This window comes from Leptospira congkakensis (assembly GCF_004770265.1).
In the GTDB taxonomy this organism is placed as follows: domain Bacteria; phylum Spirochaetota; class Leptospiria; order Leptospirales; family Leptospiraceae; genus Leptospira_A; species Leptospira_A congkakensis.
Genome location: NZ_RQGQ01000004.1, coordinates 747196 through 862538 on the forward strand (window position 1 = coordinate 747196; position 115343 = coordinate 862538).

Genomic DNA, 115343 nt, shown 5'->3' on the forward strand with positions numbered 1-115343 from the left:
ATGATGCGTGATGTTGTGGAAGAAGGAACGGGTCGGGGTGTTTTATCCTATGGACTGAATCGCAAGGCTTACGGAAAAACAGGAACTACTAATAACTTTCGAGATGCTTGGTTTGTGGGTTACACACCGGAACTTGTGACTTCGGTTTGGTTTGGGTATGATGTAGGAACGATTTCTCTTGGACGAGGGATGACCGGTGGGAAACTAGCCGCTCCTGTTTGGGGTCGCTTTATGGCAAGGGCCCTCGACCGCGAACCAACAATCGATTTTCCTTGGCTCAGTGATGTCAAAGTCGTAAAAAAGACGGTCTGCCGGATGTCGGGAAAGTTGCCCGGGTCACAGTGCCACGACCTATTTGAAGAGTATTTTATCCCACAAACAGCTCCTAAGGATGTTTGTAACGACCATGGATCCTCATGGAACGTAGTGGAAACAAAACCAAGTGTTCATTCAACAACAGTGGTGCACACAGAAAAGAAAAAGCCCGAAAAAACAGAAAAACCACCCCTTACGACCAAACCGAAACGAAAAAAATCGGTCTTTAGCGGGGATGAGGAAATAGACTACTAAAAAGGCTTGTCAAGAAGACCGAAAATTTTGATTCTCACAGAAGGGGAAAAGGAGCAGGAATGGCAATAGGTAAGGATTCCATCAATAGCGTTATCGGACCAGGGTCGATATTTGAAGGTAAGTTTTATATCGCAGGTTCACTTAGAATCGATGGAAAATTCGAAGGTGATATCAAAACAGAAGACGCACTCGTTATCGGAGAAACCGGTAAAGTAAAAACTAACATCAGTGCAAGAGAAGTCATCGTATCAGGTACCCTCATCGGAAACATCAAAGCCGAAAACGAAGTAAAACTCGAAGGTACAGGACGTATGTTAGGTGATATTACAGCTCCTTATTTAGAACTTCAAAAAGGTGTTGTTGCTAAAGGAAATATTACAATCACAGGCGGCCAGAAAAAAGACGTTCGTAAGATTGTTGAAGAATCCTTTGGTGGTATTAAATCCTTAGACACTAAGGATTAACGAATCCCTTTAACACATGCTACTTCGATCTCCAGAAAAGTCTACGATCGGCAAGCATGTGTTACGCTGGGGGAACGTAAATGTAATCCAAGTTTCTCCCGGAAAGTATTTTTACAATCTCCAATCACAATCTAGTGTCCTTCATGGCACAATTGATCTCAACCGCAAGCGATATCGTATCCTCCCACTACTCGCCTCTTCGTTTATCTTAGCGTTCTTTTTGTCCATCCTCGTAGACAAACAAACTTACGAAGAAAGTTTGATGGAAAAGGAATTCTTAAGTATGTCCACGGAAGTGGAAGAAAACGACATCAAAGACAAAGAAGCAAAACTTGCGGATGAAAAATACCTCCAAGAAACGGAAGATAAAAAAATGGCCATCCTTCGTTCCGCTGACTTGGATGCACTAGCTGAAAACAAAAACAAAAAATTAAAAGTCACTCAATACAAAGTCAAAAAGAACGAAACACTTTCGGATATCGCACGTAGGTTCAAACTTTCTGCTGAATCCATCGCAGGAAGTTCAGGGATTAATCCCGAAGTATCCATCCTACCTGGACAAATCTTAAACATTCCCAACAAACAAGGTTTAGTTTATAAATTGAAAAAAGGGGATACACTCGCAAAAGTTGCAGATTATTACAAAGTCAAAATCGATGATATCTATTCCGAAAACCAATTAGAAGATTATGATTTATTCAAATCAGGCCAAAAGGTTTTTCTTCCGGGAGCCATCATCCCAGAAACAGGCCCTGTATGGAGAATCCCCGTTGTTTCCAAAGTGATTACTTCCGGATGGGGAACAAGATCTTACCCTCAATACAAATTCCATATGGCCCTCGACTTACGTGCAAATTATGAATCAGTGTATGCAGCGAGAAAAGGGAAAGTCACCTATTCTGGTTGGATGGGTGGGTATGGAAATGCGATCATCCTCACTCATGATGATAGTTATCAAACTTTATATGCTCACAATTCTAAACTTTTTGTGAAAGAAGGTGACTATGTCAGTGCTGGTAAAGTCATCTCTCGTTCAGGATGTACAGGATATTGTTTTGGTCCCCATCTCCACTTTGAAGTCATCAAAGATGGGAAAAACGTAAACCCTACAAAAATCATCAAAGGATTTTCCTACAAATAAACTGGATCAAACGAACCTATGAATCAAAAGAAACAAAACCTAACACATTCAAATTACCTAATATTCCTTTTTTATTTATTTATTTTAACAAACTTTCTGATTTCCTGCGCCCCCAAAATTGGAGAACAAATCAACAAACGAATTGTGGATCCTTTTGATGAAACCAAAATCTTAAATGTACATTTTATCACCTCTCGTCGGGAAATGACTGTAAAAGACAATTGTGATGCAGCAAGTTTTGGATTCATCACCGACATCAATCCTCATTATGGAATTTGTTTGGTAAACATTCCTTCTCGCCATATCATTGGTGATATATCTTTGGACAATACCCAAGACAAAAACCAATTCTTTCAATTCAAAGGCCGTATCAACACCGACGATAGAGAATTTTTATCGAAAATCAAATCCTCCGCTTCCGATGAAGTTTTAGTTTTTGTACATGGATTCAATGTCAACTTTGATGAAGCTGTGCTTCGAGCTGGACAAATTAAATATGATTTAAAATTTCCTGGTGAGGTTGTTGTTTACTCTTGGCCTGCGGGAGCTGATTCCGGAATTCTCGGCCAGGTGATGGTGAAATCTACTTATGACTTAAACTTTACAGAAGCAAAAATCAATAGAGAACCTTTTGCCAAGTTCTTAACCGACATCACAGGTCTTGGAAAAAAAATCCATCTAGTGGTGCATAGTATGGGACACCAAGTGGTATTACCTTCTGTGGCTACACTCGCCAAACAAGGAAAAAGTAAATTTCTTTCGGAACTCATTTTAAATGCACCCGATTTTGATAAAAACGAATTTGAACTCATCCTTTCTGACTTAACAAAATCCTCTGAAAGAATCACTCTCTATTGTTCTCCTGGGGACAACGCACTTGTTGCTTCCCAGAAAGTAAATGGTGCCCCTCGGGCCGGAATGTGTTTTAAGTATTCCGGTGTGGATGTGATCAATGTCAACGAAGTGGACGATCCTGTTTTGGGTGTGGGGGGACTTGGACATGGATACTATTCTTCCAGACCCATCCTTACAGACATCTACCAAGTGTTACTTGGCGTATCTGTTGAACGTAGACTTTTTATCCGCAAATCCGGCCCCAAAAACGGAGAAAATTTTGTCCTTAGGAAATGACTTAAGGAACCACTATATCTTCCCCAGAGTTTAAAGCACGATTTGATTTTTGAGGGACAACTCTCTCTTCCATGCCTTCCCATTCTTCGGTTGTGGTATCATTCTTTACCACAACTAGTTTGAACTTTATCTTTTTAGCTAAACCCAATTGGTCTTTTGATAATTGAACAAGCCTATCTCCACCAGCAATTTTGGGATGACTTGTGCCTGGTAGTCCCGCAAACACTACATGCCTTGCATGAGTGACACCTGGTTTGGATCTGGGAGGTGCCAGTGGTTCCATAGGAATCCATCCAAGGCCTTCTACCCAGACCTCCACAAATTTATGATTAAATGTAATTTCTTTAGAAGACTCAGTTGGTAGATAGTTCCAAACCAACCTAGACGGAATCCCCATACCACGTAACAAGGCCATGGTGACATAGGAATGTTCGGTGCAACCTCCATTGTTTTTTTCAATCACCTTGGGAGCCGATTCAAAACTCCCTGATTTGTAAGGAATGGAAGAAACATATACTTGAGTTTTGGCGAGGATTTGTTTTACGTTTGTATTTTCTTGGAAAAGAAAATTTCTTTTTTTGACCACAACCTCTTCATCCATTTTCAAAAACCAATCATCTAACAAATAACTTTGGAAACCATCACTCTTTAGGTTCTTTGCCAGAGTCAAATTCGGATCTAAATTCCAATGGATTTTATAACGAGTGAGGATGGCCTCGTAAACTTTGATATCCTTTGTATCTCCCGCTTTCAGTGGAGGGATGGTAAGAACTAAACTTCGATTGCCAGCGCTATCGATCTCCTCCAATGAGGATGGATTTAGTTTTTCACTTTTTAAGTTTTGAGAACTTGTATTCTGTTTGGGAAGGACAAATTGGTATTTTGTTTCGGGAACTTCCGTAAGTGCCGTTAACTGAAATTGGTATTCGATTTTGTTTTGGATGGGAGAAAACCGGTAGGCTCTCGATCCGTCTGCCACTTCGACAGGAGACGCTAATGGTAAAATGGAATTTTCAAATACCATCCACTCCCCATAGATTTTGGTGATCGGATCAAAGATGAGTAAATGATTTTCGGATAAAGCGATGAGTTTAAAAAGTGCACGGTGGTTTACAGGAAACTTCCATTCTCTCTTGTTTGTGGGATCTTTCGGTGAAAAAACTTGGATGGTATTCCCCCAATATGAGGAGAGAAATAAAATATCTTTTTCTCCATGTTTGGTGATTCTTTGTACAGAAGAAAAAGGAACTGAAATTTTTGATTCTAATTCCCCTGATTCCAAACCATAGACTTCCAATTGGTCTCCCACCAACCGATAGATTTTATTTTCCAGACAAACGATGTCCTGCCAAGATTTTCCATTGTTTGGCCATGGTAGTTTTCTCTTCACCGCAAATGTTTTTGAATCCAAATCCCATAGCGTTTTTGTTGTTTGAATCAAAATTTTACTAGAACACTCTGTCCAACCAGTTACCTTTCCCCCTTCCCAAGGAAAGTTTTTAGATTCCCCTAACTCCAAATCCCAAACTAGAATGGAGGATTGTTTAGTAACATCTCTTGTTTGGAAAAATAATTTACCATCGGTATACAAAACAGATTCAAATAAATCTACAGATTCTGATTCAGGGAAAATTGGGTTTGTTTTCCAATTGTATTTGGAACGAATTTCCTTCCAAGAAGTCGGAACCTCGCCAACACTGACCGCAAATAAAGAAGAAAAGAAACTAAAGAAAACGAATCCCCAAAACATTTTTTTCATTCGATAATCCTTGCCTTTTTCAGAATGGTTCTTAGAATTTTTCTAGTATATGAATGTAAAAAGAAAAGGAAGTCTTTTTTATTTTGGAGAACGAATTCTCCTAGGAACCGCAGGGATTGTGACAGAACCACATTCTCATTATGCCGTGTCCATCTTGGTTTCTCTCACAGATTCTTTCCATTTGTATACAAAATCCGATTCTGTGATCGAATCCCAAGGGATCATCATTCCACCCAACTATTATCATAGATTGGCTGCGGAAAATTCCGAGATGCTCATCATCCAACTGGATCCAAAGTCTGTAGAATACAAACGGATCGTGATGGATGATAGTCCCAAATTCATTGATGAGGGCACTCGTTTGAAAATCCAAAAACTCGCAGAACCATTGTTTAGCGACTCTCTCAGCTGTGAACTTGCTCGTAATATTTATAACCAAATTCTTTCTTCACTTGGTTCCGAAACCATTCCTAAAAAATATGACCACAGGATTGAGATGGTGATCCAAAAGATCAAAGAAAAAATCCCAAATCCAGTGACTCTTACGGAACTTTCTGAAATTTCAGGAATTTCCACCGATCGGTTTATGCATTTGTTTAAAGAGAATATGGGAATTCCACTCAGACAATATTTGTTATGGCAAAGGCTTCATATTGCCGCAAAACTATTACAAGGCGGTGAAAATCTGACCACGGCATCACATGCAGCGGGTTTTAGTGACCAAGCTCATTTATCAAGAACATTCAAAAAGATGTTTGGAGTGAAACCTTCCTTATTTTTAGGAAGCCAATCACTCCGTAAGGTATGTTTCTGCGAAGATTAAAATAGAAACAAAGGTTCGAATTCTAATCTGGTTTGTCGAGGCGGATGCAAAAACGGGAGTGGGATCGCAAAGTAGATATTGTTTGAGTATTTCTATAAATCTCTTCTACTTTACGATCTTTCCTTAGGGATAAAAAGTTTTAAGCGTGTTTATGGGAAAAATCTTTCCAAACACCTTTTTGTTTTAGTTCCGCTTCCACGGCTGCTTTTAGATCCAATCGGTAACCTAACTCAAAGAAAACATCTGCTACCACAAATAGAGGTGCGGATACTAAAGCTTGGAACAGGTTATCAAAAAGTGCTGGTCTGCTCTTTTCAAAAATAAAGTGTCCGTAGAACTGAGCTCCCCAACCGATCACTTGTCCTAATCCAAAAATTGTCCAAGCTGTTGTCGCAGGTAGTTGTGTTGTGATCCACTCAGAGGTTACAAAAAGTCCCCCGAAAACGATAGTCGCCACAAATGCAAACAATACATCCAAAGTGTAGTAATACCCAAGCACCGCTAAGGTAAACACAAGTGATGCGGACACGTGAAAGCCATTGTATTCAAAAAGGCTAAAACGGCTTAACACAACAAACAAAGTGAAGGTGATTGTGGGAACACCAAGCACATGGATCAATACATTACGTTTTTCCTGATGGTAAGCGGAATAAAACGCCATTTCTTTTGCAAATCTCAAAGGAGACCTCCGGGTGTAAAAGTCTATCCTACCAGAAACGGGCTTATCCGACTTGAACGAACCTGTCACAATTGTAAAAATTCTAAAAAATTATGAATTTCTGCCCGAATCCAGAAGGAGTTTGCGGAGAGTCAAATTCCGTTTGAAATCAGAAGCAAAGTCTTCCATAAGAATTGGAAACCGGTAGGTCCAGTTGGAATGGTCCGCTGTACCAGGTAGGTTGATGCGGTGGTTTTCCGGGTTTTCCAAAACACTGGGAACACCGAGTGCTAAATCCTGAAACAATTGGATGGAAAAAAGACTACTCGTTCCAAACACAAATCTAAGAAGTCCCAGAAGAATTTCATCATCCGTTTCCGGTCTTGGTTTTTTCAAACGATCAAAAAAAAATTGGAGTTTCGTTTCTTTATCTCCTTCGTTTTTCCACCAATCAAGCGCCAAACCTGTGTCATGTGTGGATAAAACAGAAATGGCATTTTTCCTATAGGATTCCTCGGGAATGAATTCACCTGCGGTGAAAGATTTGGTCCAACGAACCACATCAATGCCAATCATCTGACGTTCAAATAAGGATTCTCTGATAAAGGAAGGAACCGATCCCAAATCTTCTGCACAAGGAATCATCGAAGAAAAGGATTCAAAAATTTCCAAAATCCTTTCCCCTGATTCTCTCCAATGTTTTTCCTCTTCTTTGATATGTAGTTCTGACAAAGGATAAAGTTTGGCTTTGGTCTCCTCTGCAAGCTCTTGGTAAGCGGCTTCTTTCCAAAAATCCCAATAGAAAATATAATGATCGGACTTAAATTCATGGATAAGACCTAAAGATTCAAATCTTTTGGGATCCAATCCTTCTTTCATAAATTCTTCTTTTGTGATTCCAAATTGAGGATGGAACCAACCCTTGAGAGCTGTATCATCTTCTTTGGGAATCGACCAAATCCGATACATTCCAATCACATGATCAATGCGATAGAGATGGAAAAATTTTTCTAAATACGACAATCGATCTTTCCACCAGGAATAATTTGATTTTTCTAATACTTCCCAGTTCAAAACCGGAAATCCCCAAGTTTGCCCAGTTTTCGAAAAATCATCCGGTGGTGCACCGGCTTGCAAATCCATAATAAAATATTCTGGATGTTCCCAAACATCACAGGAATTTCGGGAAGTGAGGATTGGCATATCACCCTTTAGATACACACCCGAATCTTCAAAATGGACTTTTACTTCAGATAACTGATCATAAGCGATCTTTTGCAAATAAACCCAAAACAAAGCTTCGTTTCTTTTCTCTGAAAATAAATATTCTTTGGCATGATTTGGATTTTGGAATTCTTTTGGCCATTCCCACCAACCAACCCCTTGATTTTCTTCATATAACAGACGAAAGGCTGCATAAGAATAACACCAGGGGTGTTTTTCCAAAAAGTAAGTGGCCTCACTCATGGCTTCTTTCTTGTTTTCTAAATAATATTTACGAATGATTTCTAGTTTTAGATTACGAATGCGATTAGGATGGTTTTGGAGAAATTTTATCTCACGTTTACGAGACTTTGTATTTATGTTTAGTTTGTATAAGGATATATAAAGTGGATCAATTGCAAAAGCGGAGATAGCACTGTAAGGTGAATACCCGAAACCTGTATCGTTTAAGGGTAATAATTGGATGATACTAAAACCCACATCCTTTGCCCAATCACAAAGTGGGTATAAACTATAAATGTCACCACATTCAAAAGAATGTTCAGAAACAATAGAGGGCAGAGATACAAGTACCCCTGCCCTTCTTTTTTTTACATTTTCAAAAGATTCCAAGCCTTTTTAAGCGACTGTGACTTCTTTCGATAGGTATACGTCTTGGATGGCGTTGAGTAATGCAACCCCTTCCTTCATTGGTTTTTGGAAAGCCTTTCTTCCAGAAATGAGACCCATTCCGCCAGCACGTTTGTTGATCACGGCAGTTTTGATCGCATCTTGTAAGTCATTTTCTCCAGAAGCTCCACCAGAGTTGATGAGTCCTGCTCTTCCCATATAACAATTTGCTACTTGGTAACGAGTGAGGTCAATTGGGTGGTCAGAAGTAAGATCTGTGTAGATACGTTTGTCTGTTTTACCATAAGAAGACTCTTGGTTGAGCACATTGTATCCACCATTATTCTCAGGTAACTTTTGTTTGATGATATCCGCTTGGATGGTCACACCTAAGTGATTTGCTTGTCCTGTTAAGTCAGCAGAAACATGGTAGTCTTTATCTTTTTTGAACGCATTGTTTCTTACATAACACCAAAGGATGGTTGCCATTCCTAGTTCATGAGCCATTTGGAAGATTTTAGAAATCTCAACGATTTCACGACCTGAATCAGCAGAACCAAAATAAATAGTAGCACCGATCGCAACACAACCTTGGTCGTATGCTTGTTTCACAGTAGCGAAAAGGATTTGTTCACTTTTGTTTGGATACGTAAGGAGTTCGTTGTGGTTGATCTTCAAAATGAAAGGAATTTTGTGAGCATACTTTCTTGCAACCGATCCAAGAACACCAAGAGTTGTCGCAACACCGTTACAACCACCTTCGATAGCCAATTTGATGATGTTTTCCCCATCAAAATAAATAGGGTTTTTTGCGAAAGAAGCACCAGCGGAGTGTTCAATTCCTTGGTCTACCGGCAGGATGGAAACATATCCAGTTCCACCGAGGCGGCCGCTTCCAAGTAAGGTTTGGATGCTACGAAGAACAGGTACAGACCTGTCTGTGGGAGCAAAAATTCTATCAACCCAGTCAGAGCCAGGTACGTGGATTAGTTCTTTAGCGATTTTAGGCGATTTGAATCCAAGTAAGGATTCCGCATCATTTCCAAGATGTTTCGAGATTTCGTCGAAGTTCAAAGTTGTTCTCCTAAAAAATAAAATCTCGGGTTCTTCCAATGTGACAACATCTTTTTTTGCTCGTCGCCCATCCGCTTGGCCCTAACTTGAATTGAGAGGCAAATTTGAGAGGATCCGCACAATTTCGAATGTTTTTTTCCCTGGCCTGGCTCTTCCTCACACTCTCTTTAGGTGTGTGGTGGTGGATTTTGGGGTTTCGCCAAGCTAAAACCATTTCAGAAATTTCTATCAGTGAAGCAAGGCAAGTAGAACTGGACCGAGTGAATCGGATGTTAAAACTGGAAGGATCTTTTTTTCTTTCTATGCTAACCCTCGGTGGAGTGACCCTCGCTGTTTTATCCTACAGAGATCACAAACGTTCCAAACTCATTTCTGATTTTTTTTCCACTGTCACTCACGAAATGAAAACTCCTATCGCCAGCTTACAGTTGCAAATCGAAGTCTTATTAGAAGATTCAAAACATCCCGAACTAAAGAAGAAATTAGAAAAAATTTGGAAAGAAAACCAAAGAATTGAATCCCAAATGGGGAATGCATTTTATCTCGCAAGCCTGATGCAAGGGGAATCCTTGTATCTAGAATCACTTTCCATTTCTGATTTATGTGAATCCTATTCCCATCATGAACCCGACCTCCATTGGAATGTTTTGGTTCCGAAGGAAACTAAAGTTTATATTGATAAAAAGGCATTTTTTGCAATGTTAAAAAATTTAAGTGAGAATGCAAAACGCCATGGAAAGGCCAAAACAACCAAACTCACAGTGGCAAAAGAAAACAACCAGGTCACCTTTCTTTTAGAAGACGATGGAACTGGCTTTGTAGGGAATAAAAAAAATCTCACATTACCATTCTTACGTCACTCTAAAACAAGCGGGAGTGGAATTGGTTTGTACATCGTTAAAAAACTAATTGAAAAAATGAAAGGTTCCCTAGAATTTCCGTACAGTTCGTCCGGATTCCAAGTGAAACTGATTCTAAAAGAGGTTCCATGAAACCAAGAATTTTACTCGTCGAAGATGATGAGGGTCTCGGCGAAACTTTAAAAGAACGATTGGAACAAGACCGGTATAGAGTCCAGTGGGCAAAAACGGTTTCGGAAGCGGAAATTTTATTTTCCCCGAACCAATTTGATTTGGTAGTCCTTGACTTACGACTTCCGGATGGGAACGGATTCCAACTAGCCGAAACTTTTTTATCCAAAGAAAAAGACATCCCCTTTCTATTTCTCACCGCCCAAGCGGGAGCCCAGGAAAGACTTCGTGGGTTTGAACTAGGGGCAGCCGAATTCATCCCCAAACCTTTCCACCTAAAAGAATTTCTCATCCGTTTGGAAAGAGTGGTCGCCCAAACCCGTCCTCATTTTGGACAAAAATGGAAAATGAACCAAACAGAAATCCATCTGGATTCTTTCCTTGTGAAAAAGGAAGATGGCACATCGGTTTTACTTTCCAAAAGGGACTGCGCCCTCCTTGCCCTCCTACTTTCGGATGCGAGAAAGGTCTTTAGTCGTTCGGAAATTTTGGACAATATTGTGGGCGAAGAAAGTTTTCCGACAGAAAGAACCATCGACAATGCCATAGTCCGGCTTCGGGATGCGCTTGGTGAAGATTCCATCCGCAATGTGCGGGGTGTTGGTTACCAATGGGTGGCCGAAATCTTACCTCTAAAATAGGAGAATCCTAGGTTGGGGAATTCTGCCCTTTTACCGATACTTTTAAGGTGAAACAAGGATTCCTAATATTACTAACACTCATTCTATCCTTGTTTTCGCATTCTCTTGGTGCTTGGGAAACCGACATCGATTACAACTACGAATACGAAAAAAATGGCCCCTATACCAAATTTTCGGATTGGGTTCCTTACAAACTCCATAAATGGGAACCAAAGTATTTGGAAGATTTTTACGAGTTGTACAATCTCAAACAACATTATAACGATAATGAAATTAGAAAAAATATCTATTGGTTAAAAATTGCTCTTGGGAAAAGATTCCGCCATCCCAAACATTCTTTATGTGAAACCAAAACAGAAAAAGAATATTATAAATATAGAAACCTGATGTTTATGCATATCAATATCCAGATCATGCGTTCTTATATGAGACTAGCCTCCAAATTTGACAAACGCCATGTATATTTTTACAATTTAGATTTTGCCCATGAACTAAAAGAGAGTTTTGGTGTAGCAGAAGCCTTCTATAAAGAAGCCATTCCTTATTGGGAAAAGGCCAAAGATTATGCAGACAAAGCCAATGAAGTTCCGGTTGATTTGGATTTAGGAACCATTGAAACAGAACGTTATGAAATTGTGACTGGTAAATTAGATTTTGGACATATCATCGAAAACCATTTAGATAGACTCGATGGGAAAAAGAAAATTGTGTCGGAGTATTTGGCAAAGTATCCAGAAGCGGATGCAAAAGTTTTAGATATCGCTGATAGAGAAAATTAAAATTCCATAAAGAGAACGGCTATATCGTCATGGATGATTCGATCCTTGTCAATCAAACAGTTAGCAATCATTTTTTTGAGTAAGCTATCTGTGGAATCAGATACCGAAATCATTTCAGAAAGTTCCTGTAAAAAAATATCAAGTCCAATATAACCTCCTGCCGCTTCTTCCAATTCATAAATTCCATCGGAATATAAAAGCAATCGGTCTCCCTCTTCAAATGTTTTGGAAATATTTTTCCCTTCCCAATGATCGAGTAGAAGGATGGGATACATTTCATCTTTTACAAGTTTCATCACCTTTTCATTTTTTTTCCAAAATACTACCGGTGGATGTCCGGCGAAACTGAACTCCACCCTTCTTTCTTTTGGAAAAAGGCGAAGGACACAGGCGGAGATATGGTGTTTGAAAATAATAGTTTTTAGTTCCAAATGCATGGCTTCCAGAATGTTTGCAGGACTTGATTCTAATTTGGAATGTTTTTTAAAAGATACGGCAGCAATCCCAGAAACAAGTGCGGATGAAATTCCATGACCCGATATATCTCCAAAAAAAATATCAATACTATCTTCATTTGTTTTTTCATACAAAATCAGGTCCCCCCCGATTTCATCATAGGGTAAAAACCGAGATTGAATTTTTACATTTGGAATTTCACCAAAATCCTTAGCAACCCATGCTTCTTGGGTTAATTTAGCGAGTGCTAAATCTTCTTTTACATCAGAATAAAATCTTTGTAAGATTTTTTCTTTTTTCATTAATTTGATTTCGTTTTTTGCACGAACCAAACCTTGCGAAACAAACCCCGCGATCAAACCTAATAGTTGCTTTGTTTCCTCTGACCAGTTACCAATCCTTTCATATGTAGTAATTCCGAGAATCCCAATGACACTTCCCTCATCTCGTAAACCCACAACAAGGATGGAGCGAACTTCTGCTCGTTTGAAAAGATCCAAATGCCAAGGTTCATCGACCATAAGAGAAGTATCCGCAATATGAATTACACCGTCAGAAGCAAGGATTCCCAAACGTTCAGGATTCATTTTTGCAATGGGAAGTTTGGTTCCAACTTGAAATAAGGATGGCATCCCCTCTAACACCCATTCGTGGGAAACTGAAAGAAATTGTTTGTCTGAAGAAATTTCCGCAACGAACACTCGATCGGCACGGGAATACTTACCTAGTTCTTCTAGGGCAAATTGGATGGCATCTGAAACAAATTCAGCTTTCGAATGGACAAAGGTTTTGGATACTTCCGAAACAATTTGTGAAAAACGAAGTAAACCAGAAAGTTTAACTTCCGATTCTCTGATGGAAGAAATTTCAATTTGTTGTCCCCAAATCCGAACAAGATGTTCGTCTTGTATTTGCCCATGAGAGTTCATCAAAAAAATCCGTTGGTGTCCATCTGACAACTCAACAAAGTATTCGTAATTTTCTAATTGGTAAGACTCGGCAATGAACTTACGAAGCAAAAATACACTTTTAAGGCTAACCAAATCTTTTAGATACTTACCAATGATATCATTGACAGTTGGGTATCCATAAAACTTGGCCATGGCCAAATTACAATCCCTAACAATGCTATGACTCCAAATGTATTCCATCTGCTCCTCTTCAGAAAGAGTGATGGGCATAGGAATGTCTAACTCGTAACACCAGATGGCATCTTTGGAAAGGTGGATGAAGCTCTCTAAATGTTGGTAACGACCATAATCAGGTTTTCGAGAACTCATCTAGATTCTAACCTCTATGAATCTTCGGGCACTGCCACAAAAAAAACATAACTCATAAAAGAATCTGAAATTTTTCCGATTTCTCTTCGAAAATTAACCGATTCCGTTGACCAAATTTCCCCTTTTGTAGATAGTATTTCGAAATGGCGGAGGCTTAAATTGAGCAATTTTGCTATATATTTAAGCGATTTGTTATCGTTAAAAGCTTTTCGTTGACTATTTGGGCAATCGATTGTATTCAATTTGCTTAGAAACTCCACGAAACCCTTATATTTAGGTCGAAATGCCTTGGTATAAATCTTGCATTTAATGGGACAACAGATTACAACAATCAGACCGACCTCTGAAAGAAGGAGAATCAAATGCAGTTCGCAACCCCAAAATTTACTTCCGGAAAGGAAGTGGTTGAGTATGCCAAAAAAAATGGAGTCATTTTCTACGACTTCCGCTTCACGGATATCAAAGGAATGTGGCATCACGTTTCTTATTATGTGAATTCAGTTGATGAAGAAACATTCAAAGGGATTCCTTTTGATGGATCTTCCATTGCTCGTTGGCAGCCAATCAATGCTTCTGACATGCAACTACACCCAGAAATTTCTACGGCTTTTTTAGATCCGTTTACTGCAGACAAAACACTCGTTATGTTTTGCGATGTATGGGACATCTATAAAAAACAATACTATGAAAAATGCCCACGTTCTATTGCAAAAAAAGCATTAGAGTTCATGAACAAATCCGGAATCGCAGACACTGCTTATTTCGGTCCAGAAAATGAATTCTTTGTTTTTGACAGTTTAAAAGTACGTGATGAAATTAACTGCCAATACTACGAATTAGATTCTAATGAAGGAATCTGGAACACTCACTCTGAAATTCCTGGATCAAATAATACAGGAAAAATCAACTTCAACTCCGGACACCGTCCTGGAACTAAAGGTGGATACTTTCCAGTAGCTCCGATTGACTCTCAAGTTGACCTCCGTGCTGAATTTGTAAAAACTCTAGAAGCAATCGGAATGGAAACTTTTGTGGTTCACCACGAAGTAGCGCAAGCACAAGGGGAAATTGGTGTTAAGTTTGGAACTTTGATTGAAGCTGCAGATAACGTTCAAAAGCTAAAATACATAGTAAAGATGGTAGCTCACAAACACGGAAAAACTGCTACTTTTATGCCAAAACCACTTTTTGGTGATAACGGTAACGGTATGCACGTTCATATCTCTCTTTGGAAAGGTGGAAAAAACCTTTTTGCTGGAGATAAATACCAAGGTCTTTCTGACTTCGCATTCAACTATGTTGGTGGAGTTTTGAAATATGCTAGAGCTTGTGCTGCATTCACTAATGCATCCACTAACTCTTACAAACGACTCATTCCAGGATTCGAAGCTCCATCCATTCTAGCATACTCTGCTCAGAACCGTTCTGCTTCTTGCCGTATTCCTTTTGTAAGCGGTGAAAAAGCGAAACGTGTGGAATTCCGATTCCCAGACTCAACAGCTAACCCATATTTGGCGTTTGCTTCCTTACTTATGGCTGGTATGGCTGGTGTCGCTGAAAAAATCGATCCAGGTCCTGCACGTGAAGAAGATCTTTTTGAACTTTCATTGGATGAAATCCGTGAAAAAGGAATTCGCCAAATGCCTCACACACTTCGTGAAGCAATGGAAGAAATGCTTGCTCAAAGAGAAATTTTCAAACAAGGGGATGTGTTTACAGAAAACTTTCTACAAACATACCAACACTACAAGTTTGAAACAGAAATTTGGCCATGGGAAGGTCGCCCTCACCCATACGAATTCCTCACAACTTACTCTTGCTAAGAGAAAAAGCCCCGGCAACAGTCGGGGCTTTTTTTTGTTTACCATTCTTAATCTCTTCAAAAAATGACAAAAGAACTAAAGATTTAGTTCTACCAAACGATCTAAGGTTATAGGGCGAGGTAGCTCAGATGGTTAGAGCACAGGATTCATAACCCTGAGGTCACGGGTTCGACTCCCGTCTTCGCTACCAAAGATCGAGAGGACAAGGTATGAAAAAAACAAACCGTTTCTTTTCAATTTTGGTTCTGGTATTATTTGCCGGTTCCATCCAAGCAGCTGACTTTCCTAAATGTAAAGAGGCCTGCGATAAGTTTTACACTTGCTCAATTCAAGTGAACCCTACTGCTACAGAAGAACAAAAAACAACACTCAAACGTGGATGTGAGTTCAACTGCAACCGTCCCAAATACTACAACAAAATTGCAAACTGCCTCTCTGGTGGTGATACCTGCAAAGCTTTCTCTACTTGCATTATGAAAGAAATGCAAGCCAACAAATAAAAGAACCTACATTTCTATAGAACGAAAACCGGAAATAAGAGCCTATCATCAATGATGGCTCTTACTTTATTTGTTTTTCTGTTTTGTTTCGGTAGATCCGGAGCCCGACTAGTTGTCGGTTCCGGTCTTTTGTGAGATTTGTTTGGAAAGAGATTTAGCCTCATCCAAACGAAGAGAAAGGATTTTTGAGATTCCTGGTTCTTCGTTGGTGACTCCAAAGATAGCGTTGGCTCTTGAAATTGTAGATTGCGCGTGGGAAACTACGATAAACTGTGTTTTGTCTTTGAACCTGTCAAGGATCTGACAGAACCTAAGTTTATTGGCCTCATCCAAAGCCGCATCTATCTCATCTAAGAAACAGAACGGGCTTGGTTTTACCATGTAGATCGCAAATAGAAGGGCAATCGCTGTGAGAGACTTCTCTCCCCCTGACAACAATCGTAAGTTCTGCACATGTTTGCCTGGTGGTTCTGCCATAATCTCCACCCCGGAATTGAGAGAGTCTTCTTTTTCCGTAAGTTCAAGTGTGGCCCTTCCCCCATTGAATAATGTAGAAAAAGTCTCTTGGAAGTTTTGTTTGATTTTTTCAAAGGTTTCTTGGAAAAGTTTTTCCGACTCTTCGTTGATTCGTTTCAAAACTTCTTCAATGTCTTTTTTGGAACTTTCAATATCTATCTTTTGTTTGAGATTGTGTTCGTAGATTTCTTTGATATTACGATATTCTTCAATAGCCAGTGGATTGATAGAACCAAGAAGTTGAATTTCCGACTTGGAAGATCGTAATCTTCGTTCTTCCGCCTTTTGATCCAACTCTAAGTTTCCACGTTCGGTTTCTAACTCGGAGTCTGTTAAAGAGTAATCATTGTATAACTCTTCCACAAGAGAATCAATTTGTACTTTGAGTGCGGAACTGGTTCTTTCTTTTTCGGACAAAAGAGGAAGAAGGTTTTGAAACACTTCTTGGTTTTTAGTGATATTGGATTTGATTCCAGAAATTTCCTCAACAAGCGACTGTAAGGTTTCTTTTTCAGACTCCAAAATTCGACTCATAGAAAGGAATTCTTGGTAAGATTCTTCGATTTCTTTTTCTAGAATTTCGACTTCCTTTTCCAAACTATCTTTCTTTTCGCGAATGACAGACTCTTGTTCCTTGGCCCCTAAAATCCTTTTCTCAATTTCACCAATCCTTTCATCAAGGACGGCAATTTCCTTTTGTTGGTTTTCTAAACGAGAATTCGATTCGAGAAGTTTTTTTTCAAGTTCCACAATATGGTTTCTTGTTTCTTCCCAATGACTTCTATGCAAAATGATATTACTTTGGTGGTCTCGAATTCCACGAGTTAGGTTTTCGTTTTCTAAAATTAAGTCTTCGATTTCTTGGTCAATAGATTCTTTTTTGGAAAGGATTCCATCTTTATCAAAAAGTAAATTTCTAAAATCATCTTCTCTTTTCAAAAATGAAGTTAATTTTTCTGAATAACTTTCTAACCGAATTTCTTGTAAATTAGTTATACTTTCTGATACTTTAGATGATTCTAAATGAGAAAGGGCAACCTGTAGTTTATTTTTATACAGTTCTAAATCGGAAAGAAGATCGGCTTTGTCGGCATTACGAATTTCTTCCCCTTCTCTCGATTCCCTTTTTTTGTTTTCTAACTCTTGGATGAGTTCGAGTATAACAGTTTTTTGTTTTTCTCTGAGGATGATATGGCGTTTTTCATTTTCTGCAATCCTACCTTCTTTTTCCTCAATGGATTTTTCTTCTTCTTTGATAGATAGTTCCAAAGAAACACGGGTAGATTCCAAAGTTTGGATTTCTTCCTGGAGAGTGGTTTGGATTTCTCTTTGGCGTTCGTTTTCCAACTCAATCGCACGTTTTTCTACTTCAAGTTTGATTGTGGCCTGGTTTTCTGTTTCTAAAGCAGATAGAATTTCCCCAATCCGAAGTTCATACTCTAAGATAAATGTTTTGTTTTTTGCTATTTTCTCTTTTTGGATTTGGCTTTTGGAAAGATGATCAAATAACTTTTTATCGATTTCAGCAATTTCTCTTTCTTTGGCTTCTTTGGTGGTTTCTTTTTCAGAAATCAAATTGGTTTCGTTTTGGATGAGTGATAAAATGGATTTGTTTTTTTCTCGAATCTCGAGAAGATCTTCATCCGATTTTTTCATGCGACGTTTGAAATCGCGTAGTTTTAAAAACCTAAGGTTTTTATCAGACTCATCCAAATCAGATTTAAGTTTGAAGTATTGTTCTGCTTTTTCGGATTGTTTCTCTTTGACTTCCAAGTCTTTGACCATGGAGTTCATAATGTCTTGGATACGAAGAAGATTCTGATTGGTATCATCCAACTTCTTCGTAGCTTCTTTGCGATCGAGTTTGAATCGAGAAACACCGGCCGCCTCTTCGAAGATGGCTCTTCTTTCTTCTGGTTTGGAATTGAGGATTTGGTCCACTCGGCCTTGTTCTAAAATGCTATAACTAGATTTACCAATTCCAGTATCGAGTAAGGTTTTTTCGATATCCTTTCTTGTGGTTCTGATATCATTGAGATAATATTCGTTTTCCCCATCAGGATACAAACGACGAGTGATTTTTACCGACGGATAATCAATGTTGAAAAAATGGTCATCGTTATCAAAAAGAATAGAAACCTCTGAAAATCCAGCAGGTCGCCTACTCTCTGTTCCGTGGAAGATGACGTCGTCCATCTTTTCACCACGAAGTCCCTTGGCACTTTTTTCACCAAAGACCCATTTAACGGAATCGACAATATTTGATTTCCCCGAACCATTCGGTCCGACGACAGCAGTAAACCCGGGATCAAAATTGATCTCCGTTTCATCTGCAAACGTTTTGAATCCAACAATACTTAGGCTCTTTAAATGCATATATGTTTCGCCGTTCGATTTCCCTGTTTCCCGGTTGACACAACTTGGGAGACATAAGAAAAAACCTTAGATAGTATTATGTCCCAAATTATCGATCCCATTTCCAGTGAAATTTTTGAAAGGAAGCCGTACTTACAAAATTATTTCAGAAACTTTGCCTCCGGAAATCTTTGGGAATTGGGTTCAGCCAAGAAATCAGGGGAATATTATGTCTCATTAAATGGAGAACCACTCTCCTCTTCCTTCTCTCCACTAACACAGGCCATCCGGCTTTTAGATACTTATTCCTTAAAGTCTACCGATGTGGTAATTTTGTTTGGACTTGGAAATCCACATCTGATTCAAAAAATCAGTGAAACTTTGTCTCCTGGCCAAATCCTCATTCTCATAGGCGACGATGAAACCCTAATTCCTGTTATTTGGGACACAATTCTCAAACCTGTTTTACAGGTTCCCGGACGACATTTGTTTTCGGGAGATGCATTTTTTCCTTTGTATTTTAACTATTTAGAGTCTTTACCCATTGAACGAGTGAGTGGACTGAAAGTCATTCGTAATCCAACAGATACAAATAGAAACCCAATCTTTCGTGAATTAGAGGAAAAAACCCAAACCGTATTTTCTGCAAAAATGAGTGATCTACTCACCAAGTTTGAATTTGAAAGGTTATGGATTAAAAACTCCATTTGGAACTTGGTTCATGTCGGAAAAGAAACACCGGTTCGTTATCCCATCTCTTCTCTAAGGGAAAAATTCAAAGGACTTTCCGCCGTACTTGTGTCAGCTGGTCCAAGTTTACGAAAAAATCTCCCATGGTTGCAATCCGTGAGAGAAAAAGTTTTTGTTTTGTCCTGCGATACTTCTCTGAAAGTATTAATCAAAGCAGGGATCGAAGCAGACGGGGTTGTCACTCTCGATGCTCAAACCAATTCTTTTTTTCATTTTATGGGAGAGTCTCTAAAGAAAATTCCACTATTTGCCGACTTGGTCAGTTCTCCCACTCTCCTCCGTGAACCAATGTTTCGTTCCGTGGTTCATTCCGTCACAGCCAAATACCAAGTGGATGCAGAAGGAACACTTGTCCGCGAAGTGACAGCTGGAGGAGAACTCGCCGAACAGGTGTTTACGGAAGTGGGAGATATCCAGTCGGGAGGATCCGTAGCAACGACAGCCTTTGATATGCTTCGTTTTATGGGATTTACCTCTGTTTATTTTCTTGGCCAAGACCTTGCCTATTCTGGAAGGGAAATCCATTCCACAGGAACCCATCATAATGAAAAATGGCTCACTCTTTTAAACCGTAAAAACAGCTTAGAGAGAATCAATGAAGTCATCATTCGCAAAAGGGAAACTCGTTTTGTGCCTAGGACAAATGGCGAAGGTTCTGTTCTGACAGATTATGTTTTGGATTTGTACAGACATTGGTTTGAAGAGTCAGCTTCTAACGTGGCACAAATGAAACTTTTCAATGTGAATGAAGACGGGGCAGAAATAGAAGGAATCCAATCTCTCAGTCCAGAAAGAGCAAGTGAAAATTTGAAAGAGACACCAAACCACAACTTTCCATGGCGAGAACTTTCCATTTGGAAACTAGGTTTGAAAGAAGAGAATGGAAACAAAACATCACCTGAGACTTCTACCAAATCTCACGAACCAAAAGGCAAATTGATTCCAGCGGGGACAAAAAATGCAACTACTCCCTCCTATTTACACCCTAAGGGTTCTGAAAATCTATTCCAACGCATTCAAAAAGATTTGGAGTTTATGGAACAAGGTTTGAAAAAGTTTGGATCAGAGACACCAAATGATTCCTTTCAGGAATCTGACATTTGGATTTGGATGCGGGAACAATCTTATTTACGAAGAATGGTGCGGAAAACTGAAATTTATATCTTACGGCATAAGGATTTGGAACTTGTTAGAAAAAACCAACTCATGATCCAATCCATCAAAAAAGAAATCCGGTATTTAAAACGAAGTCTCTATCCAATGATGGATTCATTTCCAGAAAAAGGATGAAAAACAGAATTGTCTTCAAACTCGGGAAAATAATCAAAAAATAACTTCTGAGATACCACTCGATAAAAAAATGGATTTTTGTCCGCATAACCTTCAGTATATGGCATTGCAGGCAATTGGTGAAAATTAATTCTTTCTTCGAAATTGATAAAATCACGGCGGCTTAGTTCCGGTCGTAATTCTAAAACTGTTTCTTTGAGTAAGTTCCAATCCAATTTAAAACTCATCCTGGCACCGCGAAATGCAGGAGAACGTTCCAATAAATTTACCAACCGTTTTACCGGACAATCTGTATGATAGTATTTGGTTACATACACTTTGACAAACCTAGCGGCAAGACCCATAGGTTCCCAAATGAGTTCAGATTCTTTTTCTTCTGATTCTTCTTTTTTAATCTCACTTAAAACTTCATGTAACTCGGGAATGGATTGTTTTCCCGTCATGATCAGAGTGGACTCTTCCATTCCAAACTCTCCATAATACAACCATTTGTAAAAGTCCTGAATTTCAGCCTCGGGATGATCTTCTACAAATTTAGTGAGAAGGAAAAGTTTTTCTTTTTGTGTGAGCGGTGATTCTCTTTCAGTTTGCATTCTGTGTTGCTCGCAGTTCTTTACCCAACACCAAACGTTTGATGTTCTCTCTATGTGAGTAGGAAATGAGAAAAAAAGTTGCAACTAACACAAAAAAGATGATTGGTTGGTATTCGGAATCGGGAATGTATTTTGTAGTTCCAAAATACCAAATTGGCATAGAAAGGGTTGCTAAAATAGAACCGAGAGAAACAAATCCAGAAATTTTATAGACTATAAAAAAAATCACAACCGCACAAACGGTTACAATCGGAACAAGAGTCATATACACACCAAGAGCAGTGGCCACCCCTTTTCCTCCTTTGAAATGGAGGAAGGGCGTGAATGTATGGCCAAGTATGGCAACAGATCCAAGTAAAATCTCGGTGGTTGTCAGAGAATAAGGTGATTCAATATAGGATGCAGCGATGACGGGGATGGCACCTTTGAGTGCATCCAAGAAAAGAGCAATGATTCCATACTTCCAACCGATGACACGACCCACATTGGTAGCACCGATATTGCGACTGCCATGTTCACGGATATCAATCCCCCGAACTTTTTTGGCTAGGAGAAACCCAACCGGAATGCCACCCAAAAGGTAGCTCAATAGGATCGCAGCAAGAATCATTCCTTGCCCTCCTTACCCTCGTTTCTGTTACGAAGTTCGATCTCGACAGACAGGCCATCCAGTCCGAACTCAGCTACTATACTCTTTCGGTAAAAGCTTAGAATATTTGACGGAAAGAGTTTCGTATCGTTAACAAAGAACAGAATTTTAAAAGGAATCTGGGAGACCTGTGTGGCGTAATACACCTTCGGAGGTCGATTCGATGCCTTCTGAACCTTATTTTTTCCTCCCCATTTGCTTAACCAGTCATTTAAGGCACGGGTAGTGAGCTTTTTCTGGGACTTTTCATAGAGAGCGACCACAGATTCTAGGAGCTTGTGGGTGCGGACTTTCTCTTTGGCAGAAAGGGAAATGAGAGGGCGCTCTTTCAAAATGGAAAGTTTGGCTTCCATCCGGTCTTTGTAGTGTTTCCAAGAATTGGATTCTTTTTCAGGAACGAGATCCCATTTGTTTACAGCCACAATCATGGGTTTTCCAAGCTCCTGGATTTCTCCAAAAATCTTTTTGTCAAATTCACCCAGACCTTTCAAGGCATCTACAAGAAGAACCACTACATCGGCTTCCCCCAAACTATGTAGGGTTCGTTTGTAAGAATAGAATTCTAAACTTTCACCCGTTTTGGATTTTCTGCGAATTCCGGCCGTATCAATGATTTCTAATTTTTGATTTTGAAAATAGAACTGATCGGAAACAGAATCTCTAGTGGTTCCCGGCACATCACTCACCACAGCACGTTTGTAACCGAGAAAGGTATTCAGTAGAGACGACTTACCCGAGTTAGGTTTTCCAATGATCGCAATTTTACAATAGGGATCCTCAGGCATTTTGATTTTATCGGGAAGGAAAAAATTAATCTTTTGGTAGAGGAGATCAAAATTTCTACGCCCAAGAGCCGAAATGGGTAGAAGTTCGTTTAAGCCCAGTTTGTAAAATGGTTCCAAGTCATATTCATCTTGTTCGGTATCTACCTTATTGATGAGGGTAAGAACCATTTTATCTTTTAGAATATCATCTTTTTTGAATAGATCGATGAGTTTATGGTCATACTTACGTAAGTCTTTATGATCGATCACATGAAGGATGAGATCCGAATTGCGTAAATGTTCAAAAGCAATATCGATGATTTCCTTGGAGATTTCATCGATATTTTCGATATCAAGACCCGGTGTATCGGACAAAGTGAACGGAATTTTAAATTCCGATCTTTCCACTGTTTTTTGTAAAACGTCTCTTGTAACACCGGCAGTATTTTCTGTGATGGCACTTTGTGCGCGGAGGATGGCGTTGAATAGTGTGGACTTACCCACATTTTGTCTACCAACAATGGTGACCACTGGAAGTCCTTTCATTTGCGTAGGTGTTCCTTCATGGCTCTTTCCATATCGATTTTGGCTTCCTTTTTTTGAATGTCGTCACGTTTGTCGTAAAGTTTTTTAGGTTTGGCTAAAGCGACATCTATCTTCACCAAACGATTGTTTTTGAAGAAACAACGAGTGGCTACGAGCACTAGTCCCTTCTCTTTGATGGAACGATCGATTTTTTCGATTTCTTTTGCTTTTAGCAAAAGTTTACGAGGTCGAATTTCCGGATGGTTCGCATAACCCCCGTTCTTATAAGGAGGAATTTGAAAGTTTTCCAAAAACACTTCCCCGTTCCTTACTTTGGCAAAACAATCGGTAAGGTTTCCCTTTTTTTCACGAAGGGATTTTACCTCAGATCCTGTGAGTACAACACCAGCTTCGAACGAATCTAATAGTTCGAAATTGAACTTTGCCTTTTTATTGATTAAAGGATCGGTTCCGCGAGGTTTGTCGTCTTTTTTGGTTTTGCCCATACTAATTATTGCCTAAGGGAATGGTGGATTTGCACCAATCTTGCAATTTCGGCTCCAATCAAATTTGGCATGGAATAGAAGTTATCTGCCGTAATCTGAAGGGAATCTTGGAACACATGTTCCGCAATGTAGCGAGACCCAAGTCCCACCCCTAAAAATACATAATTTTTGTCCTGGTTTTTCAGTACAGCTTCTTTCAATTTCCTAGTATCAAAAGACGAAAGTTCGTCCTCAATATAGGTCTTGGCCCTTTGCCCGCGGAAGTCAGAAAGGATCACAATGATCTTGGTTTGGGCATCCGGAGAAAAAAAACGCTCCGAATTGGAAAGCACTTGGTATTCAGGGATGCTGTCCCCATGCCAATTTTTACAAAGAGCAGAAAAAACCTCTTCTTCCTTTTCTGCGGTATAATCTTCTTCCGCTGACTTTAAATTAAAAATATCCACTGTGTCTTTGGAGTTTTTGATATCACAAAAAGTATGAACACTTGTTTTGATATCATGTTCGTTTAAAATGTGCAAACTCACAAGAAGAGCCGAAAGCATCGCAATCGAATATTCAAAGTTAAAGATCCGGCGACATTTCGAAACAAGGAAGGTAACTTCGACACCTTTTAGTTTTTCATCATTCTTTTCGATTGTGGTTTTATCGAAGATTTTAGTATCTCCCCTTCCACTTTTGTACGAAATGTATTTTCTTGCATCCACCCTCGACCCTTCGTTTTTGTACATCCGGTGGATGTCAATTTCGGGATCAAAAAGTTGTTCTAAATTGAGTTCCACCTCTTCGAGTTCTTTTCCAAAGACAGACTTAAATTCTTCAAGACCTACCATGATGGAATAATCCCAAAGCAGACGGCGTTTTTTCAAAAATTGTTTGTAGAGTTCTTCCGTTCGGTAACCCCAACCACCGCCACCACCTTGTGGTTCGCCTTGGCCTTGGTTCCCTTGGGTATCTTGTCCATACCAAGCATCCGGGCCTTCTTTGGTGGCCCCGCCAGTTTCTGGAGTATTGATCTCAATTCCCCTTTTGGTTTCTACACCGGAGTTGAGTTTTTTAGCAACACCTGTTAGTGGGTCCCTTTTATGGAGTTCGGGATCCCACCAATTTTTACGATTTAGTCCTGATTCAACGGTAAACGTTTTTTTTTTCTCTTCGATTTCCTCGAAGAGTGTTGATACGACTTCTACACCAGAAAGATAACCTTCTAAAAGGCGTTCGAGTTCCTTTCTCTCTTTTGGATCAGCAATTTGGTTGGTATAATAAATCTTTCCCCCACGAATGGCGATGTCTTTCACATCTGTTTGGTTGTATCGATAGATATGATTTTTCCATTTCAAAAGATTAGAGATTCCAAATCGGTAAGGCATAAGGTTTGCAGAACCAATGGTTCGTTTTTCTGCCAACTCTTTGGCTTTCAGATGAAACCTTGCCAAAGAACGTGGGAGCACTCCTTCCGGAAGATAAAATTCCAAAATCTCTTCTAAAACTTTTGTATCTTCTAGTTCAGGGAAAAGAATGGGTGTGAAGCGATTCCGAAAGGCACGAGATATCGTTGTTACCGATTTCGATGCACGAAAAGACTTCATTCCAAACACAATGGATTTTTCTGTGAGTTGGATGGGAAGGTATTCGCCTGACTCTGGAGGGAGAGTGAGAGAGCGTGCATCATCCGTTAACATATTCATTTTTTCTACAAGTTCGGCACCAGCAGATTCAAGTCCTGAGATCAGAATGATATGACCTTTTCGAATAGAGCGTGTTAGGGGGCCGTCCACCCAAGTGACACTTTCAATATTTCCTTCTTCAGTCGGTTTTAAGGCACCCACTACATCGGAGGTATGCATCCCTTTGGATAACATCACCGATTCAAGTTCGATACCTGTGAGTTCGGTAAACAGTGGTAAAAACTCTTGTGGGTCTTGGTCTTCTCTATATTCAATTAAGATATTTTCTTTGGCTTGGATGGCCGTAAATACTTGGTCGAGAAAATGTAGTACTGGTTCTGGTGTGGGATAAGCGGAAAGAAGGGAGATGGTCTTTTTTTCTTCCCAAGTCTTGATTTCTTTATCATTCCAAAAAATAGTAGAACCTTGCACATAACCTTTGGTAGGAACTACTTTGATTCCACCACCAAACTCGGATTCGATGAGTTCTCTCTGTTTGGCTTTGTCTTCTTTTTTACGGAAAGGTTCTTCGAATAGATAGAGTGCTTCTCTTGCGGCAACGGCTTTGTCCTTTGCGCCAAATAGAACCAACCGGTTACAATATTTTTGCAGAGTTCGTAAGTTGAAATGGTATTTTTCTAAATCACCCTTTCCAATCTCACCCGCTTTGATCCGAGCTTCTGATTCCAAACTAATCCGAATGATTTGTTTTAAAACATCTTCCCCAAGCATAGGATAGAGTTTTTTTAAGATAAAAAACATTTCATCTGGAGAATAAGGATCTACATAGACAACTGCAAAATGTTTTGTGATATCAAAAGGAAGGGGTTTTCTTCCTTCAAATCCTTCACTGGGGTTTTGAGTTCCGATAAACCAGAATCCAGTTTTTCCGTTCACTCTTTCCCCGCTCCCTTCCAAAAGATCTAAGTAGTTGGATTCATAAACAGAAGAAAATCGTTTGATGATATTTGGTGCACAGAGGTTCATCTCATCGGCCACAAAACTAAGTCCTTCCGACAAAGCATTGGTGAGAGGTCCATTCGACCAGGTAAATCCTTTCCCATCCAGAAGGATGCGGTAAGAACCAATTAGATCTTCTGGCAATGTGTCTTCATTAAAACTAAACCGAAGTGTGGATTGTTTGCGAAGGGAATTGATATAATATATGAGTGCGTTTTTTCCAACACCGGCATCTCCGACAAGAAGGACAGGAATGCCTTCAAGCATTGGGTATAGAATTTTTTGTAAGGTTTGTTTGACCGAGTCGGTTTCGACTAGGCTAGAAGGGAAAACGGGAAACTTACTAGAGTGCGGGAGGACCGGCACTTTCACATCGGCGATGGTAACAAATTCCATATCCTTCAGATTTCTACCCATTTCCTAGGTGTAAACCAAATTCTATTGACCCGTACCTCCCTAAAAAACCATGATGATTCCATGGATTTCGCAAATAGAATGTATGGGATTGATTCCTCCCCTATCCGCAAGGCTTTTGAGCTAGCACGGAGTATCCAAAACCCGATCAATTTGAGTATCGGCCAACCGCACTTTCCTTGCCCACCTAACATTATCGAGGTTTTAACAAAAGCGGCACAGGACGGGAAAACCTCTTATACCTTAACTGGTGGGATTCCTGAATTAAAATCAGCAATGGCCGAGAAATACCGAACACAAAACAAAATTTCTTATGCCCATGAAGACCGGATCCTTGTTACCTCAGGAATTTCTTCTGCTTTGTTTTTACTCTTCAATGCACTGGTGAACGAAGGGGATGAATGTTTAGTGATCTCCCCTTACTTTTTAATGTATCCTGCGATGTTAAAGTTCTATGGTGGTAAAGTAGTTCCCTTAGAAGAAAGTTTCAAACCAGAGGATTTAGAATCATTAAAATCCAGGAAATTCAAACTTATCATTTTTTCCAATCCTTCCAATCCTACGGGTAAAGTTCTTTCGAAAGAACAACTCCGAGCCCTCGCGAACTTAGCGGAATCGACAGGTGCTTATCTGATCAGTGATGAAATTTATGAACTCTTTGATTATGATAAACAGTTTTTTTCGATTGGCTCTGAGTATGAAAAAACCATCACACTCACTGGTTTTTCCAAAACCTATAATATGACAGGGCTTAGGCTTGCGACCATTCTTGCCGAGGACAAGGTGATCAAAGCCCTTACCACCTTACAGCAGTACACTGTTGTTTGTGCCCCTTCCATTACCCAATGGGCGGGAATCGAAGCACTCAAAACAGATATGAGTGCTTACATCCAGGACTATAAAGAAAAACGCGACTTTGTTTATGATTCCTTAAAAGACTATTATCCCATCCAAAAATCGGGTGGGGCTTTTTATTCCTTTTTCCAAGTTCCAGTCACTGATGAAGAGTTCATCCAAAGAGCCGTTAAAAAAGATCTAATCTTAGTTCCTGGATTTATCTTTTGTGATCAAAAGAATTTTGTGCGACTTTCCTTTGCCACGGAATGGGATACTTTGAAACGAGGGATGAAAGCCTTACAGGAACTTTCTAAGGAAAGTTAAACTCTTTCCTTCCGATTGAGAGAAAGGTAGAAATTGGATTTTATGGACGAATCGATTTGGTTATCACTTTGGACCCTCTCGACCTATGGAATCCTATTTTTTTTTGGAGGGGCTTTAGCTAGTTTTTACACAACACTCGCAGAAAGAATCCTCACTTATTGTTATGGCAAAAAAAGAAAAGAAACAACTGGTTTCAAACGTTGGAAAATCATTTTCGCAAAACCAAGCCATTGTCCATCTTGCGGGCATTTGGTGACAAAAACAAACCTCACCCCTATTTTGGGATGGTTTTTCACAAAAGGAAAATGTAAGTCTTGTGAAACCAATCTTCCCAAACTCTATCCACTCACAGAATTTCTTTTTGGACTGATTGCCATCTTTGTATTTTTTGTTTCAGAAGATATTTTTGGAACCCTCTTCCTACTTTTTTTATTTGGACACCTACTCATCTCCATGATGACAGATGTGGCAAAATTTTCTTTGGATTATGAAAACCTTCCCTTTATCATAGGTTTTGCTTTCCTTTCCAACTATTTCTTGTTTGGTGAAGCCGGTAATCTTGAATCAATTTGGGTCTTTTTAGGATTTTTAGGGTTTTATCTTTTGATTTATCTTTTGTTCCGTGGTGGCACTGGTCTTGGTGATGTCCTTTTTTCTCCTACTTTCGCTGCCATTGCCGGAAATCCCTTTTGGATTTTGTATTTTAATTCTGCTTATTTACTTGCTGTCGGATTTAGTTTTCTTTTACGAAAAAAAGGCGAACCCTTAAAAGGGAAAAAAATTCCTATGGGTCTGTATTTTTCCCTCGGACTATTTTTAACTTATTTTTCAAAACTACTGATCCACTACTACAACTGGGAGGGATTTCCAATCGATGGAACCATTAAATGAATTACCACATATGAGAAAACTCTACACTCGCTCCGTTCTCTCTGAAGAAACAGCAGGTTCTGATCCCTTAAAATTATTTAGTCTTTGGTTTTCGGAAGCAAAAGAAGAAGGAGAAGCAGAACCAAATGCAATGAGCCTTGCCACGGTAAACAAAACAGGCCAACCTTCGGTGCGCATTGTTTTACTCAAAGGCCTGATCCGTGATGAGTTTCAGTTTTTTACCAATTATGATTCTGATAAAGGTAAAGATATTGCTGAGAACCACCATGTGGCACTCAATTTCTTTTGGCCAAAACTCGAAAGACAAATCAGAATCGAAGGCCGTGCTACCCGCGTATCCAAAGAAGAATCAGATACTTATTTTGCCGTTAGACCCAGAGAATCCCAAATCGGAGCCCTTACATCAAATCAAAGTTCGGTGGTCCCATCGAGAGAATACTTAGAAGAGAAATTTGCCTCTCTTACAAAAGAGTGGGAAGGAAAAGAAATTCCTAAACCTGAAAACTGGGGTGGGTATTCTGTATTCCCTACCAAAATCGAGTTTTGGCAAGGAAGGGTGGGACGTTTGCACGATCGGATTTCCTTTGAAAGAATCGAATCGAGTTGGAAACGAAGTCGTTTATCTCCATAGACCACTTCGATTTAAAAAGTCTTTCTAAATCTCAAATACCACTGACCCGCTAAAAAAGGTTTTCCTTTCTAGCGGAAATACGGATTGTTTGATTCGTTAGATCGATGCGATCAACCGTGAAGATTGAGTAAGTGCCCTAACTTCGTTTTTTTAGTTTGCAAATACCGAGTGTTCTCTTCTACAGGATCAATCTCAATCGGAACTCTTTCCGTTACGTGCAAATTGTAACCTTCAAGGCCCACAATCTTACGAGGGTTATTCGTGATGAGTTTCATTTGTTTCACCCCGATATCTCGTAAAATTTGAGCGCCAATTCCATACTCACGTAAGTCAGGAGCAAATCCTAATTTTTCATTGGCTTCGACAGTATCAAGGCCACCTTCTTGTAAGGAATAGGCTTTTAGTTTGTTGATGATTCCAATTCCACGTCCTTCTTGGCGCATATAAAGAAGAACACCTGTCCCTTCTTTTTCAATCATACGGAGGGCATTATGAAGTTGGGGGCCACAATCACAACGTTGTGACGAAAAAATATCTCCCGTCAAACATTCACTATGAACACGAACCAGTACCGGTTTCTCGGGATCGATCTCACCTTTCACAAGTGCCATGTGGACTTTATCATCAATTTGTGTGGAATAGGCTTTGATTTTAAAATCACCAAACTCCGTTGGTAAACTTGCTTCCACTTCCAAATGAATTAATTTTTCTTTATGCCTTCTATAACGAATTAAATCTTCTATCGTATAAATATTGAGTCCATGAGTTTTAGCAAATTTTTCCAAGTCAGGAATCCGAGCCATTGAGCCGTCGTCATTCATAATCTCACAAATGACACCACTCGGGTAAAGACCCGCTAACTTTGACAAGTCGACTGCTGCCTCTGTATGACCTGCCCTTCGTAACACTCCGCCTGTCACCGCTTGCAAAGGAAATAAATGCCCAGGCCGAACTAAATCTTCAGATTTTGTTTTAGGATCAAGAAGGACTTCCACAGTCTTTGCCCTGTCATGTGCCGAGATTCCCGTAGAGGTTCCATGTTTGGCATCCACTGATACGGTAAAGGCAGTTCCGTGTTTGTCTCCCAATGTCAGATCATCGACCATCTTCCCAAGACCTAAGCCCTGTAATCTTTCTCTTTCCATCGGGACGCAGATAAGACCCCGACCGTGGGTTGCCATAAAGTTAATTTTGTCTTTGTCCGCAAATTCTGAGGCACAAACCAAATCACCTTCGTTTTCTCTGTCTTCAGAGTCGACAAGAATGATCATTTTGCCTTGGCGGATTTCTTCGATTGCTTCTTCGATCGGACGTATCATTGGGAAAGGCCTCTATATACTAAAACTCTGAAAGCCGTTCCGAATTAAAGAAGATTCCCAAAGAAAGTCATTGATTTTTCCCCTTTCTTTTGTCTAAATATTCCGGATCGGAGGCCATGTGGAACTGAAACTGAACACAACAGGAAAGATCAAAACCATTGAAATTGCAGGTAAATTTGACATTGAGTCCACAGAAGAGTTTGAATCTATTTTTGCGAAATTGATAGAACCAAACCCAAGTGTTGTTTCCATTGAAATGGGTCGTTTGGATTATATCGACTCCTCCGGAATTGGTTCTCTCATCAAAAGTCTAAACTCTCTCAAAAACAAAAAAGGCAAACTCATTCTTGTGGGAATGAAACCAATGATTCAAAATGTTTTTAAATTAGCAAAACTTGATATGTTTTTTGAGATTATGAGTTCCTCGGATTTTCAAAGCAAATATGTTGATGACGATTCTGATTCCGAGATCGACGATCTCTTAAAAAGAAACTAAGAACCAGACCTTTGACTCAAATAGTTTTCGATGTACTTAGCGAGTACATCCACTTCTACATTCAATCTTTGGTCTTTTTTCCAGGAACCTGCATTGGTTTTTTCCATTGTTTCCGGAATTAAGATCAGTTGGATATTTCCATCCTTTACATCCACAACTGTAAGGCTAATCCCATCCAAAGTGACGGATCCTTTTTTTACAAAATAACGTCGAAGTTCTTCAGGGATCTCCACCCAAAACTCTTCTACTTCCGCTTCAATTTGTTTGCGACTAACAACTTTTGCCATTCCATCCACATGGCCTTGGACCATATGTCCGCCAAAACGTTGTCCGAGAGACATCGCCCTTTCTAAATTCACAGAGAATCCTTCACCTAATCTTGATAAGTTGGTGATTTCTAAAGACTTAAACGAAGCATAGAATTTGAATAAATTTCCTAGATCCGTAAATTCAGTAACAGTCATACAAGCCCCATTGATGGCGATGGAGTCTCCTGTTTTGAGATCTGGATTTTCCCATTCTGTTTGAATTGTAAATTGAATACCAGAGTCAATCGGTTCGATTGCGACAACTTTTCCAAGGGTTTCGACAAGACCTGTAAACATATTCTAAACACTCCCTTTTAGTTTTCTAATAAAAATACGATTGGACCCGACTTGGTATTCAGAAATCAGAAGTTCATTCTGAAAAACAAAAGGAATTCCGTCTGGTAGAGATTTATTTTCATTCCGAATCTCAAGAATTCGATCTGTTTCCGTAAGTTCCTCTGCTAAAAAGGAAGGAAAAAAATTCCCAGCCTCGCATAACAAAGTATTGATCCCGAGATCACCCAAAATCTCCAAAAATTTCACCGCGTCATCCGGTTTGATACAAACACCTTCAAACTTAGAAAGTGATTGAATATGATTCTCTAACTTCGGATCAAAAGATTCTATATCCTCTTCCGATAAAATAAAAAAAATACATTTTTTTTCACCCATCATTTCAGTGAGTTCTATTTGTTTTCTAAAGAACTCGTCAGTGGGTAGATGTTTTAGATCTAAACAGAATACACGATACGGTTGGTAGAGGTTTTCCTCCAAACGATGAATTTCAGTTGTATCTTTTCCATATTGTAAGATAGAGGAAACAAGTCCCGAGCCAGCTTCAAAAAAAGGTTCTAATTCTGTGATCCGTATTCCTGGTTTGTGGGAAAGTATCATTTCCTCTGAGATCCGGAAATGAAGAGAGGGCGAATCAGAAACCACCGTCCCAGGGCCAACGGCAATGGCATCTACCTTAGCACGTAACAGCTGCAAGGAGAGATCTATTTCTTCTGAACTCACCCTTTCCCTTTTTTTATCCGAAGAAGCAAAATTTCCTTCCTTGGAAGTAGCGGATTTAATCCAAATCCAGGGACGCCCTGTCTGAATTCTTGTGAGAAATCCTTGTAAATAAGGAAGAGATACCTTGGCGAGCATTGGATCCAGGCCTACAGTAATTCCAGCCTTTGTATAAGTTTCCCAATCTCCGGATACAACGAGAGGGTTTGGATCTTTCCAACCTAGTTTGATTTCCTTTGGCTTTCTTTCGATCACCAAATCACGGCAAGGTGGTGTTTTTCCAAAATGGGTACAAGGTTCTAAACTAACAGAAAGAATTTCGTTTGTTTGGTTTGAATTCGTAAGGTCACTTGGTTCCGAATTTTTATTTTCTTTTAGATCTGTCGTTTGGGAGATTGGATAACGAGAATAAAGTTCTCTTTCTGCATGATTTCCCCCAAAGTTTTGGGTATGAGCACTTGCGAGAATCGATCCTTCGAGATTGGTTAATACTGCAGAGACAGGAGGATTGGCGCCGGTTTTTCCCATTGCCAAAAACCCAAGTAGGGAATGCAGAGAATAAGTTTCCTTTCGTTTCTCTGCATTCATAGATAATTTGTTATGTAAATCTTTTTTTCCTGAGTTGGTCGTAGATCTCAGAAATTGGTGCCGCAATATAGATGGAAGAATATGTTCCCACAAGTACTCCAAAGAGAAGCACAAAAGCAAAGTCATACAATTCCGCTGCCCCGCCCACGATGATCGCCACAACAGAGATCATCGTAGTAAAGGATGTATTGATGGTTCTACCTAATGTTTGACTAATAGAAACATTGATCACATTAGAAAGAGCTAAGTTGTCCTTTCCATGTGAATTTTCTCTGATTCTATCAAATACTACGATTTTATCGTTAATGGAATAACCAAGTAAGGTAAGAAGGGCTGCAATGATAGGAACACTTGGTTTGATTTGTAAAAATCCGATTAGTGCCAAAGTCATCAAAATATCATGAACCAGTGCGATAGCTGATGCCAAAGCAAACTTAAACTGAGAACGAATACTCAAATACAAAAGTATGATGGCAAGTGTTGTTAAAAGAAGAGTGATCCCTACTTCTGTTAACTCACCGCCGACTACCGCACCCACTTGATCAGCAGAAAGAACTTTTTCTTTAGGCAGTTTGTATTCGTAACGCAGGAGTTGCACAAATCGGTCTATGGCCGAAGTGGAAGTTTCCCTGTTTACTTCTGGAATTTCTTGATACAAAGATTCAATTGTATCAAGTGATCCAAGCCCAATATCCAATTGGTAGATATTTTTATCTTTTTCTAAAAGGATCACAACTGCTTCAATGTTTTTCGATTGGAAGTAATTGTCCAAGTCGTTACGAGATTTGTCGGCAGGAAGTTCTACAACAGTCCTAAGCCCACCATTAAAATCCAGGGAATGCGCAAACCCACCATACTTAACGAAGGTGACAACGAATCCGGCAACAATCAGGAAAAGTGAAAAGCTAAGAGTAAAGTATTTATACTTTGTAAAATTGATATTATACATTTGTTGTCTCCTTTTTCCCAAAGAAGAAAGGTCTTAAATTTAAGTGGTGAACACCCATTCGATTTACTGCTAACTCCATAAACAATCTAGAGAGGAAAAGAGATGTAAAGAGAGTGGTAACAATACCCCAACAAAGAGTGATCGCAAAACCCTTGATAGGTCCATTTCCAAGACGAATCATTAGAATCCCAGCAATTAGAGTTGTAACGTTTGCATCCATAATGGTCCAGAATGCGTTTTCAAAACCACGAGTGACCGCAATCGATAATGCCCGACCCTCTTCTATTTCTTCCCTAATCCTTTCATAAATAATAACGTTCGCATCCACGGCCATACCTGCCGTCAAAATGATACCCGCAATCCCTGGAAGAGTTAAGGTAAAATCCATTAGAGTGAGAAGTGCTGCTAAAATGATAATATTGACAAGAAGGGAGATATCTGCGATAAACCCACCTAACCTGTAATAGAAGATCATATAAATCATAACCAAAAAGAATCCAATGGCTACGGCTTTTACACCCACTTCAATGGATTCAATACCAAGTGTTGGTCCAATGAATCGCATTTCCAAAACAGAAAGAGGAATAGGAAGAGCTCCTTCAGAAATAACGTTTGCCAATCGGATCGCTTCTTGTTCAGAAAAACTTCCAGAAATTTCTGCTCGACCGCCAGCAATTGGATCGTTGATGACTGGATTAGAGATAACTTTATCTCCCCAAACAATCGATAGGTTACGACCACGATTTTCAGAAGTAAGATCAAAAAACTTCTCTGCCCCATTCGGAGTGAGAGTAAAACTTACCATCCAACCATAAGAATTAGAATTATAAGATGGTTGTGCATTGGTCATATCATTACCAGAAAGAGCAATTTTACGTTCCAAAACAACAAAACTACGAGGAAGCAAATTTGACTTCGCGGAATTTCCACGAGCCCACATTGCATATACTTTATAGTCTTTAGGGATATTGTATTTTTTTTCTAAGTTTTCTAAAAACTCGTCTTGAGCTTTTTTCCCTGCTTTGCTTTTTACTAACTCTTGGAAAAGAAAAATATCAGTATTTTCTCTTTGGCCGAGGTCCATCATACGACGTTCGTTGTCCGCAATCAAACCTTTGAAAACAAAAGGAGTTGGTTCTTCTAAACGATATTCCACAGTTTCTGTGTTTTGTAGAATTTCTAAGATGGCAGCTGAATTGGAAACTCCAGGAAGAGATACTTCTATTGCATCCTGTTCTTTCTGGATACGAACCTGAGGTTCTGTTAGATTCTGTGTAGTCAGACGATTGTCGATAATCATCTTTGCTTTTTCTAACTCTACAATTTTACGCATGGGAGAAAGATCAAAACTAGATTCTATTTCTGCGAGTCTAGATTTTGCTTTTTCCTTCTCCTCTGGTTTTGCCGTTGGATTTTTAAGAGTAACGTTTAGTTCGGTTAGTTCTTTTGCATAAAGATCTTTGAGTTTATTAGTATAGTCCTCAAAGTCCCCTTTAAGAACCACTCGCATACCACCTTGTAAGTCGAGACCCAATTTGATGGATAATGATTTTCCACCACGAATGGCATTTTCAATCCAAGTTGGTTCTAGTTTGTTTTTTGATTCACTCACTAGTGATTGGTTCTCTTGTGAGATTTGGTTTATTTTTGCAGAAGTAATAAACCTACCTGTCACAGTATATGACGGGTTTTCTTTAGGAGGAAGAACGCCTTGAGGTTCAATGGTCCAACCAGAAGTTTTACCATAGTCTTTCGCCCAACGTTCAAAAAATCCATTTACCAAAACTTTTTGTTCCGCTTCTGGTAGAGAGTAAACGTCCTCTCTTACTACAACTTTTAAACTGCGATCGGCAAAGTTCGGATACAAAATTGTAAAGGACACCGCCAGAATCAAAAAAGGAAGAATCAATAGTCGATACGATTGCAAGTTAGTTTGCTCCTAAAATTATTATCTTCTATAAGAACGACTGCTAGATCCCGGGCGAGCGGATCTAAGTCTATAAAAAGCAAAGAGAATGATAATCCCAAGGATCATCATAGCTTTTTTGTATTTAGCAAAAAAATCAGAGAAATTAAAGAAAGATTTTCCAGTTTCTTTATTTGCAGATGGATTTGTTTCTGTCTGGGAACTTTCCACTTTACCGATTTTTAAATCGGCAGAAAAACCAGGAAGTCCCGTTGGTTCCACAGATGAAGTTGAATCCATCCAAAGACCATTATTTACCACCTCTTCCTCCTCTGTTACCAAAGGTTGTTTTTCTAAACTAGGAATAGATTTTTCCGTAACCGCTGTCGTGGTTAAATTGGTGTTTGGAACCGAATTCGTGTTCTGCGGAAGTGATTCCGCAGTGAGTTGGTTTTGTTTGGATTTCTTTTTTGATTTCTTCTTTTTTCCTGTACCAGTTGTTACCGCATTCACGACGTTAGTTTGTTTTTTCGTTGTGGTTTGGCTAGGTTCTTCCTTTTGTTTGGTAATTGTAGATTTTGGTTTATCATTCACCTTATCTAAAAAATCCAAACCCTCTTGTGCAAAGAGGGAGGTAAAAAAACAGAATACAAGGAAACTTAAGAAGAGATGTTTCATCTTAGGCTTTTTTCTTCAGAATGGCGCTAGTTTCAAATGTAATGTTAGTATTCGCAGCAACACTCAAAACAACTGTTTCGTTATTGTCTTTGAATTCTACAATCTTTCCATGAAGGCCACTGTTTGTCACAACGTTGTCCCCTTTTTGAAGATTGGTAATCATTTCTTTACGTTTCTTTTCTTCTTTTTTGTTTGGAAGAATCACAAGAAAGTACATAGCAACTAACATGATCGGAATGATGATAAGTGACTGTAGGGACGACTTCGCACCCTCTTCTTGGGCAAGGATTAGGATTTCTGGTGTTAAAAAGTTAAAATTGAGCATAGCTATTTATCCAATGTTTACAGGCCTTATGTTAAATTCAATGTTTCACGAACGAATCGGAGAACTTTTTTCTCTAAGATGGCAGCTTTTGCTGTTTCGTATCCAGTTTTGATGTCACCCACTGCTCCGAGTAAAAACATCGCCACACCTGCATTGAGAGCCACCATTGCGGTTCCTCCCGTTGCTTCTTTCGGATCGAGAACTGCCCGAAAAAGGGATTCTGCCCCTTCTTTAGAAGAAGAGAACACTGTATTTCGATCCAATTCCTTGGGATTTAGGCCGAGTTCCTTTGGGTGAAAGGTTAGTTCCTTTGCCTCTTTTCCATCAAAATAGGCATAATCTGTCTTTTCAAAGATGGAAAATTCGTCCAGACCATCCGCAGAATGACAGACAATCGCCCGTTTTGAGCCAAGTCTTCCCAAGATTTCTGCCATAGGAAGACAAAGTGACTTATCGTAAACTCCAACGAGTTGGTGTGAAGGAGAAAATGGATTCGAAAGTGGTCCAATCAAATTGAAAAAAGTACGAAAGCCTAGAGCAGAACGAACGGGCCCTGCATATTTCATGGCTGGGTGCCAAGAAGGTGCAAATAAAAATACAAATCCAGTCCGGAGAAATTCCGCTTCAGAATCCTCTGTGGACTGGTCTAGTTTGTAACCAAGGCCTGACAAAATATCGGAACTACCAGAAAGAGAAGAGACCGAACGATTTCCGTGTTTGGCAACCTTAAACCCAAGACTAGCCAAGGTGAGAGCGGAAAGAGTGGAAACGTTCAACGTTCCTTTTCCATCCCCCCCTGTCCCACAAGTATCCAAAAAATCAAAATCAAATTTCTTTGAAGGTTTGATGGCATGATTTCGCATCGCACGAACAAAACCGTACAACTCGTCCGTTGTTTCTCCCTTCATTTTCATGGCAGTGAGAAAGGAAGCAAGAACTGGTTCCGGAACTTTCCCATCCATCACTTCACTTAAAAATAGTTCCGCATGACCATCTACAAGATGATGTCCAGACACAACTTGTCCGAGTATTTCCTTAACTGTTGGCACGGTCATAAAAAATCCTTTTTAGATTGGAAAATGTTAACAGCTGATAATTGGTCACAATATAACGAAGTCCAGAAATGACTGTGATGAATGTTGTGAATAACATTCCAAAATAAGGAACAAAGGAAGCAATGGAATCAAAAAAATCTTTAAAACTCAAACTCTCTGTTGTTTTGACAAGAGTATAAAACTCATTTGCATGTTGTGACGCCACTTCGAAGGTAGAGTAACCTGCCAATTTTCCCATAGCATAGGTTTCATTGATCATAGCTCTTCTTTTGCCAGAGATTAACATAAACACAACTAGGATCATTAGGATGGCACCCATTTGGAAGGCAGTTTTTACCTTCCCCATCATCGTTGTGCGAAGGCTATTTCCAGACCGAACCGCAATGTACCGCAGGAAGGTGATGAGCATATCTCGCCCAATGATGAGAACCACCATCCAAACTTCGATAGGTTCATGGATGAATAAAAAAGTAACAAAACAACCGATGACTAAAAATTTATCCGCTAAGGGATCGAGAAATTTTCCAAACTCGGTTTGTTGGTTCCATTTACGTGCTAAATATCCGTCTACAAGATCTGTAAGGGATGCGAGAGCAAATAGAACAAAGGCGAAGATTTGGTATTCCCATTCCTTTTGGAATAGAAAAAAGATAAAAAACGGAAGTGCTAGAACCCGAAGTACAGTAAGCAAATTCGGGATATTGGCAATGGTTTTCCAATCTTCCACTAAACCACCCAAGTCCCCGACATATCCAATTCATAAAAAGAATCCACTCTTACCTGACCAAACTGGCCAAGTTTTAAACCTTCTTCTTCCACATAAACGACTTCATCAATTTCGGGAGCGTCTTGGAATCGGCGAACGATTGCACCTTTTTCCAAAACTTCATCCACAACGGCAGGGTATAGTTTTCCAATTCGATTTTGGTGGATGGATTTTAAAGTTCCGAGATACGCATCCCGCACCAAATTCACACGACGAGCAATCTCCTTGTCTTTGAGTTGCCCATCCATTGTGGCACCTTTGGTTCCGTCTTGTGGGGAATAAGGAAATAGATTTACCTTTTCTGGTTTTACATCTTCGACGAAACGAATGATTTCTTCCACGTCTTCCATAGTTTCTCCAGGAAAACCCAAAATAAAGGAAGTTCGGATTTCCAATTCAGGTCTTAGACCCCTTGCCTTTTCAAACAAGGATTTGAAATATGAATATTCGCCGGTACGATTCATTGATTTTAAAACGGATTTGGAAACATGTTGTAAGGGACTTTCCAAATACGGGGCAATCTTAGGAATTTCTCCATAAAGATCGAGTAACTTTTCTGTTTTTTTATCTGGATAAAGATAGAGAAGGCGCAAAAGTTCGAGTCCGTCTACATCAGCAACAGAACGAACTAAATCCAAAAGTTTATCGGTGTCCTTTCCATAAAAAACGGTGTCTTGTGAAACAAGGCAAATTTCTTTAGATCCCGCTTTGACGGCAAGTTTCGTTTGAGTCAAAACATCAGAGCTTTCTGTATCACGATACTTCCCACGTAAGTTAGGAATGATACAAAAATGACAACCTCGGTTGCAGCCGTCAGAAATTTTTACATATGAGTATGGTTTGGAATAGTTTTCGATACCCTTACTGGTTGTGAGTCTTTCGAGTAGGTCTTCGTTAAATTCGGTTAGGTCTTTAAAATCGAGTGGGAAACTTTTTCTTAAAATCTCCCCTGCTTTATCATATTTACCAGTTCCAAAATGAAGATCCACCTCAGGAAGATCATCCGAGATTTCTTTTCCAGCACGTTCTGCAAAACAACCGACAACCACTAACTTTTGTTTGTTTTTCTTTTTGATATCAATGGAATCCAAAATGGTTTGGATGGTTTCCTTGGTTGCATCTTGGATAAACGTACAAGTATTCACTAAGTGGAAATCACTGGCTTCGGGGCCAGCCGCAGGAAGGAGACCTTCCTTTAGGAGCGACTGGTGCATAGCCATAGAATCCACGGTATTTTTAGGACAACCGAGAGTCGTGATAAAAAACGACTTCGGTGTTTCTTCTAAATTTTCTTTTAGTTTCGGCATTACTCGCCTAACTCTCCAATGATGGACTGAGTCGAATCATAAGGATTTTGTTTACGGATGAAAATCTTCTTAACTAGTTTTCCGGGTTTTCCAAGAACAGAACGTTCCTTCCCGTTTTGGACCATTTCTACGGCTCCACCATCACCCACTTTGATTTCTAATCTGTCACGAGCCTCTAAATGTTTGACTTCGCCAGCAGAAACAAGTCCCCTTTCTCCCATTTGTCCATCTAACACAAATTCCACGTAACTTGGTTTAGAGAAAAAGAGTGTGACTTGGATCGGAACATCGCCAACCGGAGATTTTACAGCAACACCTTCTCTTTCTTCTTTTAAAGTCACAAGAACTTTGGCGGATTTTTCGGTAACTGCTTGAGTCACAACTCGGATGTCACGTCGAAGGGAAGATAATTCTTCTATGCGATAAGAAAGGATGGTCTCCTCTCCTTCCACTGTTTGGAAAAAATATACATTTTTTTCAGGGAAAATATTGAATCCAAGGTTTGCTTTTCCATTGGATACACCTTTGATAAACATCTTACATTGTTGGTTGTTGACGCTGAAACTCACACCACGGTCTTCTGTTAAAATAAAAGGAACACTCGCATTTTCTGGAACACTTTGAGAAACAAAATTGATTCCAGAAGGAATGTCGGAACTTGCCACAGTTTCTACAGTAGAACCAACTTCTGTGGTTTCCTCATCCATAGAACCCGACCCGGATTCTTCAAAACTAATATAGATGATATAAGCTGAGATCACAAAAAGAAATACAGAAATAAGGCTAATGATTTTATTTCGATCTAAATTGAAGTGAGTGGTTGTAGGACGAGTGAGTTCTTCCAAAGGTGCTTGGGATTCTTCAATTTGTTCCCCACGATAAAGATTCAGAAGCATTGCGGCATCTAACTTTAAATAACTAGCGTAGTTTTTTAGAAACCCAAGGGCAAAGGTCTCGGCAGGAAACTGGGAATAATCTTCTGTTTCTAAGGCAATGATGTATTTAGCTGCGATGTTTGTTTCTTTCGCAACATCTTTCACTGAAAGTTTTTTATCTTCTCTAGCTTCTCGTAGTATTTGACCGACTCGTTTTGTGTTCAAAATGATATCCTCTTAGCTTAGTTCTCGGAGACAAGTGGGTTGTTTACAATCTTCGCGTTTCCGCTCATGTGAAAATTGAAAACTCCATCTTGGATTTCTTCAGAAAAATTAATATTGGAAAATGAGATGGTGGTTACTTTCCCGCGACCATCGGTAGCCACTGCTTTTTTGATTAAGTAAGATTCGGAATCCACAAATAGTTTCATCTTCTCGAACCCACCAATTTTTTCTCTTTGGTCAAGATCTAAAACAAAGTATTTAGTCGTATCTCCCATGGAACGAGGTTGTTCGATGGTATCAAATTTATAATGGTATTTACGAAAGAGTCTATTGAGGCCATCAGGACTGTTAGTGGTAAAGATCGGACCAGATGTATTTTTACGATCGAGAGTTAAATCCTGTTTTCCCACAGCACCTAACCTCTTGATAAAAATATGAAGTGTTTTTCCATCGGAAACAATTTCGTCCCCTTCTGGTTCGGCAAAGTTATATCTGATTTTTCCGGGACGTTTGTAGAAACATTTCCCGCGCATCTGTTTTTCCTTTTTGTTGTCTTCTGTTTTGATGAGAAAATCAGCCGAATAGGAATTGATATCACTAAAGTTCTTCTTTATCTTTTTCACCACTTCTGAGGGTGAGTGCCAATTGTGAGCCGGACTTGTTTGGGCACCAAGAGAAACACCCAATACAAGTAACAAAGATCCGATCCATACTTTCATAGATTCCCAGTTTTTCAGACAAACTTCTCTTGTCGATGATTTACGCTGAACGCAGGATTTCTCGGGGTTTGGCCCCGATTTGAGGCGAAACATAACCCCTCATTTCCATAAGTTCCATAAGCCTCGCCGCTTTGTTGTAACCGATTCTCATCCGTCTTTGTAAGTAACTTGCACTTGCCTTTTTTTCGGTCACAACGATATTCCACGCTTCGTCAAAAAGTTCCTCATCTTCGTCAGAGGCCATTTCGATATTCGTTTCATCGTCCCAATTCATTTCCACGTAAGCAGGAGCACCCTGTTTTTTGGCCTCTTCTACTATGGACTCAATTTCTTTCTCTTCGATAAAAGGAGCTTGGATTCGCATCAGATCACTCGAAGTCGGAGACCGGTATAAAAAGTCCCCTTTTCCGAGCAGGGTCTCGGCCCCACTCGTATCCAGAATGGTTCTAGAGTCTGTTTTTTGTGCGACTTGGAAGGCCACCCTTGCCGGACAGTTCGCCTTGATGACTCCTGTGATCACATCCACTGACGGTCTTTGGGTTGCCATCACCAAATGGATTCCAACCGCTCTTGCTTTTTGGGAAATCCTTTGGATCTGTTCTTCCAAATCCTTTCCCGAAACCATCATTAGGTCCGCAAGCTCATCAATAAAGATCACAATGTACGGAAGTTTTTGAAAGCCCTTCGCATGGGCATATTCATCTACCTTTTCATTGAAACTTTTGAAATCCCTACTTTTCAATTGAGAGATCATTTGGTAACGACTCTCCATTTCTTGGATGGCCCAAGAAAGTGCCTTCGTTGCTTTTTTAGGATCTGTGATCACGGGCATGAGAAGGTGTGGGATTCCTTCATAAAGAGTCATCTCCACCATCTTTGGATCGATCATAATGAAACGCACTTCTTCTGGGGAGCGAGTGCAAATAAGGCTTGTGATCATCGCATTGATACTCACCGACTTACCAGAACCAGTGGTTCCCGCCACAAGTAAGTGAGGAAGTTTAGCGATGTCAATCATCACAAGTTTTCCAGAAATATCTTTTCCAATACAGATAGACAAGTCTTTGGCCTTATGTTGGAGGATGGTATCTTTTAGAATCTCTGATAAAAATACGTCTTCTCGGATTCGGTTCGGAACTTCGATTCCAATCGACGCCTTACCAGGGATAGGTGCCACAATCCGAATATTTTTCACTTCGAGGTAAGCACGGATTTCATCTGAAAGAGAAACAATTCGGTTCAGTTTGATTCCATTCGGGATGGTAATCTCGTAACGAGTGATGATGGGCCCTCTTTCTTTTGTGATGACCTTGGACTCAATTCCAAAATGCCCTGTGGACTCTTCGATTTTACGAGAGATCAGATCCAATTCAGAATCGTTCTTTAAAATATTGGCCACAGGAACTTGGTGGGACACAAGAAGCCTTGGAGAGATATAATACTTTCCTTTTTTTAGTTTTGGTTTGGGAACCATGGAACCAAACATCAGTTCTTGTTGTTCCGCCTTTGGCTCTGGTTTCTTTTTCCCAAAATTTCCTGAACTCAAATTGGACTTTACGAGCGGAGAAGCCTCTTCCACAGCTAAGGTCTCGAGGGTTTCTTCTTCATACTCTTCGGAACTATAATCCACTTCTTCATCTGAATCGTCAGACTCGCTACTTTCGCTCGCATCCCAACCCGATTCTTCCACTAGAGACAAACGAACCGATTCTGGAATGGCAATGGCTTCGGATGTTTTCTCATCCTCACCCTCTTCATAAGAAAGAACCATGGATTCAGGTTCCATTTCATCGGATTCTTCTTCTAAATCACTATAGTTTTCATCTTCATACGAAAAGGAGGAAGAGGAATTCGAGATTTTTAGAATATTGTTTTCTCCGCCAAAAGAGGATTTGACGGGATCTAGTTTGGGAAGCTCCAAACTTTCTAAACCCAGAGCAGTATCCAATTTTGGTTTCCACTTGGCCTCGGGAAATTGGAAAAGGATTTTGGATTCTCTTTCACTTTCGATTTCTTCTAATTCTTCTGCGAGTCGCCTGTTATCCGTTAGTTTCAGGCGAGAAATCAAAACTTCATTTTTTTCAAATTCCGCAAGGGAATCTAGTTTTGATTCTTGTTTCTGGAATCGAAACACTTTTCCTGCCTCATCAAAAAACCCTTCAAAATGCGAAGTATTACGGTAACGAACCGCTGGCGTTTTTTTAAAAGAAGGATTTTCCTGGAAACGATCCTCTCGACCATTTTTATCCACGGAATTTCTTTCCTCTTGGAAATAAGAATTCAGGTGAGAACCATCTCTCTTGGAACGGGAATTTACATTTGGATTCGCAGTTTTTTTCTCATCCGCAACCATATTCCAAAAATGATTGGAAAGGTCTTCTTTGGATTCTTCTTCTGTCTGCACAGCAAACCATTGTTTGTTTCGAATTTCATTTTCTGTTCCGCGGCGAGTCGAAACCACGGATTCCAAAAATGAAGGTAATCGCAAATGAGGGAGTTCGTTTCTTCCTCCCATCATTCTATAAATTCCATTGGAATATTTGTTGATAGCAGCAAAGGTAAAAGACCAAGCCCCGTCTTCCAGCCAAATCACGGCAAAGTATAAGTATAAAAAGAATACAACAAGGATACGCCCAGTCTCACCAAAGAGGTAAGAAAAAACCCAAGAGAAAAATTGCCCAAGGATTCCGCCACTATCCCCTACATGACCGAGCGGGGTTTCCAAAAGATTCAAACTCACAGTGGTAGCGACAAGAAAGAGTGGGAAAAAAAGTGCTTTGCTCAGTCTGTCAAAGTCAGGATTTCTTAACGAAAGAACACCTAACATCAAAACAAAACCAGCGAGTAAAAATGAGGACTTTCCTAAAATATAAAGTAAGGTAAACGCAATGTAATGACCAAGCCTTCCAAACCAATTGAAAAGCGATCCGTCCTCTCCTTCCTGAAACGAAAAGAGAGAAAGTAGTAAAAACACACCAGAAAATACTAATAGATACGGAAGGAAGTCTTTGCGAGGCAAAGTCCATCCCCATACGGATTTTTTAGGGTCCATACGGGAAATATCGGACGGTTTTGAGACATAGACAGAAAAAAAAGACGGATCTTTAAGCCAAAATTTTATCCCTTAAAATTAGTAAAATTGGCATCAAAATTGAAATTGGCATTTCGAATCGCCGCCATTACCTCTTGCAAATCGTCCTTTTTTTTGCCCACAACTCGAACCGATTCCCCTTGGATGGTGGCCTGAACCTTTAGTTTTTGGTCTTTGATCAGAGTGGTGATTTGTTTGGTTTGTTCTTTGTCCAAACCATTCTGGATTTTTACTTTTTGGCGCACTGTTTGGCCCGTAGCCGACTCAATTTTGGACTCAAAATCGAAGGCCTTCAGACTAATGCCCCTTTTGGCCATTTTGGTGGTAAGGACATCAATCACCTGTTTCAGTTTGATATCGTTTTCCGAAGTCAAAACCAAACTATCTTCTGTGAGTTTGATTTCGGAGTTGGATCCTTTAAAATCAAACCTTGTTTGAATTTCTGTCATGGCCTGAGCCACGGCGTTTTGTAATTCCGGTCTTTCGATTTTTGATACAATGTCAAATGATGGATCTTGAGCCATAGTTTACTCCTTACTTACCTTAATGTCTTTATCCTAATTTCTTTTTGGAAAGTTCCAAGGCAAATTCCAAAGCGGCTCCCAGGCTCTCCGGTTTTTTACCACCACCCTGTGCCATATCAGGCCTTCCCCCGCCCTTTCCATCTAACATCACCAAGGTTTCTTTTAATAGATCCCCACAGTGGATTCCTCTTTCATTCAAAACCTTGTTACACATAAATACGAGGGTACTGGCATCCCCATCACTCGTTCCAAACAAACAAAGAATTTCTGGTTCTTTGGCTTTGAGACTATCAGCTAAATCCTTTAAAGCTTTTGCATCCACTGCTTCAAAAACTTCTGTCACCACTTTTCCTTTGGCAAAGGAATGTGCCTTTTCTAGAAGTCCATCCACAAGTTCCGGATTCATTTGAAAACTCAATTGTTCCTTTTTCTTTTTTGCTTTGAAAAGGGCACTAGACTTTCCTTCGAGTTCCGTCTCCAAACTTTCGCGAAGTTTTCGTAAATGTTCTACAGCAGTGTTCCCTTCTTTCACAAAAAGGTTTTGTAAGTCTTCGGGAGCTGGCACTGGAGAAACAATTCCAAATTCCTTCAAATCTCCAAAGGTTTCTTTAGCCGACAAGTTATGAGTTTCAATTTTTGCTGCGAGTGTTTGGAACTGGGATAAAAAATATTCCACAACGGAATCACCACAAATGGCTTCTACCCTTCGGTTTCCTGCCCCAGGACTTCCCTCTTTGATGATGGCAAAGTATCCAATTTCTTTTGTGTTGGAAACATGAGTTCCCCCACAGAATTCTTTGGACTTATCACCCATAGAAATCACACGAACAGAACTACCATATTTTTCGTCGAACATGGATAAGGCGCCCGATTGTTTTGCAGTATCGATGTCCAAAACTTCTGTTTTGACGGGAATTTTAGCATTCACTGCTTCATTCACATCTTTTTCAATAGAAACAATTTCCTCTTCCGAAAGTGCTTTGGGGTGTGAAAAATCAAATCGCAAATAATCAGAAGAAACAATGGAACCTTTTTGAGCCACATGGGTTCCGAGAATTCTTCGCAGAGCCCCATTTAACAAATGTGTGCCGGAATGGTGGTTGGCTAAATTTTGGCGGCGAGTGGTATCAATCTCTGCTTCAATGGTTTCCCCGACAGAGACTTTTCCTTTCAAAATGATTCCTAGATGTAAAAAGGTTTCGTTTTCTTTTTGAGTGTCCTGGACTTGGAACTGGAACCCTTCTTTTTTGAGATACCCCCAATCACCAATCTGACCACCACCCTCTGCATAAAATGGAGTTTTGTCGAGAACCACAACGGCCTCTGATCCTTGGTTCACCTCGGATACTGACTTTCCATCTACAAAAAGATAAATTACTTTTGCCGGTGCTTTTGTTTCCGTGTATCCTAAAAATTCAGTTTTGAGTTCTGGGCTCGCCGAAAGACCTGTGAGGTATTGGACTTTTTTTCCCTTCCAACTCGCGCGAGAAAGATCCCGATCTTTTTCCAGCTCCTCTTCAAATCCCTTGTCATCAAAACCAAAACCCCGATCTTCCACAAGTTCCTTGGTCATCTCACGAGGAAACCCGTAAGTGGAATACAACCGAAATCCTTCTTTTCCAGTTACCAGAGTTTGATTGTTTGCTTTTAATTGGGCAAGAAGAGATTCTAATTCTTCTAGTCCCACTTCCAAAGTGTGAAGAAAGAGTTCCTCTTCCTTTTTTAAAATGGATTCAATGTCTTTTGCTTTGTCTTTTAGTTCTGGGTAACGTACAGAATACAAATCACGGAGTGTCGCAATTAGTTTGTATAAAAACGGTTCGTGGATTCCTAGTTTTCTTGCAAATAACGAAGCCCTACGGATGAGCCTACGAATCACATATCCACGTCCTGTGCGGTCCGGATAAATCCCGTCACCTAACGAAAAAAATACGGAACGGGAATGATCCGTGATCACACGGAAAGATTGTTTTGTCGATTCGTCGTAAGTAATCCCTGAGAGTTCTTCTATTTTACGAATGATGGATTTTAATTCATCGGTATCATAAACGGAGTCCACCTCTTGCAGAAGCATTGCCACTCGTTCGAGTCCTGACCCTGTATCAATTCCCGTTTGTTTTAAAGGAAGGAGTTCACCCGAAACCGTTTGGTTGAATTGGTTGAATACTAAATTCCAATATTCTAAATAACGATCGCAGTCACAACCTGGTTTACAATCCGGATTGTTTCCACAATTTGGGCCACCTTTTTCTGGACCTCTGTCCAAATACAATTCCGAACATGGACCACAAGCCCCACTGTCTCCCGCAGGCCCCCAAAAGTTATCTTTTTTTCCTAGGCGTACAATTCGTTCTTCGGGAACTCCAGCTTCCATCCAAATCTTTTTGGCTTCATCATCATCTAAGTAAATGGTGACCCAAATTTTTTCTTTAGGGATATGAAGATGGTTTAATGAAAAATCTAACGCGTATTCAATGGCTTCTTTTTTGAAATAATCGCCAAAGGAAAAATTTCCAAGCATTTCAAAGAAGGTACAATGTCTTTCTGTTTTCCCAACTACCTCTAAATCGGTAGTACGAACACATTTTTGAACCGAAGCGGCGCGAGTGTATGGCAACTCAACGGCTCCCGTAAACAAAGGTTTGAACTGAACCATCCCGGCGGTTGTGAATAAAAGTGTTGGATCCCCTTTCGGGATAAGGCTTGAGGAAGGCACAATGGTGTGGCCTTTCCCTTTAAAGTAACTAGTATACAACTCTGCAATTTCGCGGACGGTTTTCGACATCATACACTTACAGCGAAATCGGTTTCACCTCCTAGGGCAAGGAAATTAGAAGTTAACTCTGCCGTAATTCCCGGTATTGGAGAAAAGAAAACAAGGCAAAACAGAGAAACATCCCACCGAGAATTCCGAAGGTCCATTGTGACCCAATGGTGTCCGCAAGGAGGGCTGCCAGAAATCCAGAAACCGCCGGCGTGAATTGGAAACAAACCGTATAAAGAGAAAGGATTCTCCCGCGGAGTCCATCCTCGGCCCGTTTTTGCAAAATGGCAGGAAGGAGGCTCGAAAGAACTCCCCCCGACACTCCAAAACAAAACAAAAAGAAAGAAGTGGCTTCTGGTTTTCCAAAAGGAACAAATCCCAAAAAGAAAAAAGACGAAAGAGAAAAAACAATCAGTAAAACAAGACCCTTTCTTTCCAAATGATGGAAGAGGATGGTGAGAACCCCACCGAGAAATAACCCAGGCCCTAAAAAGACAAGAACCGTCCCCCGTGCGAGTTCACCCAAACCCAGTTCATTTCGCACATACTTCGGAAGGATGACTTGGATGGGACCAAGGGCAAGCATACTGAGGATGGCCATATACATCACTTGTCTAGAAACTGGATCCGTTTTTAAAAATTCCAAAACTGCTTTTAGATTAGATGTCAGGGATGGGAAACTTGTGGTTTTGTTATAGGCACTAAAAGGTTTTATTTTTTCATTTGGATCTGCATAACGTAACAAGGTAAAGGCGATCATGGATAGAAAGTGGAAACCAGCCAAAACAAAAAATAAACTAGAATACCCTCTTCCTTCTCGAAACCAACCCACCGCCAGAGGGCTCATCCCAAAAGCAAAAATCAAAAGTAAGTTTCCAGCAATGGTATGAAAAACAAGTCGATGCGATTCCATCACTTCTCGTAAAATCGCCATCCGACCAGGAAGCACCGTTGTCATTCCAATCCCATTCACAAAAGCCAAAGGTAATAATAAAAGCGGATAGGTTAAAAAAACTTCAGTAAAGGCAGCTAACAAAAAACTAGCGAGAACAAGGAAAAACTGAAACCCAACAACAACCCATTTTTTAGAATAACGATCGAGTAAATATCCAGTGTATAAGAAAAATATGGGAAAGGGTAAAAATAGAAAAAAGAAAACAATCCCAGAGAAACCTTTTACCGTATCTAGGGTTTGGCAAAAGATTACGATCGAATATAAAAAACAACTACTGGCAAAGGTTCCAAGGGCAAAAGCAAAATAGAAAATCAGTTGGTTCAAGTTTGTACCTACCTAAAAAAAAAGCCTCCCGTAGGAGGCTTCGTATCGGAAAAAAAGAGGATTTTCCGATTAACGTTTTGAGAACTGAGTTCCTCGACGAGCTTTGCGTAGACCGTATTTTTTACGTTCCACCATACGGCTATCTCGAGTGAGAAAACCTTCTTTTTTCAAAGTAGGTTTTAAAGACTCGTTGAAAGCCACTAGTGCGCGAGCGACTGCATGACGGATGGCTCCGACTTGACCAACAACTCCACCACCAGTCACATTGAGTGCAATGTCATACTTGTCACGAGCTTCTAAAACGAGAAGAGGCTCGAGAGCACGGCGAACAAGGTGTTCTCCATTTTTAATGTAGTCATTTACATCTTTGTGGTTAACTGTGATTTTTCCAGTTCCAGATGCGATTTTTGCACGTGCAACGGATGTTTTGCGTCGGCCTACTGCCCAAACTGCTTTTTGCGCCATATTATTTCAACTCCAGTTTTAGGGGCTTTTGAGCTCCCAAGTTGTGGTCATTACCAGCGAATACGCGGCAATTTCTCAACATTTGGTCACCTAACTTCGATTTAGGTAACATTCCTTTAACAGCTTCCATGATCACTCTTTCAGGATTTTCTTGAATGAGTTTGTGGAAAGCAATTGCAGTCATACCACCTGGGTAACGTGAGTGGTGGTAGTAAATTTTTTGTTCTCTTTTGCGACCAGTAACAGCCACTTTAGATGCATTAACGATAATGATGTTATCACCACAGTCCTGGTTAGGAGTGAAGGTAGATTTGTGTTTTCCGCGAAGTCGGGAAGCTACTTGACTTGCCAATCTTCCGAGAGTCTTATCAGTTGCGTCCACAACAAACCACTGTTTTTGTACGGCTTCTTTTGCAATAGAAGGGGTCTTGTGGGCTTTAGACAATAGTTCCATAAGTACGAGATTTTCCTCTTTTATGTCAGGATTTTCGGTTTTCACACCGGGTCAAACAAATTTATTGGAATCTAACTTTGAAAGAATCCGAAATTATACGCACTTTGTTTGGAACAACCCCTCCTCCTGAGGACGATTGTTACTTTTTGGCCCCGAACCGATTAGTGACAACGGATTCCCTTTCGGAAGGCACTCACTTCCTGCACGAATGGTCAGAGGCTCCCGTTTTGGCTAGAAAACTTGTCGAAGTGAATGTTTCCGACATCATTGCCTCTGGTGGAAGACCCAAAGAATGTTTTTTAAACCTTGGTTTGTCTCCCCTATCTCAGAAAAAGGAATGGATTCGTAGTTTTTCCAAAGAATTACGGAAATCCTTAGACCAATATGAGATGAAACTAGCGGGAGGCGACACCTTTTCTGCGTCCAAAACCCAACTCACACTTACCGTAGTAGGAACTGTCGAAAAACCCTGGCTTCGTTCTGGAGGAAAACCAGGAGATTACCTCTATATCACAGGATCTCTCGGACAGAGCCAATTAGGTTTTCTTTCTTTGAAGAAAAAAACAAAAGATAAAAAATTTACCAAAGCGATAGAACGCCACCTTTCACCAAACTCACGCTACGCGACATCTCTTTTGTTACACAAATTTAAAATCCATGCCTGTATGGACATTACGGATGGACTCATCCAAGATGGGGAACGATTGGCAATGGCCTCTCGTGGCAGGCTAAAAATTCAAATGGAATCACTTCCCTTTGATCCATTGGCATTGGAAACTTTAGGTTTCGATTTGTGTTTAGGTTCAGGAGAAGAGTTGGAACTTTTGTTTTTGTCTCCCGAAATTTTACCAACGAAACTGGCGGGAGTTCCCGTGACTATGGTGGGAAGATTGGAAAAAGGAAAACCAGGAGTCCAATTTTTGAAAAATGGAAAAACCTACCTTCCTAAATCTAGGGGTTTTCTTCACTTCTCAGAAGAAACATAAGGAAGGAAAATCTTGAATTCAACTTTTGTTTCTTTCACACCACCTGTATGATCAATTAAATTGAATGCAGAGATGGACCCGCCAAAACGTATGATGGTCTGCTTCACAAAACTCAAACCAATTCCAAAATCCAAAGAGCCATGTTTATCATATATATTTTTGTTTAATCTAAAAAATGGTTCAAATAGCAAATCCAGATACTCATTTGGAATTCCGTTTTTTATAAACTGTTCATCTTCAAGAGAATTCACAATCGACAAATAAATTCCGTCAAAATCAAAATTCAAAATGGCATAAATTTTACTGGAGCTTTGCGAAAAACGCATTGCATTTAACAATAGTTCATATATTACTTTGCGAATAAAACTTTTGTTTAGTAATATTTTTTGCGATCCAAAATCCTTGAATTTATATTCTGGTACTAATAATGTTTGATCTCTTAATGCTAAAATCGGTTTCAACTCATCTTTCAATCTTAAGATTTTATTAAAAATTGCAAAAGGAGAAACAAGTTGTAATTCAATTCGATCAAAAATTACATCTTCAATCTCTATAAAACGATCTAAAACTTTTTTTGAATACACTGCATTTTCTTCTAAAATACTGAGGATATCAGCATCTAAAATGACACCTCCTCCTTCCGCTTTTGGCATCGCTTTGATCAAATCAATGAGTTGCGTAATTACTCCAAATCCAGCACCTTGGGCCAAACTAGTTCGCAATCCATAAAACAAATTTTTGTGCATTTCTTGGAAGTTTAGATCTCCCTTTTTGATCCGACTATTTTTATATGCATACCAATCTAAAAGTTTCTCGAGCGATATTATTTTTTCACGTTCATATTCCGAGTATTCATAATCATTTTCCTTGTTAGAAAGTTGGTATTTTATTCTAGAAATGAGTTCATTGGGAATCACCGGTTTAATGATATATTCCTGAACATGTTCCTTCATCACTTCGATAATGAGTTTAGGATCCTCCGTTGATGTAATCACAACGATCGGGATATGTTTATTGATTTTTCGTATTTCCTTAACAAATTCTAATCCATTACCGTCTGGTAATTGGAGATCTGTTAAAACAATATTTTCAGTATGGAGATGGTTTTCAGCTAAATACTCTAAGGCTGATTTGATTTTTGCAAAACTTGTGACTTCCATTCCATGTTTTTGCAGTAACCCACTGTAAAGAAATAAGATGGTGGGATCGTCTTCAAGTAGTAAAACTTTTGTAATCGCTTTTGGCTTTTCCATCACTATATTCGACGAAAAATTTAATAACTAGATCAAGGAAAACCGGGAGTCCAATTTTTGAAAAATGGAAAAACCTATCTTCCTAAATCTAGGGGTTTTCTTCACTTCTCAGAAGAAACATAAGGTAAGGTGGCTTTAAACTCTACCTTGGGTGTCACGACTTCGCCTAAGTGATCGAGGATATTACGAACAATGATATGACCACCAAACTTATGTATGGTTTCTCTCACAAGGGAGAGCCCAATTCCAAAATCGAGAGATCCATACTTTTCATATAAGTTTTTTGTCAGACGAAAAAACGGTTCAAAAACTAAATCCAAATATTCGTTAGGAATGCCTTGTCCTGTTTTTGATTCTACAGGCACGGAGTTAATCACAGAAATGGAAACAAACTCGGAATCAGATTGGAAAAAAAGAAAGATAGAACTAGTTTCAGGAGAAAACTTCATCGCATTCAAAAGTAATTCAAAAAAAGATTTTCGAAAGTATTCTTTGTCCCAAAGGATAAATTTCGAATCCAAATACTTATCTTCCAATTTTCCTAATTGGATTTTTTGATTTTTTATTTTTAAAAGAGAATCCATTTCAGAAACGAGCGTATTGATTTCCGCTAAAAATTCCCGAAGACTCACCTTTACAGAATCCACTCGACCAAAAATAATATTTTCGATCTCCGTAAATGTTTGTAAGATTTTTTTCGCATAACTAGCATTTTCTTCCAATATCTCTAAAATTTCTTTTTGTAGGATATAATCTCCCTCTTTGGTTTTTGTCATCCCTTTGATGATATCAATGATTTGAACAAGAATCCCAAAGCCTGCCCCTTGGGACAAACTCGCTCGCAGAACATGAAATAGATTTTTATGTAACTCTTTGCTATCAAACTCACCTTTCTCTAAGGATTGATTTTTAAAACTATACCAATCGAGTAACTTCTCAAGTGAGATGATTTTTTCTTTTTCAAAAACTGTCTTTTGGTAGTCCATTTCCTGTTTGGAAAGATGGTATTGGATTTTTTTAGCTAACTCTTTAGGGGAGATGGGTTTGATACAATAATCCTGAACATTCTCTCTCATCACATCGATGATGGACTGGCTATCCTCTGCGGCAGAGACAACAATAATAGGTATGTTCGGATTTGTTTTACGAACTTCTAAAATTAACTCTTTTCCTGTTCCATCCGGCAAAACCAAATCCGTGACAATCAAATCCACTGATTTGAATCCATCTTCCCTGTAGGTTTCTAATGTTGGTTTTAGGCCTGAAAATTGAATGATTTCGTAACCAGTTGTGCGAAGGGAACTTGTGTATAAAAGAGCAGTTGTCGGATCGTCTTCGATGATTAAAATGGTTGGTTTTTGTTTCATACCAAAGCCCTCGCCTAATTCGACGAGGACTATGGAGTGAATCTAACGGAAAATCAAAAAGGAACGGTTGTTATGCTTCTCTTTCTTCGTTTTCGGAAGAGGATTCACGAACCTGTCTTGGTTCTTGAGATTCCCCCCTCTCACCAGAATTAGTGGTTTGAGATTCAGATTGGTTTTGGTTCTGGTTGTTCGAACCTCCCCTTCTGTCCCGATGTTTCTTTCTGGGTGGGCGTTTTTTGTTAGGTTCTTTTTTACGGTTCTGTTGTCCGAACTGATGGCTGTCTGGTTTCGGTCTTTGTCTGAGCGAGATTTCCCAGAAAAAAGCAGACTGAACAGCGGCTTCATTTCCTTCCGAGATCGCAACAATCTTATAAACCATAAACGCATCATAGAAATAATCCTTTTTCTTAAAAAAGGAATTTTGTCTTTCTTTTTCATCATCCGTAACTTGGAAACGAGGTTGGCTGATAAAGATCTTTACTAAATTGTCTTGTTCCCGTTTAGGGATTCCCATTCGTTCAAAAACAATTTGTAAACTTTCTTTAATGTTATGCGCTAAGTGACCACGATCATTTTCATATAAGTCTTTTACGATGTCATAGAAAATTAACGAATAAAAGATAGCAGGGGTCATCTCTTCTCTTGCGGAGAGGAGTTTGTCTGTGACTGCGAGTCTTTTCCCAAGTGGTGTTTCCATAAAATGTTCACGCCATTCGGGATCTGTTTTCTTTAATTTATCTGCAGGTTCTTTGAAAAGTACATCGAGCAAATGGTTCTCAGCAAGACCTTCGAATATAATCGAAGTCTTCCAAGTTCTAAACATTTTGTTGTATTCTTCGAGTAGTCTTGCAGTGGAAGATTTTTCGAGTTCCAAACGGTTCTTTTTGATTGCCAGTTTGGTTTTTTTCTCGATATCGAGTCCTAGTAAAACAGAAAACTTAACCGCTCGTAACATACGAACTGGATCTTCTTTGAAGGAAATATCTGGATCACCGATGACCCTAACGATTTTCTTTTGGATGTCTTCAAACCCACCAACGTAATCCAAAATGGAATCGTTTTTAGGATCGTAAAACAGTGAGTTGATGGTAAAGTCGCGTCTTGCCGCGTCTTCCTTTGCTGTACCGAAGGAATTGTCCCGTTTGATGAGATAATCGTTTTCTGCTTTGTGTTTTTCCAAACGATGTTCCGGTAGTGATCGGAACGTGGATACTTCAATAATTTTACCTTTAAAAATGATATGTACAATTTTAAATCGTTTACCGATGATTCGGCAGTTATTGAAGATCCTTTTGATTTGGTTTGGAGTCGCACTTGTGACTATATCAAAGTCTTTTGGGCGTTTGCCCATAAGCAGATCTCTGACCCCTCCACCGACTAAATAGGCCTTGTAACGAAACTTGTTCAATCGATTGATGATTTTTATGGCATCTTCATCGATGTTGGCCCTGCGTATGGAATGGGTTTCTCGATAGTATCTCTTTCCCTCGGGGTACATCAAAAAGGAATCGACAGAGTCGGCTTTCTTTCTGAAAAGAGAAGTGAGAAATTTAAACATATTGGATTCATCCACTTTCCCCTGAAAAATGGCATGGGCAAGGAAAAAATTGGCGGAATAACGAACATTGGCAGAAACTTACGTCACAACCGCCTATGAAAGGCTCCAAATTGCACACTTACGTTGGCGAAAACGCCTACAAAAGTGGATTTCCCGAAGTCGGGAAAAAGTAAGCTTTGTCCTCATCCCAAACGATGAAAAAGCCTTCGTACAAATTGAAATTTCCGTCGGAATGCTTGGATTTTTATTCGGCCTTTCCCTCTCCCTAGTCCTCCTTTCCTTTGGCCTACTCTTATATTTTTCCTTTTTCTTTGACCGCAATCTCTCATTAGAGAAAAAAACGGAAACCCAACTCGTATCCTTTTTGTTCTATGACCTGCTCTCACAAGACCTAAAAGAATCTGTGGAAGAATTGGAATCCACAACCGAATCACTAAACCTACTTGCTTGGGAAGAAATTCCAGAAAAGGAAATGATCACCCAAGATTATCTACTCAAAGAAGAATTTAGAAAAGATGCAAGCGAACTCGACTCCAATCTTTTGTTGTTCCAACAAGTAGTTACCACCTACACTCAGTTTGGTGTTAAGTTAGGCAATCTGGTTCCCAATTTCCAAAATGCAATTGACTATCTTTCCATGAGAGAAAGTATTTTTTACTCTATGCCTAGGGGCCGACCGCTAAAGCCGGGTGTCGGTGTTGTGACTTCCACCTTCGGGTATAGAAGTGATCCCTTTGGAATTTTACCTGTGGGGGAATCTCATTCAGGGATTGACTTTGCTGCTGGGGAAGGAACTCCGATTTATGCCACAGGCCCTGGAATCATTGCCGTCGACACAGCAGTGGGTGGGCTTGGAAAATCAGTGCGAATCAATCATGAAAACGGCTTTTTTACTTTGTATGGACACTGCTCGCTCATTTTGGTAAATCCAGGAGACCGAGTCAAACGAGGGGATAAAATTGCCCTTGTGGGCCAAACAGGAAAGGCAACAGGAGCTCACGTCCACTATGAAGTACGAATTGGTCTCGATTCTCCACTAGATCCCGAAGAATACATCAACTTAGATTAACTAACGAAAGAAAGGATTTGGATTGATCAAAATGATCATTCTGATTTTTTAAATTTTAACAATGTTTAGGTGGGATTGGTTCGAACCCTTGTTTGTTGGTAATTCAGGGACAAAGGCCGAACCAGTTCGAAATATAAATTAAATTTAGAATTTTCCGATTAAATTAAAATCAACCGAATACACACCAGCACCACCCACTACGAGAGCGATAAGAAGTCCTGCTGCGAGAATATGAAACTCATATCCTTCTCCTTTTTGGTTTCCATTCCAGTTGATAAAAAATCCGTTTTGTCTATGAGCAAGCACTGCTGCACCGATCATAATGATGGCAATGGAAGCCGCAGCAAATTTAGTTAAAAAACCAACGAGAAGTAAAACAGATCCAAAAGATTCACCTAAGATGATGAGAACTGCCAAGATTCCAGGGAACTTCAGTTGCCCTGTAAAAAATCCGTAAGTTCCTTTGAATCCGTATCCACCAAACCAACCGAGTAGTTTTTGGGCACCGTGTGGGAAGATCACAACAAAAGCTGTGATGCGTAGGATGAGAGGGATAATATCCCCAGAAGTAGAAAATAGATAATCGAACATATGGTTCTCCTTAAATCAATAGAATATAGTTTAATATTAAACTATATTAAGTCAAACTATTTTATAATTTTTTATAGAATCATCCTAAACTAGTTTGAGATAACAAGAAAAATATCTGTTATAGCGGATATTTTTCTTGAAAAACTTTCAATTTTACCTCAAATAGAACCTAAATGGGTCTGACCGAGAAAAAATCGAACTTATCACTATTTTCCCTCGTTTGTATGGCCATTGGCCTCACTATCGGTGGAGGGATTTTTGTCCTAACAGGTGTTCTTGCGAGAGATCATGCTGCCCATTTGCCTTATTTTTACCTTTTGGCATCCCTTCCGATGTTCTTCATTATCTTTCCTGTGGCTGTTCTCGGACGGTATTTTCCGACAAACGGGGGTATCTATTTTTATCCGAGTCGTATGCTCTCTCCCCGTTTTGCGTTTCTGATCACTTGGATTTTTCTAAGCACTGCCAGTTTTGGACAAATTCCATTGTTCACTCTGGCTTGTTCTGATATCCTATTGCAAATATTTCCAGTCGGTTCCAAAGATCTTTGGGCTTTTGGTGTATTAACTATTTTTTTCCTTTTGAATGTATCGGGGATAAAACCAGTTCTTTTCGTACAGAATGCACTTGTATCAATTTTGGTTTTTCTACTTGGATATTCTATTTTTCGAATCGTGGATTTTCATCACTTAACTTACGTTAAAACGGATTCTCTTCCGGAAATTTTGCCTGGGTTAGAGATGATCTCTCTATTATGTTTTACCTATTTTGGATCCAATGCCATTATCGAACTTGGTAAAGAAACAGGAAAACCGAAACATTTGCTGAAAGCATTTTTATGGGCCTTCCCCATTGTTGTTCTTATTTATTTTAGTTTTAGTTTTGCCATTTCTTCTATTAGTCACGGGGACTTAACTCTTCCACCATCCGATTATCTTTTTAATTTGATTAGGAGTCGATTGACACCTGTTGAATTCAAATTGTTTCTTCTCGGTGGCCCCTTACTTGCCGTAGTCACTTCGTTAAATGGTATTTTCCTCATCCAAACAAAATCTTTGATTGGGCTTGTCCAAGATGGTTGGTTCCCACATTTAAAAAAAGAATCCCAAACCATTTCTTATACAAAAATTTTTACGATTCTTTACATCCTATCTGCATTAGGATTATTCCTGCGATGGAATTTGGAAACCTTGGCCACCTACTCTACTGTTGGTTGGTTTTTTGTCATCTTAGCACAACTGATCTCCATATTTCCCGCAAAACAGATCTTAAAAGAAAACGGATATTTCCCAAAACTATTTTTCAAAAACTCCTTCATACAAATCACGATTATTGGGATTACCTTAGCCACAATTTTAACAAGTATTCTTTTGTATCGATTGCACCAAGATGGGAAGCTACTCGGGCTTGTATTTGTCACAGGTTTCGGTATCATTTACTTGTATCTTATTTCTAAGTACAAGGGTTACAATCCTACAAAAGAAACAGAACTAAAAAGGGAAATACTAACATTATATTTAGAATCGGAGGATACAAATGACTAGAGTCAGTCTCACAGAATACGAGTCGTCACCTGAGGAAATCAAAAAGGAATACGACTACCAGATAAAAAAGAATGGAAGGATCACCAATATGAAAAGAACCCTCCTCCATTCCTTACCATCTTACAAAGCCTATATGGAATGGTATGTTTTAAAGGAGGAACTAGTTCCTTTTTTAGAAGAGAGACCCTTTACCATTTTTGCTCACGCACTCTCTGCGGAAACAGATTGCCTCATCTGTTCGACTTTTTTTAGAAAGATCATCTTTGATTGGGGAGAAAATCCTGACACCATCGAATTCAATGAATTAGAAAACTTACTCGTAGATTTTGCTAGAGAAATTGTCAAAAACTCAAATCAAGTTTCGGATTCTGTTTTTAACAGATTAAAACTAAAGTTTGATGAGAAACAAATTGTTCTCCTGACTGCCTTTGCGGGGATTATGATTGCCACAAATATTTTTAATAACGTATTAAAGATCCCATTAGACGAGATATTAAAACCATTCACAAAAAAAGGAGTTCATCACCATGGCTAAAGAATTTTCAAATCAAGTCGTTTTCATCACTGGAGCCGCACATGGACAAGGAAGGGAAACAGCCTTAGCATTTGCGAGAGAAGGTGCAAAGATTGCAGCCCTTGACATTGCCAAACCATTGGCTTACCCATCTTATGCATTAGGGACAAATGAAGAACTCATATCCTTAAAAAAGGAAATTGAATCTTTAGGATCCGAGGCAGTCATCTTAACTGCGGATATTCGAAACGCAAAAGAAGTGGAGTCAGCCGTTTCAGAAACTATTTCTAAATTTGGAAAGATTGATATTTTGTTCAATAACGCGGGGATATGTGCTTATGGGTATTCTCATGAACTAACAGAAGAAGCATGGGATAGTATGATTGACATCAATCTAAAAGGAGCTTGGGTTGTGGGAAAATTTGTAATCCCAGTGATGATCAAACAGAAATCCGGTGTCATCATCAATAATTCCTCCATAGCAGGACTTCGAGGTATGAATCGACTCTCCCATTATGCGGCTTCGAAATGGGGTCTTACCGGGCTCTCCAAGTCTTGGGCCATCGAACTCGCACAATATGGAATCCGAGTGAATTCTCTCCACCCAACTGGGGTAAATACTCCAATGAACGATGGTTTGGCTGCAATGGAAGGAGCCACTCCCATTGAAATTGCAGAGAGATCGGCAGGGAACTTACTCCCAGTTCCTTGGGTGGAAACAGAGGATGTGGCAAATGCAGTTCTATTCCTTTCCTCAAAAAAAAGTCGTTACATTACAGGTTCGGAATTTGTATTGGATGCCGGTTTGCTCACCAGATAATTTTATCTAACTACGGGATTTGAGGGCATTTCACAAAGAAATTCTCCTTTTCCCATGGGGCCTAGATTTTACCCTTTCCTCTATGTTAGATCGAATTCCGATTCCAAATCCCTTTGGCTGGGAGGGTTTATCCACTTTCAGCCTTCTTATGATGTTGGCTTTTCTTGTAGGTTCTTACCTCCTCCCTAAGGAGTTAGAACGAAAGAAGTTGGATCCGAGCCATTCGGATTGGTTGATATTTCTTGGGATTTTGGGTACCTTAGTGGGGGCCAAAATTTTCTTTATCTTTGAAATTTGGGACCAAGTATTTATCGATGTTCCTGGATATGATGGGAAGTACACATACCCTCTCACTCATTGGAATGGATTTCCTGGACACCCAGGTCTTTGGTCATCACTATTTAGTGGTGGTGGTCTTGTATTCTTTGGTGGCCTCCTTTTCGGATGGTTATTCATCACTTTATATTTCCGTCATCACAAACTAGACATCGGTGCTTATTACGATGCTGTCATCCCAGCGATTAGCATGGGTTACGCGATCGGAAGACTTGGATGTTTTGTGAGTGGAGATGGTTGTTATGGATTTGCCACTGATACAAGAATTCCATTTTTTGTTTTTGATTTTCATGGTGCCCACCCTTCCGGTGTTCCCGTTTGGAATACACCAGTCATGGAATCCATCATGGCTTTTGGATATTTTGCTTACTTCCAGTTTTGGGCAAGATACCAAAACTTTCGCAAATGGAGTATTGGTGCACAGTTTCTCATCATCCACGGATTTGCAAGACTCATCATAGAGTTCTTACGTGTGAATAAAGCAGTGATTCCTTTTATTGATCCACCGACTCTTGTGAACATTCCTGACGCCAACGGAAACCCAACTTTTCTCACTGGTTATTACTGGCATGGATTTTCACAGTCCCAATACATCTCCATAGCACTTATCCTCTTCGGTGTGTATTTGTTAGTTTCTAAAAAACTTTGGCTAAAGGAAGAAACAAAAGTATGAACCCTTCTCCATTTTTCGAAATTGAAAAGATAAAAAACGTAGCCATCCTTTGGCTCAATCGTCCTGAAAAACGGAATGCAATGAATTGGCCGTTTTGGCGAGACCTTCCAGATATGGTAGACCAGATCAACGCTGACCCACAAATTCATTGTTTTGTGATAGCAGCAAAGGGAAAGTCTTTCTCTACAGGACTTGATTTAGAAGAATTTTTCCAAGAATTCAAACCTGTGGTCCAAGGTGAACTCGCAGATGGTAGAGAAAAACTTTACCAATTGGTTCTGACAATGCAAAAAGGAATCAATGCAGTTTACAATTCAAGAAAACCATCCATTGCACTCGTTCAAAAACACTGTATTGGTGGTGGGCTCGATTTAGTTTCTGCATGTGACATTCGTTATGCGTCAGAAGATGCAGTGTTTTCCTTACGTGAATCCAAAGTTGCCATCGTAGCGGATATGGGATCCTTACAAAGACTTCCTCATCTGATTGGAAATGCTCACACAAGAGAACTTGCCCTAACGGGAAAAGATATCACAGCAGAGGAAGCATATCAGATGGGGCTTGTGACAAAAGTCACAAAAGACTTTGATTCCCTACTCCAAGCTGGACTCAAAACAGCAGAAGAAATTGCAGAAAACCCAACCATCGTCATCCGTGGGGTCAAACAAGTTCTAAACCATGGAATTGGAAAAACCATCGAAGAAGGTCTGGACTATGTAGCCGTTTGGAATGCCAGTATGTTAGATTCCAAAGACTTTCGTTCGGCCATAGGTGGGTTTATGGAAAGGAAACGTCCAGTTTACAATCCAGAAACCCGGGTAAACTAACTAACAGTAGATGTCGAGTAACCTTTCGCTTTTTGCCGTAGGACCTACTTTTTCCTCCACGGCCAACTTCATGAGTTTCTCTGACAGTTGGTTTTGTGCCTGGAAAATTTCCTTCGGCAAATTGACGACTGAGTTAATAGGTGTAGATGGAACCATAAAGGACCTCCTTTTACAATCTTTACTCCCTATTCTACCCATCGGCGAATCCGCTATTTCCTGAAGTAAAAAACAGCGTATGAGTTCTTTTTTTTCCCTAATCCGCGAAGCCAAACTCCTGGAAGAGGAAAAGGAATTCACACGGGCTTTTAACGTGTATGCTGAAAGTGAATCACATACGAAAAACGAGTCCGCCCTGATCAAAATCAAAGCGAAAAAAGCTTGGTGTTTGTATGCAGTAGGAAATCCGAAAGAAACAGAATCATTGTTTCAGGATATCATTCAAAACTATCCCTCACACCCCTTAAGTATCACCGTTTACTCTCGTTATCTGATCAAACTAAAGAAATTCAAATCAGCGAAAGTGTTACTCCAAAAAAGTATCCTCCAATTCCCTTCTTATTTAGAGAACTACTTACTACTCGCTTCCCTACTAAAAGACATAGAACGTTCCGACGAAGCCATAGAAGTTTTAAAAAAAGCGCTTTCACAAGATCATTTGAGTAATGGTCGCGGAATTGATCGAAAAGACATTTGGGCAGAACTTGGATCTTTATATTTTTCACGTGGGGACTTTAATTCGGCACTCGCTTCTTTAAAAAAGTCTCTTAAGATGGTGGAACCAGAAGAATTTCTTTATTATGATCTTTTGGCTTTATGTTATTTAGAAGCAGAAGATCCAGAAAATTCATTGGTCTCCATAAGAACTCATATTGAATATTGCAAAGAAATTGATCCTGAAACACTTATCATTTTAGCACGTGCCCATTGCCGTTTGGGTATCTTGGAAGAAGCTGCGAACAACTTAATCCAAGCATATTCAATAGAAGACTCTTTATATTTAAAAGCTGCAGATTTTATTGATTTTGCACCATTACTTAGAAACGGTTTTTTTACCACCTTGGAGAATATTGAATGGGAAGAACCATAAAACAAGAGTTTGGTTCACTAAAAGAAGAAATTCTAAATGTAAAAACAATTCTATCCAAAGAACGAGAGTATGAACGTTCTCTGTTTTTGGAAAAAGGCCAGGAAGCCAAAGCCATTAAAGCTGCGGAGTTGGAAGATTTACGATTTGTTGTGGGCAATACTTGGCGAGCAGAATTCAAAATTTCCCCTTCTCTAAAAGCTAAAGAGTGGTTAAAACCTGGAATCCCTATCCTACTAACTGGTGAAACAGAATCAATATTTGGAAATATATTCAAAACCTCCGACTCCAAACTCATTGTCCAAGTTCGCGGAGATTACGAATGGGAAGATACTGAGTTTCAAATTTCAAAATGGTTCCAAGAATCCACATATGAATTGTATAATGATATCATCACAAAAATTTTAAATGATACAAGTAGTGAATCACATAAAAAATTAAATTGGATTTTGGGATTTGGACTCGGTGAAAAACCTAACCCTCCAAAATCTGGACTTAACAAACCACCTCTGGAAAGAATCTTTCAAATTCATGATTATGGAGTGATTTTTGGTCCACCAGGAACAGGAAAAACAACCTTACTGATGCAAGCTGTTGAAAAAATCAAAACAGATGGTGAGTCAGTCTTAACACTTTGCCCAACAAACTTTGCCTGTGATTATATTGTAGAACTAGCTTTAAAAAAAGGGATTAGTGTGATTCGTTTGGGTAACTCCACTAAAATCAAAGAAGAAATTTTGCCTTATCATATCGATCACCTCATCCAAGAACATCCTGACCAAAAACAAATCCACAACTGGCAAACAGAACTAAAGGCCATCCAGAAAAAAGCAAATGCTTGGAAACGAAATTTTGGAAAGGAAGAACGAGAAGAAAGAAAAGCACAAAGAAAAGAAGCCAAGTTCCTTTTGTCTACAATACGTGAAGCAGAATCCAATATCCGAACCAAATTGTTAGATGGTGCCGAACTCATTGTATCCACTTTTTCTGGTTTTGGAAATGAATTCAAAAAAGGAAGAGTTTTTGATTACGTATTTCTTGATGAAGCGACTCAAAGTTTAGATCCAGGATGTTATCTGGCAATGTATGCAGGTAAAAAGACATTTTTCTTTGGAGATCCAAAACAACTAGGAGCCAGTTACTCCCATCCAGAACACCAGTCTCTCCCTAGTTTTTTAGAAAAAGCTGTTGCCTTTGATTCCGGAGAACGAATTTTATTTTTAGAAAAACAATTTCGAATGAAACCAGAAATTCTTGGTTTTCCCAACCTAACTTATTATGAAAACAAAATCCAAACTCATTTGGAAGCCCATTGGAACGAAAACATTGATGTAACAAATATTTTTGGATCTAATCCGCCAATCGTTTGGATCGACACGGCAGGTAGTGATTCGGAAGAAGATACAGAAGGAGAAGAGCCTAGTTTTTTCAATGAAACAGAAATCCAACTGGTTGACAAACTCTTTCAACTAGGAATTCCGAAAGATATTTCAACCGTAATTTCACCTTACAGAGGACAGGTGGAAAAATTAATTCAAGTTTCCGAAGGCCGATGGTTTACCCAAACAATTGATTCCTTCCAAGGAAGAGAATCGGAGATAGTCATCCTTAGTTTGGTTAGATCCAATTCGCTTGGAGAGATCGGTTTTTTATTAAATCCTAAACGATTGAATGTGGCCTTAACCCGTGCAAAATCACATCTGATTTTGATCGGAGATTCAGGAACCCTTTGCCAAACGAAAGAATTCCAAAATCTTTATTCCTATATAGAATCAAACGGTGAGATCCGTTCGATTTACGAATTTATGGAATGATAGAATTATAATACAACCCATTTGGGTTCTTCTAAAGTATAAACCAAACGAAAGGCACCATCGGAACCTGGAGGGATTTCCGATATCGGTTCAAAATCAAAATCAGTGGTTTCATCGGCATTTTCTTTCACTGCACTTGTGACTAAAATTTCCCAAGCTTTAGCAGTATCTTCACCTAACTTCGATGCAGCATTAACTTCTGCTCCAAATACGTCGGTATCTCCTATCTTTAATATTTTTCCAAACCCAAGCCCTACACAAAGTAAAATTTGTTCTTCTGCAGATCTACCTTCATTATAACGTTTGCATGCTTTTTGCATATGGATGGCACATTGAATGGCTTTGTTCGTATTGCGGAAGAGAACCATCAGGCTATTTCCTTCATCTTTCATTAGGATTCCATCAAACTCATCCAAAACTGGAATGAGGATACGTTGTGATTCATAGATGGTTTGTAGAAAATGAATGATTCCGAATTTAGCAACACCGCGAGAAAACCCAGAAAGGTCGGTAAACATCACACACCAAGTTTCACCAAAAAGATCCCAAATCCGTTTGTCGATGATTTCTTGGTTGGAACCAGGATTCAGTCGTTCCTCTAAAAGTTTTTCTAATCGTTCTTCCGAAGCGGAGGTAGCAATGGCGCGTTTTTGACCCATGGATGCGAGTATAACAACTAAGATAAGAATGTCAAGGGAAGAGAGAACAAAAGATACGGAACCAATTGTTGATGAATGGATCAGAAATCTAACGATTTATAAAAGAATGATTTCAAATTTCTATTGATTTGATACCATTCCATATGTTTTTTTGGTCAAACCAATTGATAGGAAAATAGGAGATTTTATGAACGATACTACAAGTTCAAAAACGTCGCTTTGGGTAGGAAGGATCTTAAGTGGGCTTGTGATTGCCTTTTTGTTGTTTGATGCTTGGGGAAAACTTTCTGAACTCGAAATCGTATTAAAAACTATGGATGAGTTAGGAATCCCCGGATCTTTATCTGTAACGATTGGATCCATTCTTCTTGTAATCACAATCCTCTATGCGATTCCAAAAACTTCTCCTCTCGGTGCCCTTCTACTTACTGGTTATTTGGGTGGTGCCGTAGTCATTCATGTGCGTGTGGGAAATCCCCTCTTCAGCCATACCCTTTTTCCTGTATATGTAGGAATTTTACTTTGGGTGGGACTTGCTTTAAGAAACCGAAAAGTAAAAGATCTGTTTTGGATTTTATAGAACAAACAAATAGTTCGATCTTAGGAAACATAAACATCTTCGCCAAACAATCACTTTAGAGAGGATAGATTTATGTTTCCGGGTAACAGTTACCGAATAATCACTCTATTAATATAAACCTAAGAATCTCAAAACAAACAAAATCATTTCGATGAAATTTTCATCCATCGATCTTTAAAATTTTTATAACTAGTGGAATCATCAATACCGAAATTCCAATATAAATGGACACTCGGAAGTAATTCAGAAATACCCACGTCTGAATTTCATTAGAAATTTTAAGAGGATAATCACTTGCAGAATTTGCCAAAGATTGGAATTTAATGATTTTTCCAGCAAAATAAACTACAGTCCAAACTCGGACAGCCATATGAAGAACGAAAAGGAGGACTAAAGAGTTACCAATTCCTTCGATTTGATAACAAAACATGAGAGATATTAAGAATATGATTTCATGGATGGAGTGAAACGAAATCCAAAAGTATTTTAAATTGGCGGATTTAATTTCTGTATTTAGAATTTGGAAATTCGGGACATTGCCTTTCGCCCAACGCGGAACAAAAACAAAAGTTTCAAAAATCTGAGCTCCATTCATTAAAAAATAGACGAGTAAGTTTAGAAATAATGAGTATTTAGCGAGAGATAAAGAATGTTCGGAAACCAGAGAAACAATATCTTGTATCCCGATCATTGCGGTAAATATAAAGGACTTGCCGATCACATAACTCATATTTCATTTTTTTCCTGTAATTTTTTAGACATTTTTTCCATAATTCCAATGGCGGATTCAAAATAACGATGAACTACTTCTAACTCTCGATTTGTTAAACTAGAAATCAAAAGATCAGTATCTTTTTGTAATTTTTTGAAGATTGGTGCAAACAATTGGTTTGCCTTTTCTAAATTAGGAACAATCATCACCTTTCGTCTATCCGCTGGTAAAAATTTTCGTTTTACTAACTTATTTTTCTCTAACCGATCAATCACACCTGTAATGGCTCCGGTTGTAAGACCGGAAATCTTTGCTAGATCCCCCGCACTCATTTCTCCGTTTTCAATCAAATATCCTAAATATTTATGATCTGTTCCCGTGAGACCGGCTTTTTTTGCAATTGCCTCATGCATATTCAGAGCAGTTTCAAAGTATTTACGCGTTGTTTTTTTAAAACTTGTAATTTCCATTGGCCCGAGATTCAAGTATACCTTATCAACTAAATATCTTAGTAGCTAAGATATTTAAATAGATCAAACAAAAATTTATATTTTTTCTTGAAAAAATGGTTTGGTTGGCTAAATGATTTCGAAAAAGAAGATAGTCTAAAATCTTTTTTTAGTTTGTTTTGCGACAATAAAGACCCATGGTTTCCCTTGGGTCTTTTGAGAATGGTTTGGATTACTTTTTAATTGGAATCACAGTAATTTTTTCTAAACCTTCTTTAGGGTCTTTTTCCTTTGTTAATTTCTTATAGAAAGTTAATTCTTTTGGAAATTCGCCTTTTTTCACTAAATAATGGTATCTTCGAGTTTCAATTTGTCCAGGCGATAGTGTCGTGTTGTACAAAGATGTGAGAAATGCCATTGAGCGTAGTTCTTGCAATAAACCTTCACCAAAATGACAGCAAAAATAAAGTCCAACTATACTTGCAGACTCAGGGCTATTCCCCTTGGCTTCATTATACATATATAGAAAATCGATTGGGTAAGGTTCTTTCGATATATTTTGAAATGCAATATCTACTTCTGCAAATTCAAAATTAGAATCTACAATCTTTTTTCTACCAGAATAGTTTGTTGTATCAGTTTCAAGAACGTATATGTTTAAACTTGGTCCAGTTGTATCAGGTTTAGCATCCTTAATTTTTGCCGTACTACAATTAACAACTACAAAAAGACTCAATACCCCAAGCGAAAACTTATCTAACATCTGTTTCATTCATTTTTCCTTTATAAGAAGTATAAAATGATTCAACGGATAACTATTGTCAAGCGGGTAAACAAAAAAGACCCTTGGTTTCCCTTGGGTCTTTCTTAAAAAAGAAAGTTTAGTGGGAAAATCCCACCAAACAGATCTTCATAAAATGTTAGTTTTGTTTTAACATGTTTTTGTTTGTGTAAGGAACTTCTTCCAAACCTTTCGTTAGGTCAGAAAGTGGGATCTTTTCTTTTGAAAGATCTTTTAAGCTACCATACTCATATCCACGAGGATAGTGTTCTTTGTCTGTTGGGCTGTAAAAAGGATTATAATCCTTTACGAGGCCTTTGGAATATCTCCAAACACTCTTTTCTGGATCTTGGTTCACCACAAAACAACGAGGACTCATATAACCTTCGTTCTTTGCTGTTTGCACTTTAACAAAATATTTTGGTGCCCAAACGTTGTGGTTACGAGCTTCAAATACTTTGACAACAGTTCCAGCAGGAACAAATTCTACTACTTTTGAGTTAGAATCTGCTTCCGAATACAAAGGAACTGTAAAATCCAAACTTGCTTTGTTTGTTTTGGCATCACAATTTTTATGCCAAGCCACTTCTGCGTTTTTGGAACAAGCTGTGAAACTTGCGCCAATGATCATGAGTAATACAATTTTGTTTTTCAATTCCATTCTCCTATTGGTGGTGGTGGAGGCACTCATCTAAACGAGGATCCCCAACCGGAACTAAGCTGTGTTTTTCCAACTTTTTGAAGATAAAGAAACCGAAGATTCCTACCACACCCACAGTTCCGCCGAATGCGAGAACGAAGTGAAGGATAGAAAATTTTTCGAAGTTCGCAGGAAATACCAACCAGAAAAGTTCGAAGAACTGAACGGCAAGGATCCATATTGCTAACTTCCAAAGAAAGTCGATGTTTCTTTTGTTTGGACGATTGAGTAAAAGTAGGAAAGGAATCACAAACTTCACAAAAGGAAGGGCAAGAGTTGTGTATCCCCATCCGCCAGTCATACGCATTTCATAGAAAAAAGTTTCTTCCGGAATGTTTGCATACCAAATGAGCATAAACTGTGAGAATCCCACGTAAGCCCAAAAAGTAGTCATACCTAAAAGAAATTTTGCAATGTCATGGTAATGGTTTTCATTCACTGCTTCCCCGAGGTATCCGTTTTTCTTGAGGATTGCGATTACAATCAAGTAAGAAGCTAATGAAGTTTGGAAAGCTCCTGCAAACGCATAAACACCAAACATGGTAGAGAACCAGTGTGGAGAAAGCGACATGAGAAGGTCAAACGCCATAAAACACCAAGATAGCGCAAAGAAAAGGATGAATCCACCAGAGATCTTTGCCAAAGTTTTAGTTGTGTCCACAACCTTGTCTTTGTCCTGACCGACTGACTTACCATGAAAGATATAAGCAAAGATAGTCCAAACACCAATGAAAAGCACACATCGAATGATGAAAGCTGTTGGGTTTAGGTATCCAGACTTGTGGTGGATGAGATGGTCGTTTTCACGAACACTTGCATCGGCCCATTCATACAGATCGTGCATCCCAAAAACTACACCCACAAGCAGGAGGCCTGCGATTGGAGTGAAAAGTCCGTAGGTTTCAAAAAGTCGTCTAACAGTAACAGACCAATGGGATCCTGTTAAGTGTTGGATTGCTGTAAAAAAGATTCCAGTGATGGAAAGTCCCACAACAAAGTAGGTTCCAATGAGTAGAACATGGTAACCTAAGTTTGTGTGATGGAAATGACCTGCTTCGTCCATATGACGAGATGTTTCATGGCCGAATCCAAGGAAAGCGATGAGAAAACTCACAACTCCCACTCCGATCATAGCAATGAAGGCATTACGAAGGTTCACCGGCAGTTTGAACTGCAGTAATTTTTCGTCTAGTTTGGCTGCTTTTGTCGCGCTCATAGTTTCCCCTAGTTCGCCTTTTTATTTTGAACTTCATATTCCTGAAGTTTTCGGATGTAAGCAATGAGCTTCCATCTGTCTTCTGGTTCGATTTGGTAAGCATAACTTCCCATAAGTCCACGACCCATAGTGATGATATGATAAACTTGTCCATCGGACCAACCTCTGATTTTGTCAGAAACAACAGAAGGAGGTGATTGTTGGAACCTTGGTGCAGGTCCTACAACTGTTCCGTTTCCTAGACCTTGTACACCGTGGCAAGGTGTGCAATAAGTTTGGTAACGTTTTTCACCAATCATTAGATCACCTAAGTTTGCTTTGGCGATTGGATTTTTCAATCCTTTGTCAGCTCCAGGAAGTGTATCAGGAGTTGCTTCCGCTGCGTAAGGGTATGGAAAGTATCCTACCGGAATTGCCCCTTTGGGAGGAATCCGAGAAGCAGATCCATTCGTTGCAAAAGAATCAGCTTCTTGAGATTCCCGTGCAGGAGAATCATACATACTAGGAAAGTATTCATAAACGGGAGTTTTGTAATCGCAATTCACGAGAACGAGGAGTCCCGCAATTGCTAAAACTCTAAAGATGTTTTGTTTCATTTTTGGTTCTCCGGTTTTACCACGGTTACTTCTGCTCCACCAAGGCCTTTTACGAAAGAAACAACTTCTGATTCGTTATAACCTTTTGCAGATTTTGGAATCCAAAGTCCAAACCTATGAGATGTCAAATCCGGGTGAAGGATTCGTCGGGTTGCTTTGGGAATTCCGCTTAAAAAACATAGGGCAGCTACAGTGTAAATCCCTGCAGAAAATACTGTTAATTCAAAGATGATTGGCACATAAGCAAACCATGCGTTGAGAGATTTTCCAGAGATATTGAGAGGCCAGTCATGAGCATGAGTGAGATACTGGAATAGAATCCCGATCGTGCAACCAAAGATACCAGCAAAGAAAGTGACCCAAGGAAGTCCAGATCTTGGAGTTCCCATCGCTTCATCAATCCCGTGAACAGGATATGGAAGGATACAATCAAATCCTTTGTAATCTTTTTCATTGGTTTTCTCAGCCGCATGTATGATTGCTTCGGGAGTTTCGAAAATTCCGAGAACTCCTTCATTCATTTCTTTGTATTTGTGAAACTGTTCTAATTTTGGAAGATACATACTAGTGGTGTGCTCCTTCTTTTTGTGGCATCACTGTTTTTACTTCTGCAATCGCAATCACTGGCATAATTCGGCACCAGAGAAGGAAGAGAGTAAAGAAGATACCGAAAGTTCCGATTAACATTGCGTAGTCGAAAAGTGTTGGTGTATACATAGCCCAACTGGACGGTAAAAAGTCACGGTTTAGTGTCATCATGATCACAAATCGTTCGAACCACATACCTACGTTTACCACAAGAGATGCAACGAACATCACTGGGATATTGTAACGAAGTTTGCGGAACCAGAACACTTGTGGCGATAATACGTTACAAGAAATCATGATAAAGTAAGCCCAACCATAAGGACCGAAGGCTCTGTTCCAGAATGCGAACACTTCGTATTCGTTTCCGGAATACCAAGCAATGAAAAATTCTGTTCCGTAAGCAAGACCTACGATAAGACCCGTTACCATCATGATTTTGTTCATGTTGTCCAAGTGTTTCATCGTGATGTAGTTCTTAAGATTGAATACTTCCCGAGCAATCACCATCAGTGTTACCACCATAGCGAAACCGGAGAAAATCGCACCGGCAACAAAGTATGGAGGGAAGATGGTCGTGTGCCAACCTGGCAAAATGGAAACAGCAAAGTCGAAGGATACAATAGTGTGAACCGAAAGAACGAGTGGAGTGGAAAGAGCTGCGAGAATCATGGAAACGATTTCCAAATGAGACCAAGATCTTGCCGATCCAACCCAACCAAAAGCAAGAACATTGTATAAGTTCTTTCTCCAAGTTTCAGTCGCACGGTCACGAAGTGTTGCTAAGTCAGGAATGAGTCCTAAATACCAGAACACCATGGAGATGGAAAGGTAGGTTGATACCGCAAACGTATCCCAAATCAGTGGGGAACGGAAGTTCACCCAAAGTGGACCTCTTTCGTTTGGATAAGGAAACAACCAAAATCCGAGCCAAGGACGACCTACGTGAAGGATGAGGTTTGATGCCGCAACGAGTACGGCAAAGATTGTCATCGCTTCCGCAGCACGGTTAATCCCAGTTCTCCAACCTTGACGGAATAGGAATAGAACCGCAGAAATCAAAGTTCCTGCGTGACCGATACCGATCCAGAATACGAAGTTGACTACGAAAAATCCCCAACCTACCGGGTTGTTGATCCCGAGTAAGTAAAGACCTTCATAAAACAAATATCCGATGATGGCTACGTCGATCAGGGTGATCGTAAGAACCAAAAGAAAAGTATTCCACCAAAGTTTGGTAGGGAAATCTTCGTTTGGTTTTGCGATATCAACGGTTACATCTTTAAGCGACTTCCCGCCTGTTACCAGGTCGGGGATGTCTAATTTATCTCTAACTGCTTGTGTTAATGACATTCCCTTTGTGTTCTCCCTGTTAAACTTCGTTTCGAACGCGAGTCATATAACTGACGGCCGGTCCGATGTTTAGGTATTCCAGAAGTTTGTAAGACCTAGGGTCTTTCAAGAGCTTCGCTACTTTTGATTCAGGATCATTTACGTTACCGAACACAATGGAATTAGAAGAACATGTTTGTTCACATGCTGCTTTCACTTCTCCATCTCGTAGAGTTCTTCCTTCGTTTTTCGCTGCGATTTTTTTCTCAGCAACTCGAGAAGCACAGAAGTTACATTTTTCCATAACCCCACGAGAACGAACGGTTACATCTGGGTTGAGACCAAGGTTTCTTGGAGGGCGTGCCTTAAATGTAGGTGTTGCATCGCCAAGTAGGTTGTGTTCATTCCAATGTTCTAACCAGTTAAAACGACGCACTTTGTAAGGGCAGTTGTTGGAGCAGTAACGAGTTCCCACACAACGGTTGTAAACCATATCGTTGGTTCCTTCCGTACTGTGAACAGTCGCAGCTACCGGACAAACTGTCTCACAAGGAGCATTGTCGCAATGTTGGCACATAAGTGGTTGGTGCGCAATTTCGAGTGATTCTGGTTTTTCAGGATCACCGATGTAGTAACGGTCAATACGAAGCCAATGCATCTCACGACCCATTCTTACTTCGTCACGTCCTACCATTGGCACGTTGTTTTCAATATTACATGCAACTACGCAAGCACCACAACCAGAACAAGAAGTAAGATCCACTGCCATTCCCCATTTGTATCCTGGGTATGCAAATTGGCTTCCTGGTTGGTCGGAAGGAGCGTTCGCTCCTTGAGCTCTTTGTAGTTTTCCATCGATTAAGATTTTTGGAATCTCTGGTTCAGGAATTCCTGCCCCTGGATTCTTAGCATAATCTTGGAGTTTTGCAGAAATGATAAGAGGTCTTTCTTTCCACTCAACACCCATCATCACACCAGGGCTCATCATATGATGGTCTTGTGTGGTAGCGAGTTTGTATTTCTTTCCTGTAGGAGAGAGAGTGATCGAAAGTCCAGAGTAAACGAGTGATCCGTCTACATCAGTTGCAAGAGTATTTGCGTTTTTCCCTACTCCGTTTCCAATCTCACCTACGTTCGTTCTTCCGTAACCAAGAGCAATTCCCACTGCTTCTGGATGGAGACCTGGTTGGATGAGAGCCGGAAGTTCAAATGATTTTGTGCCAACAGTGACTGTTACCACATCATTCAATTTGATTCCCGACGAACGAGAGTATTGTGGGCTGATCGCAACATAATTGTCCCAAGTCACTTTCGATACTGGATCTGGAAGTTCTTGGAGTTGCGAGTTGTTTGCTCTTTCGCCATTACCGAGTGCGGTGCTTTCGTAAAGAGAAACAGTCAGACCAGATTTCGATGCAGCAAGAGGAGCAATCGTTCCACGGAAAGATCTTCCCGCTTTGTCAGCTTTTGGATTTCCAGAAACTAACACACCTTTTCTGAGAAGGTCTTCCCAGTTTGTTTTTTTGGAGTATTTTGATTTGAGGTAGTCGTATAACGAACTCGCACCAAGAAGTGATCCACCTGCCCAAGTGATGAGCATGTCTTCAAATGCTTTGGATTGGAAGATTGGTCGGATGGTTGGTTGTTGTACGGAAACAATTCCCGCTACCGATTCGTTATCGCCCCAAGACTCAAGGAAGTGAGACACTGGAGCAAGCCAGTTGGAAGCAAGTGCTGTTTCATCCACTCGGTCAGAAACTTGAACTACTTGTGCTGCTTCATGAAGGAGTTTTTTCCACTCATCTCCGTTTGGCGCTTGGTAGACAGGGTTCACACCGAAAAGAATGACCACACCGGCCTTTCTTTCTTTTAAGTCTTTTGCGAGAGATTTTAAATTCTCTGCGTAATTAGAACGTCCTTCTTTCAAAGGATTTCCTGCATCGATCGTTTTTCCATCGTTACCGAGCATGCTGTTTAGCATGTTCACTGCGATTTGAAGGTCTACTGCATCGGCAGTCAGAGCATTCGAACCACCAGCAACAACAATGGACTCACCCTTTGCAGAAGCAAGAGCCTTAGCTGTGCGTAAAACTACTTCTTTGGAAATTCCAAGTTCCGCTGCAGAGGTTTCTACATTGATTCCAGAAACTCCAGTAGAACCACCCACTCCCAAATCAGAAAGAGCTTTTGCAATCACAAGAGCAAACTTTCTTTGGTCACCTGGTTTTAAAGGGACTCTTTGGTCAGCGTTAGAACCCGTCATAGACGGATGAGTTTCTGCCGCAATGAAAGCATTGAAGGATTTTACACCTTTGTCTTGTAAATCTCTTCTTTTAGAGAAGTCATTGTGGTAGTTTGTGTGATTTAAAAAGTCACTGTCGATGGAAAGGATTACTTTTGCTTTGTCGAAATGGTAGTTTGGAAGAACTGCCTTTCCGTAAGATTTTTCTTGTGCAATGGTAATCGCATCATCAGAAGAAGCAAATGCTACTTCGATGTGTTTTCCACCACCAACCGATTTTAAGAATTCAGAAATGAATTCAGAAGTGGCTGGAGAAGAAAGAGGTTTTGTGACAACAATGGTTTTTCCTTTGTTGGCGTTCAATTTCTCTTTTACATCTTTGTCTAAAACAAACCAGTCGCTAGACTTAGCAGTTCCATTCACCACTTGTTGTGGTTCTTTGGCACGGTCTGCATCATAAAGATCAAAAATGGAAGCTTGTCCAGAAGCACAAAGAGCACCTTCCGAAATTGGATGGTTCGGATTTCCTTCGAGTTTCAAAGGTCGGCCGTCTTTTGCTTTTACGAGAACACCACAACCAACAGAACATCCACCACAAACAGAAGCGTAGTGGTAAGAGTGTCCATGTTTTACGAAGTCGTATTGTTCTACTTCGTTGTTGTCTGGATTCTTAATCGTGAGGTTCACATAAGGAACAATTTTTTCAACAGGTTTTTGGATACAACCTACAGTAGTCATTACTACTGATGCACCCATAAACTTTAAGAAAGTTTTTCTGTCGAAATCACCCTTTTTGATTTTTGCAATCAGGGGATCTGGAGATTTATAGAACTCTTGCTTTTGCAATTCACGTTCGCGAGAAGTTCCGCGAAGTTCATAAGATTGCCAAAGCGATTTTTTTTCTTTTTGGAAACTATCGTCTTTCATCATAAATTATTACTTGTCTCCCGATTATCTGTGGCACGTAGAACAATCGTTAGGAGCATTGTTCTCTCTATGGCAATCGACACAAAATCCCATATTGAGGGACTTGGACTGTCTAACCTTTACCATCTCTGCCATGTTGCCGTGGCATGTGGAACAATCGACACCGCGTTGTACGTGTCGTGAATGGTTGAAGTATACGAAGTCTGGTTGGTCATGGACCTTCACCCAGGATACTGGAGTGTTGCTATCGTACTGTTCTTTAAGCCATTTAACATGTTCTTGGTTTCCCGCTACGTTACCTGCTCCATGGCAGTTCATACAAGTGGAACTTGGGGGAACTGTGGCATGGGCCGAATTTTCAACACCAGTATGGCAATACTTACAGTCGATTTTGTTATCGCCGGCATGTATCTTATGGTTGAAGGGGATGGGCTGGTCGGGTGAATAGCCCACATAACGGCTAGGTGAAAAAATCAAATATGCTAACGCCGCAATTGCAACGATAGGCACAGAGATCTTGAGTATTTTTATATTCATTCGCAGATTTCCTGAATCCGTTTACACTGTCTTCTGACAAGGAAAGGTAAAATCAGAAAAAAAGCAAGTATGTAAGGGTTTTGGATGCGAAAAAACATAAAAAGAGACATAATCATAAATTTTCTATGAACTTTCTTTATTGAAACTAAGTCTCAATTAGTCGGCATTATACCACCGAACATCTGTTATTTTTTTATCGAAAATCTCAAATCACTCTCAATCGGCCTAAGATTTGCATAAGACCGTTGTCATATCTATCCTACTAACTCTTTGAGATTCTAAACCTACTTGTGATAGAACGCAAAGTATCAGCCGCATGTGATAGTTTTTGAGAAGAAGATGCAACTAGATCCGAACCAGAAGCGATATGCATGGTTTCATTATTGATTCCGACGACTGATTGAGAGATTTGTTCTATGGCTCTTTTCTGCTCCTCGATGGCACCACGAATGGACTCAGATTCGCGACCTACCTCAGCGGAGCGTTCATCCACCTCTTGGTTATAACTTAGTTGTGACTTTGTCGCTTCGGAAAGGCGTTTCATCACACTCTCTACTTCGGCAATATCCCGAATGATCAGGTTTAGGAGTTCCACTGATGAACGGATTCCCTTCGCTCCCTCTTCCAATTCTTTACTATTCTTTCCAATCATATCCTCAATTGCTTGGATGGAATGGGCTGTTTTTTCAGATAACTTAGAAATCTCTTCCGCAACGATGGCAAATCCACGTCCCGCTTCCCCAGCCCTTGCAGCCTCAATGGCAGCATTGAGCGCAAGTAAACTAGTTTGGTCAGAGATTTCATCAATGATTCCAATCACTTCTTTCATTTCAGAAGAGGATTCCAAAATGACACCAATCACATCCTTCATTTGATTGAGTGATTCACCACCGAGTTTGGCTTGTCTGGTAATATTTTCTGTATTGGCTAGAGCTGCCTTGGTATCTTTTTCAATTTGAATGGCTCCTTTCGAGAGTTCCAAAATCTTCTCATTGAATTCCAGAATATTACTATGTTGTTTTACAGTCGATGCGGCGGTTGTTTCCATGCTGGCTGCAACTTCTTCTGTGGTAGCTGAGATTTCTTCTGACGAAGCGGCAGTGCCTTGTGCCATATCAGAAAAACTAGCAGAGGATTCGCGTAAACTTTCGGAAGAAGAAGTGATCTCTTCTGTGACGGATTGGATCTCTCCGAGAGAACTACGGATACTTGTAATGAATCCATTCAGTGCCAAATTCATCCGACCAATTTCATCGTTGTTTGTTAATGTCAGAGACTCGGTAAGATCTCCTTTGGCCATTTTATCCAAAACGACAACTGAATTCTCAAGTGGTAAGAGTCGATTTCGGAGGAAACGAAAGATTCCAAATACCACGAGGGCCGTAATCAAAAATACAACCGCAATAGCTATGAGAGCCACTTGGAAAAATCCCGAATTCATATCAGACTTAGGAAGCACTACCCCAATGATTGTATTCCATTCTTCCAAACGTTTGATGAGAAGAGCATTGTCCTGCCCATTTTCCGTATATTCAAAGTAAGCTCCATCTTTTGCTTCGAGGATGGGACGGCCTTCTGGAATTTTACTCAAATCGACTTTTAGAATTTTGGATTTGTCTGGTCCGGCAAAAACAACTCCCTTAGTAGTGATGGCAGTCACATAACCATTGGCACCTACGTGAATCCCTTCTCCCATTCGTTTGGAAACTTGTTCTAAATTCAATGCAATCCAAAGGATACCAACTAGGTCACCTTTATCTTCAATCGGAAAAGAGACCAGACTTACCGGTAAACCAGTGATAGGTGATTCCTGAACAGATCCAATTAAAAACTCTTTCTTTAACGCAACAACTACATGATCCCCAGTTTTGTCTTCTTCCAATTGGTAACCGATGGAACGAGGAATTCCCGCTGCAAATATCTTTGCGTTTTGTTTAGGTACAGATAAAAAAATATTTTCGTATTCACCGTTAGCATCTTGCATGATTCCAACCAGTAAATTGGTCGCAAACTCAGCCTTTCCCGTTTGGAAAGATTCAACAATTTCTCTTTGTTTGGAAAGTAGTCCTGCAATGCGAAGTTGGGATTTATAATAATTGGAAAGTTCGGCACCAGCACTTTTGCCTGCGTTTTCCATTTCTCCTCGGTATACTTTCACAAGCAGTCCCCAGTTTAAGTATAGGATGAGTGTCGATACAACAACAGAAAGAAGCAAAATGGAAAGGAATGTATAGAGGCCGAGAATGTATTTTAAACTTTTCATATACTACCGTATGGGACGTGTTTTCCAGAGAATTTTAGATAGAGTGGATAGGATTTACTATCAATATATTTCTAAACTGCCTCGGTTTCTCTTTGAATTTTAACAATGTTCAGCCGAGAGATCGTTTTCGAAAGCCAGAAAAGGCTGGGAGGCATGGGCAAAAAAAAAAGGCCCTGATTTGACATCGAAGGGCCCTAAAAACCAGACTTACACAATTTAGCCTAGTTATACTTTCGAATTTTTAAATGATTTCCCCTGAATTTTTTTTAGCCAAACCAAAGAAATTTTCTTTGTGACGAGGTTTCTTGTCTCTTTTTTCAGAAAACCAATGGTGGGCGTAGCCACTTTGAAGGATTCCCGCTCCAGAACCGGCTCAATCTCATATCCTGGACCTGCTAGTTCCTGCAACTGGGCCAACTTTTCGGAAGGGAGGATGAGAAGCCTTTCTGGTTTTTCGGTCCAAAGTTTGTCTAATTTGTCTTTATCATATACGTTGCGAAAGTTTCGTTCCGCATAAAAGCCATAAGATCGTTTGGAATTAGACAACCAGAAAGTATAAACCACAGGTTCATTCGGTTCTAGTTCTTTGATTTTAGCACCGAATTCTTTAGAAGGTTGGTAACTAGTCAGTAACGGATAAAACTCTAAACTAATCGCACTGAAAAATAAAGTGGCACCCACAAGAGTAACAAGCACTTCCAAAGGAATGAGTTGGGCCGATAACATAATGAATAGAATCCCAATGATTCCAAATACATAATATACAATTCCGACCTCTGCTACAAAAACAGGGATGAGAAAATATCCGACCAAATAAACAAGACCAGCAATTAAGAAGGAGGGACGAAGGCGTTCCACACTCGAACGAAACAAACTTTCTTCTGCAAGTTTTCCAAAATAGAGGGCTGCACCAGGAAGCACCCAGTATGTATATTGTGGGAGTGGAAAACGAGAAAATGAAATCAAAAACAAAAATAGAAAAACCCAAAATGGAATCACAAAGTCGATATCTTTGTATTCATTTGCTCGAATTTTTCTAAGGACTTCCTTCCATCCAAGTGACTTGATATAGTTGTAAGTCCGGAAAACAAGGTAAATGATCATGGGAAACACTCCACTGAAGAATGCCCATGAAAAAGATTTATAAAAGTAAAATGGATCGAACTTCACATCATACATTTCTTTATAAAAACGTCCAAAGGATTGGATCCATAAAAAGAAAGAAGGACCATACGAGTTAAAACTTTTATATAATAAAACACACCAAAAAGCAGGAAGTGAAGCGAGAACAAAAATCCCAGTAGGCACTCGCATAGAAAGTAGTAACTTCCAATCCCTGCGAAATAAAATATCGCCACCAATTGATAAGGCAGGGATGACTACTGAAATCGGACCTTTCGTAACAAAACCCATCGACATCATCAGATACATTAAGTAAAAGTAATTTGGATTTTTTTTACGGCCTAAATAGTAAAAGTGATAGGTAAACACCAAATAAGCAGTTAAATAAACATCTATCTTTGGATCTACGATCATCGCATAAACCCCAGGCGCCAAAAGATAAGCAAAAGAAGCAAGATATCCTTGTCTTTCTTTTCCACCCGTTAAAAGAGTGATCCGATAAATCGAATAAACAGAAAGTAAACTTACTAGAATTGCAGGGATGCGAAAGGCAATGTTGTTAATTCCAAATAGGGAAAAAGAACTAGCAATCGTCCAGAAAGTTAGGATTGGTTTGTCTAAATAACGTCTTCCATTATCAAACAAAGTAAAAAAATCACCAGATAATACAAGTTCACGACTGATACTTGCATATTGAGAGCTATCGATATCAATCACATCCAGAGGAAGAGTGAATAAAATGGGAAGTGAGGCAACGAGTAACAGAATTCTATAAAAAATTCTTTCGGATGGGGTTAGTGATTCTTTCATTCTAAAGTACCAATTTGGATGAGGCATTGTCCAAATCCTTTGCAAGAATTTGGTTCTTGGTCATAACATTGGAGGATATCACTGTTATGAGTTGTACATCCGTCCATACATTGGATCCGACCTGTACGTTTGACATCCGGTGCCAGTGTGAGTTTTAATTCTTCTTCAGTACAGGAAATAAAAACTTCGCAAGCAGCTTGGCATTTTTTTTCCACAATATCTTGGCAGTTCAGAAAACTGAGAGCTATCGCAAGACTTAAGATCCATTTACCGTGTTTCACTTCGAATTCCTTTTAAGGCCAACATTCCACAAGCACCATTGATGTCCCTACCAGGACTTCTGCGGTTCAGGATGGGAGCCGTTGTTTTAGCTTTAAGATGCATTACAAAATCTTTGACTTCATCATCAGTGGGTCTACGCCATCCAGTAAAATCTGTATTGAGTGGAATCACATTGATTTTGCATTTATTCACCGAACGTGCAATTTTTGCGAGTCGTTCCGCATTGTCCCGACCCATATTCACATCAGGAATCATAACATATTCAAAAGTAATGGCTCGGTCGAGTTCCTTAGTAAACCTTTGTGCAGAATCAATCAATTTCTCTAACGGGTGTTTGTCGTTTACGTCCATAATCGAAGAACGAGAATTTGGATTGGGATGGTTTAGAGAAATCGCAAAATTAAATGGTTCTTTGTTTTCAATAAAACGATTGATTCCAGTGGTCACACCTGCTGTAGAGATAGTGATCCGGAGCGCCCCGAGTCCAAATCCATCTTGGTCTCGAAGGATATGAGCAGCTTTCATTACGGAAAAATAATTGTGCATGGGTTCGCCCATTCCCATAAAAACAATATTCGTGGCCCGATCCCCAACAAGACGTTCCACTTGCAAAATTTGGTCGAGGATTTGCCAAGTTTGTAAGTTGCCTTTGTATTCTAAAAGTCCAGTTGCACAAAATTTACAATTCAGAGTGCAACCAATTTGGGAAGAGATACAAATGGTCTTTCGTCCCCCATCTCCCGAGGGAATCCAAACCGCTTCGATTTCTTTATTTTCACCAACGTAAAAAGTAAATTTACGAGTTCCGTCTTCTTTGGAGGCCAAGTCCCTACCAATTTCAATTTCCGGATAAAGGGTATGTTGTTTTAGTTTTTCACGAACCTCTTTGGACAAGGTAGTGAATTGGTCTAGGCTCGTGTAACGACTCTTATAGATACCTGTATATATCTGTGCCGCTCGGTATTTTTCCAAACCCAAGGAAACACATAACTCTTCTAGTTCTTTTTTGGTTTTCCCTTTGAGAACCGGTATTTCCTCTTTCATTTGTTTGGAATTTCCACCTTTAGCCAATCTTTTCGTTGCCCCCCGTAGGACAAGGATTTCCGGCGATTCTTAAGTCATACTCTAGAATCTTTCGAGGAACAAGTCTAAAATGAAAAACAGGACCGAATCTGGGACAAAATCTGTCCATCCAAATGGACATTGACTTACATACAATGATTCAAAAGCCTAGTATCTAGTGAGGGAAATATACGAATGAATAGCGACGCCTTTATGGAATATGCCTTTATCGTCATGGTCGCACTGATAGGAATCGAGATATTTGTTTCCTACATCAAAGGAAAACAATACTACCGATTGAACGTTCTCATCGCCGATGTGAGCACCGGTGTGATCTTTGCATTGATTGGAGTGGTCATCCTCCTCGGTGCTCTGTATGTTTATGACAAAATAGAGACAAATTTTTCGCTCTCGAGTTTAGGTTATCATTTTTTTCCTCTGGAAAGTCCGTTTCGTTTTTCACCTAGTTTTTCTGTGAACTGGTATGCTCTCGGTGCTTGGAGTTTTGCAATTGTTTTGGCAGATTTTATCTACTACTGGTTTCACAGACATTGCCATGAAATCAATTTGTTCTGGGCCACTCATGTCACCCACCACTCCACTCAAGAAATGAATTTGTCTGTTGCCTTCCGAGGAAACGGATTACAAAGAATATTCGAATATATTTATTTTCTATCCATGGCGTTACTTGGAATCCCTTGGGCTATGTTTTTACTCAGCCACCGAATTTTAAAAGTTTACCAATTTGTGGTCCACACTCGTTTTATTGGGAAACTAGGATTTTTAGAACATTTTATGGTGACACCATCTAACCATAGAGTCCACCACGGAATCCAAGATAAGTATATCGACCGTAACCACGGTGGGATTTTTATCATTTGGGATCGTATGTTTGGATCCTTTGAATGGGAAACAGAAGAACCAATCTATGGTTTAACAAAACCAGTAAACTCCTTTAACCCAATCACTGTAAACTTACATGTATTCAAGGATATCTTATTTCAAATCTTGGAATGTAAATCTGTAGGTGATGTTTTTAAAACCATATTTGGGCCTCCAGGTTGGAAACCAAGTTACCTCATCACGGCAGCGGACAAAGCTCCTGAACCAACTCAGGTAAAAAAATACGATCCGAGACCACCGATGGGTGTGATGATTTACGTTGCCTTACAAGCGACCGTCCTTATGGCAGTGGGTCTTGTGATCTGGAAGGTGGCAAAAATCAATTTAGAACAAGACATGACAACTCTTGGAATTTTGTCTGTTGTGATTGTCTTCAGTTTGTTTTCGATTGATCGAACTATGGAAATGAAACGATGGTCAAGAAGGACGGAAGTGGTAAGAAACTTTCTATTTATTTTGGCTTTTGTTGCAACTCTAGTGTATTCCAATATTCCTAATATTGAAATTTTTGCGATCCCTCTCATTGGCCTCTCGTTTGTATCCCTTGTTTGGATTCTCATCAAACGAAAGACCTTCTTTGATTTGAGTAATATTTCTAATACTTGGTATTAGATTTTATCTCTTTTAGAACGGACTCCGAAGGGAACAATTTGTTCGACTTCAGGAGTTCGTCTCCTAAATTTAAAAACGCCTTTGTTTTATCCCCATGTTTTTTACATAAGTTGATATCTTGGTAACAAAGCCCCAAATCTACAAACGGGGACTTAATGGTTTTTGTTTCTCCTTGCCCACCAGACACTGATTGGTAATACAAAAAGTCATCCTCAATCCATCCAAAGATATTTCCATAAGCAAAATAAGCAGAAGAACCTTTCACTTTCCTTAAGTCACGCCCCATCACACTAAAGTACACTTCTCTTTCCATAAACCCAAGGATGGTGGGAATCAAATCGAGTTGCGATGTGATGTCTTCCCTGAGTTCCGGTTTGATTTTTCCGGGTGCATAAATCAACAAAGGGACATTTCTATCTTCATAGTAATTGAGGAACCTGTGGTGGCTGTGGTCAGAAACAAAAAAGAAAATGGTATCCTTAAAATAAGGCGCTTTTTTGGCTTTTTCCATATATTCGTTCAGAGCAAAATCTGCATAATGCAGAACATTTAAGTATTCACTATCTTGCGTCGTGGATTCGAACAATCGAAACTTTTCATCGGGAACTTTGTAAGGGTAGTGTGTGGTTCCTGTATGAATCACAGATACAATTGGTTTTTCAGGTTTTACATTCAGAAGTTTCTGATGCATCGCATCTAGTGACGCCTCATCTAAATAACTCCAAGGCCCCGTTCTATACTCTGGATTTTTTTCTAACTCAGATTTACCGACAAGAGTATCAAACCCCCAGTGGTACATGATACTTCCCTTATTGTTAAAACTAAGGTCTGTTCCTGTTACAAACAAAGTTTCATACCCAATGGTTTTGGATATATTTCCTAATCCAGAAAAACGGTTGAGGATTTGCGGGGTACGAACGGCTGTTAACCCAGGTCTATCCGGAATTCCACCCATAAGAGCCATAAGTCCATTGGTGGTCCTTCCCCCACTTGCAAAAAAATTCTTAAAGAACATCCCTTGCCGGATCAGTTGGTTGAAGTAAGGAGTCACAACCTTCCCTTCTACCTTTCCAGTTCCAATGATATCGATAAACTTACCCGTCCAACCTTCCAGAACAATCACCACAATATGAGGTAAAGGTTTTGTAGAGGAGAAAGTAGTTTTTCTTAGAAGTGGGTATTCTTCACTCACGAAACTGGCACCAGGATAAGCCACTTCTTTTTGAACGATGGCACTCGATTCGCCGAGCTTCATATAGTGGCGGTCATCCACCTTGGTCATCTTTAAATCCGTGATGACTGTAAAACCAGGATTTAAAACCAAATCATTGATAATGGTTTCTTTGGTGATGATGGCATCACTTGTTCGTAGTGGACTTGTTTGGACTCCCCCACGAATTCCTAAGACAAGAAGTGCGAGTACAATTAAGAATTGAAGGCCTGCCCATTTATAATGTAAGGTCACATGAGAATAAGGAAACTTGGATTGGATTTTATAAATTCCCAAACCAATTCCACCAATCACAAGAATTCCGAGTAAAAACAAAAATGGATTTTGCGAAAAGGCAGATCCCACGAGTGGTAACATCTCAAAGCCGAGATAAGCAAAAGCCTCATACCCTAAATGTTTGTTTCCATTCTCATAATAAATCAAATCTGCAATGAGAAGGAATAACAATAAAATGATAAACACAACGGGTAAAGTCCGCCACACCGCCCGATACACACGGTTCCTGTTTAAAAAATGTAACGAAGAATAGACCAAACTAAATCCAAGTAACACGCATAAAACGGAAATATCAAACCTTGCTCCTTTTAGAAATGCTTTTAAAACAATCCAAAGAGACTTGTCTTGGATCCGATAAGAATACATGGTAAAAAAAGCAACACGGTAGATGGTGAGAAAAACGATTCCAAGACCCGCAAGGAGTAAATGGAACCGAATGTAAAACGGCAATGTAGAAAATAGTTTTTTCATAGATGAAATTTAAGAAACGTCCATAAGACTAAAAAAGTGTGAAAGACTGGTAAACGAATCCAATCGATTATGGTTTTACCATTTTATAAATGGTTCCCGATTGGTAGTCCGCGATAAAAATTTCGCCGTCATTATCCCGTCCAAAAGTTGGAATGAGTAAGTTCCATTTTCCAAGAGCGATCGTTTCCGTGACCTTGGTATTTTCTCCTGGTTTCGGAACGGGAATCGCCCAAATTTTACCTTGGATAAAATCTCCAAAAACATACATTCCTTTTAGAGCTGGAATCTCCGAACCAGTATAAACATAACCACCAGTGATGGATTGTCCTTCCTCTCTACCGTATTCATAAAAAGGAGGTTCGTAAAGTGCAGGATTACATCCGTCAGTAAAACAATGAAAACCTTCTGTTTGGTTCCATCCATAGTTTTTACCGGAAACAATGATATCCACTTCTTCGTAGGCATCTTGCCCAACATCTGCAACAAGCAAACGTCCGTCAGGTGAAAAACTCATCCTCCAAGGATTCCGAATTCCGTAAGCAAAAGTTTCTGGTGCAAAACCAACTTTCCCCACAAAAGGATTGTCAGAAGGGATGGAATATGGCTTTTTCAAACCAAGGTCTGGACTCGGATTGATTCTTAAAATAGAACCAAGCAAGGTATTTGGATTTTGTCCGTTGTTTTTAGGATCGGCTCTCCATCCCCCATCTCCTAGTCCAATGTACAAATGTCCATCGAGTCCAAATGCCAACTGGCCCCCATTGTGGTTGGGATAAGGTTGTTCCACTTGCAATAACACTCGTTCGTTTACAAGTTTCATTGTTTCATAGTTAGTTGGATTTTCCACGACCCACTCGGAAACGATAGTGACGTCTTTATTCGCAATCGACTTTACGTAATTGGTATATACCTTGGGTTGTTTGGGAAATTGTGGGTGGAAAGCCAAACCAAGAAGTCCTTCTTCACTATCCGTAATCACATTAAATTTTGCCAAAACACGACTTATCTTTTTTTCCCTGTGGAAAAGGATCATATCTCCTGTTTTTTCAAGGGCAAATAAAAAGGGACTGTCCCCCGGTGGAAACTGGATGTCCGTTGGTTCCTTTACTTTCACCACCTCTTGCAAAGCAATGGCGACTTGTTTACGACCTGAATCGACTCCAATAAAAAGAGGTTTAGATCCAAGGACCTGCCCATCGGTTTCATATTTTTTATTGTAATTTTTTAGGATGCTACGACCTAAATCATCGCAAGCTACAGACAAAGACAAAAAGGAAAACAATACAAAGAGTTGGATTTTCATAATACTTAAGGTTCCCCACATAAGATAATTGACTTGGATTTCTCTCCGCAATCAAAAAACTGATAGCAAACAATGAAACTCTTTCGAATCCTCTGTATCCCTATTTTCCTCTACTTTGCCTATTTGCAATTGAATGACCCAGATCCCTACCTTTGGTTCCCTCTCTACGCAGCTGTGGCAGCCATTGCTCTTGCCGGTTTGTTCCGGAAAGTTCCCAGGTTTGTGGGATGGATCTTAATCCCAATTTACTTAGTTCTGGCAGGGTATTACTTTTCACAAACTCCGTATTTTGGTATGGAAGTGGAAGAAGTGAGAGAGTTTTTGGGGCTTTTGATTGCCAGTGCGGCAATCGGGATTCTTGTCTTTAAAAAATAAAAAGAACAATTTGCCGAAATTTATTTTTCGGCAATCACCTTTCCATCTTCCAAAATCATTTTGATGAGTTTTGTCATCTCTACTGAATATTCGACATCCAAATGTTTGGTGACACCTTCACAAAATCCATTGATAATGAGTAACTTCGCATCATCTTCACTCATCCCTCGCGATTGCAGGTAAAAGAGTTGGTCGTCATCAATTTTAGAAACTGTGGCTTCGTAGTTTAATGTTCCCTCTTCCCCTGATACATCGTTATAAGGATAAGCATGAGACTGGGAGCGGTTGTCCATCATCAGTCCATCGCATTTGATATGGCTATAAGATCCTTTACTGGATGGTTCAAACTTTACTAAACCACGGTAGGAATTGATTCCCCCATCGAGTGCCACACCTTTCGCAAGGATATTGGATCTGGTATTTTTTCCTACATGGATGATCCGAGCTCCTGTATCCTGAACCTGTCCACTTCCCGCAAACGCTAAGGATAGAACATCTCCCGTAGAATGATCTCCTTTTAAGATGATTCCAGGATATTTGATGGTATTGGCACCAATGTTACAATCTGTCCATGTGATGTGAGCTGCTTCTTCGCAGATCCCACGTTTCACAGTCCAATTGTACATATTCTTTTTCCAGTTTTGGATGGTCGTATAAAAGATTTTAGAACTTTTTTTAGCAACAAGTTCCACAACAGCAGTATGAAAATTTGTTCCTTTGTCTTGGACAGAAGTACAACCTTCGCTGTATTCCAAATGAGCACCCTCATCTGCAATAAGAAGTGTTCGTTCATATTGTCCGGAACTAGCAGCAGTTACCTTGAAGTAAGCTTGGAGAGGCATAGGAGTTTTGACTCCCTTTGGAATATAAGCAAAAGAACCACCGCTAAACACCGCGGAATTTAATGCAGAAAATTTATTATCACCGATCGTCACCACAGTTCCTAGATACTCACGAACGAGTTCGGGGTATTCACGGATGGCAGTATCAATATCACAAAAGATAATTCCTAAATCGGTAAGTTCTTTTTTAACATTGGCATAAATGGTTTCGGAATCGTTCATGGTTTCGATTCCGGCAAGGTATTTCCTTTCGTGCTCAGGAATTCCTAATTTTTCAAAACTACGTAGGATTTCTGGGTCCACTTCGTCCCAAGATTTTTTTTTCTTTTGGTTGGAGCCTACATAGTGTACATAGTCATCGATATTGATATGAAATTGCGGAATGAATCCCCAAGTCGGCATTGGTTTTTGTTCATAGACTTCAAAAGCCTTCAAACGAAATTCCGCAAGCCAACTTGGTTCGTTTTTAATATGGGATATCGATTCAACAACCTTACGAGTGAGTCCCTTTGGAAAATTATCAGGTTTATAAAATTCGAAAGAAACCTTGTCTAATTCGGTTGTTGATTCCATTTTTTTTCCCCTTCTCTACTTGTAGAGAATTGTTAATTAGTTAACAGAAGCGAAGTAAGCTTTGGATCCAGTAGGATCTGCTTTCATCGTTTTCTTTCCTTCGTCCCAGTTTGCAGGGCAAACTTCACCATGTTTTTCCACAAATTGGAAAGCCTTGATGAGGCGAAGCGCTTCTTCAATGTTACGTCCTACAGGAAGGTCGTTAACAGTTGCTTGGCGAATGATACCCGCTGGATCGATGATGAAAGTTCCGCGAAGAGCAACACCTGCGTCAGGTCCAGACTCTATGAGAACTCCAAAAGATTTTGCAATTTCTTTTGTTTTGTCAGCGATGAGTGGGTATTTGATCTCACCAATACCACCTTCTTTTCGGGCTGTTTTTTTCCAAGCTAAGTGCGAAAATTCGCTATCAACGGAAACTCCCAAAACTTCGGCTCCAATCTTTTTAAAATCTTCGAGTTTTGCATCGTATTCAATAATTTCTGTCGGGCAAACAAATGTAAAATCGAGAGGATAGAAAAATAGAACCACCCATTTTCCTTTGTAATCAGACAATTTGATTTCTTTGAAACTGTCCCCGATTACAGCGGTCGCTTTAAAATCTGGGGCATGTGATGTCACTTGTGGCATAAAGTCACTCCTTAGAATTATTCTAAGTACAGTTATTAGATTCTGTCTAGATGTTTTTGGGTCAGGGACAGGTTTTCCAAAGACCATTCTTCCTCTGCAATCGAAGTAAGAAAACGACGGTCATGACTCACTACTACCAAAGCAACTCCAAGTGACTGAAGGGAACTCTCCAGAGCCTCCAAAGATTTTATGTCCAAATGGTTTGTCGGTTCGTCTAAGAGAAGGATTTCTACCCGTGAATCCAAATGAAGAGATAAAAATATTTTTTTCATTTCCCCCGGGCTGAAAACTTCCGATTCGAAAACACGTTTCGGATCACTCCCCAGTTTGTGAACTCCTGAAAGAATCCTCGCCTTTTCTTCCGAAGAACAGTTTTGAAATTCGAATTCCAAATCAATGATTTCTTTTTTCGAAAACTCTTGGGGCAAATACAAGGAACGAATTTGTTTTTCTTTTAATTCGTTTGCGAGAAATTTAAGAAGAGTTGATTTCCCCGATCCATTTTTTCCAGTAATCGCAATTTTCGAATTTGGTTGGATTTGGAGATTCGAATCTAGTCGTAAATTCATAAACCCAAAATCTAAAATCTCTTCCTCCCATAAAAACAAATGTTTCCTTCGAGAAATTTCCGTTTTCCAAACAATTCCTATATTTTCTTTTTCAGGAAGTTTAGCCAAAATTTCTTTTTCTTTTCTTTCGGAATGTTCCATTCTTTTATCTAACTGCTGTTTTAGTCTCCCCGCTTGGCCATCTTTACCAGTGACTCTTGCTAAGTTTTTTTTATGGCGACCATCATGGTCATGGAGGTCCAGTCCCTTCTTGGATCTATGTTTGTGCGAAAGACTTGCTTCTTCTCTTCTCCGCTTTAATTCCGCGTCTAATTTTTTACGCTCAGTTCTAGCAATTTCCCAATCATGGATTCGCTCCAGCGCCTCTCTTTCCATTTCCTTTTTGCCTTCTGAATAATTTCCTGGCCTTTCGGAATAAAAGTTTTTTTCGAGGAATACACAATGGGTGACAAGATCATCTAACAATGACCTATCGTGACTGATTAAAATTCCTATCCCTTGAAACTGAGAAAGGGCAGCGCAAATGATGAGGATACTATCCAAATCTAAATGATTGGTAGGTTCATCCAGAATCAAAACACTAGGAGATTCGGAAAGGGCCATAGCAAGAATGACCCTTCGTTTTTCTCCAAAACTTAAAAACTCATAGTCCTCGGGTGAATCCAAAGAAACTTTCAAAAGATTTTTATAACGACTCGATTCTTTAGAATCATCATATAAAAAATCCTCTAACGATTCTTTTGGAAGTTCATTACTTTGCGAAACATAACGTACAAAATCATTTCCCTGAATGGTTCCACTATGGGGTTCCATTTCCCCTGCAATGAGTTTTGCTAAAGTGGATTTTCCCGTTCCATTTTTACCGACAATGCCAGTCCAACCCGGGCCAAACGCTAGGTTTAAGTCTTGGAATAAAAACTCTGATTGTGATTCGTAATTAAAATTTAGATTTTGAATGGTGATATGATGGGACATACGACAAGCTCCTGTTTTTCCAAATAGGGAATAGGTAAGCATGTCTCGTCCTAAAGAGATTAGGAGAAGTGTGGATTTAGTATTTTATTTTGCTTACCTATTTGATTTAAGCCGCAATCTCATCGGATCATACCTCGTTTATGGATATTAGACTGAATGAAGTCGGAAAAGTTGTCAAGAGTTAGTTTCCTTTTGCCATTAAGAATTTTTCCATAAACTCTGTAATGTCTCGGATGTTTCTGTTGATCATCTTACGTAACTCTGGAGGAATATTTTGTGATTTGATGACTCGGTAGTAGTTCAAAGCATTTTTTAACATCTTTCGACGAGCAAACTCTTGTGCTTTCATCAGCATGGGTTTGTATTTATAATATGAGTATTCCATAATAGAATAATTCTTCGACAAACGAAATGCATGGGGGATCTTTCCAAAATCGTAAGTAAGAGTTAAAAATGGTGCATCATCAGCTTCGGGAGGTTTTAGTTCCAAAACCCCATGGATGATTTTTTCTGGTTCGTCCTCCGTGGCTTTTTCAGCCATTTCATCCAGAGGGATGGGAGATTCTTCATCCGCAATCTCCCCCAAGTTCCCATCTACGATTTCAATTTCCGGCGCCTCTGCATCCTCAAGTGAAGGCCCATCTCCCGGTAAACCTGCCTCTTCCCTTAGTTTTCGTTCCCGAAAAACTTCATCAGCGTCAGGAAGACCAATCCTTAAATCTTCACTAGTTAACGGCCGATTGGTGAGCTCCACCTGGATCGGTAAATCCGTTTCTATGATGGTTTCTGATTTATTCGGATCCTTTGCTTCAGGTAAGTCTGACTTCGGGGAAATTAACTTTTCGGTTTTAGGATCAATCGGATCAGGAAGTTCTAATTCTTTACGAAGAGAATCAGTTGTGAATTCAAACCAATCAGGTTCTCCTTCCGAACGTGGTTTTTCGGAAGGATGAAGAGCTGGTTCTTTATCATCCCTTCGTAGATCATCTGCATCAGGTAGACCAATGGGTTCAAGATCCCAAGCTTCTGGAAGTTTTAAACCTTGGTTCTCTGGAAAATAAGGTTTGAGCAAATCATTGAGCGAGGATTCATCACCTCTTGCTTCCAGTTCCTTTGCTTTTTTTTCTATTTTTTTTAAGGCTTGGTTTTTTAAGAAATCTTCCCTTTCTTTGAACCGGTCGCGGACCCTTCTATCATCCCCTGACCTTCTGTCTTTTCTTCCTGCAATATTGGTTCTGCGATCGGCATTTTTTCTCCGTTCGTCACCACTACGTCTATCGACAAGAGGAAGGTCTTTGAATTGTTTCCAATCATTGGAGAAGAATGTGTCTTCCGGAAGATCAAGTTCAGAGACATCTTTTTTAGAAATTTGATCCGCAAGTGACTCTAAGTCGAGAGGTTGTTTGGGAGCACCAGGAATTCCTGGCATTTCAGGAGGAACATAAAATGGCCCCACAATTCCAGAACCCGGCGGCGCCATTGGAAATCCAGGGGCAGCACCTGCAAGTCCCCCCGTCGTTAAACCTTGGTTTAGCGATTGTAAAAGTTGGTCTTGGTTTTGAATTGCTTTTGGATCAAAACTAGGAGTTCCAGGAGATGATTGTAAAAACTGATACACAATCGGATGAACCAATTGGTTTCCACCTGCGACTGTTTGGTTCACTTGAGGATTCGAAATAGAATTCTCTTGTCCTCGATTCTCACCTTGTTTAGGTTTATCTGTAGCACTTGGTGGGAGTGGTGGTGGCAATTCCGAAGTGGTTTGTGGAAAGGATGGTGGCGACTGTGGGAAATTAGGCGGAGGGTTACTTTGTGCAAACTGAATGGCACGAGCAATGGACTCCGCAAATAATTCGGATACTTCTTTTAAAGCACCAACCAGATCACTTAAATCTTTATCTGGTTTCGGAACACCTGGTTTTGTTTCCTTTTTCTTTTTTTTCTCTTTGGACTCTGAATCCGGTTTAGCTGGATCTCCCTTACCAGGTTCTCCCCCTTTTTGAGCAGGAGGATTGTCTTCCAAAAACTCTTCTAAATCCTGAATGTTTTTCTTTATTTTTTCTTTGATTTCGGGATCAGGAATTCGGTGTCCTGTTCGTTCAAAGATTTCAATGGCTTCTTCCACTTGTTCTGCTTCAACAAGTGCTTCTGCATTGAGAAGTGGCCTTCTATGAAAACTATATTTCGAATTTTTAGAAATGATATCATCAGCAGAAAAACTAATGTCAGGAGATTCCCTTCTTGGTCTCTCTCCCGTTTCTGCTGTTTCAGGTCCTTCTTCACCAAAATCACCTAACGGAAGATCGCTGAGACTTTTAGGAGATTTTGGTTTATCACGCCTGTTTCGTCCAGGTTTTGGAGCATTCCTTTCACCTCCACCAACTCCTGGTTCGTCGGTAAAATCTTCTTCTGATTCAAAATCAGATAATCTTTCAGATAATGGTTTTGGTTTGGACTTAGGTTCCTTAGGATCTGTTTGGAAATTTAATTCCTGACCACGTCCACCACGAGTTGACCTTTCTGGATTCGAAGATCGTGAACTTGGCTGCCTTGGTTCCTCTTCTTGCGATGATTCTCTCTGCTGTTTTCGGCGTTTTTGGCGCGGACTCAAGTCCTCTCCGGACCTACCTCCCCCCTCGCTCCGAGCGATATCATCGAGATCGGCACCAGTGCCTGAGAGACCGAGTAACATCATGAGGGTGGTTAACATATAAGGGTTCTATTCTTTATTTTCGAGGTTTTGTATGCATGAACTTAAAGCAAAATCAAAGAATATTCAATTTTCCAGCATTTTACGTGGCTTTTTAAGCCAAACTGACCGCAAGTTCTTTTTATGCTTGACACAAGAGAAATTCTTGCGTTCCATGGTGGCATGAAATCCGTTGCGAAAAAAAATCTCAGCTTTGCCTCCTCACCGGACAATGCAGACGGGTTGCAGTTAAAAATCACCTTCGACGAAGACACAAAAACTGCCTTTGGTGATTACACCTGCCCCGAAAAATACCAGGGTTTACCGGATCAAATCCACCCAGGAATTATCTCTACCATCTTAGATGAAATCATGGTTAAGATCAACGAAGCGATGAATTTTGAAACCACTACGGGTGAACTTACCATTCGTTTTTTACAACCAGCAAAAGTAAATGAACCACTTCACTTACGCGGATGGTTTGTGAAAAAGAATAAAAAAATCATAGAAAACCGTGCTGAAATAGAAAATGAGATCGGCAAAATAGTGGCCCGCGGAAAAGGTAAATATATCGAAGCTGAAGACTGATTATGCCGATGTGGTGGAATTGGTAGACGCAGTGGATTCAAAATCCACCGATGGTAACATCATGCCGGTTCGATTCCGGCCATCGGTACCAACAGTAATTTAGTTCGAATCCCTCTCGCAAGCCTTAAGATAAAAATCTTCTTCGATTCTGTCTATGGCTTGTAAGACGAGGGTTATCTCTTCGGCCTTCATCTCATCAAAGATCTCTCTCCCCTCTTTTAAAATCGAAACACCAAGAGAAATTCCTTTCCTATCTTCTTCTGTATAAACTGTATTCTTTGATTCCATCTTAACAAGTATATCTTCCATAATCAAAATGATCTTTCGGATCAGTTCTGCATCCGAAAACACTTTGAACAAACCACCAATGTCTTTCCGAAAAGCATCCGCTTTCTTCTTTTCCACTTTGGCAATCAGTGTTTCCATAGCAAATTCTGAATCGAGTAGCCCCATTTGGTTTTCTTGTCGATCCAGTTCCATCACAAGTTCTTCTTCAAACTGGTGGGCCGTTACATAAGATTGAAGGGCAGCAAGCCCTGCTTTGAGTGCCATTGGAAAATGTTTTCCAAATCGAAAAATAGACAAAGCCAAGTTTCCAAGAATGCCCCAGATTTTTGTGGGATGATTTACAAAACCAGATAACGCATCAAAGGCGGCATCCAATTCTTTTCTTTTGGAATATTCTGGATAAAGGTATTCTAGAAAAAATTTGAGGAGTTGGTCTATTTTAGATCGCGGAATGGAATCAAACTCTGGATATAATTTCAGATTTTCTTTTGAGTATCTTTTTTTAAGAGAAGATTGGTACATAAGGATCAACTCTTGGAAAAGAGGATGGTTTAAAACTTTTGAAGATTCTTTTTTCGGTTTCATAGATGGTTACCAATTACAAAACATCATCAAAATAAGTTTCATACCTTTCTAGGTTTACTTTTTTCCCTTTCGGATTGTAGGGAAGTGAAGGTATTTTTTTAACATCCAATCCAACAAATAAAGAGTAAATGCCAACTGCCAAAGAAATGGCTGTTTCCTTTTTGTTTTGGGTTAGGTATTTGACATCACGACTCCGGTTCACATACCCAATTTCAATAAAAGCACAAAGGGCATTGGTATAAGTTGGCAAACTATAAGTGGAAATATATGGTTTTTGGATGGGGCCAAGTTCTGGATAGGGAGAGTCTTTTCCTTTTAATTGGACGGGAAGACCGTACTGAACAAACCGCATGAGTTCCTTGGTTACATAGTGGTTATCACCACCAAATCCCTCTTTTCCCCCTTCCCTTCTCCATTCTTCTTTTTTTCCCTTTTCCCTTTCCCAAAACTTACCCGTTTCAGAAAAGGATTCATGACTAGTAGCATAAGGTCCTTGTTTTCCAATTTGTTTTTCCCAATTGGCATCATCGGCATAGCGCCAACTAATCATGTTTTGGCGATATCCTTCAAATTTAGAAAGATCCGTATCCTTTCCATTTTTTTTAGACCAATACCCGTGGAAATAAATCCAAGTATCGGCAATGGCATTTTCCATTTTAGACCAACCAGATTGAAAGATCAGCCATTCCGACCAAGGCCCATTCGTAAAACCATTCGGTGAACTTTTTTTGTCTGAGATTTTTTTTAACTTAGCAAAGGTTTTATACCCTGGTGTGAGGACAGCCCCCATCCCTCCGGTTTGGCCTTTGCTTGCTGGATTCAAATGCAGAGACAAAACAAGTTGTGGTTTTTGTTCATTGATTTTGGAAAGCCTACCCTTTCGCCTGACGCCCGTTTTTTGATCAGGAAAGTCATACAACCGGTAAGCAGCATTAGGATCATCAGAAGCCGGATCATCATCAAAGGAAGAGTCACGAGTGAGTTTACTTTCTAATACTACTCTTGTAAAATCTGATTTTTTAGAAAATAATTTGAGATATCCTTCAAATTCTTTCCAACCTGCCTCTGTTTCTGTCAGTTTTAAAATGCGATGGACTTCTTTTGCTAAGTCAAGAACCACCTTTCTTTCTGTGACGCCCCCGTGTTCGGTTCCTTGTTTGTATGTTTCTAAATAAGTTTGGGTGACACTATCGTATTTGTCTCCATGTTGTGCCTTTGGATCTTTGGCAACTCCTCCGTGACCTGGGTCTACCACGATCCGAAAAACAGGCACAGCTCCTAAGGAAAAGGATGTGAATACAAAACAGATAAGGAAGAGGAATTTACGTAAGTGTAATGAAGATAAAAAGACCACGATGGTCATTCTCCGCTCACCTGCGAACGGAGAAAAGAAAAAGTTTATCGAAACTATTTAGCGCTTTGAGATTGGTTAAAGATTTGGTTTCTGTTATCGCTTAAGTCTTTATTATATTTATCAGAAATAGCTTTTTTATCAGCTTCTGCTTCTTTAAAGTCAGAAAGGATTTTGATCCCATAATCTTTTGCAATTCGGTAATGTACGATGGCGTCGTAGAATCTGTCGTCACGAGTCATATCAGTAGCAAGACCCAATTGCCCGTAAGCGATACGGAGTTTTTGTTGTCCCTCTGCAATTTCACGATAGGGAATGATAACTTTTGATCCTTCCTGCGAAGTCTCCACAAGTTGGGATTGTTCTTGGCCGGTGATGAGGTCAGCACATTCTGCAAGTAGGTTCTGGGTTTTAGAATCGTAGTTTTTTGAAAATTTTCCAAGAAGCGTAGTGATATCTTTTTCCAAAGCGACCATTGCCTTTCCAGAAGCAATGTAGGCACGGCGATAGTAATAACGTAAAACAACTTGGTAGTCTTTTTTGATTTTTTCTAAGGCTGTCTTCGAATCAGGAACTTCTTCCCCAAAGTTAGCAGTAACGATTGTTAGAAGTTTAATAGCATTGATGACTCGGTCTTTGTTATTTTCAGAAATATTTTTATACTGTTTGCGTTCTAAATTATTTCCTTGGTCGAGTTTATCAAGTTCCTCAAAGGATTCCTTCCCTTTTTCGGGAGCTCCTGACTCCTGCGCAGAAATCGACAAACAAAAGAAACAAAAAGAAAGGATGATGAAACTATTTTTTAACACGAAACTTGCTCTCCTTAAACCAAGGAGCAGAATACACGGATGAGAGAAGGTTTGACTACTATTTTTTATCCTTTTGGAAAAAGAGTAATCCATCACCAACCGGATACAAGGTATAGCGAGAAACTTGGGATTTTACCTCATTCCAAAGAGTCATCACCGCTAGATCAGATGGTTTTTTAGGATCGGGTGCGAGAACTCGACCATGCCACAACATATTATCAAATAAAAAATAAGATCCTGGTTTGGCTTCTTTCCAAAGGATATTAAAAATTTCTGGGTAGGTGATTTTATCACAATCTACAAAAAAAAGATCTGATCCTACCCACTCACTCTTTTCCTTCTCTAAATAATCCATCACAGAAGCAGTCACCCGTTTAACATGAATTTGTTCAGAGATACCCATTTTTTGGGCATATTCCTCCAGAAGACTTGCTTGTTCTTCATGCCGATCTACGGTTACAAACCGAGAATCAGGGGATCCAACAGCCATCCAAAGAGTGGAATAACCAAGTCCCGTTCCCAATTCTAAAATTTGTTTGGGTGAGAGTAAGGATACCAAATGAGACATCACGGCACCTGTGGCAGCAGTCACGATGGGAATGTTTTTTTCTTTGGCATAGGTTTCCATTTCTGCAAACACTGGGTTTGGTTTGTAAACCAAACTAGAATCAATATAAGATTCGAGTTCTGGAATATAGATACTTGGTCTTGGTTTCATGATTTGGGAGGCAAAAAAAGAGAAACTCTGTCTTTTAAGATGGGTGGAACTTTTTTACGAAGAAAATCGTTTAGTTCACGGTAACTATAACGTTTGGAAGGGTGGATGAGAACTATGGCTTCATTTTCAAAAGCGGAAGCATGTTCAATGATTTCATCAAAATGAGTATGGCCCCATTCACGAGCCCTGCTCACATCTCTTTTGTCACAATAGTAAGTGCATTCCATAAATAGAATTTTACTTTTGCGAACATCTTCATTTTTCAAAACATATTCAATTTTTGTATCACCAGAAAAAGAAACCAAAGGAACTGATATTTCTTCCGTGGGATCCTCACCCAAATCTTTTTTGTTTCGAATTTCTTCCGAACTGAGACTTGTCCATTCTTTCTTTAACTTACGTTTGGTTTCGTAAACTGTATACCCTTGTGAAGGAACGCGGTGAAAACTTTCCCAAGGTTTAAAAAAATACCCAGGTTTCAATTCCACTCGTTCCCCAAATCCCAACCCAATCAAATCACATTCATAATCAAAACCTTCGATTTCAGAATATAATTTTAAGATCTGAGACATCTTCGGTTCCAAGGATTTAGGAAGATAAATTTTAGGAACAGAAAGTTTCCGAAGACTCCTTTGTGAAACATAATAAGGGATTCCACAAGAATGATCCAAATGTGCATGAGATAATAATATCTTTCCGATATGAATTTTGTCTGGATTGATATATCCAAAATCAAACATAAAGTCAAGAGAAGGACAAATGATGGATGTCCGAATTCCACCTTCGGACAAACCTTCAAATTTAATTCCTTTGTATTCGAAACTAGCAGTTAACATCAGTCTTCCGGATTTATTACCTTCACAGATCCTTGGAAGGAAGATTCTAAAACCTTGGGACCAACGATAGTCACAACCAATTTGTCTGATTGGAAATAAAGTTTTCCCACTCGTTTCAAATCAGACAGAGTCAAACGGTCTATTTCCTTTCTGAAATTTTGTAAGTATCCATCTGGCATTTTGTGGTCACGCCTACGCACTTCACTGCCGAGAGTTCTTTTATCATCTTCAAATTGAAACACAAACTGATTGATAATTGCGTTCTTTGCACGAACCAATTCTTCTTCTGTGAGTGAATCAATGAGTTTGGGTTGGATGAGTTCTCGCATGAGTGACAAAACTTCTTTTGCTGATTCGGTTTTGGTCATGGCAAAAAACTGAATGGTTCCATAGTTTTCTTGAAAATCAGTATTACTTCCGGCAGAATAAGCAAGTCCCCGATTGTTTCGAATTTCTCTCATATAATAGGAGTTAAATCCACCAGCTCCAATGATATAATTCAAAACTTGGATGGCATAAAAGTCAGGGTGGTTGTGTTCGGGAAGGACTCCGATCATCGAAATAAAGGTTTGGTTGACGTCTTTTACTACAAGACGAATGTTTTTTCCTTCTTTTTTCACATTTTCAGAAAGGATAAATGGTGTGATGACTTCTCCGTTTTGAATCTCGGAACCTGAACCCAAGTTAGAAAAAAAACTTTCAAAGGACTTTAGGTCATAATCACCAGTGACAAGGAACCTACGTTTTGGTTCTTTTAAAATTTCCGACTGGAACTCAGTAAGATCGTTCAATGTCAATGATTCCAAAGAAACAATTTGCATCGAAGTTCCCGCAATGGTTCCTCGAAACAATGCCTCTTTTGCTTTTCTTGATCCAAGAGCGGTTGGATTGTCATTTCTACGTTTGATCTCTTCGCTTAACTTTCCTTTGGTTGTTGTTACCAAAGATTCATCTAAGTTGGGTGCATCAAAAAAAGACTGAATGACTGGAAGTACGTCCTTCTCTGTCGATTTTAAATAAACAAAACTAAATACTGTTTTTTCGTAATCTATCGAAACAGAAAAAGAAGCTCCATAAAACTCTAATGTTTCTAAAAATTTTTCTTTTGGATAGGTTTTAGATCCTGACAATTCCCAACTATCTTCCAATAGTTTTGCCACTTCTACTTTACGTTTGCCTAAATGTTTTCTGCCGTGATATACATAGATATCTGCATAAACAATGGGAAACTCGGAATTTTTTAAAGAAAAAACTTCTACACCTGAAGGGAGTTTGATAGAAGTGATTTCAGGAACTTCAAACACTAAAGGTTTGAATTGTAAATCACGAACAAACTCTCCCATTTCACGGGCAGAAAGATTAAAAAAACTAAATACAATTAAAATTAAAATTAAAAAAATACGTTTCATTCTGATTTTTTCCTTACGTCTTCCAATACACCGATGACTACTTTATCCTTAGATAAATAAGTCGGAAAAAGGGATTGGATATCACTGGATGAGGTTTTCATAATAGAGGAATACTGGCGGAAAAGTCCTGCCCAATCTCCGTATAACAGTTGATAGTAACTCAAAAGATCGGCAATAGTTGCATTTTCATCTAAGGTTTTGATAAAGTCGGAAACCATTTGATTTTTTACTTTATCCAGTTCCTCTTTGGGAACACCGGAATCTTTGATTTTGGTCAGTTCTTCCCAGATGATTTTTTCAATCACCTCTGGTTTGGCATCCTCTCTCGGTTTCACAAAGAATACAAAATAATTTTGGTATCTTTCTCCAGGGTAACCGTTAGCCGCCCCTACACTGAGAGCTAGTTTTTCTTCCAATACAAGGCGTTTGTACAATCTAGATCCCGTTCCCGAAGTGAGAACAGTAGACAAAACATCAAAAGAAGAATTATCCTTATGTGGGTATGGCGGTTTTAAAAAACCCATCATCATTTGGCTTCCCGAAGGATGATAGACTTTGAATCTTTTTTCACCAGGAAAAGATTTTTCTTCCACTTTATAAGTTGGTCTTTGTTTTCCTGGTTTTAATTCTGAAAAATACTTTCGAATGACGGACTCTGTTTCTTCAAAATCAAACTGGCCCACAATGGAGATCACCATTCGGTCTGGAGTATAATGTTTTTGAAAGAATGCTTTTGTATCTTCTATCTTTAAAAAAGGAAGGCCTGTGGAATAACCAATTACCGGTTTTCTGTAAGGATGGCTTTCAAAAGCGATGGAAAAAAACTTCTCACGAAGGACACCAGCACCACTATCATCCGTTCGCATACGACGTTCTTCGATCACAACATCTCGTTCCGTATAATATTCACGTAATATTGGATGTTTCAAACGATCGGATTCAATTTTTGCCCAAACTTCAATTCTGTTATTGGGAAGTTGGATTTGGTAGTTGGTCACATCTTGGGAAGTATAAGCATTGAACCCCACTTCACCGTTTTGTTCATAGATATAAGAATCTTCGTTTTTTACGATAAACTCATCTTGTAATTGGATGAGATTTTTTAAGCGGCGTTCTAAGGTTTCTTTTTCATTTTGTAAAGAAGTCGGAATGGTTTCACCACGAGTTGTCAAATCACGAATTTTGAGTTTGAGATCATCTAGTTCGGTTCCCCAAACTTCGATTTGTTTTTGGTATTTTTCTTCTTTTTCGTAATTAATGGTTCCGACAGTTTTTGTTCCTTTGAATAACATATGTTCCAAAAGATGAGCCGTTCCTGCTTCCTCGGGAGTTTCATCCACTGCACCCACAAGAAATTTAATGTACAAGGCAACTGTTGGTGAAGTTCCGCGTTTCATCATCACAACAGTGAGTCCATTTTCCAAACGAATGGTTTTTATCTTTTCACGAAACTGGGATTCGGAAGTCCCAAAGAATTGGTCCTGGGAGAAAAGAGGTAAAAATTGTAGCAAAAAACAAAGGAAAAAGATTCGTAATTTCGACATCATCTACTAGTCTTGAAGTTGGAAATGGTTCGTAAACTTCTAATTTTAAGCCTCTTTTGTTCATGTCGCCTCTTTACCATTGCAGATCCCAATTATGTGGAGAGGGCTCTCCTGAATGAAACAGATGAAGGATTTATTTCTCGTGAATTCTTCCAAATCAAAGTGGAAATACCCGTTACCTACAAAGAACTCTCTGGGTTAGGACGGCGTGAAGATTGCAAACGAAAAGCCTTTGTCGAAAGAGAACGATTGAGTTTACCTTATCTTTTGAAAATCCAAAGACAAAAGCACAAGTTTGGTGAAGGTTTCAGCGAATATTCCCAGTCCTTGGAAGGAAAAGATAGAGACGCCAGACTGATCGCCAATGCTCCACAAATTCCGACTGTACCGGGAGCCGTAACACAGGCTACTCCCACTCAATCCGGGGCAACTGCACAAACCACCACAGGATCCCAAGGCCAAACCACTACAAATTCCTCCCAGACACAAAGCAATTCGCAGAACCTAGGCGAAGTTAGGGGGAATCCCCAAGCACCAAAAGAGAACCCTATCGAGAACTTACACAACTTTGCCTGGTTCTTCGACGGTTTACAATTATACAAAGAAGATTACACGGATCGGACAAAATGTGCTTTCTTATTCCGGAACATCCAACCTAAATTAATGGAACGTGTGGAGAAAACTCCCATTTCTGAACTTAGGAAATTGTAAATGAACAAAACACTATCACGGATGATCCTTTCAATTGCTATTCTAACACTTGTTTGGAGTTGCAAATCCAAAGAAACCAAAGAAGTTCCACAAACAAAAGATACAGAGAATGAAGTGATTCTCGAATTTACAAAAGCAAAGGAAGGATTCATTTCTGAATCGTTATTCCAAGTTGCTGTATCAAGTGTATTGGATTCAGAACAAACACGAATTGAGGAAGCAAAAACCATTGCGGAACAAAAGTCACTGAACTTATTAAAAACTTATACCATCCCTAATCTTTCAGACAAGGGAAGGAAGGAACTAAGAGAGATTTCTAAAGAAGGAAAGATTGTCGATAAAAACGTTTCAATTGGAGGACGGTATTTTTTCTTATACCAAATTCAAAAATCCAATTTGAAACGCCTTGTGACAAAAGACTTAGAATAAATTTCTTAAGTCTTAGTTAGATAGAAAACGATTTGTTTACCTTTGCCGGGATACAAATGTTTTTCACAAAGTTACAATAAAACAATTTAGCATCCAATTGTAACTTCCCCTTACCTTCCACTTGGAAGGTTAAGGGTTTTAAATACTCAAAGTATTCTGGTTTTTTCGGATGGATTGGCCCTTTCAATTTTAAATCAGCATTCACTACTTTTAGTCCATCAGCACCTGACAAAAAAATACGATGAGGTGCTTCCATTTGGAAGCCAAAATCTTTTGGCAAAAATAGTTCCAACTCATACTTCCCCACCGCCTTCTGTTTGACAGAAATTTCAATGGGATGGGAATCCAAAGGATCTGCCTTCAGTCCACTAACGGAATCATTACAACTGGCAAACCCCAAAGAAACCAAAAGAGAGAGTAAGGCAAAATTTCGAAATCGTTTCATACAAAGATTAGACTTATAAAACTTTTCGTAAAACCACACAACGATTAGAATTTGTGCCTTTTTCGTTATTTGAAACCTGCCAACAATTCGAAAGTTTGGTAAAACTTTGGGTATGAACATAGGTTTTATTCCAAACAAGACCTGTTCCTTCCGCCATCCTCACCACATCCTCATCCAAATAGAGAATGGAATTTCCTTTTTTGACTTCACCAACTTCCATTACCATATAAGAACCTTTTTTGAGAACCCTTGCTGATTCCTTTAAAGTAGAGCGGATGAATGTATTCCAATCACTGAGATTACTAAAGATACTCAGTTTTCTATCTTTAGATTTTTTAATGTCTAAAAACCAATGGCGTAACCAATTGTCACCTTCATAGTCCACCTTATCAAGGAAAGGCGGCGAAGTCACAATCAAATCTACCGATTCCGATTCTACATTGGGAACTGAATTGGCAGAATTTAAAGAATACAAATTGTTTTTAGAAAACTCATGATAAAACGGAGGAATAGGCAATGCCAAATCACGTTTCATCTTTTGAAAAATCCTAGGTTTGATCGGTCGATACTCGGGAGTTTGTCCACGTTTGATATTGTTCTTGGCTTGGGCTTCGGAAGGAATCGAAACTTGTGGAAAAGTATAAACGGAAAAAAATCCGGTGCTATGTCCATGTAACCTAGAAAGAGCAATGAGAGAGATGAATTTCATCTCTACCGATTGATCTTCAACCATCAACTTTTTTAAGTTTTTGATTTCTCGGAGAGTTCTTGGATGGAAAAAAGGAAGTAAATTTACATCGAAGGGATCCTCTTCTACTTCCTTATCCAAATCCAATGAATTTAACTTTTTTTCTAAATCTTCGAGTTTCGGAACATATTGTCTAGCACTCGCAAGAAATATAGAGAGAGGGTGGATATCGTTATGAACTGCCACATGACCTTCAATATTTGCCTGAATTGCTGTAGTGCCACGACCACCAAACGGATCATAAACGACTCTATTTTTCTTTTTTAGAAATTCCTTCATAAAAAAAGAAGGAAGTTCCGGTTTAAATGACGCTCTATAACTTACAGTATGATGAATTGGATGTCCTTGGCGTTGTTTTGCAGTCCAAAACTCACCAAATACAATCTTATCGGAATCCTTTAATAGTCTGCCTGCTCCTGCCATCCTTTGCAAAAGCCTCCTCTCTCTTTATAGAAAGATCGGAGGAAAGGCGAATTCTAAATTGGATTTTTATTAAAACCTATGGGACATAGTCTTTGTGATTGGGGAAGAAAGAAAGAATCTCTTTAAGAGGATTCGATTGTACTAAAACATGTTCCATCACCCTTTCGTCAACATAACTGATGCTATGTGCATGTAAGAGTTGACGTTCGCACCCAAGTTCTTCGAGGAGTGACTCACTTAGCCCCGACTGAACAAAGTCTAAAAACATTGTTTCCCTTGGGCCATATAATTTATCACCAAGAATGGGATAACCCAAATATAGTAAACTTACCCGAATTTGATGAATCCTTCCTGTAATCGGACGAACCAATACCAAACTAAGATTTTCTGATACATTGTAATCTAGAGGGATTAAATTTGTGGAAACCGATTTGGAATCAGAAAACTCATCGGGTGAAAATTTCATTTTTTTTCGAATGGCGGAATCCAAATCCTTACCAATATATCCTTCGAGTAAAACTTCCCTTTCAAATTTACCTCGGACCACTGCTAAATATTCTTTCTTCACTTCTCTTGATTCAAACTTCTTTTGGAGCCAAGTTCGACCCTCTTCCGTTTTGGCAAAGATCACAACTCCAGAAGTCTCTCGGTCCAAACGGTGCACGGGAATAACTTTTGGGTATTCCAACTCCAATAGATTTAAAAGTGTTCTAGTGCGGTACCTTCCCGCCGGGTGCATAGGTAAGTTTCCAGGTTTGTCTACAAAAAGGAATTCTTCGGTTTCTTTTAGGATGGTATAATTTGTATCCACATCTGGTTCTTCGATTCGGCCGGGAATCGGCTCATACAGAACCGTATCCCCTTCTGAAAGAATCAATTCCGCGGTGGCCACTACCCCCTGAACCTTAACACGATTCTCGGTGATTAAAAATTTCCACTCTTCAGGACTATGATAAGGAAACTTAGTGGTGAGAAATTCAAAGACCGTTTTACCCGTATATGGGTAACGAATCAATGATTGGTAGGAACTCATAATTTAAGATTCGGGGTTTGGTTCTTCTTCTGCCGGCGCCTCTTCAGCGGGAAGGGAATCTTCAAAAGCAGCTCCGAAAGGATCTCCTGGTTCATCCACTGCCCCCACCACTTCCGATGATTCTTCAGTCGGAACTTCAGCCAAACCACCTTCCGTTTGTTCCTCGGTCTCAGAAGCTTCTGATGAAACTGCGGTCTCTCCAGGTTCTTCTTCTTTTCCTACATTTAGGAAAGCTTCCAACACCTCTACATCTTTTTCTGTTAGGTTATAGAACTGACAACCCACACGAAAATTGGTTTCTTGGTTTCGGATGTTTTTGATAATTCCGCGAATGGTGACTTTTTTTCCAGCCTCTAAATTCAAATCAAACAGAATGGTTCCATTCAAAGTGACTGACCTAGAAAAAGAACGAGAAGGAGCATGAATGAAACTGATACCACCCATACTTAAATCCATCACCTGACAGACATCACGTGATTCCTGAAAAACACCGGTGCTTATAATATCACGACTGACGGCATTTGCAAAAGTTTGAATTTGTTTATAAATTTCTAAATCTAGAGGTTTTTCAGACAAAACTTGAACATAACCTAAGTGGACATAACCTTTGTATTTAATAGGAACACAAATTTCTGAAGTAAAGCTATCTGCAATTTTAGAATTTTCGAAAATTCTTAAATATTCATCAAAAGGAAAAAAGGCTGGTGACGCTGTAGATTTCTCCTTACGATCAACAATAAAAATGTCCTTATCGTAATGATGCATAAGTCTAAGACGGTTATCCATTCTGCCTGCAAAAAAAATGGAAGATAAAGGAAAGGCTTTGGCTAATTTTGTTCGGTAAGCCAAAAGAATCGCATCCACTTTTTTATCATCAAATCCAATGGCTTTGGATACATCGTTTACATTGATGATGTTGGAGACCACCATACCCGTTTGGGTTTGACTAGTATCCACACGAGAACCCTGTCTGGAAGCTGGCACAATCTGGATTTTAACAGGAGTTAGAATTTCAATTCCGTTTCCATCTCCACCAGCAACAATGAAATGTGCTAAAAACTTACTACCATTGTGGACAACGGTAAGAACCCTATCCCTGTTCGGAAACTTTAGATTGGTATTGATGATAAGAGCCTTATTTTTTAAAGCAATGATTTTGACAGGGTATTCTTTTTCTGAATTGATAATGTATGCAGGCAGTTTACCGAACAAAGCGGTAATCACTTTTAAAATCCCTTCGAGGTCTTTGATTTCCTTATCCATACTCAACCGTGAAGTTTATGAAGCAACATAGTTCGCTTGATGTCCACCAAAGTTTTCGCTCCGGTAACACTCATTGATTGTTTTAGTTCTTCTGAATATTTTTGCAAAAGAAAACGAACTCCAGCATCTTCTCCCCCTACTAGAGAAATTGCCACTGGCCTTCCTAGAAGAACTGCATCAGCACCAAGAGCGATCATCTTAAATACATCCATTCCGGAACGAATTCCCCCATCCACAAGAAGAGGAATTCTCCCCTTCACCACTTCCGCTAGTTTAGGAAGGACACGAGCTGTTCCAGGCATTCCATCCAAAACCCTACCCCCATGGTTGGAAACAACAATGGCGGAGAACCCACCTTCCACTGCGAGTTTTGCGTCTTCTGGATTCATAATCCCTTTTAAGACAAAAGGTAATTTAGTTTTTTCCTTTAGTTTGATCAAACGATCCAAAGGTCTAGTGATGCTGGATAAATTCTTTTGTACCATGGTTTTGAAATTCACAGCATCGATGTCCATACCCAGGGCGAACACTCCGTCCGCTTCTGCTTGTTGGAAACGATCAACTAACATTGATTCATCTTCTCTTGGTTTACAGATCAAAATCCCTTTTCCAGAAGATTTTTTCAATGCCTCTAACATAATTTTATATTTTTCAGGAGAGGCTCCGTCCCCTAGCCAAGCAAGGCTACCATTTTGGACAAAGGAACGAACGACCATATTGGCATAATCGGCATCCGTCATCACAAAGTTCATATTGGTTCCGACCCCTGTCATTGGGGCTGCCATAATCGGAGTTTTTAATTCATAACCTAAAAACCGAGTTTGGATTTCTGGAAACACATGATCCCGAATGTAACCAGGAATAATGGAATATTCAGCAAGGGCCTCGCTATTGTCTTGAAAGGTTTCCATTCGGCCCACACCACCCATTCCCGGAATTCCTGAGGCACAATTGTTACCATCACATTGTTTACAAACCCAACAAATATCTTTACCAAAACGAATTCGTGCCTGGTCGTTAATTTCCTTCTCTGTGACCGAAAATTGTTCATCCACTTCGAATCGGATTGTGTTTTTTACTTTTTCAAAAACAAGATCTGCATCTTTTAAATTGTCAGCAACGATAATGACATGTCCCGACTTATCGATGTTATTTGTCGGTTCTTTAATGATATCACCTGGTTTGGATTGGATAAAAACTTCAGAAACTCCATCGATTTTTTTTGTTTCCTCAATCCCACCAATCGAAACTAGTTTTCCAGGTTTCGAAAGTAAGGAACGTTCGATGGACACACGACTGAGAACAGGATCCAAATTGTCTGGAGTTTCTCCGAGAGAAATGAGAAGAGCAGCGCGGTTTAAATTGACACCTGTGGATAAAGGATAGGTAAACGCCGACATAAAACCACCAGAAAGCCTGGCGGCAATTTCTCCAATTTTGACACCATCTTTAGTGACTTTGATATCCCCTTTACCAGCACCAAGATGGATTCCTAATGCCCGCATTCCACCTGCCATCACTCGTTCCACTTCATCCAAAACTTCTTTGGACATCGCCGAAGGCATGTTATGCCCTACTTCAATAAAATAAGGTTCTCGTTCAATGATTCGGTCTGCAATCCCTGTCATTCGAATTTGACCTTGGAAAGCCAGTGCATCTACAGAAAGTTCAGGACCTTCCATATATTCTTCTAAAATCAATTCACCTGTTGGACAAAACCTTTTGGCATGACGAAAGGCAGTGGTGAGGTCATCTTTATTATTTACCTTAATGACTCCGCGTGCCCCCATATTGTCAGCAGGTTTCATCACAAGAGGGAAGGTTAACGAATCAAGGGCATCTTTGGCATCTTGTAAAGACCAAACTGGTGCAAAACGAGGGATGGGCATTCCAAACTCTTTTAACCTTTGGCGCATCTTTACTTTGTTAGATGCCGCTTCCGCATCCACAAATCGAATCCCCGGAAGTTGCAAAGCAGAAGCCACAGCGGCCACGGTCATACTGGCATCGGTTCCAGCAGTGATCACACCATGGATCTGAGAATTTTGTGCAAATTTTTTAGATTCCCGAACCATTCCTTCCACATCTTTTGTGGACATGACAATGGCTTCGTCGGCGATTTGGAAACCAATCGATGCGGGATTCATATCAGCAACAACGGTATGAAGTCGCATGGTTTTTGCTGTTTGGATGATGGGAACCTGTAACAATCCCCCACCAATGATCAGAATGGTTTTGCCTTCTACCGATTTCAAATGGTAACGCTCTCCGCCTCTAAAACAAAATTTGTTTTTACCTTTCTTGTGATGGATCCTTTCTGAATGATCCCACCAGCAAATAAATAATCACCATTTGTTGGATAAAAAGTAGCAGATTGTCCTGGGGTTACACTTTTTACATCTTCTAAAAATTCAACTTTCCAAGTATTTCCAAGAGAAGTCACCTTACAATGAACAGGTGCACTTCTGTAACGAATTTGGACTTTCATTTCTTTGGACGCGCCAACTTCCATTGGCATCAGTGCTTGGTAGGTAATCTCTTCCAAAATAAAAGATTCCGAAACAGTTTCTTCTTCTTCCCCAAGCACAACGGTTCCATCATCTTCAATGGACAGAACATAGAGTGGATTTTTCCATGCGATCCCAAGACCTTTTCTTTGACCGATGGTAAATCCTTCTTTCCCTTGGTGTTTGCCGATGATTTGACCGGAAGCTAATTTAAAAAATCCAGGAGTGAACTCCATCCCTTTCTTTTTTAAAAAAGATCTGTAATCATTTTCAGGAATAAAACAGATTTCTTGTGATTCAGGTTTTTCGGCTACAGGAAGACCCATTCGTTTTGCAATTTCACGAACTTGTGCTTTGTCCATCTCACCCAAAGGGAAAACAGTATTTTTAATATTTTCCTGAGACAAACCGTACAAATAGTACGTTTGGTTTTTTTTCATGTCTACAGCATTACGGATAGCATAACGGCCATCCACCTCAACAACACGAGCATAATGGCCAGTGGCGATTTTTTCAATTCCCAATATTTTGGCTTGTTCAAAAAGAGCACCAAACTTCACAAAGGTGTTACATTCCACACAAGGATTTGGCGTCCTTCCATCTTTATAATCATTAATAAAACGGTCGATGACTCGTTCCCCAAACACCTTTTCCATTTTGATTACGTAAAAAGGAATGTTTAAAGAAAGACCTACATCACGTGCATCACGGATGTCTTCGGGAGAACAGCAGGATTTTTTTGTGGTATCACAGGCGGGTGCTTCATATTCCCATGTGCGTAGGTTCACACCGATCACGTCGTAACCTGCTTCCATTAGAAGTCCTGCGGCCACTGCGCTATCCACCCCACCACTCATCGCTACTATGATTTTTTCTTTTTCTTTCACCTTAGTTTTTGGTGCGAACGATCCCAATGCGGTTCCGAGAAAAATCCCAAAACAAAGGACGAGTCCTAAGGACATTCAATCCGATCGACCAAACCTCTTCCTTATCCTTGTCCCCTGGCAAAAGGAAATTCTCAAGTGAAATTCCGCTAAGGAATTGGACTTGTTTGTATTCTTCTCGGATTCCCGATTTGGCTATTAAATACAATTCGGAACTTGTTTCCTGAAGTTTCGCCGGTAAGATTCGATTTCCGGGAAAGAACACCTTCTTTTCTCCTAAGATTCGGTCATTAATCCCAGGAGGGATCATCGTCAGGGAAGATCCAGTGTCCACCATCCCAAAAGATCTGTAACCTTCGGGATATTCAAACTGAACGTAGTAATAATCCCCTTTTTTCTTCGTGTTTAGAATTTTTAAATCGGTAGAAAGATAGGCATCGGGCTGATCACAAAATGGGGAATCTTTGGTGAAGCGTTTCAATTCTTCGCCAAACCAAAAGATACAGGTTCCTTGGAAGAAATCAAGGCCGAGAAGTCCAGGAAAGGATTCTGGCAAAATTCCTTTTTTGTTTTTTAAGGTAAACTTAAGACCATTCAGTTGGAATTCTTTTTCTTCTTCCGTGGATGTTGACTCATAAAAACTAAGTTCCGAACCCGTATCCCAAAAGAAGGAAAATGTTTTTCCTTCTGATTCAATTCCGGTGAAAAGGAGATGGGTTCCTTTATCAACAACGGCAACCGAAATATGGGGAGGTAAAGGTTTTGATGTGGGAAATTGGTATAAAACAGCAGTTTGGTGGGAGCGAACGGGGCCTGGAACACAAGCCCCTAAATAAAAAAAGGCGAATAGAATTACACTAACTTTTTGATACAGCGGGTATTCGGACATCTTGTGTAATCTACGATACAATCGCGATATTCAATCCCCGTGATTGTATCTTTTGTCTTGTATTCAATGAAACAAGAATATGGTTGGAAATCATACGAAGAAAGACCCAAGGCCCGATTGCGAATGGATTCATATACATCGGAGGTAACCGATGGTGAAAGGTCGTTGAGTAGGTATGCCGGCTCTGCCATACTCTACCCATCGGCAAATTTCCTAATCTTTATAACAAATTGTGCGGTTTCTTCCAGAATGTTTCGCCTGGTAGAGTGCTTTGTCTGCCCTTTCGATCAAATCTTTGTTACTTCTGTCCGTGGTACGGAAACTAGAAACTCCCACTGACAAAGTGACTTTCAGGTCTGTTCCATCATTCGGATTTTTAACCACCATAGACTCAACAGCATTCCGGATCTCTTCACCCTTTGCCATCGCCTCTTCTTCTGTAGCTCCCGGCATCACAAGACAAAACTCTTCCCCGCCATACCGTGCAGGAATGTGGTGGCGCTGGGCTGCATTGATCAGCTGTTTTGCGACCTCAATGAGAACCACGTCACCAGCCTGATGTCCATAGGTATCATTAAAATTTTTGAAATGATCCACGTCGGTAAAAAGCAAACAAAGCCTCGTTCCTTTTTTACGACTACGATCCATTTCTTCTTTGAGTTTGGTTTGGAAGTAGTGATGGATCTTTAAACCCGTCATCATGTCCACAGTGGCAAGTTCGTACAAACGAGCGTTGTCCACGGCAATCCCTGCTAAGTTCGCGAGGGTTGTCATAAATTCTTTTTCATCTTCCGAAAACTCTTCGGAAGTCATTTTGTCCCCAAGCACGAGAAGACCATTGACCTTACCTTTGGCGTTCAGAGGGACAAGAATCTCCGCTCCCATCTTCCGCAAATAAGTGATGTCTGGAATGGACTTTAAATTTTCCATCAGCAGGATTTGGTCCATAGTGATGGCTTTGGGTTTTTCTTCAAAATAATGAATGAGAGGACTATCGATTTTGACTTCGTAGTTTTGTTCTTCTGTGTTTAACTCAAAACCCTTAATGGATTGAGGTTCTAATTTAAAAAGACCTAAATCAATCTCTGGCTCCAAATACATGGCGGCATGTAAAGTCTGCAACTGCGCCAAACAGATGTTAAGAATTGCATCAATTAAATATTTATAGTCTAACGTGGAATTCAGAGCACGGGAAATTTCCAGTAGCTGTTTTTGGTCGTAGATTTTTTTTTCGTAATGCTCAAAAACGATATCAGTGTTTTCTTTAAAAGACAAAACGCACCGCCAGAATTCTGTATAAGATAGGAATCATTCGCCTTTTTTGACTACTGTAAAGTAAGATTTTGACGGAAATCGATAATTTTATAAAAGCAAGAAAATAGAAAAGTTTTCATAATGATTACGTTGACAATTTACCAATCTTTAAAATAATGGTCTTATACCGCGCGGTGGAGCAGCTGGTAGCTCGTTGGGCTCATAACCCAAAGGCCACAGGTTCGAATCCTGTCCGCGCAACCGTTATCATCCTTTCCCTAATTCCTTACTTCTCTCCGTCGCTCTATGGATTGCATCTCTAACGGCGGTTGAGAATCCACCTCTCTCCAAAGCATCTAAACCATGAATGGTCGTTCCTCCGGGAGATGTCACCCAATTTCGTACTTCCATAGGATGAAGTTGGGAATCCGCTTCTCGCAAAGTTCGAAAATACACAAGAGTTCCTTCAATGGTTTCCATTGCCAAAGACAAAGACTCCTCGTAACTAAGCCCTTCTTGCAACCCACCCTCTGCCATTGCCTGTAAAAATGTTAATACATAAGCCGGGCCAGAACCAGAAAGGCCTGTCACGGTATCCATTAATGATTCTTTTGAAACACGAATGCTTTTTCCCATTCCACTAAACAACTGTTCTACGCCTACTACAGCTGTGTCTTCACAAAAGTACGCCAGTGCCCCTCGTTCAGAAACCAAAGGAAGGTTCGGCATCACTCGCACAGCACTCGATCCTTTGGGTGCCGCTTCCGAAATTTGGGAATAGGAAATTCCGGCAGCAATAGAAACAAAGGTAGCCGGTTTCGAAAATTCTTTTAAGACAGGAACCACAAGATTTGGTTTCACAGCGATCACAATCATATCGGTTTCTTTACCAATGGAATCTAAAGTTCCCACAAGGTTCACACCCGAGACAGGGGAATCTTTTAGGTTGGGATCAAATCCATATACCTTGGTTCCTTTTTTGACAAGGGCAGAGGCAATCGCTGCTCCCATCTTTCCAAGGCCAACAACCCCTACTGTTTCAATTGGTTTTTTCTGCATAGTCCCTCTCTCCAAAAATTTTTGAACCCACTCTTAAATAGTCGGATCCTAATTCGCAGGCGATTTCATAATCACCACTCATTCCCATTGATAATTTTTTATCTGGATAATATGTATTTCGAAGTTCTGCCAAAATCGAAAACACTTCCCGAGTCTCTCGCAAATCTCCACTAGAAGGCCCCATTCCCATAAACCCTTCCCAAATACAAAACTCATTTTGATAACCTGTCAGTGTATCTTTCATGGAACGTAAAGTTTCAAAACCCATTCCATGTTTGGTATTTTCCTCGGTGAGGTTGGTTTGGATGAAATATCGAATTTGTTTTTTTTCTTTTTCGGCACGTTTCAGAAGCTCCTTTAAGGAAGAGATACTACCAACACCGTGAGTGTGAGAAAAAACACCAAATAACTTACGTAAGGTTCCCGATTGTATAGGTCCAATATGATGTAATTTGACGGAAGTGACTGCTTCTGGGAACTCTTCTCTTAGTTTTGTAAATTTAGAGACGGCTTCCGGGATATAATTTTCTCCAAACTCTCGAATCCCTTGCAAATAAGCTTCCCTTACCACTTCATAAGGTTTGGTTTTGGAAACAGCAATGAGAACCGGAGATTTGTTTGGATACAAACCTTTTAGAGAATTTTGAATGGAAAGATACGAAGACCCGTAATCGGACACGATTACTTAGCTAACGCTTTTTCTAAAGACTCAATCCGACGTTCGATTTCCACAAATCGTTTTTCGTTTCGATCGTTTTGAGTAGAAAGTTTTTGTTCCACAGACCGCATCCGCACTTCTAAATTAGAAGATCCAGATTCCTCATAACTATTCTTTTTGGAATTTTGCGAATAGGTTGATTCTTTGGATTTAGTCCTTTGTTTTTTAGAAGATACTGAATTTGATTTTTTATTGCGACTTACATAAGTTTTTGAAGGTTTCGAAACTTTAGGCTCTTGTTTTTTAGTGACCTTTTCAAAATTCTCTACATCCACTTTTGGTTGTTTGGTGGTCGTTGTAGATTCCTTTACCTCAGAAACAAACTCTTCTTTTTTAGAAACCTTCTTTGTTTTTTTGGTTTCGTCTTTCGGAGCGAAGGATTCTTCCACTTGGTCTAATTTTTCTTGCAAACGAGAACTTGTATCCACTTTCTCTTTGGATTTGGTAGAAGCAGCCACTGAAACAGAACGTGGACGCTCCGTATCAGGTTCCATATCCTCTAAACTAGGAAGATCTGGAAGTTTGGAACTGTCTCGAACGGATTCCTTAGAGTCACTATTTGCAAAGTTTTCCTTGGGGGCAGGAATGCCTGGATTTTCTCTTTCGATTTCCCGATCCACCATCTCCATATCTCTGTTTTTTCCGATGGTTTGGAGTTTTTGGTAAATTTCGTTTCTATAGATAAATGCGAAAATGAACGATGAAAGAAGTAGGACCACTAGAATGGCAGTTGTGAGTATTTTCAAATTGTCGCGGCGGCCCATGACGTGCGGATTCCTTTCCTTTGATAGAAATAGAGTACACGTTTTTGGGTTTTCGAAAAGTGAGAAATCATGAGATTTGCAAAAAAATTTACATTCTGTTTGGGTTTCCTACTCATGATTTCCAGTCTTTTGTCTCTTCCGAGACCCCATGACCCTGACGAATCGGGTCGGGTGGCAATTTTAAAATCCGCTCTCTCAATCGACACGAGTTATCTCCTCTTCCTTGTAGAAGATTTTGAAGGAGAAAGGCCTTGGGATTTTTACCGAGTGGATTCGTTTTTAGCAGTCACTCAATTTGCAGCGAAAGTTCCTAAGTCTGAGGCCTTTTTACAAGAAGCCGCTATCCTCAAAGAATCCGGATATGCAAACTTACAAAACCAAACAAGTTTCCTTCTCCAAAGTTATGTAGAAAATCCAAGGCTTGACCATTGGGAAGTGAGGCCCAAAGAACCCATTGGTTTGCCACTCGGAATGCCCATCCAAGGAATCCTTTGGGTGTATTCAGAAGGCCACCATATCAATTTGAGTATGGGACTTTCCCAGAAAAAATCCAAAGATCTGTATTTTGATTTGGGAACTTTGAATTTTGTGGGTTGGCGAAGGTTG

103 protein-coding genes, 3 tRNA genes and 2 pseudogenes (2 of these 108 only partly in view) are annotated in these 115343 nt (G+C 39.7%); 34 read left to right on the forward strand and 74 right to left on the reverse strand.

Annotation, left to right across the window (positions count from 1 at the left end; genetic code table 11):
* The 4 genes in view from EHQ70_RS04635 to EHQ70_RS04650 are tightly spaced (at most 59 nt apart) and all read left to right on the forward strand, a layout consistent with a single transcriptional unit that may run on beyond the window.
* A protein-coding gene (locus EHQ70_RS04635) for a penicillin-binding protein 1A (RefSeq protein WP_135583930.1) crosses the window boundary here: on the forward strand, nt 1–570 show its end. The gene continues 1980 nt to the left of window position 1, outside the view; 570 of the gene's 2550 nt are visible here — the last part of the coding sequence; its start codon lies beyond the left edge, outside the window; the stop codon is at nt 568–570.
* 59 nt (nt 571–629) lie between these two features.
* Nucleotides 630–1034, forward strand: a complete 405-nt coding sequence (locus EHQ70_RS04640; RefSeq protein ID WP_002974102.1) for a bactofilin family protein — start codon at nt 630–632, stop codon at nt 1032–1034.
* A gap of 16 nt (nt 1035–1050) precedes the next feature.
* Nucleotides 1051–2175, forward strand: coding sequence for a M23 family metallopeptidase (locus tag EHQ70_RS04645; protein ID WP_167481689.1), 1125 nt, complete (start codon nt 1051–1053; stop codon nt 2173–2175).
* Nucleotides 2176–2193: 18 nt separating this feature from the next.
* Nucleotides 2194–3306 carry an alpha/beta hydrolase gene (locus EHQ70_RS04650; protein ID WP_135583932.1) on the forward strand — a complete coding sequence of 371 codons (1113 nt, stop codon included), beginning with the start codon at nt 2194–2196 and terminating at the stop codon, nt 3304–3306.
* Between the two features lies 1 nt (nt 3307).
* Here the strand turns inward: EHQ70_RS04650 and EHQ70_RS04655 are convergent, their stop codons facing one another.
* Nucleotides 3308–5065 carry a transglutaminase-like domain-containing protein gene (locus EHQ70_RS04655; RefSeq protein WP_135583934.1) on the reverse strand — a complete coding sequence of 586 codons (1758 nt, stop codon included), beginning with the start codon at nt 5063–5065 and terminating at the stop codon, nt 3308–3310.
* Between the two features lie 49 nt (nt 5066–5114).
* Between EHQ70_RS04655 and EHQ70_RS04660 the strand changes: the two genes are divergently transcribed.
* Complete coding sequence (locus EHQ70_RS04660) at nt 5115–5888, forward strand: helix-turn-helix transcriptional regulator (protein ID WP_135583936.1); 774 nt, start codon at nt 5115–5117, stop codon at nt 5886–5888.
* A gap of 139 nt (nt 5889–6027) precedes the next feature.
* Here the strand turns inward: EHQ70_RS04660 and EHQ70_RS04665 are convergent, their stop codons facing one another.
* The 3 genes from EHQ70_RS04665 to EHQ70_RS04675 form a co-directional block, all read right to left on the reverse strand.
* A complete protein-coding gene (locus tag EHQ70_RS04665; RefSeq protein ID WP_135583938.1) occupies nt 6028–6567 on the reverse strand; it encodes an Mpo1 family 2-hydroxy fatty acid dioxygenase in 540 nt (179 codons plus the stop codon).
* Nucleotides 6568–6657: 90 nt separating this feature from the next.
* Nucleotides 6658–8382 carry a 4-alpha-glucanotransferase gene (locus EHQ70_RS04670; protein ID WP_135583940.1) on the reverse strand — a complete coding sequence of 575 codons (1725 nt, stop codon included), beginning with the start codon at nt 8380–8382 and terminating at the stop codon, nt 6658–6660.
* Between the two features lie 6 nt (nt 8383–8388).
* Nucleotides 8389–9453 (reverse strand): class I fructose-bisphosphate aldolase, encoded by a 1065-nt coding sequence (locus tag EHQ70_RS04675; protein WP_135583942.1) that lies wholly within the window; start codon nt 9451–9453, stop codon nt 8389–8391.
* A 128-nt stretch (nt 9454–9581) separates the two neighbouring features.
* On the opposite strand from EHQ70_RS04675, the gene EHQ70_RS04680 reads away from it, so the two are divergent.
* The 3 genes from EHQ70_RS04680 to EHQ70_RS04690 all read left to right on the forward strand — a co-directional run bounded on the left by EHQ70_RS04680 (nt 9582) and on the right by EHQ70_RS04690 (nt 11904).
* Entirely contained in the window at nt 9582–10445 is an 864-nt protein-coding gene (locus EHQ70_RS04680) for a sensor histidine kinase (RefSeq protein WP_135583944.1), read from the forward strand.
* A complete protein-coding gene (locus tag EHQ70_RS04685) occupies nt 10442–11125 on the forward strand; it encodes a response regulator transcription factor (RefSeq protein ID WP_135583946.1) in 684 nt (227 codons plus the stop codon). Before EHQ70_RS04680 ends, EHQ70_RS04685 begins: the two co-directional genes overlap by 4 nt.
* 65 nt (nt 11126–11190) lie before the next feature.
* Nucleotides 11191–11904: a hypothetical protein gene (locus EHQ70_RS04690; protein WP_244288231.1), complete on the forward strand. Its 714-nt coding sequence runs from the start codon at nt 11191–11193 to the stop codon at nt 11902–11904.
* On the opposite strand, the gene EHQ70_RS04695 is transcribed toward EHQ70_RS04690, so the two are convergent.
* The gene (locus EHQ70_RS04695; RefSeq protein WP_135583950.1) at nt 11901–13640 is read right to left on the reverse strand and encodes a PP2C family protein-serine/threonine phosphatase; all 1740 of its coding nucleotides are present in this window, start codon (nt 13638–13640) and stop codon (nt 11901–11903) included. The genes EHQ70_RS04690 and EHQ70_RS04695 overlap by 4 nt on opposite strands.
* Nucleotides 13641–14002: 362 nt before the next feature.
* On the opposite strand from EHQ70_RS04695, the gene glnA reads away from it, so the two are divergent.
* The 3 genes from glnA to EHQ70_RS04710 all read left to right on the forward strand — a co-directional run bounded on the left by glnA (nt 14003) and on the right by EHQ70_RS04710 (nt 15963).
* Nucleotides 14003–15463 (forward strand): type I glutamate--ammonia ligase, encoded by a 1461-nt coding sequence (gene glnA, locus EHQ70_RS04700; RefSeq protein ID WP_135583952.1) that lies wholly within the window; start codon nt 14003–14005, stop codon nt 15461–15463.
* Between the two features lie 113 nt (nt 15464–15576).
* Nucleotides 15577–15653 (forward strand) — tRNA-Met (locus tag EHQ70_RS04705).
* A gap of 19 nt (nt 15654–15672) precedes the next feature.
* The gene (locus EHQ70_RS04710) at nt 15673–15963 is read left to right on the forward strand and encodes a Cys-rich protein (RefSeq protein ID WP_135583954.1); all 291 of its coding nucleotides are present in this window, start codon (nt 15673–15675) and stop codon (nt 15961–15963) included.
* Between the two features lie 108 nt (nt 15964–16071).
* On the opposite strand, the gene EHQ70_RS04715 is transcribed toward EHQ70_RS04710, so the two are convergent.
* Entirely contained in the window at nt 16072–18855 is a 2784-nt protein-coding gene (locus EHQ70_RS04715) for a chromosome segregation SMC family protein (protein ID WP_135583956.1), read from the reverse strand.
* A 78-nt stretch (nt 18856–18933) separates the two neighbouring features.
* Between EHQ70_RS04715 and EHQ70_RS04720 the strand changes: the two genes are divergently transcribed.
* Entirely contained in the window at nt 18934–20874 is a 1941-nt protein-coding gene (locus EHQ70_RS04720) for a motility associated factor glycosyltransferase family protein (RefSeq protein WP_135583958.1), read from the forward strand.
* On the opposite strand, the gene EHQ70_RS04725 is transcribed toward EHQ70_RS04720, so the two are convergent.
* From EHQ70_RS04725 to EHQ70_RS04745, 5 genes are read right to left on the reverse strand one after another with little or no spacing between them, the layout of a single operon-like run.
* Nucleotides 20838–21467, reverse strand: a complete 630-nt coding sequence (locus tag EHQ70_RS04725; protein WP_135583960.1) for a hypothetical protein — start codon at nt 21465–21467, stop codon at nt 20838–20840. The two genes, EHQ70_RS04720 and EHQ70_RS04725, sit on opposite strands and share 37 nt — an antisense overlap.
* Nucleotides 21457–22077, reverse strand: a complete 621-nt coding sequence (gene plsY, locus EHQ70_RS04730; protein ID WP_135583961.1) for a glycerol-3-phosphate 1-O-acyltransferase PlsY — start codon at nt 22075–22077, stop codon at nt 21457–21459. The genes EHQ70_RS04725 and plsY overlap by 11 nt, the downstream gene beginning before the upstream one ends.
* Nucleotides 22074–23426 carry a ribosome biogenesis GTPase Der gene (der, locus tag EHQ70_RS04735; RefSeq protein WP_135583963.1) on the reverse strand — a complete coding sequence of 451 codons (1353 nt, stop codon included), beginning with the start codon at nt 23424–23426 and terminating at the stop codon, nt 22074–22076. The genes plsY and der overlap by 4 nt, the downstream gene beginning before the upstream one ends.
* Nucleotides 23423–23911: an SsrA-binding protein SmpB gene (smpB, locus tag EHQ70_RS04740; RefSeq protein WP_002974168.1), complete on the reverse strand. Its 489-nt coding sequence runs from the start codon at nt 23909–23911 to the stop codon at nt 23423–23425. The genes der and smpB overlap by 4 nt, the downstream gene beginning before the upstream one ends.
* Before the next feature lie 5 nt (nt 23912–23916).
* A complete protein-coding gene (locus EHQ70_RS04745; protein WP_135584359.1) occupies nt 23917–26934 on the reverse strand; it encodes an AAA family ATPase in 3018 nt (1005 codons plus the stop codon).
* A gap of 81 nt (nt 26935–27015) precedes the next feature.
* Between EHQ70_RS04745 and EHQ70_RS04750 the strand changes: the two genes are divergently transcribed.
* Genes EHQ70_RS04750 through pdxH form a run of 3 tightly spaced genes read left to right on the forward strand, consistent with a single transcriptional unit; the run spans nt 27016 to nt 29635 of the window.
* Nucleotides 27016–28113, forward strand: a complete 1098-nt coding sequence (locus tag EHQ70_RS04750) for a pyridoxal phosphate-dependent aminotransferase (RefSeq protein ID WP_208729490.1) — start codon at nt 27016–27018, stop codon at nt 28111–28113.
* A gap of 42 nt (nt 28114–28155) precedes the next feature.
* Complete coding sequence (locus EHQ70_RS04755) at nt 28156–29004, forward strand: prepilin peptidase (protein WP_135583965.1); 849 nt, start codon at nt 28156–28158, stop codon at nt 29002–29004.
* Nucleotides 28988–29635 (forward strand): pyridoxamine 5'-phosphate oxidase, encoded by a 648-nt coding sequence (gene pdxH, locus EHQ70_RS04760; protein WP_208729491.1) that lies wholly within the window; start codon nt 28988–28990, stop codon nt 29633–29635. Before EHQ70_RS04755 ends, pdxH begins: the two co-directional genes overlap by 17 nt.
* A 110-nt stretch (nt 29636–29745) precedes the next feature.
* Here the strand turns inward: pdxH and EHQ70_RS04765 are convergent, their stop codons facing one another.
* Nucleotides 29746–30954: a bifunctional 3,4-dihydroxy-2-butanone-4-phosphate synthase/GTP cyclohydrolase II gene (locus EHQ70_RS04765; protein ID WP_135580587.1), complete on the reverse strand. Its 1209-nt coding sequence runs from the start codon at nt 30952–30954 to the stop codon at nt 29746–29748.
* 118 nt (nt 30955–31072) lie between these two features.
* Between EHQ70_RS04765 and EHQ70_RS04770 the strand changes: the two genes are divergently transcribed.
* Entirely contained in the window at nt 31073–31450 is a 378-nt protein-coding gene (locus EHQ70_RS04770; protein ID WP_135583967.1) for an STAS domain-containing protein, read from the forward strand.
* Here EHQ70_RS04770 and EHQ70_RS04775 read toward each other — a convergent pair.
* The 18 genes and pseudogenes from EHQ70_RS04775 to rplM all read right to left on the reverse strand — a co-directional run bounded on the left by EHQ70_RS04775 (nt 31447) and on the right by rplM (nt 50742).
* A complete protein-coding gene (locus EHQ70_RS04775) occupies nt 31447–32055 on the reverse strand; it encodes a riboflavin synthase (protein ID WP_135583969.1) in 609 nt (202 codons plus the stop codon). The two genes, EHQ70_RS04770 and EHQ70_RS04775, sit on opposite strands and share 4 nt — an antisense overlap.
* A gap of 3 nt (nt 32056–32058) precedes the next feature.
* Nucleotides 32059–33360 (reverse strand): bifunctional diaminohydroxyphosphoribosylaminopyrimidine deaminase/5-amino-6-(5-phosphoribosylamino)uracil reductase, encoded by a 1302-nt coding sequence (locus tag EHQ70_RS04780; RefSeq protein WP_135583971.1) that lies wholly within the window; start codon nt 33358–33360, stop codon nt 32059–32061.
* Nucleotides 33361–33370: 10 nt separating this feature from the next.
* The gene (gene secF / locus EHQ70_RS04785) at nt 33371–34309 is read right to left on the reverse strand and encodes a protein translocase subunit SecF (protein WP_135583973.1); all 939 of its coding nucleotides are present in this window, start codon (nt 34307–34309) and stop codon (nt 33371–33373) included.
* Nucleotides 34302–36236, reverse strand: a complete 1935-nt coding sequence (gene secD / locus EHQ70_RS04790) for a protein translocase subunit SecD (protein WP_135583975.1) — start codon at nt 36234–36236, stop codon at nt 34302–34304. The genes secF and secD overlap by 8 nt, the downstream gene beginning before the upstream one ends.
* Before the next feature lie 21 nt (nt 36237–36257).
* Complete coding sequence (locus tag EHQ70_RS04795; RefSeq protein ID WP_135583977.1) at nt 36258–36893, reverse strand: SRP-less Sec system protein; 636 nt, start codon at nt 36891–36893, stop codon at nt 36258–36260.
* Between the two features lies 1 nt (nt 36894).
* Nucleotides 36895–37218 carry a preprotein translocase subunit YajC gene (gene yajC, locus EHQ70_RS04800; RefSeq protein ID WP_135583979.1) on the reverse strand — a complete coding sequence of 108 codons (324 nt, stop codon included), beginning with the start codon at nt 37216–37218 and terminating at the stop codon, nt 36895–36897.
* A 26-nt stretch (nt 37219–37244) separates the two neighbouring features.
* Nucleotides 37245–38273 carry an anthranilate phosphoribosyltransferase gene (gene trpD, locus EHQ70_RS04805; protein ID WP_135583980.1) on the reverse strand — a complete coding sequence of 343 codons (1029 nt, stop codon included), beginning with the start codon at nt 38271–38273 and terminating at the stop codon, nt 37245–37247.
* Nucleotides 38254–39000, reverse strand: a complete 747-nt coding sequence (gene pgsA, locus EHQ70_RS04810; RefSeq protein ID WP_135583982.1) for a CDP-diacylglycerol--glycerol-3-phosphate 3-phosphatidyltransferase — start codon at nt 38998–39000, stop codon at nt 38254–38256. The genes trpD and pgsA overlap by 20 nt, the downstream gene beginning before the upstream one ends.
* On the reverse strand, nt 39000–40346 hold the full coding sequence (locus EHQ70_RS04815) for a MiaB/RimO family radical SAM methylthiotransferase (protein ID WP_135583985.1): 1347 nt from the start codon (nt 40344–40346) through the stop codon (nt 39000–39002). The genes pgsA and EHQ70_RS04815 overlap by 1 nt, the downstream gene beginning before the upstream one ends.
* On the reverse strand, nt 40346–41446 hold the full coding sequence (locus tag EHQ70_RS04820) for a helix-turn-helix domain-containing protein (RefSeq protein WP_135583987.1): 1101 nt from the start codon (nt 41444–41446) through the stop codon (nt 40346–40348). Before EHQ70_RS04820 ends, EHQ70_RS04815 begins: the two co-directional genes overlap by 1 nt.
* A 17-nt stretch (nt 41447–41463) precedes the next feature.
* Nucleotides 41464–42165, reverse strand: a complete 702-nt coding sequence (locus tag EHQ70_RS04825) for a LolA family protein (protein ID WP_004788302.1) — start codon at nt 42163–42165, stop codon at nt 41464–41466.
* 40 nt (nt 42166–42205) lie between these two features.
* Nucleotides 42206–43537, reverse strand: a pseudogene (locus tag EHQ70_RS18735) (DNA translocase FtsK); the annotation flags it as partial.
* A gap of 524 nt (nt 43538–44061) precedes the next feature.
* A pseudogene (locus tag EHQ70_RS18740) lies at nt 44062–45217 on the reverse strand (DNA translocase FtsK 4TM domain-containing protein); the annotation flags it as partial.
* A 65-nt stretch (nt 45218–45282) separates the two neighbouring features.
* Nucleotides 45283–45780, reverse strand: a complete 498-nt coding sequence (locus tag EHQ70_RS04835) for a YajQ family cyclic di-GMP-binding protein (RefSeq protein WP_135583991.1) — start codon at nt 45778–45780, stop codon at nt 45283–45285.
* Nucleotides 45781–45808: 28 nt separating this feature from the next.
* Nucleotides 45809–48568 (reverse strand): alanine--tRNA ligase, encoded by a 2760-nt coding sequence (gene alaS, locus EHQ70_RS04840; RefSeq protein WP_167481690.1) that lies wholly within the window; start codon nt 48566–48568, stop codon nt 45809–45811.
* Nucleotides 48569–48617: 49 nt separating this feature from the next.
* Nucleotides 48618–49823 carry an MFS transporter gene (locus tag EHQ70_RS04845; protein WP_135583992.1) on the reverse strand — a complete coding sequence of 402 codons (1206 nt, stop codon included), beginning with the start codon at nt 49821–49823 and terminating at the stop codon, nt 48618–48620.
* Between the two features lie 69 nt (nt 49824–49892).
* A complete protein-coding gene (gene rpsI, locus EHQ70_RS04850; RefSeq protein ID WP_135580601.1) occupies nt 49893–50288 on the reverse strand; it encodes a 30S ribosomal protein S9 in 396 nt (131 codons plus the stop codon).
* Nucleotide 50289: 1 nt separating this feature from the next.
* Complete coding sequence (gene rplM / locus EHQ70_RS04855; protein WP_002973943.1) at nt 50290–50742, reverse strand: 50S ribosomal protein L13; 453 nt, start codon at nt 50740–50742, stop codon at nt 50290–50292.
* Nucleotides 50743–50819: 77 nt separating this feature from the next.
* On the opposite strand from rplM, the gene thiL reads away from it, so the two are divergent.
* Nucleotides 50820–51728, forward strand: a complete 909-nt coding sequence (gene thiL / locus EHQ70_RS04860) for a thiamine-phosphate kinase (protein WP_135583994.1) — start codon at nt 50820–50822, stop codon at nt 51726–51728.
* Here the strand turns inward: thiL and EHQ70_RS04865 are convergent.
* The 3 genes from EHQ70_RS04865 to pcnB form a co-directional block, all read right to left on the reverse strand.
* Nucleotides 51707–52981, reverse strand: coding sequence for an ATP-binding response regulator (locus tag EHQ70_RS04865; RefSeq protein ID WP_135583996.1), 1275 nt, complete (start codon nt 52979–52981; stop codon nt 51707–51709). The genes thiL and EHQ70_RS04865 overlap by 22 nt on opposite strands.
* Before the next feature lie 101 nt (nt 52982–53082).
* The gene (locus EHQ70_RS04870) at nt 53083–54348 is read right to left on the reverse strand and encodes a hybrid sensor histidine kinase/response regulator (RefSeq protein ID WP_135583998.1); all 1266 of its coding nucleotides are present in this window, start codon (nt 54346–54348) and stop codon (nt 53083–53085) included.
* Nucleotides 54349–54418: 70 nt separating this feature from the next.
* A complete protein-coding gene (gene pcnB, locus EHQ70_RS04875; RefSeq protein WP_135584000.1) occupies nt 54419–55906 on the reverse strand; it encodes a polynucleotide adenylyltransferase PcnB in 1488 nt (495 codons plus the stop codon).
* 67 nt (nt 55907–55973) lie between these two features.
* Here pcnB and EHQ70_RS04880 point away from each other — a divergent pair, with 67 nt between their 5' ends.
* Nucleotides 55974–56975, forward strand: coding sequence for a M23 family metallopeptidase (locus EHQ70_RS04880; protein WP_135584002.1), 1002 nt, complete (start codon nt 55974–55976; stop codon nt 56973–56975).
* Nucleotides 56976–57119: 144 nt separating this feature from the next.
* On the opposite strand, the gene EHQ70_RS04885 is transcribed toward EHQ70_RS04880, so the two are convergent.
* The gene (locus EHQ70_RS04885; protein WP_135584004.1) at nt 57120–57566 is read right to left on the reverse strand and encodes a DoxX family protein; all 447 of its coding nucleotides are present in this window, start codon (nt 57564–57566) and stop codon (nt 57120–57122) included.
* A gap of 173 nt (nt 57567–57739) precedes the next feature.
* Here EHQ70_RS04885 and EHQ70_RS04890 point away from each other — a divergent pair, with 173 nt between their 5' ends.
* From EHQ70_RS04890 to EHQ70_RS04920, 7 genes are all read left to right on the forward strand, one after another.
* The gene (locus tag EHQ70_RS04890) at nt 57740–59110 is read left to right on the forward strand and encodes an APC family permease (protein ID WP_135584006.1); all 1371 of its coding nucleotides are present in this window, start codon (nt 57740–57742) and stop codon (nt 59108–59110) included.
* Nucleotides 59103–59645 carry a carboxymuconolactone decarboxylase family protein gene (locus tag EHQ70_RS04895; RefSeq protein WP_135584008.1) on the forward strand — a complete coding sequence of 181 codons (543 nt, stop codon included), beginning with the start codon at nt 59103–59105 and terminating at the stop codon, nt 59643–59645. The genes EHQ70_RS04890 and EHQ70_RS04895 overlap by 8 nt, the downstream gene beginning before the upstream one ends.
* Entirely contained in the window at nt 59638–60444 is an 807-nt protein-coding gene (locus EHQ70_RS04900) for a mycofactocin-coupled SDR family oxidoreductase (protein WP_135584010.1), read from the forward strand. Before EHQ70_RS04895 ends, EHQ70_RS04900 begins: the two co-directional genes overlap by 8 nt.
* An 82-nt stretch (nt 60445–60526) precedes the next feature.
* Nucleotides 60527–61453 carry a prolipoprotein diacylglyceryl transferase gene (locus tag EHQ70_RS04905; RefSeq protein ID WP_135584012.1) on the forward strand — a complete coding sequence of 309 codons (927 nt, stop codon included), beginning with the start codon at nt 60527–60529 and terminating at the stop codon, nt 61451–61453.
* Nucleotides 61450–62280: a crotonase/enoyl-CoA hydratase family protein gene (locus EHQ70_RS04910; protein WP_135584013.1), complete on the forward strand. Its 831-nt coding sequence runs from the start codon at nt 61450–61452 to the stop codon at nt 62278–62280. Before EHQ70_RS04905 ends, EHQ70_RS04910 begins: the two co-directional genes overlap by 4 nt.
* 235 nt (nt 62281–62515) lie before the next feature.
* On the forward strand, nt 62516–63367 hold the full coding sequence (locus EHQ70_RS04915) for a tetratricopeptide repeat protein (RefSeq protein WP_135584015.1): 852 nt from the start codon (nt 62516–62518) through the stop codon (nt 63365–63367).
* The gene (locus tag EHQ70_RS04920) at nt 63352–65178 is read left to right on the forward strand and encodes an AAA domain-containing protein (protein WP_135584017.1); all 1827 of its coding nucleotides are present in this window, start codon (nt 63352–63354) and stop codon (nt 65176–65178) included. The genes EHQ70_RS04915 and EHQ70_RS04920 overlap by 16 nt, the downstream gene beginning before the upstream one ends.
* A gap of 5 nt (nt 65179–65183) precedes the next feature.
* Here EHQ70_RS04920 and EHQ70_RS04925 read toward each other — a convergent pair whose 3' ends face one another.
* Nucleotides 65184–65837, reverse strand: a complete 654-nt coding sequence (locus EHQ70_RS04925; protein ID WP_135584019.1) for an adenylate/guanylate cyclase domain-containing protein — start codon at nt 65835–65837, stop codon at nt 65184–65186.
* Nucleotides 65838–66024: 187 nt separating this feature from the next.
* Between EHQ70_RS04925 and EHQ70_RS04930 the strand changes: the two genes are divergently transcribed.
* Nucleotides 66025–66417 (forward strand): DoxX family protein, encoded by a 393-nt coding sequence (locus EHQ70_RS04930; RefSeq protein ID WP_135584021.1) that lies wholly within the window; start codon nt 66025–66027, stop codon nt 66415–66417.
* Nucleotides 66418–66577: 160 nt separating this feature from the next.
* Here the strand turns inward: EHQ70_RS04930 and EHQ70_RS04935 are convergent, their stop codons facing one another.
* The 14 genes from EHQ70_RS04935 to rlmN form a co-directional block, all read right to left on the reverse strand.
* Complete coding sequence (locus tag EHQ70_RS04935; RefSeq protein WP_135584023.1) at nt 66578–67147, reverse strand: hypothetical protein; 570 nt, start codon at nt 67145–67147, stop codon at nt 66578–66580.
* On the reverse strand, nt 67144–67599 hold the full coding sequence (locus EHQ70_RS04940; RefSeq protein WP_135584025.1) for a MarR family winged helix-turn-helix transcriptional regulator: 456 nt from the start codon (nt 67597–67599) through the stop codon (nt 67144–67146). The genes EHQ70_RS04935 and EHQ70_RS04940 overlap by 4 nt, the downstream gene beginning before the upstream one ends.
* A gap of 211 nt (nt 67600–67810) precedes the next feature.
* Nucleotides 67811–68350 carry a hypothetical protein gene (locus EHQ70_RS04945; protein ID WP_135584027.1) on the reverse strand — a complete coding sequence of 180 codons (540 nt, stop codon included), beginning with the start codon at nt 68348–68350 and terminating at the stop codon, nt 67811–67813.
* Between the two features lie 148 nt (nt 68351–68498).
* A complete protein-coding gene (locus tag EHQ70_RS04950) occupies nt 68499–69014 on the reverse strand; it encodes an Lsa16 family lipoprotein adhesin (protein WP_135584029.1) in 516 nt (171 codons plus the stop codon).
* Nucleotides 69015–69024: 10 nt separating this feature from the next.
* Nucleotides 69025–70275, reverse strand: coding sequence for a hypothetical protein (locus EHQ70_RS04955; RefSeq protein ID WP_135584031.1), 1251 nt, complete (start codon nt 70273–70275; stop codon nt 69025–69027).
* Between the two features lie 8 nt (nt 70276–70283).
* Nucleotides 70284–70871, reverse strand: coding sequence for a c-type cytochrome (locus tag EHQ70_RS04960; protein WP_135584033.1), 588 nt, complete (start codon nt 70869–70871; stop codon nt 70284–70286).
* Nucleotides 70868–71434, reverse strand: coding sequence for a DUF3341 domain-containing protein (locus tag EHQ70_RS04965; protein WP_135584035.1), 567 nt, complete (start codon nt 71432–71434; stop codon nt 70868–70870). Before EHQ70_RS04965 ends, EHQ70_RS04960 begins: the two co-directional genes overlap by 4 nt.
* A 1-nt stretch (nt 71435) precedes the next feature.
* Nucleotides 71436–72809 (reverse strand): NrfD/PsrC family molybdoenzyme membrane anchor subunit, encoded by a 1374-nt coding sequence (gene nrfD / locus EHQ70_RS04970; protein WP_100742591.1) that lies wholly within the window; start codon nt 72807–72809, stop codon nt 71436–71438.
* 19 nt (nt 72810–72828) lie between these two features.
* Complete coding sequence (locus tag EHQ70_RS04975) at nt 72829–75957, reverse strand: TAT-variant-translocated molybdopterin oxidoreductase (protein WP_208729505.1); 3129 nt, start codon at nt 75955–75957, stop codon at nt 72829–72831.
* A 24-nt stretch (nt 75958–75981) separates the two neighbouring features.
* Complete coding sequence (locus tag EHQ70_RS04980; RefSeq protein WP_081581578.1) at nt 75982–76494, reverse strand: cytochrome c3 family protein; 513 nt, start codon at nt 76492–76494, stop codon at nt 75982–75984.
* Between the two features lie 262 nt (nt 76495–76756).
* Nucleotides 76757–78757: a methyl-accepting chemotaxis protein gene (locus EHQ70_RS04985; RefSeq protein WP_135584038.1), complete on the reverse strand. Its 2001-nt coding sequence runs from the start codon at nt 78755–78757 to the stop codon at nt 76757–76759.
* A 225-nt stretch (nt 78758–78982) separates the two neighbouring features.
* The gene (locus tag EHQ70_RS04990) at nt 78983–80689 is read right to left on the reverse strand and encodes an ArnT family glycosyltransferase (RefSeq protein WP_135584040.1); all 1707 of its coding nucleotides are present in this window, start codon (nt 80687–80689) and stop codon (nt 78983–78985) included.
* Nucleotides 80686–80970, reverse strand: coding sequence for a Cys-rich protein (locus EHQ70_RS04995; protein ID WP_135584042.1), 285 nt, complete (start codon nt 80968–80970; stop codon nt 80686–80688). Before EHQ70_RS04995 ends, EHQ70_RS04990 begins: the two co-directional genes overlap by 4 nt.
* A complete protein-coding gene (gene rlmN, locus EHQ70_RS05000) occupies nt 80957–82015 on the reverse strand; it encodes a 23S rRNA (adenine(2503)-C(2))-methyltransferase RlmN (protein WP_135584044.1) in 1059 nt (352 codons plus the stop codon). Before rlmN ends, EHQ70_RS04995 begins: the two co-directional genes overlap by 14 nt.
* Before the next feature lie 213 nt (nt 82016–82228).
* On the opposite strand from rlmN, the gene EHQ70_RS05005 reads away from it, so the two are divergent.
* Nucleotides 82229–83548, forward strand: coding sequence for a sterol desaturase family protein (locus EHQ70_RS05005; RefSeq protein ID WP_135584046.1), 1320 nt, complete (start codon nt 82229–82231; stop codon nt 83546–83548).
* Here EHQ70_RS05005 and EHQ70_RS05010 read toward each other — a convergent pair.
* A complete protein-coding gene (locus EHQ70_RS05010; RefSeq protein ID WP_135584048.1) occupies nt 83532–85526 on the reverse strand; it encodes an LTA synthase family protein in 1995 nt (664 codons plus the stop codon). The genes EHQ70_RS05005 and EHQ70_RS05010 overlap by 17 nt on opposite strands.
* A 67-nt stretch (nt 85527–85593) precedes the next feature.
* Nucleotides 85594–86829 (reverse strand): PQQ-dependent sugar dehydrogenase, encoded by a 1236-nt coding sequence (locus EHQ70_RS05015; protein WP_135584050.1) that lies wholly within the window; start codon nt 86827–86829, stop codon nt 85594–85596.
* Between the two features lie 72 nt (nt 86830–86901).
* Here EHQ70_RS05015 and EHQ70_RS05020 point away from each other — a divergent pair, with 72 nt between their 5' ends.
* On the forward strand, nt 86902–87204 hold the full coding sequence (locus EHQ70_RS05020; protein WP_135584052.1) for a transmembrane 220 family protein: 303 nt from the start codon (nt 86902–86904) through the stop codon (nt 87202–87204).
* Between the two features lie 20 nt (nt 87205–87224).
* On the opposite strand, the gene sufB is transcribed toward EHQ70_RS05020, so the two are convergent.
* The 4 genes from sufB to EHQ70_RS05040 form a co-directional block, all read right to left on the reverse strand.
* Nucleotides 87225–88619 carry a Fe-S cluster assembly protein SufB gene (sufB, locus tag EHQ70_RS05025; RefSeq protein ID WP_135584054.1) on the reverse strand — a complete coding sequence of 465 codons (1395 nt, stop codon included), beginning with the start codon at nt 88617–88619 and terminating at the stop codon, nt 87225–87227.
* Between the two features lie 36 nt (nt 88620–88655).
* Nucleotides 88656–89249 carry a peroxiredoxin gene (locus EHQ70_RS05030; protein ID WP_100790359.1) on the reverse strand — a complete coding sequence of 198 codons (594 nt, stop codon included), beginning with the start codon at nt 89247–89249 and terminating at the stop codon, nt 88656–88658.
* Between the two features lie 35 nt (nt 89250–89284).
* A complete protein-coding gene (locus EHQ70_RS05035) occupies nt 89285–90793 on the reverse strand; it encodes an ATP-binding cassette domain-containing protein (protein ID WP_135584367.1) in 1509 nt (502 codons plus the stop codon).
* 181 nt (nt 90794–90974) lie between these two features.
* Nucleotides 90975–93503, reverse strand: coding sequence for a hypothetical protein (locus tag EHQ70_RS05040; protein ID WP_135584056.1), 2529 nt, complete (start codon nt 93501–93503; stop codon nt 90975–90977).
* Between the two features lie 162 nt (nt 93504–93665).
* Between EHQ70_RS05040 and EHQ70_RS05045 the strand changes: the two genes are divergently transcribed.
* A complete protein-coding gene (locus tag EHQ70_RS05045) occupies nt 93666–94070 on the forward strand; it encodes a PaaI family thioesterase (RefSeq protein ID WP_002973585.1) in 405 nt (134 codons plus the stop codon).
* Between the two features lie 4 nt (nt 94071–94074).
* Nucleotides 94075–94161 (forward strand) — tRNA-Leu (locus EHQ70_RS05050).
* 8 nt (nt 94162–94169) lie between these two features.
* Here the strand turns inward: EHQ70_RS05050 and EHQ70_RS05055 are convergent.
* Genes EHQ70_RS05055 through EHQ70_RS05085 form a run of 7 tightly spaced genes read right to left on the reverse strand, consistent with a single transcriptional unit; the run spans nt 94170 to nt 101613 of the window.
* Complete coding sequence (locus EHQ70_RS05055; RefSeq protein WP_135584058.1) at nt 94170–94943, reverse strand: hypothetical protein; 774 nt, start codon at nt 94941–94943, stop codon at nt 94170–94172.
* A gap of 13 nt (nt 94944–94956) precedes the next feature.
* Nucleotides 94957–96297, reverse strand: a complete 1341-nt coding sequence (locus EHQ70_RS05060) for an N-acetylmuramoyl-L-alanine amidase (protein WP_135584369.1) — start codon at nt 96295–96297, stop codon at nt 94957–94959.
* A 53-nt stretch (nt 96298–96350) separates the two neighbouring features.
* Nucleotides 96351–97103 carry a hypothetical protein gene (locus EHQ70_RS05065; protein ID WP_135584060.1) on the reverse strand — a complete coding sequence of 251 codons (753 nt, stop codon included), beginning with the start codon at nt 97101–97103 and terminating at the stop codon, nt 96351–96353.
* 58 nt (nt 97104–97161) lie between these two features.
* Nucleotides 97162–97821: an O-methyltransferase gene (locus tag EHQ70_RS05070; RefSeq protein ID WP_135584062.1), complete on the reverse strand. Its 660-nt coding sequence runs from the start codon at nt 97819–97821 to the stop codon at nt 97162–97164.
* A complete protein-coding gene (locus EHQ70_RS05075) occupies nt 97818–98657 on the reverse strand; it encodes an MBL fold metallo-hydrolase (protein WP_135584064.1) in 840 nt (279 codons plus the stop codon). Before EHQ70_RS05075 ends, EHQ70_RS05070 begins: the two co-directional genes overlap by 4 nt.
* Nucleotides 98657–100066 (reverse strand): M16 family metallopeptidase, encoded by a 1410-nt coding sequence (locus EHQ70_RS05080; protein WP_135584066.1) that lies wholly within the window; start codon nt 100064–100066, stop codon nt 98657–98659. The genes EHQ70_RS05075 and EHQ70_RS05080 overlap by 1 nt, the downstream gene beginning before the upstream one ends.
* Nucleotides 100063–101613 carry a M16 family metallopeptidase gene (locus EHQ70_RS05085; RefSeq protein ID WP_135584068.1) on the reverse strand — a complete coding sequence of 517 codons (1551 nt, stop codon included), beginning with the start codon at nt 101611–101613 and terminating at the stop codon, nt 100063–100065. Before EHQ70_RS05085 ends, EHQ70_RS05080 begins: the two co-directional genes overlap by 4 nt.
* A 21-nt stretch (nt 101614–101634) precedes the next feature.
* Between EHQ70_RS05085 and EHQ70_RS05090 the strand changes: the two genes are divergently transcribed.
* Entirely contained in the window at nt 101635–102321 is a 687-nt protein-coding gene (locus EHQ70_RS05090; RefSeq protein WP_135584070.1) for a hypothetical protein, read from the forward strand.
* A complete protein-coding gene (locus EHQ70_RS05095; protein WP_135584073.1) occupies nt 102322–102750 on the forward strand; it encodes a lipoprotein in 429 nt (142 codons plus the stop codon). It begins immediately after the preceding gene.
* A gap of 16 nt (nt 102751–102766) precedes the next feature.
* Here EHQ70_RS05095 and mpl17 read toward each other — a convergent pair whose 3' ends face one another.
* From mpl17 to EHQ70_RS05140, 9 genes are all read right to left on the reverse strand, one after another.
* Nucleotides 102767–103195, reverse strand: a complete 429-nt coding sequence (gene mpl17 / locus EHQ70_RS05100) for a cell surface protein MPL17 (RefSeq protein WP_135584075.1) — start codon at nt 103193–103195, stop codon at nt 102767–102769.
* 13 nt (nt 103196–103208) lie between these two features.
* The gene (locus EHQ70_RS05105; protein ID WP_135584077.1) at nt 103209–104366 is read right to left on the reverse strand and encodes a DNA methyltransferase; all 1158 of its coding nucleotides are present in this window, start codon (nt 104364–104366) and stop codon (nt 103209–103211) included.
* A 76-nt stretch (nt 104367–104442) separates the two neighbouring features.
* The gene (locus tag EHQ70_RS05110) at nt 104443–105399 is read right to left on the reverse strand and encodes an RluA family pseudouridine synthase (RefSeq protein ID WP_135584079.1); all 957 of its coding nucleotides are present in this window, start codon (nt 105397–105399) and stop codon (nt 104443–104445) included.
* A gap of 3 nt (nt 105400–105402) precedes the next feature.
* Nucleotides 105403–106662: a PilZ domain-containing protein gene (locus tag EHQ70_RS05115; protein WP_135584081.1), complete on the reverse strand. Its 1260-nt coding sequence runs from the start codon at nt 106660–106662 to the stop codon at nt 105403–105405.
* Between the two features lie 2 nt (nt 106663–106664).
* Entirely contained in the window at nt 106665–108917 is a 2253-nt protein-coding gene (locus EHQ70_RS05120; protein ID WP_135584083.1) for an alpha-hydroxy-acid oxidizing protein, read from the reverse strand.
* Nucleotides 108914–110056: a tRNA 2-thiouridine(34) synthase MnmA gene (mnmA, locus tag EHQ70_RS05125; protein WP_135584371.1), complete on the reverse strand. Its 1143-nt coding sequence runs from the start codon at nt 110054–110056 to the stop codon at nt 108914–108916. The genes EHQ70_RS05120 and mnmA overlap by 4 nt, the downstream gene beginning before the upstream one ends.
* A 1-nt stretch (nt 110057) precedes the next feature.
* Entirely contained in the window at nt 110058–110942 is an 885-nt protein-coding gene (locus tag EHQ70_RS05130) for a hypothetical protein (RefSeq protein WP_135584085.1), read from the reverse strand.
* Nucleotides 110906–111133 carry a hypothetical protein gene (locus EHQ70_RS05135; RefSeq protein ID WP_135584087.1) on the reverse strand — a complete coding sequence of 76 codons (228 nt, stop codon included), beginning with the start codon at nt 111131–111133 and terminating at the stop codon, nt 110906–110908. The genes EHQ70_RS05130 and EHQ70_RS05135 overlap by 37 nt, the downstream gene beginning before the upstream one ends.
* A gap of 22 nt (nt 111134–111155) precedes the next feature.
* Nucleotides 111156–112217 (reverse strand): sensor domain-containing diguanylate cyclase, encoded by a 1062-nt coding sequence (locus EHQ70_RS05140; RefSeq protein WP_135584088.1) that lies wholly within the window; start codon nt 112215–112217, stop codon nt 111156–111158.
* Between the two features lie 167 nt (nt 112218–112384).
* Here EHQ70_RS05140 and EHQ70_RS05145 point away from each other — a divergent pair.
* Nucleotides 112385–112457 (forward strand) — tRNA-Met (locus tag EHQ70_RS05145).
* Between the two features lie 6 nt (nt 112458–112463).
* On the opposite strand, the gene proC is transcribed toward EHQ70_RS05145, so the two are convergent.
* The 3 genes from proC to EHQ70_RS05160 are packed head-to-tail and all read right to left on the reverse strand — an operon-like array spanning nt 112464 to nt 114737.
* A complete protein-coding gene (gene proC, locus EHQ70_RS05150) occupies nt 112464–113255 on the reverse strand; it encodes a pyrroline-5-carboxylate reductase (protein ID WP_135584090.1) in 792 nt (263 codons plus the stop codon).
* Nucleotides 113236–113934 carry a YggS family pyridoxal phosphate-dependent enzyme gene (locus EHQ70_RS05155; RefSeq protein ID WP_135584092.1) on the reverse strand — a complete coding sequence of 233 codons (699 nt, stop codon included), beginning with the start codon at nt 113932–113934 and terminating at the stop codon, nt 113236–113238. The genes proC and EHQ70_RS05155 overlap by 20 nt, the downstream gene beginning before the upstream one ends.
* 2 nt (nt 113935–113936) lie before the next feature.
* Nucleotides 113937–114737, reverse strand: a complete 801-nt coding sequence (locus tag EHQ70_RS05160; RefSeq protein ID WP_135584094.1) for a hypothetical protein — start codon at nt 114735–114737, stop codon at nt 113937–113939.
* Between the two features lie 69 nt (nt 114738–114806).
* Between EHQ70_RS05160 and EHQ70_RS05165 the strand changes: the two genes are divergently transcribed.
* On the forward strand, nt 114807–115343 hold the 5' portion of the coding sequence (locus EHQ70_RS05165; RefSeq protein ID WP_135584096.1) for a flagellar filament outer layer protein FlaA. Its footprint extends 213 nt past the window's final position; only the first 537 of its 750 coding nucleotides appear in the window; the start codon lies at nt 114807–114809; the stop codon falls past the right edge of the window.

Bases quoted from the DNA above. Each gene is read 5' to 3' on its own strand.
- EHQ70_RS04640 (WP_002974102.1), top strand. From the start codon at position 630: ATGGCAATAGGTAAGGATTCCATCAATAGCGTTATCGGACCAGGGTCG.
- EHQ70_RS04645 (WP_167481689.1), top strand. From the start codon at position 1,051: ATGCTACTTCGATCTCCAGAAAAGTCTACGATCGGCAAGCATGTGTTA.
- EHQ70_RS04650 (WP_135583932.1), top strand. From the start codon at position 2,194: ATGAATCAAAAGAAACAAAACCTAACACATTCAAATTACCTAATATTC.
- EHQ70_RS04655 (WP_135583934.1), bottom strand. From the start codon at position 5,065: ATGAAAAAAATGTTTTGGGGATTCGTTTTCTTTAGTTTCTTTTCTTCT.
- EHQ70_RS04660 (WP_135583936.1), top strand. From the start codon at position 5,115: ATGAATGTAAAAAGAAAAGGAAGTCTTTTTTATTTTGGAGAACGAATT.
- EHQ70_RS04680 (WP_135583944.1), top strand. From the start codon at position 9,582: ATGTTTTTTTCCCTGGCCTGGCTCTTCCTCACACTCTCTTTAGGTGTG.
- EHQ70_RS04685 (WP_135583946.1), top strand. From the start codon at position 10,442: ATGAAACCAAGAATTTTACTCGTCGAAGATGATGAGGGTCTCGGCGAA.
- EHQ70_RS04695 (WP_135583950.1), bottom strand. From the start codon at position 13,640: ATGAGTTCTCGAAAACCTGATTATGGTCGTTACCAACATTTAGAGAGC.
- glnA (WP_135583952.1), top strand. From the start codon at position 14,003: ATGCAGTTCGCAACCCCAAAATTTACTTCCGGAAAGGAAGTGGTTGAG.
- EHQ70_RS04710 (WP_135583954.1), top strand. From the start codon at position 15,673: ATGAAAAAAACAAACCGTTTCTTTTCAATTTTGGTTCTGGTATTATTT.
- EHQ70_RS04715 (WP_135583956.1), bottom strand. From the start codon at position 18,855: ATGCATTTAAAGAGCCTAAGTATTGTTGGATTCAAAACGTTTGCAGAT.
- EHQ70_RS04720 (WP_135583958.1), top strand. From the start codon at position 18,934: ATGTCCCAAATTATCGATCCCATTTCCAGTGAAATTTTTGAAAGGAAG.
- EHQ70_RS04725 (WP_135583960.1), bottom strand. From the start codon at position 21,467: ATGCAAACTGAAAGAGAATCACCGCTCACACAAAAAGAAAAACTTTTC.
- plsY (WP_135583961.1), bottom strand. From the start codon at position 22,077: ATGATTCTTGCTGCGATCCTATTGAGCTACCTTTTGGGTGGCATTCCG.
- der (WP_135583963.1), bottom strand. From the start codon at position 23,426: ATGAAAGGACTTCCAGTGGTCACCATTGTTGGTAGACAAAATGTGGGT.
- smpB (WP_002974168.1), bottom strand. From the start codon at position 23,911: ATGGGCAAAACCAAAAAAGACGACAAACCTCGCGGAACCGATCCTTTA.
- EHQ70_RS04745 (WP_135584359.1), bottom strand. From the start codon at position 26,934: ATGGAATTTGTTACCATCGCCGATGTGAAAGTGCCGGTCCTCCCGCAC.
- EHQ70_RS04750 (WP_208729490.1), top strand. From the start codon at position 27,016: ATGGATTTCGCAAATAGAATGTATGGGATTGATTCCTCCCCTATCCGC.
- EHQ70_RS04755 (WP_135583965.1), top strand. From the start codon at position 28,156: ATGGACGAATCGATTTGGTTATCACTTTGGACCCTCTCGACCTATGGA.
- pdxH (WP_208729491.1), top strand. From the start codon at position 28,988: ATGGAACCATTAAATGAATTACCACATATGAGAAAACTCTACACTCGC.
- EHQ70_RS04765 (WP_135580587.1), bottom strand. From the start codon at position 30,954: ATGATACGTCCGATCGAAGAAGCAATCGAAGAAATCCGCCAAGGCAAA.
- EHQ70_RS04775 (WP_135583969.1), bottom strand. From the start codon at position 32,055: ATGTTTACAGGTCTTGTCGAAACCCTTGGAAAAGTTGTCGCAATCGAA.
- EHQ70_RS04780 (WP_135583971.1), bottom strand. From the start codon at position 33,360: ATGAATGCAGAGAAACGAAAGGAAACTTATTCTCTGCATTCCCTACTT.
- secF (WP_135583973.1), bottom strand. From the start codon at position 34,309: ATGTATAATATCAATTTTACAAAGTATAAATACTTTACTCTTAGCTTT.
- EHQ70_RS04795 (WP_135583977.1), bottom strand. From the start codon at position 36,893: ATGAAACATCTCTTCTTAAGTTTCCTTGTATTCTGTTTTTTTACCTCC.
- yajC (WP_135583979.1), bottom strand. From the start codon at position 37,218: ATGCTCAATTTTAACTTTTTAACACCAGAAATCCTAATCCTTGCCCAA.
- trpD (WP_135583980.1), bottom strand. From the start codon at position 38,273: ATGACCGTGCCAACAGTTAAGGAAATACTCGGACAAGTTGTGTCTGGA.
- EHQ70_RS04815 (WP_135583985.1), bottom strand. From the start codon at position 40,346: ATGCCGAAACTAAAAGAAAATTTAGAAGAAACACCGAAGTCGTTTTTT.
- EHQ70_RS04825 (WP_004788302.1), bottom strand. From the start codon at position 42,165: ATGAAAGTATGGATCGGATCTTTGTTACTTGTATTGGGTGTTTCTCTT.
- EHQ70_RS04835 (WP_135583991.1), bottom strand. From the start codon at position 45,780: ATGGCTCAAGATCCATCATTTGACATTGTATCAAAAATCGAAAGACCG.
- alaS (WP_167481690.1), bottom strand. From the start codon at position 48,568: ATGATGTCGAAAACCGTCCGCGAAATTGCAGAGTTGTATACTAGTTAC.
- rpsI (WP_135580601.1), bottom strand. From the start codon at position 50,288: ATGGCGCAAAAAGCAGTTTGGGCAGTAGGCCGACGCAAAACATCCGTT.
- rplM (WP_002973943.1), bottom strand. From the start codon at position 50,742: ATGGAACTATTGTCTAAAGCCCACAAGACCCCTTCTATTGCAAAAGAA.
- EHQ70_RS04865 (WP_135583996.1), bottom strand. From the start codon at position 52,981: ATGGAAAAGCCAAAAGCGATTACAAAAGTTTTACTACTTGAAGACGAT.
- EHQ70_RS04870 (WP_135583998.1), bottom strand. From the start codon at position 54,348: ATGAAACAAAAACCAACCATTTTAATCATCGAAGACGATCCGACAACT.
- pcnB (WP_135584000.1), bottom strand. From the start codon at position 55,906: ATGTTTAAATTTCTCACTTCTCTTTTCAGAAAGAAAGCCGACTCTGTC.
- EHQ70_RS04885 (WP_135584004.1), bottom strand. From the start codon at position 57,566: ATGTTCGATTATCTATTTTCTACTTCTGGGGATATTATCCCTCTCATC.
- EHQ70_RS04890 (WP_135584006.1), top strand. From the start codon at position 57,740: ATGGGTCTGACCGAGAAAAAATCGAACTTATCACTATTTTCCCTCGTT.
- EHQ70_RS04895 (WP_135584008.1), top strand. From the start codon at position 59,103: ATGACTAGAGTCAGTCTCACAGAATACGAGTCGTCACCTGAGGAAATC.
- EHQ70_RS04900 (WP_135584010.1), top strand. From the start codon at position 59,638: ATGGCTAAAGAATTTTCAAATCAAGTCGTTTTCATCACTGGAGCCGCA.
- EHQ70_RS04905 (WP_135584012.1), top strand. From the start codon at position 60,527: ATGTTAGATCGAATTCCGATTCCAAATCCCTTTGGCTGGGAGGGTTTA.
- EHQ70_RS04910 (WP_135584013.1), top strand. From the start codon at position 61,450: ATGAACCCTTCTCCATTTTTCGAAATTGAAAAGATAAAAAACGTAGCC.
- EHQ70_RS04915 (WP_135584015.1), top strand. From the start codon at position 62,516: ATGAGTTCTTTTTTTTCCCTAATCCGCGAAGCCAAACTCCTGGAAGAG.
- EHQ70_RS04920 (WP_135584017.1), top strand. From the start codon at position 63,352: ATGGGAAGAACCATAAAACAAGAGTTTGGTTCACTAAAAGAAGAAATT.
- EHQ70_RS04925 (WP_135584019.1), bottom strand. From the start codon at position 65,837: ATGGGTCAAAAACGCGCCATTGCTACCTCCGCTTCGGAAGAACGATTA.
- EHQ70_RS04930 (WP_135584021.1), top strand. From the start codon at position 66,025: ATGAACGATACTACAAGTTCAAAAACGTCGCTTTGGGTAGGAAGGATC.
- EHQ70_RS04935 (WP_135584023.1), bottom strand. From the start codon at position 67,147: ATGAGTTATGTGATCGGCAAGTCCTTTATATTTACCGCAATGATCGGG.
- EHQ70_RS04940 (WP_135584025.1), bottom strand. From the start codon at position 67,599: ATGGAAATTACAAGTTTTAAAAAAACAACGCGTAAATACTTTGAAACT.
- EHQ70_RS04945 (WP_135584027.1), bottom strand. From the start codon at position 68,350: ATGAAACAGATGTTAGATAAGTTTTCGCTTGGGGTATTGAGTCTTTTT.
- EHQ70_RS04955 (WP_135584031.1), bottom strand. From the start codon at position 70,275: ATGAGCGCGACAAAAGCAGCCAAACTAGACGAAAAATTACTGCAGTTC.
- EHQ70_RS04960 (WP_135584033.1), bottom strand. From the start codon at position 70,871: ATGAAACAAAACATCTTTAGAGTTTTAGCAATTGCGGGACTCCTCGTT.
- EHQ70_RS04965 (WP_135584035.1), bottom strand. From the start codon at position 71,434: ATGTATCTTCCAAAATTAGAACAGTTTCACAAATACAAAGAAATGAAT.
- nrfD (WP_100742591.1), bottom strand. From the start codon at position 72,809: ATGTCATTAACACAAGCAGTTAGAGATAAATTAGACATCCCCGACCTG.
- EHQ70_RS04975 (WP_208729505.1), bottom strand. From the start codon at position 75,957: ATGAAAGACGATAGTTTCCAAAAAGAAAAAAAATCGCTTTGGCAATCT.
- EHQ70_RS04980 (WP_081581578.1), bottom strand. From the start codon at position 76,494: ATGAATATAAAAATACTCAAGATCTCTGTGCCTATCGTTGCAATTGCG.
- EHQ70_RS04985 (WP_135584038.1), bottom strand. From the start codon at position 78,757: ATGAAAAGTTTAAAATACATTCTCGGCCTCTATACATTCCTTTCCATT.
- EHQ70_RS04990 (WP_135584040.1), bottom strand. From the start codon at position 80,689: ATGAAAGAATCACTAACCCCATCCGAAAGAATTTTTTATAGAATTCTG.
- rlmN (WP_135584044.1), bottom strand. From the start codon at position 82,015: ATGAAAGAGGAAATACCGGTTCTCAAAGGGAAAACCAAAAAAGAACTA.
- EHQ70_RS05005 (WP_135584046.1), top strand. From the start codon at position 82,229: ATGAATAGCGACGCCTTTATGGAATATGCCTTTATCGTCATGGTCGCA.
- EHQ70_RS05010 (WP_135584048.1), bottom strand. From the start codon at position 85,526: ATGAAAAAACTATTTTCTACATTGCCGTTTTACATTCGGTTCCATTTA.
- EHQ70_RS05015 (WP_135584050.1), bottom strand. From the start codon at position 86,829: ATGAAAATCCAACTCTTTGTATTGTTTTCCTTTTTGTCTTTGTCTGTA.
- EHQ70_RS05020 (WP_135584052.1), top strand. From the start codon at position 86,902: ATGAAACTCTTTCGAATCCTCTGTATCCCTATTTTCCTCTACTTTGCC.
- sufB (WP_135584054.1), bottom strand. From the start codon at position 88,619: ATGGAATCAACAACCGAATTAGACAAGGTTTCTTTCGAATTTTATAAA.
- EHQ70_RS05030 (WP_100790359.1), bottom strand. From the start codon at position 89,249: ATGCCACAAGTGACATCACATGCCCCAGATTTTAAAGCGACCGCTGTA.
- EHQ70_RS05035 (WP_135584367.1), bottom strand. From the start codon at position 90,793: ATGTCCCATCATATCACCATTCAAAATCTAAATTTTAATTACGAATCA.
- EHQ70_RS05040 (WP_135584056.1), bottom strand. From the start codon at position 93,503: ATGTTAACCACCCTCATGATGTTACTCGGTCTCTCAGGCACTGGTGCC.
- EHQ70_RS05045 (WP_002973585.1), top strand. From the start codon at position 93,666: ATGAAATCCGTTGCGAAAAAAAATCTCAGCTTTGCCTCCTCACCGGAC.
- EHQ70_RS05055 (WP_135584058.1), bottom strand. From the start codon at position 94,943: ATGAAACCGAAAAAAGAATCTTCAAAAGTTTTAAACCATCCTCTTTTC.
- EHQ70_RS05070 (WP_135584062.1), bottom strand. From the start codon at position 97,821: ATGAAACCAAGACCAAGTATCTATATTCCAGAACTCGAATCTTATATT.
- EHQ70_RS05075 (WP_135584064.1), bottom strand. From the start codon at position 98,657: ATGTTAACTGCTAGTTTCGAATACAAAGGAATTAAATTTGAAGGTTTG.
- EHQ70_RS05080 (WP_135584066.1), bottom strand. From the start codon at position 100,066: ATGAAACGTATTTTTTTAATTTTAATTTTAATTGTATTTAGTTTTTTT.
- EHQ70_RS05085 (WP_135584068.1), bottom strand. From the start codon at position 101,613: ATGATGTCGAAATTACGAATCTTTTTCCTTTGTTTTTTGCTACAATTT.
- EHQ70_RS05090 (WP_135584070.1), top strand. From the start codon at position 101,635: ATGGTTCGTAAACTTCTAATTTTAAGCCTCTTTTGTTCATGTCGCCTC.
- EHQ70_RS05095 (WP_135584073.1), top strand. From the start codon at position 102,322: ATGAACAAAACACTATCACGGATGATCCTTTCAATTGCTATTCTAACA.
- mpl17 (WP_135584075.1), bottom strand. From the start codon at position 103,195: ATGAAACGATTTCGAAATTTTGCCTTACTCTCTCTTTTGGTTTCTTTG.
- EHQ70_RS05105 (WP_135584077.1), bottom strand. From the start codon at position 104,366: ATGGCAGGAGCAGGCAGACTATTAAAGGATTCCGATAAGATTGTATTT.
- EHQ70_RS05110 (WP_135584079.1), bottom strand. From the start codon at position 105,399: ATGAGTTCCTACCAATCATTGATTCGTTACCCATATACGGGTAAAACG.
- EHQ70_RS05115 (WP_135584081.1), bottom strand. From the start codon at position 106,662: ATGGATAAGGAAATCAAAGACCTCGAAGGGATTTTAAAAGTGATTACC.
- EHQ70_RS05130 (WP_135584085.1), bottom strand. From the start codon at position 110,942: ATGTCCGAATACCCGCTGTATCAAAAAGTTAGTGTAATTCTATTCGCC.
- EHQ70_RS05135 (WP_135584087.1), bottom strand. From the start codon at position 111,133: ATGGCAGAGCCGGCATACCTACTCAACGACCTTTCACCATCGGTTACC.
- proC (WP_135584090.1), bottom strand. From the start codon at position 113,255: ATGCAGAAAAAACCAATTGAAACAGTAGGGGTTGTTGGCCTTGGAAAG.
- EHQ70_RS05160 (WP_135584094.1), bottom strand. From the start codon at position 114,737: ATGGGCCGCCGCGACAATTTGAAAATACTCACAACTGCCATTCTAGTG.